The organism is Mesorhizobium sp. W016, from assembly GCF_054719485.1.
This window is the reverse complement of record NZ_JBTTIF010000002.1, coordinates 1,913,754-2,026,529: the sequence shown is the minus strand read 5'-3', so window position 1 is coordinate 2,026,529 and position 112,776 is coordinate 1,913,754. Positions and strand designations below refer to the sequence as shown.

Annotated in this window: 108 protein-coding genes and 6 pseudogenes (2 of these 114 running past the window's edge); 46 read left to right on the top strand and 68 right to left on the bottom strand. The window is 62.3% G+C overall.

Translation table 11 applies throughout. From position 1 onward, the window contains the following. The 6 genes in view from ACYG9V_RS10175 to ACYG9V_RS10150 are tightly spaced (at most 33 nt apart) and all read left to right on the top strand, a layout consistent with a single transcriptional unit that may run on beyond the window. On the top strand, positions 1-562 hold the 3' portion of the coding sequence (locus ACYG9V_RS10175) for an IclR family transcriptional regulator (protein WP_352762880.1). Its footprint begins 209 nt before the window's first position; the window shows 562 of its 771 coding nt (coding positions 210-771); its start codon lies beyond the left edge, outside the window; the stop codon is at positions 560-562. After that, entirely contained in the window at positions 562-1,845 is a 1,284-nt protein-coding gene (locus tag ACYG9V_RS10170; RefSeq protein WP_023686943.1) for a Tm-1-like ATP-binding domain-containing protein, read from the top strand. The genes ACYG9V_RS10175 and ACYG9V_RS10170 overlap by 1 nt, the downstream gene beginning before the upstream one ends. After that, positions 1,842-2,504, top strand: coding sequence for an HAD family hydrolase (locus ACYG9V_RS10165; RefSeq protein ID WP_023820914.1), 663 nt, complete (start codon positions 1,842-1,844; stop codon positions 2,502-2,504). Before ACYG9V_RS10170 ends, ACYG9V_RS10165 begins: the two co-directional genes overlap by 4 nt. A 20-nt stretch (positions 2,505-2,524) precedes the next feature. Then, the gene (locus ACYG9V_RS10160) at positions 2,525-3,874 is read left to right on the top strand and encodes an aminotransferase class III-fold pyridoxal phosphate-dependent enzyme (RefSeq protein ID WP_023738351.1); all 1,350 of its coding nucleotides are present in this window, start codon (positions 2,525-2,527) and stop codon (positions 3,872-3,874) included. Positions 3,875-3,907: 33 nt separating this feature from the next. After that, on the top strand, positions 3,908-5,215 hold the full coding sequence (locus ACYG9V_RS10155; RefSeq protein ID WP_352762884.1) for an aminotransferase class III-fold pyridoxal phosphate-dependent enzyme: 1,308 nt from the start codon (positions 3,908-3,910) through the stop codon (positions 5,213-5,215). Then, positions 5,212-6,243 (top strand): phosphotransferase enzyme family protein, encoded by a 1,032-nt coding sequence (locus ACYG9V_RS10150; RefSeq protein WP_023830398.1) that lies wholly within the window; start codon positions 5,212-5,214, stop codon positions 6,241-6,243. Before ACYG9V_RS10155 ends, ACYG9V_RS10150 begins: the two co-directional genes overlap by 4 nt. Positions 6,244-6,260: 17 nt before the next feature. Here the strand turns inward: ACYG9V_RS10150 and hpaH are convergent, their stop codons facing one another. The 5 genes from hpaH to ACYG9V_RS10125 are packed head-to-tail and all read right to left on the bottom strand — an operon-like array spanning position 6,261 to position 10,879. Further along, positions 6,261-7,070, bottom strand: coding sequence for a 2-oxo-hept-4-ene-1,7-dioate hydratase (hpaH, locus tag ACYG9V_RS10145; protein ID WP_023710038.1), 810 nt, complete (start codon positions 7,068-7,070; stop codon positions 6,261-6,263). Continuing rightward, on the bottom strand, positions 7,064-7,939 hold the full coding sequence (locus ACYG9V_RS10140; protein WP_352762886.1) for a fumarylacetoacetate hydrolase family protein: 876 nt from the start codon (positions 7,937-7,939) through the stop codon (positions 7,064-7,066). The genes hpaH and ACYG9V_RS10140 overlap by 7 nt, the downstream gene beginning before the upstream one ends. 29 nt (positions 7,940-7,968) lie before the next feature. Continuing rightward, entirely contained in the window at positions 7,969-8,949 is a 981-nt protein-coding gene (gene hpaD / locus ACYG9V_RS10135) for a 3,4-dihydroxyphenylacetate 2,3-dioxygenase (RefSeq protein WP_460221945.1), read from the bottom strand. A gap of 14 nt (positions 8,950-8,963) precedes the next feature. Next, complete coding sequence (gene hpaE / locus ACYG9V_RS10130; RefSeq protein WP_023745659.1) at positions 8,964-10,481, bottom strand: 5-carboxymethyl-2-hydroxymuconate semialdehyde dehydrogenase; 1,518 nt, start codon at positions 10,479-10,481, stop codon at positions 8,964-8,966. 11 nt (positions 10,482-10,492) lie between these two features. Further along, complete coding sequence (locus tag ACYG9V_RS10125) at positions 10,493-10,879, bottom strand: 5-carboxymethyl-2-hydroxymuconate Delta-isomerase (RefSeq protein WP_023686935.1); 387 nt, start codon at positions 10,877-10,879, stop codon at positions 10,493-10,495. A gap of 201 nt (positions 10,880-11,080) precedes the next feature. Between ACYG9V_RS10125 and hpaR the strand changes: the two genes are divergently transcribed. Further along, complete coding sequence (hpaR, locus tag ACYG9V_RS10120; RefSeq protein ID WP_023695202.1) at positions 11,081-11,476, top strand: homoprotocatechuate degradation operon regulator HpaR; 396 nt, start codon at positions 11,081-11,083, stop codon at positions 11,474-11,476. Between the two features lie 10 nt (positions 11,477-11,486). Here hpaR and ACYG9V_RS10115 read toward each other — a convergent pair whose 3' ends face one another. Together ACYG9V_RS10115 and ACYG9V_RS10110 are read right to left on the bottom strand one after the other, a co-directional pair. Beyond that, the gene (locus ACYG9V_RS10115) at positions 11,487-11,996 is read right to left on the bottom strand and encodes a flavin reductase (RefSeq protein WP_023667825.1); all 510 of its coding nucleotides are present in this window, start codon (positions 11,994-11,996) and stop codon (positions 11,487-11,489) included. A 6-nt stretch (positions 11,997-12,002) separates the two neighbouring features. Further along, positions 12,003-13,547, bottom strand: a complete 1,545-nt coding sequence (locus ACYG9V_RS10110) for a 4-hydroxyphenylacetate 3-hydroxylase N-terminal domain-containing protein (protein ID WP_023827965.1) — start codon at positions 13,545-13,547, stop codon at positions 12,003-12,005. Between the two features lie 92 nt (positions 13,548-13,639). Here ACYG9V_RS10110 and ACYG9V_RS10105 point away from each other — a divergent pair, with 92 nt between their 5' ends. The 3 genes from ACYG9V_RS10105 to ACYG9V_RS10095 all read left to right on the top strand — a co-directional run bounded on the left by ACYG9V_RS10105 (position 13,640) and on the right by ACYG9V_RS10095 (position 15,776). Continuing rightward, complete coding sequence (locus ACYG9V_RS10105) at positions 13,640-14,509, top strand: helix-turn-helix domain-containing protein (RefSeq protein WP_352762889.1); 870 nt, start codon at positions 13,640-13,642, stop codon at positions 14,507-14,509. Positions 14,510-14,775: 266 nt separating this feature from the next. Then, positions 14,776-15,522 carry an IclR family transcriptional regulator gene (locus ACYG9V_RS10100; RefSeq protein ID WP_023748001.1) on the top strand — a complete coding sequence of 249 codons (747 nt, stop codon included), beginning with the start codon at positions 14,776-14,778 and terminating at the stop codon, positions 15,520-15,522. Positions 15,523-15,545: 23 nt separating this feature from the next. Then, positions 15,546-15,776 carry a helix-turn-helix domain-containing protein gene (locus tag ACYG9V_RS10095; RefSeq protein ID WP_352762891.1) on the top strand — a complete coding sequence of 77 codons (231 nt, stop codon included), beginning with the start codon at positions 15,546-15,548 and terminating at the stop codon, positions 15,774-15,776. Between the two features lie 83 nt (positions 15,777-15,859). Here ACYG9V_RS10095 and ACYG9V_RS10090 read toward each other — a convergent pair whose 3' ends face one another. Further along, entirely contained in the window at positions 15,860-16,585 is a 726-nt protein-coding gene (locus ACYG9V_RS10090; protein ID WP_023682721.1) for an SDR family oxidoreductase, read from the bottom strand. A gap of 147 nt (positions 16,586-16,732) precedes the next feature. Here ACYG9V_RS10090 and ACYG9V_RS10085 point away from each other — a divergent pair, with 147 nt between their 5' ends. Continuing rightward, positions 16,733-17,629, top strand: a complete 897-nt coding sequence (locus ACYG9V_RS10085) for an AraC family transcriptional regulator (RefSeq protein WP_023667819.1) — start codon at positions 16,733-16,735, stop codon at positions 17,627-17,629. A 70-nt stretch (positions 17,630-17,699) separates the two neighbouring features. Here the strand turns inward: ACYG9V_RS10085 and ACYG9V_RS10080 are convergent, their stop codons facing one another. Together ACYG9V_RS10080 and ACYG9V_RS10075 are read right to left on the bottom strand one after the other, a co-directional pair. Then, entirely contained in the window at positions 17,700-18,719 is a 1,020-nt protein-coding gene (locus tag ACYG9V_RS10080; RefSeq protein WP_023834918.1) for an NAD-dependent epimerase, read from the bottom strand. A gap of 31 nt (positions 18,720-18,750) precedes the next feature. Then, complete coding sequence (locus ACYG9V_RS10075; RefSeq protein ID WP_023686926.1) at positions 18,751-20,031, bottom strand: nucleotide sugar dehydrogenase; 1,281 nt, start codon at positions 20,029-20,031, stop codon at positions 18,751-18,753. Positions 20,032-20,133: 102 nt separating this feature from the next. Here ACYG9V_RS10075 and ACYG9V_RS10070 point away from each other — a divergent pair, with 102 nt between their 5' ends. From ACYG9V_RS10070 to ACYG9V_RS10060, 3 genes are all read left to right on the top strand, one after another. After that, on the top strand, positions 20,134-20,316 hold the full coding sequence (locus ACYG9V_RS10070; protein ID WP_023714918.1) for a hypothetical protein: 183 nt from the start codon (positions 20,134-20,136) through the stop codon (positions 20,314-20,316). A 179-nt stretch (positions 20,317-20,495) separates the two neighbouring features. After that, a complete protein-coding gene (locus ACYG9V_RS10065; protein WP_023667815.1) occupies positions 20,496-21,473 on the top strand; it encodes a UDP-glucuronic acid decarboxylase family protein in 978 nt (325 codons plus the stop codon). Between the two features lie 225 nt (positions 21,474-21,698). Further along, on the top strand, positions 21,699-23,660 hold the full coding sequence (locus ACYG9V_RS10060) for a 3-hydroxyacyl-CoA dehydrogenase NAD-binding domain-containing protein (RefSeq protein WP_352762893.1): 1,962 nt from the start codon (positions 21,699-21,701) through the stop codon (positions 23,658-23,660). An 8-nt stretch (positions 23,661-23,668) separates the two neighbouring features. Here the strand turns inward: ACYG9V_RS10060 and ACYG9V_RS10055 are convergent, their stop codons facing one another. The 5 genes from ACYG9V_RS10055 to ACYG9V_RS10035 form a co-directional block, all read right to left on the bottom strand. Next, positions 23,669-24,940, bottom strand: coding sequence for a cysteine desulfurase-like protein (locus ACYG9V_RS10055; protein WP_352762896.1), 1,272 nt, complete (start codon positions 24,938-24,940; stop codon positions 23,669-23,671). A gap of 45 nt (positions 24,941-24,985) precedes the next feature. Further along, positions 24,986-25,660, bottom strand: coding sequence for an amino acid ABC transporter permease (locus ACYG9V_RS10050; protein ID WP_023667812.1), 675 nt, complete (start codon positions 25,658-25,660; stop codon positions 24,986-24,988). 150 nt (positions 25,661-25,810) lie between these two features. Then, positions 25,811-26,608 (bottom strand): ABC transporter substrate-binding protein, encoded by a 798-nt coding sequence (locus tag ACYG9V_RS10045; protein ID WP_023682726.1) that lies wholly within the window; start codon positions 26,606-26,608, stop codon positions 25,811-25,813. 76 nt (positions 26,609-26,684) lie between these two features. Further along, positions 26,685-27,884: a pyridoxal phosphate-dependent aminotransferase gene (locus ACYG9V_RS10040; RefSeq protein WP_023667810.1), complete on the bottom strand. Its 1,200-nt coding sequence runs from the start codon at positions 27,882-27,884 to the stop codon at positions 26,685-26,687. Positions 27,885-28,039: 155 nt separating this feature from the next. Beyond that, positions 28,040-28,801, bottom strand: a complete 762-nt coding sequence (locus tag ACYG9V_RS10035; protein WP_352596935.1) for an HpcH/HpaI aldolase family protein — start codon at positions 28,799-28,801, stop codon at positions 28,040-28,042. Between the two features lie 120 nt (positions 28,802-28,921). On the opposite strand from ACYG9V_RS10035, the gene ACYG9V_RS10030 reads away from it, so the two are divergent. Then, positions 28,922-30,013 carry an LLM class flavin-dependent oxidoreductase gene (locus ACYG9V_RS10030; protein WP_352596977.1) on the top strand — a complete coding sequence of 364 codons (1,092 nt, stop codon included), beginning with the start codon at positions 28,922-28,924 and terminating at the stop codon, positions 30,011-30,013. Here the strand turns inward: ACYG9V_RS10030 and ACYG9V_RS10025 are convergent, their stop codons facing one another. The 14 genes and pseudogenes from ACYG9V_RS10025 to ACYG9V_RS09960 form a co-directional block, all read right to left on the bottom strand. Continuing rightward, entirely contained in the window at positions 30,014-30,409 is a 396-nt protein-coding gene (locus ACYG9V_RS10025) for a RidA family protein (protein WP_352596937.1), read from the bottom strand. Positions 30,410-30,463: 54 nt separating this feature from the next. Then, positions 30,464-31,612: an acyl-CoA dehydrogenase family protein gene (locus tag ACYG9V_RS10020; RefSeq protein ID WP_352762898.1), complete on the bottom strand. Its 1,149-nt coding sequence runs from the start codon at positions 31,610-31,612 to the stop codon at positions 30,464-30,466. Next, positions 31,612-32,424, bottom strand: coding sequence for an enoyl-CoA hydratase family protein (locus ACYG9V_RS10015; RefSeq protein WP_352762900.1), 813 nt, complete (start codon positions 32,422-32,424; stop codon positions 31,612-31,614). Before ACYG9V_RS10015 ends, ACYG9V_RS10020 begins: the two co-directional genes overlap by 1 nt. Beyond that, positions 32,421-32,891, bottom strand: coding sequence for a MarR family winged helix-turn-helix transcriptional regulator (locus ACYG9V_RS10010; protein ID WP_023667803.1), 471 nt, complete (start codon positions 32,889-32,891; stop codon positions 32,421-32,423). Before ACYG9V_RS10010 ends, ACYG9V_RS10015 begins: the two co-directional genes overlap by 4 nt. Continuing rightward, positions 32,885-33,658, bottom strand: a complete 774-nt coding sequence (locus ACYG9V_RS10005) for an SDR family NAD(P)-dependent oxidoreductase (protein ID WP_352762902.1) — start codon at positions 33,656-33,658, stop codon at positions 32,885-32,887. The genes ACYG9V_RS10010 and ACYG9V_RS10005 overlap by 7 nt, the downstream gene beginning before the upstream one ends. Next, positions 33,655-35,949, bottom strand: a complete 2,295-nt coding sequence (locus ACYG9V_RS10000) for a bifunctional salicylyl-CoA 5-hydroxylase/oxidoreductase (protein ID WP_352762904.1) — start codon at positions 35,947-35,949, stop codon at positions 33,655-33,657. The genes ACYG9V_RS10005 and ACYG9V_RS10000 overlap by 4 nt, the downstream gene beginning before the upstream one ends. A gap of 141 nt (positions 35,950-36,090) precedes the next feature. Then, positions 36,091-36,690, bottom strand: a complete 600-nt coding sequence (locus tag ACYG9V_RS09995; RefSeq protein ID WP_023667800.1) for a VOC family protein — start codon at positions 36,688-36,690, stop codon at positions 36,091-36,093. A 77-nt stretch (positions 36,691-36,767) separates the two neighbouring features. Continuing rightward, on the bottom strand, positions 36,768-37,598 hold the full coding sequence (locus tag ACYG9V_RS09990; protein ID WP_460221944.1) for an ATP-binding cassette domain-containing protein: 831 nt from the start codon (positions 37,596-37,598) through the stop codon (positions 36,768-36,770). Then, positions 37,591-38,469, bottom strand: a complete 879-nt coding sequence (locus tag ACYG9V_RS09985) for an ABC transporter ATP-binding protein (protein WP_023695186.1) — start codon at positions 38,467-38,469, stop codon at positions 37,591-37,593. The genes ACYG9V_RS09990 and ACYG9V_RS09985 overlap by 8 nt, the downstream gene beginning before the upstream one ends. Then, positions 38,466-39,314 (bottom strand): ABC transporter permease, encoded by an 849-nt coding sequence (locus tag ACYG9V_RS09980; protein ID WP_352762906.1) that lies wholly within the window; start codon positions 39,312-39,314, stop codon positions 38,466-38,468. The genes ACYG9V_RS09985 and ACYG9V_RS09980 overlap by 4 nt, the downstream gene beginning before the upstream one ends. Then, positions 39,307-40,314, bottom strand: a complete 1,008-nt coding sequence (locus tag ACYG9V_RS09975) for an ABC transporter permease (protein WP_460221943.1) — start codon at positions 40,312-40,314, stop codon at positions 39,307-39,309. Before ACYG9V_RS09975 ends, ACYG9V_RS09980 begins: the two co-directional genes overlap by 8 nt. A gap of 42 nt (positions 40,315-40,356) precedes the next feature. Beyond that, positions 40,357-40,469 (bottom strand): annotated as a pseudogene (locus tag ACYG9V_RS09970) (endonuclease domain-containing protein); the annotation flags it as partial. A gap of 33 nt (positions 40,470-40,502) precedes the next feature. Further along, entirely contained in the window at positions 40,503-42,029 is a 1,527-nt protein-coding gene (locus ACYG9V_RS09965) for an ABC transporter substrate-binding protein (RefSeq protein WP_023667795.1), read from the bottom strand. 110 nt (positions 42,030-42,139) lie between these two features. Beyond that, positions 42,140-43,714, bottom strand: coding sequence for a phytoene desaturase family protein (locus ACYG9V_RS09960; RefSeq protein WP_023667794.1), 1,575 nt, complete (start codon positions 43,712-43,714; stop codon positions 42,140-42,142). A 119-nt stretch (positions 43,715-43,833) separates the two neighbouring features. Between ACYG9V_RS09960 and ACYG9V_RS09955 the strand changes: the two genes are divergently transcribed. The 5 genes from ACYG9V_RS09955 to ACYG9V_RS09935 are packed head-to-tail and all read left to right on the top strand — an operon-like array spanning position 43,834 to position 50,475. After that, a complete protein-coding gene (locus ACYG9V_RS09955; RefSeq protein WP_023686911.1) occupies positions 43,834-44,625 on the top strand; it encodes a cyclase family protein in 792 nt (263 codons plus the stop codon). A gap of 14 nt (positions 44,626-44,639) precedes the next feature. Beyond that, positions 44,640-46,211 (top strand): phytoene desaturase family protein, encoded by a 1,572-nt coding sequence (locus tag ACYG9V_RS09950; protein ID WP_023686910.1) that lies wholly within the window; start codon positions 44,640-44,642, stop codon positions 46,209-46,211. Further along, on the top strand, positions 46,211-46,693 hold the full coding sequence (locus tag ACYG9V_RS09945; protein ID WP_023686909.1) for a MarR family winged helix-turn-helix transcriptional regulator: 483 nt from the start codon (positions 46,211-46,213) through the stop codon (positions 46,691-46,693). The genes ACYG9V_RS09950 and ACYG9V_RS09945 overlap by 1 nt, the downstream gene beginning before the upstream one ends. Positions 46,694-46,736: 43 nt before the next feature. Beyond that, complete coding sequence (locus ACYG9V_RS09940) at positions 46,737-48,890, top strand: thiamine pyrophosphate-dependent enzyme (protein ID WP_023686908.1); 2,154 nt, start codon at positions 46,737-46,739, stop codon at positions 48,888-48,890. Further along, positions 48,883-50,475: an indolepyruvate oxidoreductase subunit beta family protein gene (locus tag ACYG9V_RS09935; protein WP_023686907.1), complete on the top strand. Its 1,593-nt coding sequence runs from the start codon at positions 48,883-48,885 to the stop codon at positions 50,473-50,475. The genes ACYG9V_RS09940 and ACYG9V_RS09935 overlap by 8 nt, the downstream gene beginning before the upstream one ends. Before the next feature lie 134 nt (positions 50,476-50,609). Here ACYG9V_RS09935 and ACYG9V_RS09930 read toward each other — a convergent pair whose 3' ends face one another. Next, positions 50,610-51,506, bottom strand: a complete 897-nt coding sequence (locus tag ACYG9V_RS09930; protein WP_352762909.1) for a LysR family transcriptional regulator — start codon at positions 51,504-51,506, stop codon at positions 50,610-50,612. Between the two features lie 229 nt (positions 51,507-51,735). Between ACYG9V_RS09930 and ACYG9V_RS09925 the strand changes: the two genes are divergently transcribed. The 4 genes and pseudogenes from ACYG9V_RS09925 (at position 51,736) to ACYG9V_RS09910 (ending at position 54,658) form a co-directional block, all read left to right on the top strand. Next, a complete protein-coding gene (locus ACYG9V_RS09925; protein WP_352762911.1) occupies positions 51,736-52,470 on the top strand; it encodes an SDR family NAD(P)-dependent oxidoreductase in 735 nt (244 codons plus the stop codon). A 50-nt stretch (positions 52,471-52,520) separates the two neighbouring features. Beyond that, a pseudogene (locus tag ACYG9V_RS09920) lies at positions 52,521-53,266 on the top strand (SDR family NAD(P)-dependent oxidoreductase). Positions 53,267-53,298: 32 nt separating this feature from the next. Then, positions 53,299-53,898 (top strand): NADPH-dependent F420 reductase, encoded by a 600-nt coding sequence (locus ACYG9V_RS09915; protein ID WP_023732290.1) that lies wholly within the window; start codon positions 53,299-53,301, stop codon positions 53,896-53,898. A gap of 129 nt (positions 53,899-54,027) precedes the next feature. Then, a pseudogene (locus ACYG9V_RS09910) lies at positions 54,028-54,658 on the top strand (class I SAM-dependent methyltransferase). 270 nt (positions 54,659-54,928) lie between these two features. Here the strand turns inward: ACYG9V_RS09910 and ACYG9V_RS09905 are convergent. Both ACYG9V_RS09905 and ACYG9V_RS09900 read right to left on the bottom strand, forming a co-directional pair. Beyond that, the gene (locus tag ACYG9V_RS09905; RefSeq protein WP_023667783.1) at positions 54,929-55,522 is read right to left on the bottom strand and encodes a DJ-1/PfpI family protein; all 594 of its coding nucleotides are present in this window, start codon (positions 55,520-55,522) and stop codon (positions 54,929-54,931) included. Positions 55,523-55,680: 158 nt separating this feature from the next. Next, entirely contained in the window at positions 55,681-56,379 is a 699-nt protein-coding gene (locus ACYG9V_RS09900) for a GntR family transcriptional regulator (RefSeq protein WP_352762913.1), read from the bottom strand. 172 nt (positions 56,380-56,551) lie between these two features. Between ACYG9V_RS09900 and ACYG9V_RS09895 the strand changes: the two genes are divergently transcribed. The 3 genes from ACYG9V_RS09895 to ACYG9V_RS09885 are packed head-to-tail and all read left to right on the top strand — an operon-like array spanning position 56,552 to position 60,114. Continuing rightward, positions 56,552-57,781: an iron-containing alcohol dehydrogenase gene (locus tag ACYG9V_RS09895; RefSeq protein WP_352762914.1), complete on the top strand. Its 1,230-nt coding sequence runs from the start codon at positions 56,552-56,554 to the stop codon at positions 57,779-57,781. Positions 57,782-57,841: 60 nt separating this feature from the next. After that, positions 57,842-59,290 carry an NAD-dependent succinate-semialdehyde dehydrogenase gene (locus tag ACYG9V_RS09890; RefSeq protein ID WP_245261818.1) on the top strand — a complete coding sequence of 483 codons (1,449 nt, stop codon included), beginning with the start codon at positions 57,842-57,844 and terminating at the stop codon, positions 59,288-59,290. 41 nt (positions 59,291-59,331) lie between these two features. Beyond that, the gene (locus ACYG9V_RS09885; protein ID WP_245261811.1) at positions 59,332-60,114 is read left to right on the top strand and encodes an alpha/beta hydrolase; all 783 of its coding nucleotides are present in this window, start codon (positions 59,332-59,334) and stop codon (positions 60,112-60,114) included. Positions 60,115-60,447: 333 nt separating this feature from the next. Here the strand turns inward: ACYG9V_RS09885 and ACYG9V_RS09880 are convergent, their stop codons facing one another. Beyond that, complete coding sequence (locus ACYG9V_RS09880; RefSeq protein WP_023667777.1) at positions 60,448-61,344, bottom strand: NAD(P)/FAD-dependent oxidoreductase; 897 nt, start codon at positions 61,342-61,344, stop codon at positions 60,448-60,450. Positions 61,345-61,473: 129 nt separating this feature from the next. Between ACYG9V_RS09880 and ACYG9V_RS09875 the strand changes: the two genes are divergently transcribed. The 3 genes from ACYG9V_RS09875 to ACYG9V_RS09865 all read left to right on the top strand — a co-directional run bounded on the left by ACYG9V_RS09875 (position 61,474) and on the right by ACYG9V_RS09865 (position 64,365). Continuing rightward, a complete protein-coding gene (locus ACYG9V_RS09875) occupies positions 61,474-62,103 on the top strand; it encodes a TetR/AcrR family transcriptional regulator (protein WP_023667776.1) in 630 nt (209 codons plus the stop codon). Between the two features lie 527 nt (positions 62,104-62,630). After that, a complete protein-coding gene (locus ACYG9V_RS09870; RefSeq protein ID WP_023682758.1) occupies positions 62,631-63,806 on the top strand; it encodes a zinc-dependent alcohol dehydrogenase in 1,176 nt (391 codons plus the stop codon). A 10-nt stretch (positions 63,807-63,816) separates the two neighbouring features. Continuing rightward, positions 63,817-64,365, top strand: coding sequence for a hypothetical protein (locus ACYG9V_RS09865; RefSeq protein ID WP_352654964.1), 549 nt, complete (start codon positions 63,817-63,819; stop codon positions 64,363-64,365). A gap of 255 nt (positions 64,366-64,620) precedes the next feature. On the opposite strand, the gene ACYG9V_RS09860 is transcribed toward ACYG9V_RS09865, so the two are convergent. Beyond that, positions 64,621-64,845, bottom strand: a complete 225-nt coding sequence (locus ACYG9V_RS09860; protein WP_156931519.1) for a hypothetical protein — start codon at positions 64,843-64,845, stop codon at positions 64,621-64,623. Between the two features lie 1,137 nt (positions 64,846-65,982). Between ACYG9V_RS09860 and ACYG9V_RS09855 the strand changes: the two genes are divergently transcribed. Continuing rightward, positions 65,983-66,240, top strand: coding sequence for a hypothetical protein (locus ACYG9V_RS09855; protein WP_245260390.1), 258 nt, complete (start codon positions 65,983-65,985; stop codon positions 66,238-66,240). Between the two features lie 283 nt (positions 66,241-66,523). Here the strand turns inward: ACYG9V_RS09855 and ACYG9V_RS09850 are convergent, their stop codons facing one another. Next, the gene (locus ACYG9V_RS09850; RefSeq protein WP_245270154.1) at positions 66,524-66,943 is read right to left on the bottom strand and encodes a hypothetical protein; all 420 of its coding nucleotides are present in this window, start codon (positions 66,941-66,943) and stop codon (positions 66,524-66,526) included. 450 nt (positions 66,944-67,393) lie between these two features. Here ACYG9V_RS09850 and ACYG9V_RS09845 point away from each other — a divergent pair, with 450 nt between their 5' ends. Continuing rightward, positions 67,394-67,993, top strand: a complete 600-nt coding sequence (locus ACYG9V_RS09845) for an EF-hand domain-containing protein (protein ID WP_352762915.1) — start codon at positions 67,394-67,396, stop codon at positions 67,991-67,993. 199 nt (positions 67,994-68,192) lie between these two features. On the opposite strand, the gene ACYG9V_RS09840 is transcribed toward ACYG9V_RS09845, so the two are convergent. Then, positions 68,193-68,357, bottom strand: a complete 165-nt coding sequence (locus ACYG9V_RS09840; RefSeq protein WP_023667766.1) for a hypothetical protein — start codon at positions 68,355-68,357, stop codon at positions 68,193-68,195. Between the two features lie 1,009 nt (positions 68,358-69,366). Here ACYG9V_RS09840 and ACYG9V_RS09835 point away from each other — a divergent pair. Together ACYG9V_RS09835 and ACYG9V_RS09830 are read left to right on the top strand one after the other, a co-directional pair. Next, entirely contained in the window at positions 69,367-70,026 is a 660-nt protein-coding gene (locus ACYG9V_RS09835; RefSeq protein ID WP_023686888.1) for a L,D-transpeptidase, read from the top strand. A gap of 10 nt (positions 70,027-70,036) precedes the next feature. Next, positions 70,037-70,549, top strand: coding sequence for an OmpA family protein (locus ACYG9V_RS09830; protein WP_460221942.1), 513 nt, complete (start codon positions 70,037-70,039; stop codon positions 70,547-70,549). 302 nt (positions 70,550-70,851) lie between these two features. Here the strand turns inward: ACYG9V_RS09830 and ACYG9V_RS09825 are convergent, their stop codons facing one another. The 9 genes from ACYG9V_RS09825 to ACYG9V_RS09785 form a co-directional block, all read right to left on the bottom strand. Next, positions 70,852-71,664: an SDR family oxidoreductase gene (locus ACYG9V_RS09825; protein ID WP_280790897.1), complete on the bottom strand. Its 813-nt coding sequence runs from the start codon at positions 71,662-71,664 to the stop codon at positions 70,852-70,854. A gap of 58 nt (positions 71,665-71,722) precedes the next feature. Then, positions 71,723-71,887 (bottom strand): hypothetical protein, encoded by a 165-nt coding sequence (locus ACYG9V_RS09820; protein ID WP_023695159.1) that lies wholly within the window; start codon positions 71,885-71,887, stop codon positions 71,723-71,725. Positions 71,888-71,910: 23 nt separating this feature from the next. Next, positions 71,911-73,677 (bottom strand): thiamine pyrophosphate-dependent enzyme, encoded by a 1,767-nt coding sequence (locus ACYG9V_RS09815; protein ID WP_023695158.1) that lies wholly within the window; start codon positions 73,675-73,677, stop codon positions 71,911-71,913. A gap of 10 nt (positions 73,678-73,687) precedes the next feature. Beyond that, positions 73,688-73,849: a hypothetical protein gene (locus tag ACYG9V_RS09810; RefSeq protein WP_023695157.1), complete on the bottom strand. Its 162-nt coding sequence runs from the start codon at positions 73,847-73,849 to the stop codon at positions 73,688-73,690. Between the two features lie 481 nt (positions 73,850-74,330). Continuing rightward, complete coding sequence (locus ACYG9V_RS09805; protein ID WP_023686880.1) at positions 74,331-74,576, bottom strand: hypothetical protein; 246 nt, start codon at positions 74,574-74,576, stop codon at positions 74,331-74,333. A 13-nt stretch (positions 74,577-74,589) separates the two neighbouring features. Continuing rightward, positions 74,590-74,805 (bottom strand): hypothetical protein, encoded by a 216-nt coding sequence (locus ACYG9V_RS09800; RefSeq protein ID WP_023686879.1) that lies wholly within the window; start codon positions 74,803-74,805, stop codon positions 74,590-74,592. A gap of 180 nt (positions 74,806-74,985) precedes the next feature. Further along, positions 74,986-76,113 carry an NAD(P)/FAD-dependent oxidoreductase gene (locus ACYG9V_RS09795; protein ID WP_023695155.1) on the bottom strand — a complete coding sequence of 376 codons (1,128 nt, stop codon included), beginning with the start codon at positions 76,111-76,113 and terminating at the stop codon, positions 74,986-74,988. Positions 76,114-76,173: 60 nt separating this feature from the next. After that, on the bottom strand, positions 76,174-77,715 hold the full coding sequence (locus tag ACYG9V_RS09790; RefSeq protein ID WP_023695154.1) for an amino acid ABC transporter permease/ATP-binding protein: 1,542 nt from the start codon (positions 77,713-77,715) through the stop codon (positions 76,174-76,176). Between the two features lie 94 nt (positions 77,716-77,809). Beyond that, on the bottom strand, positions 77,810-78,652 hold the full coding sequence (locus tag ACYG9V_RS09785; RefSeq protein WP_023735708.1) for an ABC transporter substrate-binding protein: 843 nt from the start codon (positions 78,650-78,652) through the stop codon (positions 77,810-77,812). Positions 78,653-78,865: 213 nt separating this feature from the next. On the opposite strand from ACYG9V_RS09785, the gene ACYG9V_RS09780 reads away from it, so the two are divergent. Continuing rightward, complete coding sequence (locus ACYG9V_RS09780) at positions 78,866-79,960, top strand: LacI family DNA-binding transcriptional regulator (RefSeq protein ID WP_023692312.1); 1,095 nt, start codon at positions 78,866-78,868, stop codon at positions 79,958-79,960. 186 nt (positions 79,961-80,146) lie between these two features. Here ACYG9V_RS09780 and ACYG9V_RS09775 read toward each other — a convergent pair whose 3' ends face one another. The 8 genes from ACYG9V_RS09775 to ACYG9V_RS09740 all read right to left on the bottom strand — a co-directional run bounded on the left by ACYG9V_RS09775 (position 80,147) and on the right by ACYG9V_RS09740 (position 88,686). Beyond that, complete coding sequence (locus tag ACYG9V_RS09775; RefSeq protein WP_352762917.1) at positions 80,147-81,619, bottom strand: NAD(P)/FAD-dependent oxidoreductase; 1,473 nt, start codon at positions 81,617-81,619, stop codon at positions 80,147-80,149. Next, positions 81,562-82,425, bottom strand: a complete 864-nt coding sequence (locus ACYG9V_RS09770; RefSeq protein WP_352762920.1) for a PfkB family carbohydrate kinase — start codon at positions 82,423-82,425, stop codon at positions 81,562-81,564. Before ACYG9V_RS09770 ends, ACYG9V_RS09775 begins: the two co-directional genes overlap by 58 nt. After that, entirely contained in the window at positions 82,422-83,276 is an 855-nt protein-coding gene (locus ACYG9V_RS09765; protein ID WP_023692315.1) for a sugar phosphate isomerase/epimerase family protein, read from the bottom strand. The genes ACYG9V_RS09770 and ACYG9V_RS09765 overlap by 4 nt, the downstream gene beginning before the upstream one ends. A 21-nt stretch (positions 83,277-83,297) precedes the next feature. Further along, positions 83,298-84,158, bottom strand: a complete 861-nt coding sequence (locus ACYG9V_RS09760) for a carbohydrate ABC transporter permease (protein WP_352511413.1) — start codon at positions 84,156-84,158, stop codon at positions 83,298-83,300. Further along, positions 84,155-85,114, bottom strand: coding sequence for a carbohydrate ABC transporter permease (locus ACYG9V_RS09755; RefSeq protein ID WP_352762922.1), 960 nt, complete (start codon positions 85,112-85,114; stop codon positions 84,155-84,157). The genes ACYG9V_RS09760 and ACYG9V_RS09755 overlap by 4 nt, the downstream gene beginning before the upstream one ends. 11 nt (positions 85,115-85,125) lie before the next feature. After that, the gene (locus ACYG9V_RS09750) at positions 85,126-86,448 is read right to left on the bottom strand and encodes an ABC transporter substrate-binding protein (protein ID WP_027050206.1); all 1,323 of its coding nucleotides are present in this window, start codon (positions 86,446-86,448) and stop codon (positions 85,126-85,128) included. 28 nt (positions 86,449-86,476) lie between these two features. Next, positions 86,477-87,490: an SIS domain-containing protein gene (locus ACYG9V_RS09745; RefSeq protein ID WP_023686869.1), complete on the bottom strand. Its 1,014-nt coding sequence runs from the start codon at positions 87,488-87,490 to the stop codon at positions 86,477-86,479. Positions 87,491-87,663: 173 nt separating this feature from the next. Beyond that, entirely contained in the window at positions 87,664-88,686 is a 1,023-nt protein-coding gene (locus ACYG9V_RS09740) for a LacI family DNA-binding transcriptional regulator (RefSeq protein WP_023667745.1), read from the bottom strand. A gap of 1,007 nt (positions 88,687-89,693) precedes the next feature. On the opposite strand from ACYG9V_RS09740, the gene ACYG9V_RS09735 reads away from it, so the two are divergent. The 6 genes from ACYG9V_RS09735 (at position 89,694) to ACYG9V_RS09710 (ending at position 96,594) form a co-directional block, all read left to right on the top strand. Then, positions 89,694-90,773 carry a substrate-binding domain-containing protein gene (locus tag ACYG9V_RS09735; protein ID WP_023692318.1) on the top strand — a complete coding sequence of 360 codons (1,080 nt, stop codon included), beginning with the start codon at positions 89,694-89,696 and terminating at the stop codon, positions 90,771-90,773. Between the two features lie 363 nt (positions 90,774-91,136). Continuing rightward, complete coding sequence (locus ACYG9V_RS09730) at positions 91,137-92,129, top strand: substrate-binding domain-containing protein (RefSeq protein ID WP_031209051.1); 993 nt, start codon at positions 91,137-91,139, stop codon at positions 92,127-92,129. Between the two features lie 80 nt (positions 92,130-92,209). Further along, positions 92,210-93,724 carry a sugar ABC transporter ATP-binding protein gene (locus tag ACYG9V_RS09725; protein ID WP_352762925.1) on the top strand — a complete coding sequence of 505 codons (1,515 nt, stop codon included), beginning with the start codon at positions 92,210-92,212 and terminating at the stop codon, positions 93,722-93,724. Next, complete coding sequence (locus ACYG9V_RS09720; RefSeq protein ID WP_023726211.1) at positions 93,717-94,724, top strand: ABC transporter permease; 1,008 nt, start codon at positions 93,717-93,719, stop codon at positions 94,722-94,724. Before ACYG9V_RS09725 ends, ACYG9V_RS09720 begins: the two co-directional genes overlap by 8 nt. Next, positions 94,721-95,746 carry an ABC transporter permease gene (locus ACYG9V_RS09715; protein WP_023753928.1) on the top strand — a complete coding sequence of 342 codons (1,026 nt, stop codon included), beginning with the start codon at positions 94,721-94,723 and terminating at the stop codon, positions 95,744-95,746. The genes ACYG9V_RS09720 and ACYG9V_RS09715 overlap by 4 nt, the downstream gene beginning before the upstream one ends. Next, positions 95,743-96,594 (top strand): sugar phosphate isomerase/epimerase family protein, encoded by an 852-nt coding sequence (locus tag ACYG9V_RS09710; protein ID WP_023753927.1) that lies wholly within the window; start codon positions 95,743-95,745, stop codon positions 96,592-96,594. Before ACYG9V_RS09715 ends, ACYG9V_RS09710 begins: the two co-directional genes overlap by 4 nt. 203 nt (positions 96,595-96,797) lie before the next feature. Here the strand turns inward: ACYG9V_RS09710 and ACYG9V_RS09705 are convergent, their stop codons facing one another. After that, entirely contained in the window at positions 96,798-97,331 is a 534-nt protein-coding gene (locus ACYG9V_RS09705; protein ID WP_050591080.1) for an ABC transporter permease, read from the bottom strand. Positions 97,332-97,451: 120 nt separating this feature from the next. Between ACYG9V_RS09705 and ACYG9V_RS09700 the strand changes: the two genes are divergently transcribed. After that, complete coding sequence (locus ACYG9V_RS09700) at positions 97,452-97,781, top strand: GMC oxidoreductase (RefSeq protein ID WP_023753926.1); 330 nt, start codon at positions 97,452-97,454, stop codon at positions 97,779-97,781. Positions 97,782-97,791: 10 nt separating this feature from the next. Here ACYG9V_RS09700 and ACYG9V_RS09695 read toward each other — a convergent pair. Both ACYG9V_RS09695 and ACYG9V_RS09690 read right to left on the bottom strand, forming a co-directional pair. Then, a pseudogene (locus ACYG9V_RS09695) lies at positions 97,792-97,916 on the bottom strand (aldehyde dehydrogenase family protein); the annotation flags it as partial. 16 nt (positions 97,917-97,932) lie between these two features. Next, the gene (locus ACYG9V_RS09690; protein ID WP_023704359.1) at positions 97,933-98,097 is read right to left on the bottom strand and encodes a hypothetical protein; all 165 of its coding nucleotides are present in this window, start codon (positions 98,095-98,097) and stop codon (positions 97,933-97,935) included. Between ACYG9V_RS09690 and ACYG9V_RS09685 the strand changes: the two are divergent. After that, a pseudogene (locus tag ACYG9V_RS09685) lies at positions 98,057-98,310 on the top strand (MBL fold metallo-hydrolase); the annotation flags it as partial. The gene ACYG9V_RS09690 and the pseudogene ACYG9V_RS09685 sit on opposite strands and share 41 nt — an antisense overlap. A gap of 23 nt (positions 98,311-98,333) precedes the next feature. Here ACYG9V_RS09685 and ACYG9V_RS09680 read toward each other — a convergent pair. The 7 genes from ACYG9V_RS09680 to ACYG9V_RS09650 all read right to left on the bottom strand — a co-directional run bounded on the left by ACYG9V_RS09680 (position 98,334) and on the right by ACYG9V_RS09650 (position 105,989). Continuing rightward, the gene (locus ACYG9V_RS09680) at positions 98,334-99,077 is read right to left on the bottom strand and encodes an ATP-binding cassette domain-containing protein (protein WP_023686849.1); all 744 of its coding nucleotides are present in this window, start codon (positions 99,075-99,077) and stop codon (positions 98,334-98,336) included. Positions 99,078-99,086: 9 nt separating this feature from the next. After that, entirely contained in the window at positions 99,087-100,286 is a 1,200-nt protein-coding gene (locus ACYG9V_RS09675) for an alanine racemase (RefSeq protein ID WP_023708374.1), read from the bottom strand. 12 nt (positions 100,287-100,298) lie between these two features. Further along, on the bottom strand, positions 100,299-101,267 hold the full coding sequence (locus ACYG9V_RS09670; RefSeq protein WP_023692325.1) for an ABC transporter permease: 969 nt from the start codon (positions 101,265-101,267) through the stop codon (positions 100,299-100,301). Positions 101,268-101,302: 35 nt separating this feature from the next. Further along, entirely contained in the window at positions 101,303-102,364 is a 1,062-nt protein-coding gene (locus tag ACYG9V_RS09665) for a substrate-binding domain-containing protein (RefSeq protein WP_352762928.1), read from the bottom strand. Positions 102,365-102,431: 67 nt separating this feature from the next. Continuing rightward, complete coding sequence (locus tag ACYG9V_RS09660; RefSeq protein ID WP_031194643.1) at positions 102,432-103,493, bottom strand: substrate-binding domain-containing protein; 1,062 nt, start codon at positions 103,491-103,493, stop codon at positions 102,432-102,434. A 31-nt stretch (positions 103,494-103,524) separates the two neighbouring features. Continuing rightward, on the bottom strand, positions 103,525-104,778 hold the full coding sequence (locus tag ACYG9V_RS09655; RefSeq protein WP_352762929.1) for a M20 family metallopeptidase: 1,254 nt from the start codon (positions 104,776-104,778) through the stop codon (positions 103,525-103,527). Next, positions 104,775-105,989, bottom strand: coding sequence for an ROK family transcriptional regulator (locus ACYG9V_RS09650; RefSeq protein WP_023681814.1), 1,215 nt, complete (start codon positions 105,987-105,989; stop codon positions 104,775-104,777). The genes ACYG9V_RS09655 and ACYG9V_RS09650 overlap by 4 nt, the downstream gene beginning before the upstream one ends. Positions 105,990-106,908: 919 nt before the next feature. Between ACYG9V_RS09650 and ACYG9V_RS09645 the strand changes: the two genes are divergently transcribed. The 3 genes from ACYG9V_RS09645 (at position 106,909) to ACYG9V_RS09635 (ending at position 108,834) form a co-directional block, all read left to right on the top strand. Further along, entirely contained in the window at positions 106,909-107,361 is a 453-nt protein-coding gene (locus ACYG9V_RS09645) for a family 1 glycosylhydrolase (protein ID WP_352762931.1), read from the top strand. Positions 107,362-107,399: 38 nt separating this feature from the next. After that, positions 107,400-108,254 (top strand): hypothetical protein, encoded by an 855-nt coding sequence (locus tag ACYG9V_RS09640; RefSeq protein WP_352762934.1) that lies wholly within the window; start codon positions 107,400-107,402, stop codon positions 108,252-108,254. A 334-nt stretch (positions 108,255-108,588) separates the two neighbouring features. Beyond that, entirely contained in the window at positions 108,589-108,834 is a 246-nt protein-coding gene (locus tag ACYG9V_RS09635; RefSeq protein WP_373420121.1) for a MucR family transcriptional regulator, read from the top strand. A 172-nt stretch (positions 108,835-109,006) separates the two neighbouring features. On the opposite strand, the gene ACYG9V_RS09630 is transcribed toward ACYG9V_RS09635, so the two are convergent. From ACYG9V_RS09630 to ACYG9V_RS09610, 5 genes and pseudogenes are all read right to left on the bottom strand, one after another. Beyond that, positions 109,007-109,549, bottom strand: a complete 543-nt coding sequence (locus tag ACYG9V_RS09630) for a protein TonB (RefSeq protein ID WP_245260041.1) — start codon at positions 109,547-109,549, stop codon at positions 109,007-109,009. A 240-nt stretch (positions 109,550-109,789) separates the two neighbouring features. Beyond that, positions 109,790-110,021, bottom strand: a pseudogene (locus ACYG9V_RS09625) (Arm DNA-binding domain-containing protein); the annotation flags it as partial. Between the two features lie 291 nt (positions 110,022-110,312). Beyond that, positions 110,313-111,875, bottom strand: a complete 1,563-nt coding sequence (gene guaA / locus ACYG9V_RS09620) for a glutamine-hydrolyzing GMP synthase (RefSeq protein WP_023692332.1) — start codon at positions 111,873-111,875, stop codon at positions 110,313-110,315. A gap of 55 nt (positions 111,876-111,930) precedes the next feature. Next, positions 111,931-112,596 (bottom strand): 5'-methylthioadenosine/S-adenosylhomocysteine nucleosidase, encoded by a 666-nt coding sequence (locus ACYG9V_RS09615; protein ID WP_352712837.1) that lies wholly within the window; start codon positions 112,594-112,596, stop codon positions 111,931-111,933. Then, positions 112,596-112,776 carry the end of a PaaI family thioesterase gene (locus ACYG9V_RS09610; RefSeq protein ID WP_023686843.1) on the bottom strand. 278 nt of this gene lie beyond the right edge of the window, so 181 of the gene's 459 nt are visible here — the last part of the coding sequence; the start codon falls outside the window, past its right edge — the gene reads right to left on this strand; its stop codon occupies positions 112,596-112,598. Before ACYG9V_RS09610 ends, ACYG9V_RS09615 begins: the two co-directional genes overlap by 1 nt.

Below are 112,776 nucleotides of genomic sequence, written 5' to 3'. Positions count from 1 at the left end.
TATCCGCGAAGCCTGCTTCCCGTTCCTGCAAACGGCAATTCCCGTGGCGCAGGATTTGGCGGGTTCGACAACCGAGACGGTGCATCTGTCGGAATTCGGCGTCGACAGGCTGATCACCGTTTATGTCGAGCATTCAAGCTGGGCAAACCGGGTGAACATCGATGTCGGCCAGCTTCTGCCGCTGCATTCCACCGCCTCCGGCATCGCCTATCTCGCCTTCGCCGACAACGCGACCGTGAAAGCATGCCTGACAGGTTCGCTTGAGACCTTCACCGATCATACCCTCGTCGAGCCGGCCGCCATTTCAAAGTCGATCGGCGAGGCGCGCGACCGCGGCTATTCGATCTGCGACCAGGGCCATGAGGACGGCGTGATCGGCGTCGCGGCTGCAATCCGCGCCGCCGATGGTCTTGCGCTGGGGACAATTGCGGTGGCAGCCCCGAAGGCCAGGACGACACCGGCTACGATCGTGGAACGAGGGCTTGCGGTTGTGACCGCGGCACGGGAGATTTCGATGCGCCTCAATGGCGAAAACCTGCAAACCCTGAGGAGGCAGGCCTGATGTCTGCAGATATGGCGACGCCCCGCATCCTGGTCATCGGCACGGGCGACACCAAGACCGACGAACTGCTGTTCATGAAAGCGTGTATCGAGGCATCCGGTGGCCGCGCCGTGATGATGGATGTCAGCGTGCTGGGCGCCCCCGCCTATAGTCCCGATCACGACAAGCATGCCGTTGCGCGGGCCGCTGGCGTGACGATGGCCGAAATCGTCTCGAGCGGCGACGAAAACACCGCCATGACATTGATGGCCGTCGGCGCCGTTCAGCTGGTGCGCCAGCTTCACCAGCGCGGCGAGATCGACGCCTTCATCGCCATCGGTGGTTCGATGGGAACCGATTTGGCGCTCGATGTCGCGCTGTGCCTGCCGCTCGGCGTGCCGAAATTCGTCGTCTCGACCATCGCCTACTCGCATCTCATTCCGCCCGAGCGCGTCGCGCCCGACCTGATGATGATCCTGTGGGCAGGCGGGCTCTACGGCCTCAACACCATCTGCAAGCTGGTCCTTTCCCAGGCCTGCGGCGCGGTGGTCGGTGCGGCGAGGATCGTGCTTGCATCCCGTGCTTCGGCCCCGGCGGTCGGACCGACCATCGGCATGACTTCGCTGGGCAGCAGTTGCCTGCGCTATATGAAGACGCTGAAGCCGGCGTTGGAGCAGCGCGGCTATGACGTCGCAGTCTTTCACACCACCGGGATGGGGGGCCGGGCCTTCGAATCGATCGCCAGCCAGGACCATTTCTGCGCGGTGTTCGACTTCAGCCTGCAGGAGATCACCAATCATCTTGCCGGTTCGGTCGTCAGCTCCGGCGCCGACCGGCTCGAGAATGCCGGCGCCCGCGGCATTCCGCAGATCGCAGCCCCTGGCGCCGTAGACATGGTCGATTTGCCGACCTGGCAGGCGCTGCCGACAAAGTTCGCGCAGCGGCCATTCCATGCTCATAACAGGTTGATCGGCTCGATCACCGTCGATGCCGCCGACCGCCGTGAAGTCGCCAGGACCATCGCCGCCAAGCTCGGTGCGTCGAAGGGGCGCTCCGCTTTCATCCTGCCCTCCGGCGGCATCCAGGAATGGGATGCGCAGGGCGAGCCGCTGTACGAACCCGAAGCCCTCGCGGCGTTCACCGATGAGATGCGCAAGGCCATTCCCGCCGGCGTCGAGTTCCACGAGATCGACGCCCACATCAACAGCGACGAGTTCGTCGGCAAGGCGCTCGAAATCTTCGACCGCTGGGTCGAGGAAGGCATCATCCCGCGCGGCATGCCGGCCAAGGGAGTGGCTGCGTGAGCGCTGTTCCTGCCCAGGCGCTCGTCCTCGATTTCGGCGGCGTCGTCACCCGGACCCTTTTCGAGACCCATGCCTTGACCGAACAGGCGCTCGGCCTCGCGCCGGGAACGCTGCAATGGCACGGGCCGTTCGACCCGGATTCAGATCCGCTGTGGCGCTCCATGCAGGCCAACGACATCAGCGAGCGCGATTATTGGCGCACCCGCACCAGCGAAGTCGGCCGGCTCGTCGGCGAGGACTGGGAGGCAATGGAGACATTCGTCCAGCGCGCACGCGGAGCCGAGCCGGAAAAGATCGTGCGGCCCGAAGCCGTCCGCGCCATCCGGACCGTGCATGCGGCGGGATTTCGCCTGGCGATCCTGTCCAACGAGCTAGATCTGTTCTATGGCGCCGGCTTCCGTCAGCGGCTGCCGCTGCTCGAACTGTTCGACACCATCGTCGACGCCACCTATACCCGCATCCTCAAGCCCGATCCGCGCGCCTATGCCTTGGTGACCGAGGCGCTTGGCCTGCCTGCCCGCGCCTGTGTGTTCGTTGACGACCAGCAGCGCAATGTCGATGGCGGCCGTGCCGCCGGCATGCGCACCGTTCATTTCGACGTCGCGCGGCCGGCACTTTCCTATGCCGAGGCCCTCGGCCATTTCGATCTCATCTCCTGAGACATTTGCGGAGCCTTGCGATGCGCGACATCAATTTCCTCACCGAGAAAAACGCCAAGCCGATCTGGCATCCGATGGCACACCCGGCCGAGATGCGGGCCAACCCGCCAAAGGTGATCATGAAAGGCGAAGGCGTGATGGTCACCGACATCGACGGCAACACCGTGCTCGATGCGGTTGGCGGACTGTGGAACGTCAATCTCGGCTACTCCTGCGACCCCATCAAGAAGGCCATCGCCGACCAGCTCAGCGCCCTGCCCTACTATTCCGGGTTTCGCGGCACGTCGACCGGCCCATCGATCGAGCTCGCTTACGAACTCAGCGAATGGTTCGAACCGGAAGGCATGGTGCGGACCTTCTTCACCTCGGGCGGCTCGGATTCGGTCGAAACCGCACTGCGGCTCGCCCGCCAATACTGGAAGATCCGCGGCCAGGGCGACCGGACAAAATTCCTCGCGCTGAAGAAGGGCTATCACGGCACCCATTTCGGCGGCGCGTCAGTCAACGGCAACGCCAATTTCCGCCGCAACTATGAGCCGCTTATGCCCGGCGTCTTCCACATTCCCGCACCCTGGACCTTCCGCAATCCGTTCGATGAGACCGATCCGGCGCGGCTGGCCAAACTGTGCGCCAAAGCGCTGGAGGATGAGATCGCCTTCCAGGGCGGCGACACCATTGCCGCCTTCATCATGGAGCCGGTTCTCGGCGCCGGCGGCGTCATCGTTCCGCATGACAGCTTCATGCCGCTGGTGCGCGAGATATGCGACCGCCACGAAATCCTGCTGATCGCCGACGAGGTGGTCACGGGCTTCGGTCGCACCGGCGCCTGGTCGGGTTCGCGGCTATCCGGCGTGAAGCCGGATTTCATGACCATCGCCAAGGCGATCACCTCGGGCTATTTCCCGCTCGGCGCCACCTTGATCGGCGCCAAGGTCGCCGACGTCTTCGAGGCCGACAAGACCAGCTTCGGGGCGATCGGTCATGGCTATACCTATTCCGGCCATCCTGTCGGCTGCGCGGCAGGGCTGGCTGCACTTGCCGAGACCAAGCGGCTTCGCCTGGACGAGAACGCAGCCGCGCGCGGCATCGAGCTCGCGGCGACGCTGGAGGGGCTAAAAGCCAAGCACGCGATCGTCGGCGACATCAGGTACAAGGGCCTGATGGCTGCGCTAGAGCTGGTCTCCGATCGCACGACGAAAAAGCCGGTGGACAAGAAGACCATGGCCGTGGTTTCGGAAGCCACTTATGACGCCGGCGTCATGCTGCGCGTGTCCGGCAACAACATCATCCTGTCGCCGCCGCTGATCATCGGCGCCGCCGACGTGGCAAAGATCGGCGAGGCCATCGATGCAGGTCTGTCGAGAACCTGATGGACCCGCTGACGCAATGGAGTTTGGTACGCAATGACCCAATCTGAGAAGAACCCGAGCGAGGAAGCGCTCGTCAAGCGGCGTGCCCGCCTGCTCGGCGCGAAATCGCAATTGTTCTACGACGAGCCCGTGCACCTGGTGCGCGGCGAAGGCGTCTGGCTCTACGATGCCGACGGCCGCAAGTATCTCGATGCCTACAACAACGTCGCCCATGTCGGCCATTGCCACCCGCATGTGGTCGAGGCCTTGTGCCGTCACGCAAGCCTGCTCAACACCCACACACGCTATCTGCACACCGCAATTCTCGACTATGTCGAGCGGCTGACGGCGACCTTCGATGCAAGCCTCGCCACCGCAATCCTGACCTGTACCGGCAGCGAGGCCAACGACATCGCGCTGCGCATGGCGCAGGCCGCCTCCGGCAATATGGGCATCATCGCCACCGACGCCACCTATCATGGCAACACGGCGGCGGTTTCGCAGCTCAGCACGCGCATGCCTCCGATCCGCGGCCGCGCCCCCCATGTCAGGCTGGTGCCGGCCCCCGACAGCTATCGCCATCCCGATGCGATGGCCAATGGCAAGGCCTTTGGCGACGCCGTGCGTCAAGCGATCGCTTCGCTGGCACAGGACGGCATTGGCCTGTCTGGCATCATCTTGTGTCCGCTGCTCGCCAATGAAGGTTTCCCGGCTCTGCCCACCGGATTTTTCGACGACGCCTTGGCGGCCGTGCGCGAAGCCGGTGGTCTGGTCATCGCCGACGAAGTGCAGCCCGGCTTCGGCCGCACCGGCAGCCATTTCTGGGGCCATCAGCGCGCCGGCTTCGTCCCCGACATCGTCACCATGGGCAAGCCGATGGGCAATGGCCATCCGATCGCGGCCGTGGTCACCACCAAGGAGATACTGGCGACCTTCCGCGACGCTTTCCGCTACTTCAACACCTTTGGCGGCAACCCGGTCTCCTGCGCGGTCGCCAATGCCGTCCTCGACGTCATCGAACAGGAAAACCTTGTCGCCAACGCGCAAGACGTCGGCGCCTATGCGCTTGGCCTGCTGCGCCCGCTGGCCGATCGGCATGAGTGCATCGGCGAGGTCAGGGGGGCCGGACTGTTCTTCGGCGCCGAGCTGGTCCACGACCGCGACACGCGCGAACCGGCGCCCGACATTGCCGAGCAGGTCGCCAATCGCATGCGCCATCGCGGCGTGCTGATGGGCAAGACCGGCATCCACGGCAATGTGCTCAAGATCCGCCCGCCCATGCCGTTCTCGCGTGACAATGCCGACTTCCTGATCGGCCTGCTGGACGAGGTGCTGGGCGAAGTCGGCGGAGTGCCGGCGTGAATTCTGTTTCCACCCAATCCGAGCCCGAAACGGCAGCCGATGTCACGGAGCTCGCCAGGCGTGCGCTCGAACATTGGGGCGTCCGCAACTCTGAGCCGGAACTTCTGAAGCACCGCGAGAACGCCGTCTTCCGCGTGCGGCTGCCGGATGGCCAGCCGGCAGCCATGCGCATCCACCGGCTCGGCTACCACACGGACGCCGCGCTGCGTTCGGAACTGCAATGGATGGGCTTCCTGCAATCCGCCGGCGTCGCCACGCCGTCTTGCGTCGCAACACAGGCCGGCGATCCGTTCGTACTTGTCAGCACGGCCACCTCGGCGCAGCCCCGGCAGGCCGATTGCCTGAGCTGGCTGGAGGGCCGCGCCGTGGGCGCACGCGGCGTGCCACTGGTCTACACGGCCGACCAGTCGATCCAGATCTTCACGGCGATCGGGCGGACCATCGCCCATATGCACAATGTCACTGCCTCGTGGGCGCCGCCCGCGGGCTTCGCCCGCCATGCATGGGACTTCGACGGCTTCTTCGGTGCGAACCCGGTCTGGGGCCGGTTCGAGACCTCGCCCTTTCTCGATGGTCCTCGCCGCGCGCTGGTCTTGCAGGCGCGCGAGAAGGCAGTGAAGGCGCTGTCGGAACATGAGCGCAGCGCGCGCAATTTCGGCATCATCCACGCCGATCTGGTGCGCGAAAATGTGCTCATTCATGATGGTGCGGTGCGCATCATCGACTTCGATGATTGCGGCCATGGCTGGCACATGTACGACCTTGCCGTCGCCCTCTACCAGAACCGCGAGGAGGCGATCTACCCGCTGATCGAAACCGCTTTGCTTGACGGCTACCAGCAAGAGCGTGCGCTGATCCCGCAGGACATCGCCGCATTGCCTCTATTCGCCGCCTTGCGTGCCTTCGCGTTTCTTGGCTGGGTGCAAAGCCGCGTCGAAGGCGACATCACCAGGGATGTCGGCTTGCGCATGTCGACCATCGCAGCCGATGTGGTGATTGACTACTTGCGCGGCGAACAGCCCAACTGACGAGCTGATGAGAGCCATCAGCTCTTGGCGAAATGGATGCTGACCGTTCCCGAGCTGCCGAAGTCGGCGACGATCGTATCGCCGGGCCGCGCCTCGACCGGGCGCACAAACGATCCGGACAGCACCACCTCGCCGGCCGCGATGGACATGCCGTAGCGGGCGAGCCTGTCCGCCAGCCAGGCAATGCCCATCGCCGGATGGTTGAGCACGCCGGCGCCAAGCCCGGTCTCCTCGACCTCCGCATTGCGCGAGACGATGGCGCCGATCCAGCGCATATCGGCTTCATCGGGTCGTTGCGGCCGGCCGCCGATGACAATGCCGGCATTGGCGGCGTTGTCGGAAATCGTATCGAAGAAAGTGCGCGCCTTCTTTGTCTCGGCATTGACGCGTTCGATGCGCGTGTCGAGGATTTCGAGCGCCGGCGTGATATAATCGGTGGCGTTGAGCACGTCGAAGATGGTCACGCCTGGGCCCCTCAGCGGCGCCTTCATGACGAAGGCTATCTCGGCCTCGACGCGCGGCTGGATGAAGCGGCCGACGGGTATCGTCGCGCCGTCGTTGAAGAACATGTCGTCGAACAGCACGCCCGAATCCGGCGTGTCGATGGCGAGCGCATATTGCATCGCCTTCGATGTCAGGCCGATCTTCCAGCCCTTCGGGGTCAGCCCGGCATCGGTCTTGCGTTTCACCAGCGCTGCCTGGACGCGATAGGCATCCTCCATCGTCGCGTCGGGAAAATCGAGGCTGAGCAGACGGATCTGGCGGCGCGAACGCTCGGCTTCGAACAGCCTTGCCGCGGCATCTTCAACTTGCTCGGGGGTCACGATGCTACCTCGTCGACGACGCCGTTGCGGAGCACGCCGATGCCGTCGGCTTCGACTTCGATCACGTCGCCCGGCTTCAGCCAGATCGGCGGGTCGAAGCGGGCGCCGGCGCCGGTCGGCGTACCGGTGACGATGATATCGCCTGGCACCAGCGTGGTGAAGGTGGAGACATAGGCGATGATCTTGCGGAACGAGAAGATCATCCGGCTGGTGCGGTCCTGCTGGCGCAATTCGCCATTGACGCGGGTGGTCAGCGCGATGTCGGCAATCTGCGCCTCGTCGGTGAACGGCACCAGCCACGGACCGAGCGAGCCGGTGCGGTCGAAATTCTTGCCCTGCGTGACGTTGAACTTGGCGTGCCGTACCCAATCGCGAATGGTGCCTTCGTTGCACAGGGATAGTGCCGCGATATGGTCAAGCGCATCCCTCTCGGCGATGCGTCGTCCACCCTTGCCGATGACGATGACGATCTCGCCCTCATAGTCCAGCTGCGGCGATTCCGGCGGCCGCACCAGCGGCGCGTCGTGGCCGACGAAGGAGCGGGGGAAGCGGATGAACAGCGACGGATTGGAGGGCGCTGCCTGGCCGTCCTTGTACTCCTCGTTGCGGTCGGGATAGTTGACGCCGACGCAGACGATCTTTTCCGGGGACGGCACAGGGATTTCATAAGCGACGGCGTCGACTGGAAAATCGACGGCGTGGGCTTCGGCCTCTTCCGCCAGCCGCCGTAGCACGCCGGCCTCGATCACTTCGCGCAGCGTCGGCCACTGGCTGTGCCGCGCCGACAGGTCGACGACGCCCTTATCTGTGACCGCGCCATAGCGCGTCTTGCCGCCGACAGTGAAGGTGGCGAGCCGCCCATGTGCAGTCATCCCGGTCTCCGTCAGGTTCGCGTCTGTGGTCACGGTGCGATGATCGGCGACGCCGTCAAATCCGGTTGGCGTGCGGCCGCGCCGGCAAAGGTGCTGCCCTCCTCGAACCAGCTTTTCGGCGCCGGCGCGCCCCATAGCGTCTGGCGCTGCGGGTCCTTGAGGTCCCATTTGATCGGCTCCAGATCCGGATCGACCGTCTGGTAGTCCGAGCAATAGATCTCGATGCGGTGATTGTCCGGGTCGCGGACATAAAGGAAGAAGGCGTTGGAAATGCCATGCCGGCCTGGGCCGCGCTCGATATTTGCGAGGTAACCCGTCGTCGCCATCAGGTCGAGCAGGTCGATGATGTTGAGCGGTGTCGGCACCCAAAAGGCGACGTGATGCAGGCGCGGACCCACACCGTTGGTGAAGGCGATGTCGTGGACGCCGCCCTTGCGGTGCGTCCAGGCCGCCCACAGCTTTCCGCTACTCGCATCCTCGGTGTATTCGGTGACGCGGAAGCCAAGCTCGTTGTAGAAGGCGACGAACTCGTCGACATTGGGCGAGAAGCAGTTGAAGTGGTCGATGCGCAGCGGCTTCACGCCCTTGTAGAGCGCATATTTCTGATGAATCGGCGGCAGCCTTTCCATTTGGGCAAAGAACTCGAGCGGAATGCCGTGCGGGTCACGGGTGCGGAAGGTGCGCGACTGGTACTGTCGCTCGACCCACTCGACCGGCAGGCCTTTTGCCTTGAAGAAATGCTCGGCCTTGTCGAGATCCTCATCCGAAAAAACCTTGAAGCCGAGATCGCGGGCTTCAGCGCTGCCGGCCTTCTTCAGCACGATGCAGTGGTGTCCGCGCTCTTCCAACGCCCTTAGATAGATGGCTTCCGATGTCTCGTCGGTAACCTGCAGGCCAAGCGTGTCGACATAGAAGGCGCGGGATTTCGCAAGGTCGGTGACCGCCAGTTCGACATGGCTGAGGCGCACGATGTTGAAGGCGGGATAGAGGTTTGGTTTGGGCAGTGGCATGCGATGTCCTCCGGTCAGCCGCCGAGTTTCTGGATCGTGTGCGCTGAAGTGGCGAAGGCGATGTTCTTCGTCTCCATGTAGAAATCGAAGGAATGGTCGCCGCCGTCGCGGCCGATGCCGGAATTCTTGACGCCGCCGAACGGCGTCGGCAAATGCCGCACATTCTCCGAATTGACCCAGATCATGCCGGCGTCCAGCGCATCGGTGAAGCGGAAGGCGCGGGTGACATCCGACGTCCAGAGATAGCCGGTCAGGCCGTATTGGGTGTCGTTGGCCAGCGCCAGCGCTTCGGCCTCGTCCTTGAAGGAAATGGCGGTCAGCACCGGCCCGAAAATCTCTTCCTGGGCAATGCGCATCCTGTTGGTGGCGCCGGTAAACAGCGTCGGGCTGACATAGCAGCCACCGCCCGGACCGGCGAACTTGTCGCCGCCGGCGGCTACCACCGCGCCTTCCGATTTGCCGATCTCGATATAGGAAAGCACCTTTTCCTCGTGCACCGGATGGATCAGCGGACCAACAACCGTTTTGGGATCGAGCGGATGGCCAACCTTGATGCGCTTTGCCTTCTCCGCAACCAGATCCGTGAATGTGTCGTAGACCGAGGCTTCGACCAGAAGCCGCGACGATGAGGTGCAGCGTTCGCCGTTGAGCGAGTAGATCATGAACACGGCCGCATCCGCCGCACGTTCGAGATCGGCGTCGGCGAAGACGATCACCGGGTTCTTCCCGCCCAGTTCGAAATGCACGCGCTTCAGCGTATCGGCGCCTTGTTTCATGATCATCGAGCCGGTGCGGCTCTCACCGACAAAACCGATCGCCTTGATGTCAGGGTGCTCGGTCAGCGCCTTGCCGGCGTGCTCGCCGAGGCCGTTGACCAGGTTCCACACGCCTTTCGGCAGGCCGGCCTCCTCCGCGATCTCGACCAGCAGGCGAGCGGTCAGCGGCGAAAATTCGGCCGGCTTGTGGACGACGGTGCAGCCTGCCGCCAGCGCCGGCGCGATCTTCCATGTCGACAGCATGAACGGCGTGTTCCACGGCGTGATGATGCCGACCGGGCCGATCGGCACGCGCGTGGTGATGTTGACCTGGCCTGTCGTGCGCAGCGTCTCGCCGTCGCGCGCTTCCGGCGCGCGGTCGGCGAAGAAGCGGAAATTCTCGGCGCCGCGCAGCGCGGCCTTGGCCATGAATTTCAGCGCCTGGCCGGTGTCCATGCACTCGACGAAGGCGATCTCCTCGGCGCGCGCTTCGATCGCATCGGCTATCTTGTGCAGCAGCTTCTTGCGCCCGTCGCCCGGCATGGCGGCCCAGGCCGGGAACGCCGCCTTTGCCGCCTTGGCGGCGCGGTCGATATCGGCGGCACTGCCACGCGCGACCTTGGCCAGCGGCTTGAGATCGACCGGCGACATGCTCTCGAAGGTCGAGCCATCCACCGCCGGCACCGCTTCGCCGCCGATCTGGTTCAGCACGCCGTCGCGCTTGAAACGGGCCAGATAGGCCTCGGCCTTTTTCAGATTGCCTTCGAGGTCGGACATATCAGCTTCCGTCACTTGCCGCGCAGTCGCGGATGGATTGCGTTTTTCTTCCAGCTCAGTACCGGGTCGATCTCCCTGATCTCCAGGGAAAGAGCGAAGTGCGGGGTCTCGAACAGGGGGCCAAGGTATTCGCTCACCGCGGCGAAGACCGCCTCCCCGGTTCGTTTCTTGTCCTGGGCGCTGCGCCCGGTTCCAATGCGAAACGACATGTCGAGGAAAGCGTTTTCCGGCAGGCTGTCGGCGATGGCATAGGCTTCCGCACGGAAGGCCCGCACCCGCACCGCGCCGGTTTCAAACAGCCCGGTGCCGAGCACGGTGCGCAACACCAGCGCGCACAATTCGCTCATGTCGACCTTGGCATCGAGGTTGGCCGAATACTCGATGGAAAAGTGAGGCACCGCGTCTCGTTCCCCGGATTGTTCCACTGTTGTAGTTAACGCGTTAATTACATGCAGCATCACTGAAGTCAAGCCTTGCATCCAAGTTGAGGCGACGATACGGGATGGAAAGGTCAGGTTTTGGCGTGCGGTCCCGCCGACCGCCCGCATCATTGGGGACGCTGCTTCTTGCTGCCTGAAAACACCCGTCGTTCTCTGCCGATGGCGCTGCTCCATGCCCGCGAAGTGGTGATGGCGCGGTTTCGTCCAATGCTGGCGGCGCATGATGTGACCGAACAGCAATGGCGCGTGCTGCGCGTTCTGAGCGAGGCCGGCCCTGTCGAGGCGACGGAACTTGCCGATCGCGCTTCGGTGTTGCCGCCCAGCCTGACACGCATCATCAAGACGCTCGAGGGCCGAAAATTCATCACCCGCAACAAGGCGGAAGGCGATGGCCGCCGTGTCGTGCTGACGATCGCCCCGGCGGGCTCCGCCCTTATCGATGCCTTGTCGCCGGAACGCCTCGTCATCTACCGCGACATCGAACAGCGCTTCGGACATGAGAGGCTCGAGCAATTGCTCGATCTGCTGGAGAGCCTGATCGCCGGCGAGAACTGACTGCTCCCGCTCAGCCGCCAAAACTGCCAAGCCGCGTCGGCTGCGTGTAATTGCGATCGACATAGAGCAAGGCCGAGCCGCCGCTGCCGTGCCTGACGTCGATAACGCGGCCGATCATGACATTGTGCGTGCCGACGATGTGCACATCCTCGATCTCGCAATCGAAATTGACGATCGCGTCCGACAGCGCCGGCGTCCCCGAGGTCAGCGTTTGCCAGCGCGCCGCCGAATAGCGCGCCTCCATGTCCCTGGTCGCCCCGGCGAACTTGCCGGCCAGGTGCATATGGTCATGCGTCAGCACGTTGACGCAGAAGCGCCGGTTGGCGAGGAACATGGCCGCCTGCGTCGAGCGGCCGTTCATGCACACCAGCAGTGTCGGAGGTTCGTCCGACACACTGCACATGGCGGTGGCGGTGAAGCCGCCGCGCCCGGCCGGGCCATCTGTCGTGACGATGTTGACCGGCGCGCAGACCCTTGCCATGGCGTCGCGGAAATCGGCCTTCGAAATCTGCGTGGCCATCTGACATCACCCCGCCGATGAAGCGAGCGGATTGAGCCAGGTATCTCCCGTCCAGCCATTCTCGTCATAGTCGGCCATGCAGGTATCGACCAGTTCTTCCATGGCCTTCAGCCGGCCGCCGCGTTCGGCGCCCTTCAGCACCTGCAGCCGCACCTCTTCCGGCGCACCGGCATAGTTGAGTTCGTAGAGCGCGTGGCGGCCGCCGAACTCGGTGCCGGTCGCGTCCCACAACAGTTTCATGATCTTGATGCGCTCGACATGGCCCATGTCGTTGGAACCGCGCACATACTGCGCGAGGTATTTGTCGATCTCGGGATTGTTGAAGTCGCGCACCGATGACGGCAGGTAGATCAACCCAGAAGCGATCACCCGGCGCACCGTGTCGATGACGCGCGGGTAGGCTTCCGACATGAAAGTCCGGTAGGCAAGGGCTGCTTCCAGGTTGGGCAGGACAGCGCCATTCGCCCAGGGGATCGGATTGTAGGCCATGGCGTTGGAAAAGCTCCAGAACATGTGCCTGAGCGCGATGACCTCGCCCAGCGCCGCCTGGTTGCCTCGGAAGGCATCTCCGCCGGTGGCGCGCAGCGCCTTGGCCAGCAGGCCGGCGAGGAAGTCGAGCTTGACGGCAAAGCGTGTGCAGCCCTGGAAGCAATAGCCATGCATGAAGCCCGAAGCCGGATGGAAGGACAGGATTTTCTGCGCGTCGCGCAGCACCAGCACGTCCTCCCAGGGGATGAAGACATTGTCGAGCACCAGGATGGCATCGTTCTCGTCGAAGCGCGACGACAACGGATAGTCGAACGGAGCCGCCGCCGTGTTGGCCGTCTGCTCATAGGAGACGCGGCAGAACATCTTTACCCCCGGCGCATTCATCGGCACGATGAACATGACCGACAGCGACGGATCTTCGGTGACCGTCGCCGAACTCTGCGCCAGGAAATTGTAGTGGGTCAGCGCCGAGGACGTCGCCACCACCTTGGCGCCGGAGACATAGATGCCGGCGTCGGTCTCCTTGGTGATGTGGACGAAGACATCCTTCACCTGTTCGGCCGGCTTGTGGCGGTCGATCGGCGGGTTGACGATGGCGTGGTTCATGAACAGCACGGCTTCCTGCGCACGCTTGTGCCAGGCGAGCGCATTGTCCTTGAACGGGCCGTACCAGTCGGCATTGGCGCCGAGCGTGTTCATCAGTGCCGCCTTGTAATCGGGCGTGCGGCCCATCCAGCCATAGGACATGCGTGACCACTCGGCGATCGCGGTCTGCTGGGCCGCGAGTTCGCCGGAGGATTTGGCAACGCGGAAATATTTGTGGGTGTAGCCGCCCGAACCGGTATCGGTAGGCGAGGTCAGCGTGCCCTGCCGCTTGGGATCGTGCAGCGCATCATAGAGGCGCGCCAGCGACCGCGCCGAATTGCGCATCGCCGGATGGGTGGTGACATCGGCAATGCGCTCGCCGTTGATGTAGACCTCGCGGCCGTCGCGCAGGCTCTCCAGATACTCGGCCCCGGTGAACGGGCGCCCATTGTCGGCACGAAAGTCTTCCGATCGCATGATGTTCCTCCACTTATGGCATCAACTCTAGCGCTCCTGGCAAGGATCGGTTAGGACGTAACGGCAAAACCGATTGGACTTTTTCCGGCGCTATGGGCCTCAATTCCATTCCTGATTTCTTTGTCTATGGCGAGCCGGTGCGGCCGCTCGATGTCGGCTTCCTGCATGTCGAGACGGTGCTTGCGCGCAGCAACATTCATCTCGGCCAGGTTGCCGCGCACAAGCATCCGCAAATGGGCCAGATCACCTACTGGACCAGCGGCTCCGGCACCTACCGCATCGAAGACCAATCCTGGGACTTTTCGGCACCGGCCGTCAGCTTCGTGCCGAGCACCATCGTGCATGGCTTCTCGATCGGGCCCGGCACCGACGCCATCGTCGTTTCGGTCGCCGATGATGCGCTTGCGGCAATAGCCGCTCACAGCCTGCTGCCATTGGACCGGCCGGTCTTTGCCGATAGCCTTCCTCAGCACGTCGCGTGGAAAAGGCTGGCGGCGGTGCTGGAGATGATCGCCGCCGAATATGCCGAGGCGCAGGCCGGCAGTGACAAGACCCTGCCGGCGCTGATCGCCGTCGCGCTCTCGCACATCGCGCGCCTTGGTCCCGAGGTGAAGGATGCCACCGGTTCTTCCGATGCTGCATTGGCGCGCGGCTTGCGCCGTCTGGTCGATGCGCATTTCCGCGACAACTGGCCCGTCGACCGCTACGTCGGGGCGCTGGCCACGACACCGCATCTTCTCGACAAGGCCGCCCATACGGTGCTTGGCAGCGGCGTCAAGCGGCTCATCGGCGAGCGACGGTTGCTGGAGGCCAAGCGGTTGCTGCTGTTCACCGTGCGCACCGTCGAGGACATCGCCTACGAAATCGGCTTCGAAGATCCGGCCTATTTCTCACGCTTCTTTCGGGAGCGGGTTGGCCAGGCGCCCGCCGCCTGGCGCCGCGCGCAGCTGGGGCAGAGTTGAAGCTTCCGCGCCGGCCAGGATCAGGCGTTTGGGCCGACACGCCGGCCAGGCACGGCGCCGCCGAGTTGATCCACCTGTTGATAGGTGTTGCCGCGCAGCATCACCCCGCACGGCGCGGCGCATCGAGATTGATGTCGCCGCGAAACTTGCTGGTGTTTTTTGTCACTTCCAAACGGTTCGTTATTTGAACCACCATTTTATGTGCTATGAGCGGACTGCAAGGTGGATTGGCTTCCGTCCCATGCGAAGTATCTTGAGGATGCACGATGAGCACAGTCGGCAAAGCGATATCGCTGCTGGAGCAGTTCACGCTCGGCGAACCGGAGATCGGCCTGTCCGAGCTCGCCCGCAAAACCGGCCTCGACAAGGCGACGGCGCGGCGCCTGCTGATGGCGCTGGCCGACCACCGCTTGATCGAACAGGAGCCGGCAAGCCGCCGCTACCGGCTCGGCGCCGGCCTGTCGCGGCTGGCCCGCTTTCGCGACGCGCATTTTCCCTTCGTGCGCGTGGCAGCACCTGTGGTTCGCGAGCTGGCGCTGGAAACAGGCGAAACGGTGCATCTGTCGGAATTCAGCGCCGGCGCACTGCTGACCGTCCACGTCGAACTCTCGGCAAAGGCCAACCGGGTCAATGTCGATGTCGGCCAGGTGCTGCCCTTGCACGGCACCGCCTCCGGCATCGCCTTTCTCGCCGCTTCGCCTCAGGAAGCGGCCGAGGCCTATGTCGACAAGCCGTTGCCGACCTTCACGCCACACACGGTGACGCAGCCCGACAGGCTGATGAAGGCGATCCGGCTTGCCGCCAAGCGCGGCTATTCCTCGAGCTCCCAAGGCTATGAAGAAGGCGTCCACAGCATAGCCGCGGCAATCCTCGGCTCCGATGGCCGTCCTTTAGGCACTCTGGCGGTGGCCTCGCCTGTGTCACGCGCCGATGACAGCATGGCGGCCAGCCAGGGCGAAGCGGTGATCAAGGCGGCGCGGCTGATTTCAGCGCGCCTGGCCGGCGAAGCCTGACATCTCTACCGTCGCAGGGGGAGATGATTATCGGGTTAAGTTCCCAGCGGCGCACCGGCCTTGCCGCGAGACCGGAACGCTTCGTCTGGGACAGGCGGCTGGAGCGCAGCAAGGAAGAATTGTTGTCGCCCGCCCGCGCGTCGCCCACGATCTCGGAAATCGCCTTTGCCTGCGGGTTCAATTCGAGTGCGCATTTTTCGCGCGCGTTCGAGAGCCGGTACGATGTGGCCCGCGGGAGTTGCGCCAGAGGCTGAGGGCGGGTGCATTAAGGGGTGTGCCGTTGCCGGATCTCGGAGAGCGCCGTAGCTCGCCGAAAGCCGGCATCCGGCAGCAAGTTCTACATATTGGCAGCGGTTGGCCGCACGATCACTTCGTTGACGTCGACGCCATCGGGTTGATCAAGCGCAAAACGGATCGCCCGTGCAATGGCGTCCGGTGTGAGCGACTTCTGCCGCCATTCTTTCAGAGCCGTGGCGACCTGAGGATCGCTGATATCGTCGCCCAGTTCGGTTGCGGTCACTCCGGGGGAGATGATCGTGGCGCGGATGTCGTCATGCTCCTGCCGCAGCCCCTCCGTGATTGCCCAGACGGCATATTTCGTGCCGCAATAGACCGCCGCGGTGGGCAGCACGATATGCGCGCCGACCGAGGCGACATTGACGATATGCCCATTCTTCTGGGCGACGAAGCGCGGCAGCACCGCGGCGATCCCGTTCAGCACGCCGCCGATGTTGACATTGATCATGCGAGACCACTCATCGCGCTTCAGCGCGGCAAGCGGCGACAGCGGCATGACGCCGGCATTGTTGACCAGCACATCGATCTGCCCGAATTCGGCATGAGCGGCATCGGCAAAGGCGTCGAAATTCGCCGCGTCAGTCACGTCGAGTTCGCGCCACGCGACGCCTTTGCCTATTTCTGCGGCCAGCGCCTTGAGCCGCTCGGTGCGGCGGGCCCCGATGAACAGTCTGGCGCCGGCACCGGCAAGTTCCCGAACCGTCGCTTCGCCGATGCCGCTGGAGGCGCCGGTGATGAGTACAACCTTGTCTTTAAGTCCCGTCATGATCGTTCCTTTTTCGCTGCGGTGACGGGGAGATAGATGGCGCGAACCGGCAAAGGCCGGTAGCGTGATCGTCCAAAGAGTTTGCACGATCCTCCAAATGAACTCGAAATGCCTTGCAACATTTCGCGCCATGAAGATTTATGCGGCATGGAGAAAATCAATGAACTCGCCGAGCTGATCACCCGCTTTGCGCCGAAATCTGGCATGGCCGGCACTGCGGTGCCGCGGCTGTCGCTCATTCGCGCCAACCAGCCCAGTGCACCCGTGCCTGCGGTCTACGAGGCGTCGCTTTGCATAATCGCCCAAGGATCGAAGCGCGTCTCGCTGGCCGACCAGAGCGTGGTCTATGACGCATCGAGCTACCTGCTCGTCTCGGTCGACCTGCCGCTGGTCGGGCATGTGTTGGAGGCGAGCCCGGCGGCGCCCTACCTCTGTTGCAAGATAGATTTTGATTCCACCGCGCTGGCCGAACTGCTTGTGAAAGAAGGACGTGCATCCCCCAGCAGGGATCTGCCGGTGTTAGCTGCCTATCCAAGTGACCCCGACCTGATTGATGCCGCCTGTCGGCTTGTCAGGCTGCTCGATCGCCCCGAGAGCGTCACCGTGCTGGCGCCGCTGATCGAACGCGAAATCCTTTACCGGCTCCTCACCGGACCGCACGGTGACACGCTTCGCCAGATGGCGTCGGTGGACAGCCACCTGAACCAGGTCAGCCGCGCCATCGCCACGATCCGCAATCATTTCCAGGCACAACTGCGCATCGAAGAGATTGCGGCGGCATCAGGCATGAGCGCGTCGTCCCTTCATGCCCATTTCAAGGCGATTACGCGCATGACCCCGCTCGAATACCAGAAGCAGCTGCGCCTGCAGGAGGCGCGAAGGATTATGCTTGCCGGCGGCGCAAACGCAGGCACGGCCGGGTTCGCGGTGGGCTATGACAGCCCTTCGCAGTTCAGCCGAGAATATCGTCGCCTGTTCGGTGCGCCGCCCCGGAAAGATATTGACCGCCTTCAGGCGACACCCAGTTCGGCTGCGGCTTATTGAGTTTTCCGAGCGGCATGCGCCAGCCATGGCTGGTCAGGAGCCAGCCGCCTCCAAGTGGCGAAGCGTCCGATCATGCTCGGTAGAACTCCCGGTACCATTCGACAAAGCGCGGAACCCCTATTTCGATCGGGATTTTGGGCTTGAAGCCGGTCGCCTCCTCGAGCGAGCTGACATTGGCGAAAGTTGCCGGAACGTCGCCTGGCTGAAGTGGCCTGAGGTTGCGGTTTGCCTTGCGTCCCAGCGCGTCTTCGAGCACCTCGATCAATCGGTTCAGTTGAACGGGCGAATTGCCGCCGATGTTGTGAATCCTGAACGGGGCGTTGCTGGTCGCTGGGTCTGGCGCGACACTTTTCCACTCAGGATTGGGTGTCGCGGGTTGCTGCATGACGCGGATAATACCTTCGACAATGTCGTCGATATAGGTGAAATCCCGCTGCATGTTGCCATAGTTGAAGACCTCGATCGGCTCGCCGGCGAGGATAGCCTTGGCGAAGATGAACAGCGCCATGTCCGGCCGCCCCCACGGACCATAGACGGTGAAAAAACGCAGCCCGGTGGTCGGCAGTCGAAACAGATGGCTGTATGTGTGCGCCATCAGCTCGTTCGCCTTCTTGCTTGCGGCGTAAAGGCTGAGCGGATGGTCCGCCGGATCGTGCACGGAAAACGGCATGCGGGTGCTGCCGCCATAAATCGAACTCGACGATGCATAGACCAGATGGCCGACGGAGGCCTGCCGGCATCCTTCCAGGATGTTGACAAAGCCGCTGAGGTTGCTTTCCACATAGGCGTGCGGATTGCTGATCGAATAGCGTACGCCGGCTTGCGCCGCGAGATTGACGACAACCTCCGGCGCGGCCGAGAGGAAGAGCTCCGAAATACGGTCCCGCTCCGTGAGATCGGCATGCTCGAAACAAAAATTCGAAAACGCTTTCAGCCGCTCGAGACGAGCCTGCTTCAGGCTGACGTCATAATACTCGTTCATGGAGTCGAGGCCGATAACCTGGCGTCCTTCGGCAAGCAGCCTCAGGCAAAGATGAAACCCTATGAACCCGGCTGCGCCGGTGATCAGTATCGGCCTGCTTGATGTCACTGCATATCCTAGCGTTAATTTCAGGCGAGCTTTACAAGCTCCAGTATTTTATGTTGTCGGGAACTTCATTGGGCTTGATGGCCGACTTGACATCGAACAGTGTCCCCCCCGGCCTGATCATTTGAAAAAGACGCGCTCTTTCGTTGGTGAGATATTGCCTGTGAGGCACCGCCAGAACAAGCGCCTGCAAATCGTTTATCTCATCGAGCGGCAGGATTGTTTCGCCGTGATCACGCCGAGCGGTTTCGACATCGGCAAGGGGATCATGGACTTTGGGGACAATTCCGAACTGCCTTAGTTCCTTGACCATGTCGAAAACGCGGCTGTTGCGCAAATCCGGCACGTCCTCCTTGAATGTCAGCCCAAGAATGCCGACAGAAGCCCCTTTGACGGGCGTGTCAGAACCAATCAGCCGTTTGACAACCTGCTGGGCAACGAAGGCCCCCATGCCGTCATTGATGCGACGTCCGGCGAGGATGATCTGCGGATGGTAACCTTCTGCCTCGGCCTTGGCGGTCAGATAATATGGATCGACGCTGATGCAGTGGCCGCCGACGAACCCCGGTTTGAAGGGAAGGAAGTTCCATTTCGTCGACGCAGCATCAAGAACATCCTGCGTCCGGATATCGAGCCGCTCGAAGATCATTGCCAGTTCGTTCATCAGCGCGATGTTCAGATCGCGCTGGGTGTTCTCGATAACCTTCGCTGCCTCGGCCACCTTGATCGACGGGGCGCGGTAGACGCCGGCATCGATGATACGGCCATAAACGTTCGCGACGCGCTCCAGCGTCTCGTTATTCTCGCCGGAGACGACTTTGACGATCTTTTGCAGCGAGTGTTCTCGATCGCCGGGGTTGGCGCGTTCGGGCGAATAGCCGAGGGCAAAGTCGCGGGGATGTCGCAGGCCGGAAACCTGCTCGATGATCGGCCCACAGAAATCTTCGGTCACACCTGGATAGACTGTCGACTCAAAAACGACGACGGCGCCTTTGCTCACCGCCTCGCCGACGAGTTCGGACGCCAGTTTCAAAGAAGCTAGATCGGGAGCGCGATTTGCGTCGATAGGGGTTGGCACGGCGACGATGAAGAAAGTAGCGCCTTTCAACATCTCCCGGTCGGTGGTCAGCCCTATCGAGGTCTCCTTGAGCGCCGTTGCGTCAACTTCCCCCGTACGATCGACGCCGCCACGCAATTCCCCGATCCGACGCTCGCTGATGTCAAAAGCTATGGTGCCGGGGAAAACCTTCCCAAAGGCAATGGCTACCGGCAGGCCGACATAACCCAGGCCGATAACTGCAATGCGTTCGGACATCCGTGGGGTTCCTCGAGCCACCTGTTGAGCCGACGTGCTTGTATGGCAGGCTGTTGGCCAATTCAACGATGCTCTATCGCGAAGAGGAATGTCTCACGAAAAATGGTCGTTGCCATTTTCATGTTGCCATCCGCCGATGTCATCGATGTTGTGGATAAAATCCAGCAGGATCGGGTTTCGAGCCACTCTCTGCTGCGGATTGGGGTGAACCGTCAGGTTCTGCCGGCCATCTACGCAGCGGCGGCCCTGACGACAGGGCTGATATTCTCTGCTGCCAATCCATAGGCCACTATCGGCCTCAATCGTGCCTTCTGATCAAACCAAATGCCCGGATCGGAATTCGCATCGGCACCGAGCGGATCTGCGAAATTTCAGTTTGGTCCTTGTGCATTGGCTGCGGTCACGTCGTATCCTGCGTGTGGCGACCGATATCTGGTCGATCAGCATTTGCCTGGGAGCAGAAATTGGCCAGACTCTATGACAGCCGCAGACGCATTCTCGTTACCGGGGGCGCAGGGTTTATCGGCTCGCATCTTATTGACCGCCTGTTGGAACGAGGCGACGAAATCTTGTGTGTCGACAACCTTTTCACCGGATCAAAGCGCAATATCGACCATTTGGCCAAGCATCCCCGCTTCGAATTCATGCGCCATGACGTGACCTTTCCGCTCTACGTCGAAGTCGATGAGATTTACAACCTGGCGTGTCCGGCCTCGCCTGTTCACTATCAGTACGACCCGGTTCAGACGATCAAGACCGCCGTGCACGGCGCCATCAATGTTCTTGGACTGGCAAAGCGGCTGAAATGCAAAGTCTTTCAGGCCTCCACCAGCGAGGTCTATGGTGACGCGTCTGTGCATCCGCAGCCCGAGAGTTACTGGGGCAATGTAAACCCGATCGGGCCGCGCTCATGCTACGATGAAGGCAAACGCTGCGCCGAAACGCTGTTCTTCGACTATCACCGACAACATGGCTTGTGGGTCAAGGTCGCGCGGATTTTCAATACGTTCGGGCCGCGCATGCACCCGGCAGACGGCAGGGTTGTCTCAAATTTCATCGTGCAGGCGCTTCGTGGTGAACCGATAACCATTTTCGGCGACGGCTCACAGACAAGGTCGTTTTGCTACGTCGACGACCTGGTGAGCGGCATGCTGCGCCTCATGGATACGGGGCCGGAGGTGACCGGTCCAGTAAACATCGGCAATCCAAGGGAAGTAACGATCCGGCGCTTGGCCGAACTGACGACGCAGATGACCGGATCAGGTTCGGATATAATTTACCGCGATCTTCCGCAAGACGATCCGCGGCACCGCCAGCCCGATATCACCCTTGCCAAAAGGCTTGTCGGCTGGGAGCCGACGGTGACTTTGGAAGCCGGGCTGCAACAGACGATCGACTATTTCAAAGCCCTGCTGCCGAAGGTTTCCACAAACTCGCCTTGACCCGGCACCGCAGTGCAACCGTCAAGTCTGACCGATCACCGTCGTGGTAGCGACGCCTTTTGCAGTCGACTCCGGTAGGCTTGAAGTTTTTTGAATTCTAATTATTTTAAGCTTGAAATTATTTGAAGAACCCCATGGCGCTTCATCCGTCCGAGCCGGGACACCGGCATTTGGCGGAGAGCAGAAGGAGGAGGAAGATTTGCCGTCGTTCCGGGATAAAACTCCATGAACACAGCACGATTTTCCGAGAGTGTCACAGGCAAGATCGTCGATGGCGTTCTCGTCGTCACGATCGAAAATCCGCCGGTCAACGCGCTGTCCTTCCATGTCAGGGCCGGACTGATGGCTGCGCTTGGGCGTGCGGCGTCGGATGAAGTGTCTGCCGTGGTGCTGACCGCCATTGGGCGCACCTTCATCGGTGGCGCCGATATCAAGGAATTCGGCAAGCCCGCTGTCTCGCCCACACTGCCTGACGTGATCGAAGCGATCGAGAGCTTCGCCAAACCGATCGTGGCGGCAGCAGGCGGCGCGGCGCTCGGCGGCGGCTGCGAGATTGCGCTGGCCTGCCACTACCGGGTGGCCAGCAAGGCGGCCAGCTTCAGCCTGCCCGAGGTCAAGCTCGGGTTAGTGCCTGGGGCCGGCGGAACCCAACGCCTGCCCCGCCTCATCGGCACGGTCGCCGCAATTGACCTGATCGGCACGGGTCGGCCCGCAAATGCCGACGAAGCGCTCGCTCTCGGTCTGATCGATACCATTGCCGACGATCTTCCCGAAGGCGCGCTCGACGTCGCCCGCCATCTCGTCGGCCAACCGCTGCGGCCCACGGGCGCGCTTTCCGTCCCGCGCTCGCAACCTGAGGCCGACGCGGCAGCCGCAAAGAAGGTACTTTCCCGCAGCCGAGGGCAGATGGCGCCTGCAGAAGCCGTGAGACTGGTCCAGGCCGCGTCCACGGCCAAACTTGAGGACGGTCTTGCGGACGAACGCGCGACCTTCCTGCGCCTCCGGGATTCTCGCGAAGCGGCAGCGTTGCGCCACGTCTTCTTTGCCGAGAGGCAAGCCAGCAAAGTCGACAGGCTGGAGGGTGTCACGCCTCGCAAGGTCGAGACCGTCGGTATCGTCGGAACCGGCCTGATGGGTGCAGGCATCGCGGTCTCGGCCTTGAATGCCGGCTATCGCGTAATCGGCATCGAGCAGAACGACGACGCCGCGGCAAAAGGATACGAGCGTATCGCCGGGCTTCTCGACAAGTCGGTCCAATCCGGCCGTCTCACCGATCATGCGCGCAGGGAGGCGCTGAGCCGGTTTGAAGCGGCCAGCGACGCCGGCAGGCTGGTGCAGGCCGATCTGGTCATCGAGGCAGTGTTCGACGATCTCGCGGTAAAAACCGAACTCTTCCGGAAGCTCGAACGTATCGTCCGCCCCGACGCCATCCTTGCGACCAACACCAGCTACCTCAACCCCGACGAGATCGCCTCGGCAACCGCCCGGCCCGAACGGATCGTCGGCCTGCATTTTTTCTCCCCGGCCAACGTCATGCGGCTCACCGAAGTGGTGGATTGCGCGGCGACGGCGCCCGATGTGCTCGCCTCGGCGATCGCCTTCGTCAGGAAGCTCGGCAAGCTGCCTGTCGTGTGCGGCGTTACCGAGGGTTTCATCGGCAACCGCCTCTATTCCGCCTACCGCCGCGAGGCGGAGTTCATGGTGGAGGATGGCGCAGCACCCGATGAGGTGGATGCCGCGCTGGAGGCCTGGGGCTTCCCGATGGGGATCTTCGCGGTCAACGATATGGCTGGGCTGGAGATAGCCTGGGCGCGGCGCAAGCGACAGGCGGCGATGCGCGATCCGCAAGCACGTTATGTCGAAATCGCCGACCGGCTGTGCGAGGCCGGCCGCTTCGGCCGCAAGACCGGGCGCGGCTGGTACGATTATTCGGACGGCGAACGCAGGAGCGACCCGCAAGTAACGGCGCTGATCGAGGCCGTGCGAGCGGCCAACGGCATCGTGCCGCGCCGCTTTTCGTCCGATGAGATCGTCACGCGCTTACTGGCGGCAATGGCCGAAGAGGGCAAGGCACTGCTGGCCGAAGGCATCGCGGCGCGTGCCTCCGACATCGATCTGGTGATGATCAACGGCTATGGCTTCCCGGCCCACAAGGGCGGGCCGATGTTCCACGCCGGAGACATCTGACGATCGAGCTAAGACAGCTTGGCGATGACGGCGCGCAGGGCTTCGCCGAAACGCCTGACCTCGTCGACCGTGTTGTAATGAACCAGCGAGGCGCGGATGGCGCCGCTGTCCATCGACAGGTTGAGACGCTTCATCAGCCGGGGCGCATACATATGGCCGTCGCGGATGCCGATCTGCATGTCAGCCATTTCCTCGACGATCCGCTGCGGCGACAGCTTGCCGATGTTGAAGCAGAATGTCGGCACGCGTTCGTTGATGCGGGCTTCCTCGGCGACGCCGTAGATCGTGGCATTGCATCCCTTGAGCACGGCGAGCATCTCACGCGCCAGGAGCACTTCGTAATCGCGGATGGCGCCCATGCCGGCAACGATGTTGTCGCGCCGCGAGCGGTTGTTGGAGGGCGCCAGATTGCGGCCGATCAGTTCCAGGTACTGCACTGCGGCATCCATGCCTGAGACGTTCTCGTAGATGAAGGTGCCTGCCTCGACCTTGTAAGGCGGCTCGTCGGGGATGAAATCCTCGCGGAAGGTCGGCAGCCGCTTCAGCGTTTCGAAGCGGCCCCACAGAAAGCCCATATGCGGCGAGAAATTTTTGTAGCCGGAGCAGACGAGATAATCACAGTCCCAGGCCTGCACGTCGATCAGCCCGTGCGGTCCGTAATGCACGCAGTCAAGGAACACTTCGGCGCCGGCCGCATGCGCGATCGCGGCCACCGAAGCGACGTCGACGATCGAGCCGATCGAATGCGCGGTCACCGTGCAGGCGACGAGACGGGTGCGATCGGAAACCAGCGGCTTGAGGTCGTCGACATGCAGGTTGCCGTCCTCGCGCATGCGCCACCATTTGAACTTGGCTCCGGCGGGCTCCAGCGCCAGCCACGTGGCGATGTTGGCGTCGTGGTCCATATCGGTGATGACGATCTCGTCGCGCTCTGTGTCCTTGGCCAGCATCTGGCCGATGCCGAGGCTGACCAGGCGAATGAACGAGGTGGCGTTCATGCCGAAGCAGATTTCCGACGGACTGTAGGCGTTGATCAGCAAGGCCACGCTCGTCCGAGCATCCGCAACCGATTGGTCGACCGTGACCGAGCGCCCATAGCGACCACCACGCTGCACATTGTGCGAGACCAGGTGATTGGTCACCGCGTCGAGCACGCTCTGCGGGATCTGCGCGCCGGCGGCGTTGTCCATGAAGATGAAATCACCGGCGCGCTGCAAGGCCGGAAACATGGCGCGGATGGGGTCGACCGGAAAGCCGCCGGCGGCTTGGGAATTGCTCAACTGTATCTCCTGCGAATGGCTTGGGAAGCGGGACGGTTGATGAGGTCAGCGCGTCTTCTCGGTCTTGAAGCGGTCTTCGAGCAGGCTGACGAGGCGGACCATCGGCCAGAGGAAGATGAGATAGACCAAAGCGGCGCCGATCAGCGGCGAGGGATTGGCATAGAGCGACTGCGCGTTGGTCGCTTCCTTCAACAGTTCAGGCAGCGCAACGGTGGAAGCGAGCGACGTGTCCTTGAACATCGAGACGCAATTGCTGGTCATCGGCGGGATGACGACGCGGATCGCCTGCGGCAGCACCACCTTGCGCAAGGTCAAAAGGAAAGGCAGGCCGAGCGCCTGTGCTGCCTCGAATTGGCCTTTCGGAATGCTCTCAATGCCGGAGCGGAACACTTCTGCTGAATAGGCCGACATGATGATGGCGAACGCCGTCACGGCGGAGGCCCAGGACGACAGACGGATGCCGAGGAAGGGCAGCGCATAATAGATCAGGATCAGCACCACCAGCACCGGCAGGGCGCGGAAGATGTCGGTGTAGCCGACCGCCAGCCAGCGCAGCGGCTTCGGCGCATAGAGCCGCAACAGGCTGATCCCCAGGCCGATGGGAATGCCGATGCCGATACTCAAAATGCCGAGCAGCAGCGTGTTCAGGAAGCCACGCAACAGCGCCGGCAGGCTGGACATTATCACGTCAGGATTGAAGAAGGTGTCGATCAGCGACATGGGAGCGTTCCCGAACCCCAGAGCAAAGGATGCTCAAGTTAAAACCAATCGACCTTGCCTCCGATGAGGCTATCCGTGTGGCAGCAGGCGCCGGAGCGTGAAATGAATCGTGCCGGCCTGGGAGCCGGCACGATTTAAGTGCATTGCCGGTCAGGCCTTGGGCAGCGGCATTTCCTTGACCGTCGAGGAATCGGCTGGCGCGTCGCTGCCGAACCACTTCTTGTGGATCGCGGCCAGCGTTCCGTCCTTCTTCATCGCGGTCAGCGCGTCGTTCAGCTTGCCGAGCAGCGGATGGTCCTTGCTCATCATCAGGCCGTACTGTTCGCCGGTCTTGATGCGCTGCTTGACCTTCAGGTCCTTCATCTTGGTGAAGGAGTATTCCATGCCCGGAATATCGCTGACGGCGGCGTCCACGCGGCCCGCGCTGAGGTCGAGCAGCAGATTCTGCTGCGTGTCATAGCCCTTCACGTCGCTGTAGCCGTCAGCCTCCTGATGCGCCTTGACCCAGGTCTCGCCGGTCGAGCCTGAAAGCACGCCGACGATCTTGCCCTTGAGGTCGGCCTCGGTGTTAACAGCGCTATCGGTCTTCGTCGCAATGCCCATGTCGGAGTCATAATAGGGCTGGGTGAAGGACAGCGTTTTCAGTCGCTCCGGCGTGATGGTGATCGAGGAGATCGCGACATCGATGCGATTGGAACTGACAGCCGCGAACAGCGCCTGGAAGCCGAGGTCGGCAATGTCGGTGGTCATGCCGGCACGCTTGGCCGCTTCGTTGACGATGTCGACTTCAAAGCCCTCGAACGTGCCGCTCTCGTTCTTGTATTCGAAGGGCGGATTGGTCGGGTAGGCGCCGACATTGAGCACATCGGCGGCAAAGGCGGTGGCCGGGCCGGCAGCGATGCCGATCGTGGCGGCGAGAAGAAGCAGGTTGCGACGAGTGAAGCTCATTTTGTGTTCCCTCTGGTTGTGATCGGGCGGGTTTGCTCCCGCACGGTTTGTTGCCGTCCCACCTCCCAGCGGGGCGTCAATTCATGGCGGCGACCATGCGCTCGAGCGCGGTCGCTATCTGGTCGCGTTCACGGCACACGCACATCCGCAGGAAGGCCGCTGCCGAATTTCCAAAGAGGTGGCCGGGAGCCAGCCCGACGCGCGCCGTCTCCAGTATCCTGGCGCAGGCCTGCCGGGCGTCGCTTTCGCCGTCCATGGCAAAGAAGGCATACATGCCTCCGCGCGGTTTCGTCGGCAGGATGATGCCGGGAATCTGGGCCAGCCTGTCATAGGCAAGGTCGAGGCCGGTTTTGATCCGCTGCCTGATCTCCTCGACCAGCGGCTCGCCTTGGCGGATGGCGGCGACAGCGCCTGCCTGGATAGGCGCGGCGGTGCCGCTGTTGATGTACTGCGTCATGGCGCCAAGCTGGTCGGCCACCCCCGACGGATGCGTCAGCCAGCCGATGCGCCAGCCGGTCATCGCCCACGCCTTCGAAAAACTGTTGACCGACAGCACCCGGTCGCCATCCTCGGCGATCTGCAGGATGGAAGGAGCAACATTGCCGTCGAAATAGAGCCGGCCATAGACCTCGTCGGAGATGATCCAGATGCCGGTGCGCCGGCTGAAGTCGAGCAGCGCCTGCATCTCCTCGCGCGACGCGGTCCAGCCGGTCGGGTTGGACGGCGTCGACAGGAAGATCGCGCGTGTGCGCGCATCGCAAGTGGCGAACAGCCGGTCGAGATCGAGATGCCAGTCGCCCTTGAAGTCGAGCGAAAACGGCCTTGGCTCGCCGCCGATCAGATGGATGGCGTTGTGGATGTTGGGCCATTGCGGCGCGACATAGACGACGTTGCTGCCGGTATCGACCAGCAGTTCCAGCGCCAGGTACAGCGCCTGCATGCCGCCGGGCGTGACCGTGGTGCGCGCAATCGGGATCGTCCGGCCGTGAATGCGCGTTTGGTATTCCGACAGCGCCTCGTTCAGTAGGGGGTGCCCACGCATGTTAGGGACGTAGAACGTCTGGCCTTCATCGAAGGCGGCCTTCGCCGCGTCGCGGATGAAAGCGGGCGTCACCATGTCGCCTTCGCCGTACCAGAGCGCGATCACGTCGCCCAGTTCTCGGGCGCGCACGGCAAGGTTGGCAATGTTTTCGGTGTGCAGGTCACGGATCTGGGCACGTACGCCGTCGAAAGCATAACGCGCGCTGGACGATGACTGGGGCAGTATGAACGACAAGGACTGAAACCCCTCCCACCCGGAGCACCGCGACGGACTGCCCGGCAAGCCCCACCGGCACGACAGTCGCCATCGAGTTTGGATGCTATCCAATGTGCTGCGCTTTTCAAGGAAAAAGTTTTAAGCTTAAAAAGTTTTTGCCCGATCCCGCCCGTCTACCGCAGCTCGGCGCGCGCAGCGGTGCAGTTGGCCGCAGCGCCGGCGCCAAGAAACATCGTATCGCTGGCCAGCACGAAGAAGCTCGCGCCGATAGCGGCCCACTGGCTGATCGTCTGTGGGCTGGCGCAAAATATACCCGATGTCCTGCCATGCGCGACGGTCGCGCGGATGATCCTTGTGATCGCCTCATTGAGCTTGTCCACGCCTTTGGGCCCGATCGCATCGATCGACACGGAGAGATCGCCGGGGCCGACGAAGACCACATCGATGCCGTCTATGGCCGCGATCGCCTCGATGTTGGCCAGCCCCTCCGATGTCTCGACCTGGACCGCGACGACCACCCTGTCATTGGCCGCGGCCAGATATTCGGGAATGCGATAGCCATAGCCGGCCGCGCGGCCAGGCCCGACGCCGCGCTCGCCCAGCGGCGGATAGCGCGAGGCTTTCACCGCCGCCTCGGCCTGAGCAGCGGTCGAGACGCGCGGCACGAGCACGCCTTGTGCGCCGCTGTCGAGCGCCGCCTGGATAGCTTCCGGCGCATGACCGGGAACACGCACCATGGCCGGCACGCGATGCACGTCGGCCGCGCGCACCATGGTTTCGATCGTGTCGCGCGCGATCTGGGTATGTTCCCAGTCGATGCAGACGAAGTCGAGGCCGGTGAGCGCCATCACTTCGACGGCGACGGGATGGGGAATAGCGGCGAAGGAGCCGACGAGATTGGTCTTGCCGATGCACTTCTGACGGAACGCGCTCATATCCATCCCCTTTTCCCCTCCAAATTCATATCCGCAATCGGCGGCGAGGCGAAGCTATTTCAGGCTTGAAATATTTTTGCGCGGGCCTAGCGTGTCGGTCTCCCGCCACGAGTTCCCATGATGATCAAAACGCATCCCCTGCACGGCTCGAACAAACTGAAGCTCGGCGTCTTTTCGACCAATGCCGATGGCGGTCTGGCCATCACCGATGTGCCGGAACGCTGGACGGCAAGCTGGCAGGACAATCTGACGGCGGCGCAGACCGCCGACCGCGCCGGGCTGGAATTTATGCTGCCGATCGCGCGCTGGCGTGGCTTTGGCGGCCGCAACAAGGTGCGCGAATGGTCGTTCGAGACCTTCACCTGGGCGGCAGCGCTGGCGGTGGCCACCGAGCAGATCGGCCTGTTCATGACCGTGCATGTGCCGCTGGTGCATCCGCTCTATGCCGCCAAGGCGCTGGCAACTGTCGACCATATCAGCCATGGCCGCGCCGGTCTCAACATCGTCTGCGGTTGGAACCCGAAGGAATTCGGCATGTTCGGCACGCCTTTGGTCGAAAAGGGCTACGACCAGGCCGCCGAATGGATCGAAATCCTGGAAAAGCTTTACGCCTCGGACCAGCCTCTGGACTATGAAGGCCCCTACTATCGGCTGAAGGAAGCGGTCAGCCGGCCGGCGAGCCTGCAGGTTCCACGCCCGGTGACCATGAACGCGGCTTTCGGTGGCCCGGGCCGCGATTTCGCCGCCGCCCGATGCGATTATCTGTTCACCACCTTTTCGGAAATGGGCGATGCCGGCAAGCATGTCGCCGACATCAGCGAGCGGGCCGACAAGGTTGGCCGCAATGTCGGCGTCTACACGGTGGCGCATGTCGTCTGCCGACCAACCATGGAAGAGGCGCAGGCCTACTACACGCGCTATGCCGTCGATCTGGCCGACCACGATGCGGTCGATGCCCATATGGCCGGCAAGAAGGAGTTCTCGCAGTCGCATGACCCGCATGCCTATGACCGCTACCGGCAGCGTTTCGCCGGCGGCGCCGGCACCTACCCGCTGGTTGGAACGCCGGAGACGATCGCCGCCGAGATGGCTGCCATTGCCGGGCATGGCTACCAGGGCATCGCGCTGTCGTTCGTCAACTACACCAGGGAACTGCCCTATTTCTGCGACCATGTGCTGCCGCTGCTCAGGCAGGCGGGGCTGCGCGGCTGATTATTCCGGAATGACGGCGGTTGCCTGAATTTCGATCTTGGCGCGATCTTCCACCAGCGCCACCACCTGCATGGCGGCCATCGCTGGGAAATGCCGGCCGATCACCTCGCGATAGGCCTCGCCTATACCCTTGAGATTGCCGAGATATTCGGCCTTGTCGGTGAAATACCAGGTCATCGTGGTGATGTGCCGTGGCTCCGCGCCGGCTTCCGCCAGCACGGCGACGATGTTTTGCAGCGTCTGCCGCACCTGGCCGGCGAAATCGTCGGTCTCGAACTGGCACTGCCCGTTCCAGCCGACCTGTCCGCCCACGAAGACGAGCCTGCCGCGCGCGGCAATGCCGTTGGCGTAGCCGACCGGTTTCGCCCAGCCCTCCGGCTGCAGGATCTCGTGCATTTTCAAGCCTCCCCGGTATTCTTAAAGATCAATCTCAAATCAAATACATCGCCGTCAGGCCGCACCCATCACCTGCCGTGCGATCACCACCTTCTGCACATCGGATGCGCCCTCGTAGATGCGTAGCGCGCGGATCTCGCGATAGAGGCTCTCGACGATATGGCCCTTGCGGACGCCGTCCCCCCCATGCAGCTGCACAGCCTTGTCGATCACCTCTTGCGCCTTGTCGGTGGCGAACAGCTTGGCCATCGCCGCCTCGCGGGTGACACGAGCCGCGCCCATGTCCTTGGTCCAGGCAGCGCGGTAGACCAGCAGCGCTGCGGCATCGATGTCCAGCGCCATGTCGGCGATATGGCCTTGCACCATCTGCAGCTCTGCCATCGGAGCGCCGAAAAGTTTGCGCTCGGCCACCCTGCTGATGCTTTCGTCCAGCGCCCGGCGGGCAAAGCCGAGTGCCGCCGCGCCGACCGTCGAGCGGAACACGTCAAGCACCGACATGGCGATGCGGAAGCCGTCTCCCGGTTTGCCGATCAGCGCCGAAGCCGGCACCCGCACCTGACCGAAGGAAAGCCGCGCCAGCGGATGCGGAGCGATCACCTCAAGGCGCTCGGCGATGCCAAGCCCCTTGGTATCAGCGGGTACGAGAAAGGCGGAAAGTCCCTTGGCACCCGGTGCCTCGGCGGTGCGGGCAAAGACGACGTAGAGATCGGCAATGCCGCCATTGGAAATCCAGGTCTTCTCGCCGCTGAGGATATAGAAGTCGCCATCGCGGCTCGCCGTCATTTCGGTGTTGGCGACATCCGACCCGGAGCGTGGCTCCGAAAGCGCGAAGGCGGAAATCGTCTTGCCGGCCCTGGTCTTTGCCAGCCATTGCTGCTGGTCGGGCGTGCCGAACAGGCTGAGCGCGCCGGTGCCGAGCCCCTGCATGGCGAAGGCAAAGTCGGCCAACCCGTCATGGCGCGCCAGCGTCTCGCGGGTGATGCACAAGGTGCGGACATCGAGCGGTCCCGGATTGTCCGTATCGAGCGCCGTCGGCTTCAGCCAGCCGTCGCGGCCAAGTTTCGCCACCAGTTCGCGGCAGGCGGCATCGACGTCGTGGTGATCGACGGGCAGGTTCCTGACGCACCATGCTTCCAGCCTTTCGGCCAGTTCGCGGTGGCGATCTTCAAAGAACGGCCAGCTGAGGAAGCTCCTGTCTGCCATCAATTCCCCTCGAACACCGGTTTTTCCTTGGCCACGAAGGCCTTGTAGGCGCGCTCGAAGTCACGCGTCTGCATGCAGATCGCCTGCGCCTGCGCTTCCGCTTCGATTGCCTGGTCGAGGCCCATCGACCATTCCTGGTTGAGCTGCGTCTTGGTGATGCCGTGCGCGAAGGTCGGGCCGGAGACGATGCGCGCCGCCATCTCGAGCGCGTCGGCCTCGAGCACTGCGGCATCGACCAGCCTGTTGTAGAAGCCCCAGCGCTCGCCTTCCGCCGCCGTCATCGTGCGGCCGGTGTAGAGCAATTCGGCGGCACGGCCCTGGCCGATGATGCGCGGCAGGATCGCGCACGCGCCCATATCGCAGCCGGCAAGCCCGACGCGGGTGAACAGGAAAGCGGTCTTGGCCTCCGGCGTGGCGATGCGGATGTCGGCGCTCATGGCGATGATGGCGCCGGCGCCGACCGCGACCCCGTCGACCGCCGCGATGATCGGCTTGCCGCAATTGAGCATCGCCTTGACGAAATCGCCGGTCATGCGGGTGAAGGCGAGCAATTCCTTCATGTCCATCTTGACCAAGGGGCCGATAATGTCGTGGACATCGCCGCCCGAGGAGAAATTGCCGCCATTGGGCAGGAACACCACGGCGTCGACGTCGTCGGCATAGACGAGATCGCGGAACGTGTCGCGCAGTTCCGCATAGCTGTCGAAGGTCAGCGGATTCTTGCGCTCCGGCCGGTCGAGCCGCACCCTGGCGATCCTGCCTTCGACTTGCCAAAGGAAGTGCTTCGGCTTGAGGCCGGCCATCGAACTCATTCGCGTCCCTCCCAGTTGCTGCGGAACGAGGTCAGCATGCCGGTCAGCCGGCGCGCATCCTCCTCGCTGACCTTGGCCAGCAATTCTCCGATCCAACCCTCATGCGCCGCGGCCATTGCGGCAAAAGATTTGGAACCCTCGTCGGTCAGTCGCACCATGGATGTGCGGCGATCGCCATTGCGGCGCGCGCGCGCGACCACCCCTTCCGAAACCAGCCGGTCGACAATGCCGGTGACATTGCCGTTGGATACCAGCAGGAAGCGCGACAGATCGCTCATCAGCATGCCTTCCGGCGCGCGGTAGAGGGCGGCCATGACGTCGAAACGCGGCAGTGTCGTATCGAATTCCTTCTTCAGGCGCTCGCGCAGCTCGGCCTCGATCGTGCGCGAGGCGCGCAGCAGCCTGATCCAGAGACGCAGCCGGTCCTTGCCGGGTCCCGACGGCGCGGGCAATGGGCCGGCTACCATGTTTCGCCTCCTGAGATCGAAATCGCTTGTCCGGTAATCGACGCAGCCGCATCGCCGCACAGCCAGAGCACCGTCGCGGCAACTTCCTGCGGCTGGATGAAACGGCCTTGCGGGTTGGTCGAGGCAAGGCTCGCCCGCGCCTGCTCGACTGAGCGGCCGGTCTTGTCGACGACGCGCTGAATGGAGTCCGCCAGCATGTCGGTCTCTACGAAGCCCGGGCAAACGGCGTTGACGGTCACGCCGGATTTCGCCGTCTCGGCCGCCAGTGCCCGCATCAGCCCGACCACCCCATGCTTGGCCGCCACGTAGGGCGCGACATAGGCGTAGCCTTTCAGCCCTGCGGTCGAGGCGACGAAGACGATCCGGCCCGCCTTGCGCGCGGCCATGCCGGCCAGCGCCGGCTTCACCGTCAGGAAGGCGCCGGTCAGATTGACGTCGAGCGTCCGCTGCCAGTCGGCAAGCGAGGTCCTGTGCGTCGGCGTGCTGCCGGCCATGCCGGCATTGGCGACGACGATGTCGAACGGGCCGCGCACGGCTTCCGCTTGCGCGTAGAGCGAAATCATCGCCGCCTCGTCGGTGACATCGGCTGACATGGCGTGGATGCGGTCGTTCTCGCCGGCCAACTTGGCAAGCTCGGCGTCGCGCCTCCCGCATATGGTCACCTCTATGCCGGCCTCGGCCAGCACGAGCGCGATGGCCCGGCCGACGCCGGAGCCGCCGCCAGTGACCAGCGCATGTTTGCCTGAAATCGCCCAGGCCGTCGTCATACTTTCAGCCCCGCCGCCGCATCGCGCTCGGCCAGCCGGTAGATCTGGTCGCGTCCGGGCAGATAGGGATCCGGCCATTTGACACCACGATCACCGAGCGTCACGGCTGCATGCAGCGTCCAGTAGGGATCGGCGAGATGCGGCCGTGCCAGGGCCACCAGGTCGGCGCGGCCGGCCATCAGGATCGAATTGACATGATCCGGCTCGTAGATGTTGCCGACCGCCATCGTCGCCATGCCGACCTCGTTGCGGATGCGGTCCGAGAACGGCGTCTGGAACATTCGGCCATAGACAGGCTTGGCGGCAATCGAGGTCTGGCCTGCCGAGACGTCGCATATGTCGACGCCGGCTTCGTGCAGCATCCGCGCGATCTCCACCGCATCGGCCGGCGTCACACCTTCGATGCCGACCCAATCATTGGCCGAAATGCGCACCGAGATCGGCTTTCGCGTCGGCCAGGCGGCGCGCACCGCATGGAAGATTTCCAGGGGATAGCGCATGCGATTTTCCCGCGAACCGCCATACTCATCCGTGCGCTGGTTGGTGACCGGCGTGATGAAGGACGACAGCAAATAGCCATGCGCGGCATGGATCTCGAGCATGTCGAAACCGCAGCGATCTGCCATCTCGGTGGACGCGACGAACTGGTCACGCACCTCGTCCATGTCGGCGCGGTCCATGGCTTTCGGCACCTGATTCTCAGGCGACCATGCAATCGCCGAGGCCGCCATGACCGGCCAATTGCCCGAGGCGAGCGGCACGTCGGTGCCTTCCCACCCGACACGGGTCGAGCCCTTGGCCCCGGAATGGCCAATCTGGGCGCAGATTTTCGCCTCGGTCTCGGTGTGGACGAAATCGACCAGCCGCTTCCACGCCACCTCGTGTTCGGACGCATAGAAGCCGGGACAACCGGGCGTGATGCGTCCTTCCGGGCTGACGCAGGTCATCTCGATATAGACAAGCCCGGCGCCGCCCTTGGCACGCTCGGCATAGTGGGCGAAATGCCAGTCGGTCGGGCAGCCATCGACTGCCTTGTACTGCGCCATCGGCGAAACGACGATGCGGTTGTTGAGCTGCATGTCGCGCAGTTTGAACGGCGCGAACATCGGTGCCCGGCGCCGCCTGTTGCCGCCTGCCCCTGCCTGGCGCTGGAACCATTCCTCGGCGCTTTCAAGCCATTTGGCATCGCGCAGCCGCAAATTCTCGTGGCTGATGCGTTGCGAGCGGGTCAGCAGCGAATAATTGAACTGCACCGGATCGAGGCCGAGATAGCGCTCGACCTCCTCGAACCACTCCAGCGAATTGCGCGCCGCCGACTGCAGCTTCAGCACCTCGGTGCGGCGCGCATCCTCATACTTGCGGAAGGCGGCGTCGAGGTCCGGTTCGGTTTTGACATATTCGGCCAGCGCCACCGCGCTTTCCAATGCGAGCTTGGTCCCGGAGCCGATCGAGAAATGTGCCGAGGCCGCCGCGTCGCCCATCAGAGCCAGGTTCTTGTAGGACCAGCGTTCGCACAGCACGCGCGGGAAATTGATCCAGGCCGAACCTCTGATGTGATTGGCATTGGTCATCAGCGCGTGGCCGCCGAGATGTTTCTCAAAGATGCGCTCGCAGACGGCGATGGATTCCTGCTGCGACATGGCGCCGAAGCCGAAGGCAGCCCAGGTCTGTTCGCTGCACTCGACAATGAAGGTCGCTGTCTCGCTGTCGAATTGATAGGCGTGCGCCCACACCCAGCCATGCTCGGTCTTCTCGAAGATGAAGGTGAAGGCGTCGTCGAATTTCTGGTTGGTGCCGAGCCAGACGAATTTGCATTTGCGGGTGTCGATGTCGGGCTTGAAGACTTCGACGAAGGTGTTGCGCGCCCTTGAGTTCAGCCCATCGGCGGCGACGACCAGATCATGCGTCGCCATATAGGGCTGAGGGTCGGCGATATCGCTCTCGAACATCAGCCTCACGCCAAGTTCGCGCGCGCGTCGCTGCAGCAGGACCAGAAGCCGCTTGCGGCCGATGCCACAGAAACCGTGGCCCGACGAGACCGTGCGCACGCCGTCATGGATGACGGCGATGTCGTCCCAATAGGCGAAATGCTTCTTGATCCAGACAGCGCTGACCGGGTCGTTTTTGGCAAGGTTGTCGAGTGTTTCGGCCGACAGCACGACGCCCCAGCCGAACGTATCGTCGGCGCGATTGCGCTCGAACACCGTGACCTCGTGGGCGGCGTCCCGCAGCTTCATTGAAATGGCAAAGTAGAGGCCGGCTGGTCCGCCACCGAGAACCGCAACCTTCATCCGTGCGATCTCCTCTTCGCTTGCTGCATATCAAGTATCGCGCCGGAGATAAAATATTTCAAGCTTAAAGTTTCATGTTGGAACGATTGCTGGACACGGGTGGCGCGCCTGCGGGCTGGCCCCGCAAGCGCGCTCTGGAAATCACTTGTCCGGGTTCTTCGGGCTCCACAGCACAGTCTCGGCACCCTTCTCATAGGCCATCCCATCGGGATAGCTGATCGCCTCCAGTTGCAATCCCCATGGCGCCTGGAAATAGAGGATGGTCTGGCCGGCCGCCGGACCTTCCTTGACCGGCAGCGGACCCATCCGCGTCTTCACCCCCTTGCCGTCGAGATAGGCTTTCGCCGCGGCGACATCATCGACATACATGGCAATGTGGAAGCCGCCGATATCGCTGTTCTTCGGCGTCAAATCCTTCTGGTCAGGCGCAGTGTACTTGAACAGCTCGATGTTCGATCCATAACCGCAACGCACCATGGTGACCTGCTCGATGACAGCCTTCGGATCGACGCCCAGAAGATCCTGCATGAAGGTGCCCTTGTCATCGGCGAACGGACCAAACGACATCGCCTTCTCGCAGCCGACGACTTCGGTGAAGAAGTCGACTGCCTGCTTCATGTCGGGCACCGTGATGCCGGTGTGGTCGTGGCCGCGCATGCCGGGGATCGCATCGGCCGAAGCCGTTCCCATCGAGCAGAACAGGATCGCGGCAAGCATCGTGCCGCGGGCTGCGTAATTCATATTACCCTCCGTTCGCGGGCTGATTTTGCCCTCATGCACGTCCGAAGCCCGCTGTTCGGCGTGGTGGGTGAACAGTCCTATGCCGGCGCTTTCGTTGCTGGCCGCAACCAGTCGGCGTCGATCTCAGGCAGTGGGATGGCGGCAAGCAGGTCGCGCGTGTAGGTCTCCCTGGGATTGTCGAACAGCGCATCGGTGGCGCTCGCCTCGACGATCCCGCCCTCGCGCATCACGATCACTTGTTGGCACAGCCGCCGGATGACCGACAGGTCGTGGCTGATGAAGGCGACCGTCAGCCCCATCTCCGCGGCCAGTCTCTCCAAAAGGGTGAGGATCTGCGCCTGCGTCGATACGTCGAGGCCGGAGACGATCTCGTCGGCCAGCACGAATTTCGGCGAAAGCGCCAACGCGCGCGCAATTCCGACGCGCTGGCGCTGCCCGCCCGACAGTTCATGACGATAGCGACTAGCGAAGCTTTGCGGCAGGCCGACGCGATGCAATGCCTCGGCGACGCGTTCCCTAAGCCTGTCGCCAAGCCCATTCTGCTTGAGCGGCGCGGCAATGATGCCGGCGATGGTGCGACGCGGGTTGAGCGACGACATCGGGTCCTGGAAGATCATCTGCAGGTCGCGGCGCAGAGGTCGCAGCTCTGCATCCGGCAGATGGGCGATATCGCGGCCCTCGAAATGGATGCTGCCGACGCTCGGCTCCAGAAGTCTGACAAGCGTGCGGCCGAGCGTCGATTTTCCGGACCCGGATTTACCGACGATGCCGGTCACCGAACCTCTCGGCAAATCGAAATCCAAGCCTCTCAAAATCTCGGCCAGCGGCGCGCGCCCGATCAGCGGCTTGCGGGTCATGTCGGGCAGCGCCACCTTCAGCCCGCGCACGGAAAACAGCGGCTCAACCATGCGGCCGCCTCCACGCCTGGTCTGCCGCGCCGATCTCGGCGGCAAGCCCGGCCAGCACGGTCTCGTCCACCGGCTTCAGCGAGGCCAAGGGATGGGTGTAGCGTGGCGTGGCGGCTATCAATGCCCGCGTATAGGGATGCTCAGGCGCGGCGAAGAGAGCGGCTGTATCAGCCTCTTCCACCACCTTGCCGGCGTAGAGCACAGACACTTGCTGGCTGATCTTTGCAACGACGCCGAGATCGTGGGTGACGAACAGGATCGCGGTGCCATGCTCGCGTTGCAACTCGGCGATCAGGCGCAGGATCTGCTTTTGCACGGTCACGTCGAGCGCGGTTGTTGGCTCGTCGGCAACGATCAGCCGTGGCTCGGCGGCGAAGGCGGCGGCGATCAGCACACGCTGGCGCATGCCGCCGGACAGCTCGTGCGGATAGCATTTCAGCACCCGGTCGGGATCGCGGATCTGCACCTCATCCAACAATTGCCGGATACGCTTGTCCGCCTTGTCACCGTTCCAGCCGAGAATGCGCACCAGCCGGTCAGTCATCTGCGGACCGATGCGGCGCGACGGGTTGAGCGCAGTCAACGGATCTTGCGGGATCAGCGCCGTGCGAGCGCCGATCAGCGTGCGCCTTGCCTTGGGCTGCAGCCTGCCGAGGTCTTCGCCTTCGAGCTGCATGGCGCCTTCGACGATGCGCACGCTTGACGGCAGCACACCGAGCACCGCCTTGCCGATCATCGTCTTGCCGGCGCCGCTCTCGCCAACAAGAGCACGCACCTCACCCGGCTGCACGGAGAGCGACACCGACCGCAGCACGCGCTGGCCGTTCGGCAGCACGGCGCTCAGATTGGCAATATCCAGGCAAGCGCTCATCGCAGCACCGGATCGAAGCGTGTCTTCAGCGCCTCACCGAACTGGCTGAACGACAGCACGGTGAGGATCAGCGTGACAAGCGGAAACACCAGCACCCACCAGGCCTGATGGATCGACAGCCGGCCCTCGGCGATGATGCCGCCCCAGGTCGGATCGTCGGTCGAGATCGACAGATTGACGAAGGACAGGATGGCCTCGACGATGACGGCGATGCCCATCTCCAGCGACAGCAGTGCCACGATCGACGGCACCACATTGGGCAGCACCTCGCGCAGCATGATGCCGATGCGGCCATAGCCGGCGATGCGGGCGTTCTCGACATAGTCCATGCGCGACTGGCCCATCGCTTCGGCGCGGATCACCCGGCAAAAGCGCGTCCAGTCGATTATGACGATGGCGAGGATGACGGAACTGAGGCCGGTGCCGAGCACCGCGACCAGCAGGATGGCGAACAGCACCGGCGGGAATGCCATCCAGACGTCGACGATGCGTGAAATGATGCGGTCGGCCCAGCCGCCGAAATAGCCGGCGACCAGTCCGAGCGTCGAGCCGACAAGGCAGGCGGCGATCGCCGCCGCGAAAGCGACGACGAAGGCGATACGGCCGCCGAAGATCAGCCGGGAGAGGAGATCGCGGCCGAGGCTGTCGGTGCCCAGCCAATAGCCGGATTCCGCACCACTCATCCAGAATGGCGGCAGCCGTTCCAGCATCAGGTCTTGCGCCAGCGGGTCCTGCGGTGCGACCAGCGGCGCGAAGATCGCGGCCAGCAGCGCCAGCAGCAGCCAGCCGCCGGCCAGCGACAGCCTCGGGCCGAGTCCGCGCCGGGCGATGCGTGCCTCATCCATGGCGCAGCCTCGGATTGAGCAGCGCGTACATCATGTCGACGCCAAGATTGATCAGCACGAACAGCAGCGCGAACACCAGCACGATGCCTTGGATCAGCGGCAGGTCGCGGTTGATGACGGCATCGATCGCCATGTTGCCGAGCCCTTCGTAGGAAAACAGCCGCTCGACGATGACCGTGCCGCCGACAAGGAAGGTGAACTGGACGCCGACGAGAGTCAGTGTCGGCAAGGCAGCGTTCTTCAGCGCCTCGCGCAGGATAACCTGCGTTTCCGAAAACCCCTTCACCCGGGCCAGAACGACATAGTCGAGGTCAAGCACTTCCTTCAGCGACTGTTTCAGCAACTGCGCGATGATTGCCGCCAGCGGCAATGCCAAGGCTACTGCCGGCATCAGCATGTGTTTCAGCAGATCCCAGGTCAGGTCGAAGCGCAGCCGAAGCAAGCTCTCGAAGAAATAGAACTGGGTGACGAAGGGCAGATCGAGCTGCGGCGACACGCGGCCGGAGATATCGAAGATCGGCACCAGCACGCCAAACAAAAGGATCAGCACGAGGCCCCACAGGAAATCGGGAATGGAAAGGGCGGCGCCGCTGGCGATATCGATGCCGGCTTCGACCGCCGTGCCGCGCTCGCGGGCTCCGAGGATCGCCGTCGTGCCGCCGAGCCCAACCGCCATGAAGAGCGCGATGATGGCAAGTTCCAGCGTTGCCGGCAAACGATTGAAGACAAGGCTGAGCACATCTTGCCTGAGCGAAATCGAGGTGCCGAAATCGCCCCTGACGACGCCGGACAGCCAGATGAAGAATTGCTGCACGATGGTCTTGTCGAGCCCGTAGAGTGCACGCAGCCGGTCGATGTCGGCATCTGTCGCACCGGGGGGCAGCATCATGGCGATCGGGTCACCAGGCGCGACGCGGATCACGACGAAGACGACGACAGCCACGCCGAACAGCGTGATCAGCATCGTCAGCAGACGGATCAGGAATTGTTGCAGGAGCATTCTGGTGTTGGCCCAGTGCGTTTCTAACGAAGAGCCCCCTCATTCGTCCGCTTCGCGGCCACCTTCTCCCCGAGGGGAGAAGAGGTCACGGACAGCTGAGCTGGTCTCTTCTCCCCAGCGGGGAGAAGGTGGCCCGAAGGGCCGGATGAGGGGGCCGCTCAGCGAAGGGTGGCGCCCACAAGCCGATATCAGGCCGGGGTCATCAGCGCCGGCAGCAGCGCGCCGGACACATGCTGCACCACGTTGACGCCCTTGGCATGCACGATAGGTTGCGCATACTGAATCAGCGGCAGCACATAGGCCTGCTCGGCGATATACTTGTCGACAGCCTTCCAGCCGGCGATGCGCTTGGCCTCGTCCTTCTCGCCCCAGAGCGGATTGATCATGTCGATCAGGTCCTGGCTGTCCCACACCGAGTGCGGGCTCGGCCCATACATGGCAAAACCCGTCGACGTCGTCGGGTCGCCGATGGCGTTGCCCCAATTGTAGAAGGCGGCCGGCGCCAGCTTGTCGGCGGCGCGCAGTTCATAGTGCTTGGCGATCTCGTAGACCTCGATCGTCGCCTCGATGCCGACCTTACGCCACATGCCGACGATCGCCTGGATCATCTCATAATCCTTGGGCTTGAAGCCCTTGGTCGTCTGGATGGTGAACTTGACCGGTTTTTCCGGCGAATAGCCGGAAGCCGCGAGCAGCTCCTTGGCCTTTTCCGGATTGTGCTCGACCTTGATCGAGGCGTCGAAGGCCGTGTACTCCGGGGTCTCCAGCGTAGCGATCGGTTGGCCATAGCCGCGCAGCAGCCGCTTGACCAGAAGCTCCTTGTCCACAGCCATGACGGCGGCCTGGCGGACGTTCTTGTCCAGCATCGCTTCGATGTCGTTGAAGAAGATCATGCCGATGTCGGAAACGGGCTTGCACGAGCCGGCAAGCCCGTCCTTGGCGATCAGCCGGTCATACTCTTCATAGGGGACCTCCAGCGTCACCTGCGAGGAACCGGATTCGATTTCGGCAACGCGGCTCGCCGCATCAGTGACGAACTTGATCGTCACATTCTCGAAGGCCGGCTTGTCGCCCCAATAGTGCGGGTTGGCCTTCAGTCGGAGGAAAGCATTTCGCTCGAATTTTTCCACCATGTAAGGGCCGGTGCCGATCGGCGCCTTCTCGAAACCTTCGGCGCCGACCTTCTCATAATAGGCCTTCGGCAGGATGTAGCCGGTCAGGAACGACATCCATTTAAAGTAGACCGGATCGAACTGCACGACGTCGCCGGTGATCTTGTTGCCGTCGATCTTGAAATTGTTGACGTTCTTCCAGACGAACTGGATCGGATTGCCGGTCTTTTCGTCGCCCGCCCGCTGCAGCGACCAGACCACGTCCTCGGGCGTGAAGGGCGAGCCGTCATGCCAGGTCACGCCTTCGCGCACCGTCATCGTCACCTTGGTGCGATCCTCGTTCCAGCCCCATTCGGTGAGCAGGCCAGGCGCAAAGGACAGGTCCGGCTTTTGCGGAATGAACTGGTCGAACACTGACTGGTAGAGGCCCTGGATCGTCGGGTTGACGGCCGAGGGTCCGGTGGTCGGATCCCAGGACGGCAGGTTGACGTTATAGGCGATGGTCAGTTCGCCCGCTGCCTTGGCGATCTGCGGCAGGCCGATTGCGGCCGCACCAAGTGCCGCGGCACTGTATCCCAGCAATTCGCGTCTGTTGATTGTCATGGTCGTTCCCCTTGTTGTTTGTTGTCTTTGCGCGGCACTACCAGTTCATAGCTTCAGGCTTCGTGGGCAGCAGCGCCTTGCCTCTCGTCGCCCTCCTGAAATCTTCCGAGCTACCTCCCGCCAAGCTGTTGCGCGAGCATGTAGCCCGAGGCCGCGCCGGTGCCGGCGCCCGGCCATGTCGCGGCGCCCGTGAGGTGCAGATTGGCGACCGGCGTGTTCCAGCCGGCATAGCCGCGCGCCGGGCGAAACAAGAAGTTCTGCGCCAGATGATGGCTGCCGCAGACCTGGTCGCCACCGACGAGATTGGGGTTCTCACGCTCGAGGTCGATTGGCGAGAACACTGCACGGCCGAGGATTTTCGGGCGCAGTCCGGGTGCGTATATCTCGATGATGTCGAGCACGCGCTCGGCGTAGGCATCCTTGACCTGATCCCAATGCGCGTGAGCGATCCTGCCTGCCGCATCGCCCAGGATTTCGGCAGGCAGCATGCGCACTTGCACCCACAGCACATGTTTGCCCTGAGGCGCGCGCGACGGATCGATCGCGGTCGGCTGGCCGACGACCAGCACCGGTTCGTCCGGCAGCATGCCCGCCATCGCCTGCTGATAGGTGCGCGACATCGCGTCGAGCGACGGCGACAGATGCACATAGGCGAACTGCCGAAGCTCGGCGCCGGCGCGCCAATCGGGCAGGTCGTCGAGCGCCAGATGGATCATCATCGTGCCCGGCGCGTGCCGGAATTTCTGCATCGCCGTGTCGAAGCCGGCGTCGCCGGAACCGTTGGGTAGCAACCTGCCGCTCAACGCCTTGGGCGCGACGCCGGCAATCACTGCCTTGGTCGCCGTATGTGTCTCACCTGAAGCGAGTCGCACGCCCGATGCCTTGCCGCCGGCAACTGTGATCTCGGCAACTTCCGCCCCGGTGACGATCGTGCCGCCGGCCGACGCCACCATGCCCGACAACGCGCGGATGATGGTGTCGGCGCCACCCTTGCCCAGCACCATGCCGAAGCTCTGATTGGCCATCGATTCAAGATAGGGGAATACGGCGCCGCCGGCGATGTCGGGGGCGAAGTCGAGATGCATGCCCCAGGTGGCAAGCGTTGCCCGCACATGCGCGGACTCGAAATTTTCCTCCAGCCAGGCGCGCGGCGATGACAGCAAAAGCCTACCAGTATCGAGCGCGCCTGACATGCCCTTCTTGCGCCACAGGTTCCAGGCGGTGCCGGCAAGCGCGCGGGCACTCATCGGCGAGCCCAGCAGCCGGAACAGATGCTCGGCCTCTGCCGGGAAGGCAGCGACCAGTCTACGCCAGGTCGCGGCATCGGCGGCGGAGAAAGCGGCCATGCGGCCGGTGGTTTTTTCCAGATCGTTGCTGACGCCGAACCAGCGTCCGTCCGGGAAGGCGCTGGCAAAACAGTCGGCGACCGGCGCGAACTCAAGACCCTGTGCTTTCAATTCATTTGCATATTTCCGGTGGAAGGCGGAGCCGGCGAACAGGCTCAGATTCATTGCACCGAAATCGTGCCGGAAGCCGGGAAGCGTGTATTCGTGGGTCTGGACGGCGCCACCGATTGCTGCGCTGCGCTCGAAAATCCCGGTTTTCCAGCCTTTGAGCGCGAGATGCGCGGCGCATGCCAGACTGTTGTGGCCCGCCCCGACGAATATGGCGTCAAACTCGCTCACGCCCCGTTCCCATTTCCTTTATGCTTAAAGATAATTGCAGATGCATATGTTTTCGTCTAGTAGGATATTAAGGGCCGAGACGAGCCTTGATCTTCACCATAAAGAGGGAACTTCAGACCATGGACACGCAAAAACTCCTCGGCGAAGTCGCCGGCCAGCTGCTTTCAGGCGCCATCAGGGTGGTCGACCTCTCTGCGCAACTCGGACCCGACACGCCCCTTATCAAGCTGCCGCCGGAGCTTGCCGTCGACACGCCAAAGGTCGAGATCCATAACATCTCCCGTTATGACAAGAACGGCCCGTGGTGGGCATGGAACTGGCTGAAGCTTGGGGAGCATTCGGGCACGCATTTCGATGCGCCGCAGCATTGGATCAGCGGCAAGGATTATCCGGACGGCGCCACCGACACCATTCCGGCGCAGAACTTCGTCGGCCCGGTCAATGTCATCGACTGCTCGAAGGAAGCCGCCGCCGATCACGATTTCCTGCTCACCGTCGACCACATCAAGGCGTGGGAAGCCAAGCATGGCGCCATCAACGCCGGCGAGTGGGTGGTGATGCGCACCGACTGGTACAAACGCAACGGTTCGGAAGCCGAATTCCTCAACGCCAACGAAACCGGCCCGCATACGCCAGGTCCCACAGCCGAAGCCATCCAGTTCCTGATCAGCAAGGATATCAAGGGCTGGGGCTCGGAGACGATCGGCACCGATGCCGGCAAGGCCGGCGGCATGGAGCCGCCATTCCCGGCGCACACGCTGATGCACAAGGCCAACCGCTATGGCCTTGCCAGCCTCTGCAACCTCGACCAGTTGCCGCCAAAAGGCGCCATCCTGATCGCCGCACCGCTCAAGATCGAACATGGCACCGGCAGCCCGATCCGCGCGCTGGCGCTGGTGTCGAAAGGCTGAGAAAGCACGCTGAGGTGAGCCAGCCGGATCACATCATCGTCGGCAGCGGCATCAACGCGCTGGTCTGCGCGGCGATGCTTGGCGGCAAGGGCGCGAAGGTGCTCGTCCTCGAGCGCAACGACCGCATCGGCGGCTGCATGCGTACCGAGGAGATCACCGCGCCCGGCTTCATCCATGACGTGATGGCGACCACCTTCGTGCTGTTCATCACCTCGCCGGCCTTTGCGGCATTGGGCAGCGATCTCGCGCGGCACGGGCTGGAGTTCTGTCACACCGGCACGCCAACCGGCGTGCTGCGGCCGGACGGCAGTCATGCAGTGCTCACCACCAACCGCGCCGCCAATGTCGCGGCAATCAATGCGATTGCCGCCGACGATGGCGACCGGCATGCGGACGATGTCAGCGGCATCGAGCGCAATGCCGGCCTGTTGTTCGGCCTGCTCGGCGGCAGCCTGTGGTCCTATCCGACGGCGAAACTGCTGGCCGGCGATGCCTGGCGGCGCAGCCCACGCGGCCTTGCCGCCTTTCTGGGTGAGGCACTGGTGCCGGCGCGCAGCTGGTTGGAAAGCACCTATCAGTCCGAGACAATCCGCGCGCTGTGGGCGCCCTGGGTGCTGCATGCCGGGCTTGGACCGGAAGATGCTTTCTCAGGGCAGATCGCCAAGGTCATTGCCTTCGCGCTGGAAGCGGCCGGCGCGCCGATCGTCAAGGGCGGCGCGAAGAACCTGCTCTCAGCTTTCGAGGCTTTGATCAGGGAACGCGGCGGCGATATCCGCACCGGCGCCGATGTCGCCTCGATCGTCCAGAGCGGTGGCCGCGCGAGCGGAGTCCGGCTGGCATCCGGCGAAACGATTACCGCCAACAAAAGCGTCATATGCTCGGTCACGCCGACGCAGCTTTACCACCGGTTGCTCGGCAGCGAGGCTCCCGAAGCCGATATCGAAGCAACGCGGAGATATCGCTACGGCAAGGGCAATTTCCAGATTCACTATGCGCTGAACAAGCCGCCGGCATGGCGCGGCGAAGGCCTCGACAAAGTCGCGCTGCTGCACCTGACGCCGGGGCTCGACGGCGTCTCGAAAGCCTGCAACGAAGCGGCGCGCGGCATGCTGCCGGACGTGCCGACCATCTGTGTCGGCCAGCCGCATGCGCTCGACCCATCGCGCTGCCCGCCTGGCAAAGCAATACTGTGGCTGCAATTGCCCGAAGCGCCACGTCACATCAAGGGCGATGCTGCCGGCACGCTGCAGGCGCCCGCCGACGGACAATGGACCGAGGCGTTGCGCGAAGCCTATGCGGATCGTGCCGAAGCCATCCTGGCCAGCCATATCGATGGCTTCAAGGATAGCGTCATTGCGCGGCGCGCTTATTCGCCGGCCGATCTCGAAGCGATGAACATCAACCTGGTGGGCGGCGACCCCTATGGCGGCTCCTCGACCATCGACCAGTCGTTCCTCTGGCGTCCGTTCAAGACCAGCCGCAATCATCAGACCGGTATCAAAAACCTCTATCATATCGGCGCTTCCACCCATCCGGGCGCGGGCCTCGGTGGCGGTTCCGGCTTTCTCCTGGCGGGGAGGCTGTGATGGAGCAGAAGGTTCCGGAAAAGCGCCAGCGCATTTCGACGCTTGGCCAGATCGGCCTGCAGCAATTCGCGCCCTATCTGATGAACCGCATCATGGGGCGCTACAACGCCACCTTGCGCGACGATTTCCGCAAGCAGGGCCTGACCATTCCGCAGGTCCGCACGCTCGCCGTGCTGTCGGTCACCGACGGTGTCACCGTCAACGACCTCTCGGTCTACACCGTCATCGAGCAGTCGACCTTGAGCCGCACGCTCGACACGCTGGAAGGGCAAGGCTTCGTGAGGCGCGAGCAGGGCGTTACCGACAGCCGCATCCGCCATGTCTTCCTGACCGATGACGGCCGCGCCGAGTTCGCGCGCGCCTGGCCGGCCATGCATGATGCGTTCGAGGCGATGTTCGACGATGTCGACGACGCCGAATACGCGGCGCTGATCGCCACATTGCAGAAGATGCTGAAGAACATTCGCAAGCACGACATCTAGACGCAGGCGCCGGCCGCACCGCCGGCAACGGAAGGTTGGAAAAATGGCCGAACGGTCTTTTGCCAAGGAAGTCGAAAAACTCAGGCTCGGCGCTGGCGAGGAATTTGCCGGCGAAGGCATTCTCGCCATCACCAAGGCGCTGCTGCAATGCGGCGTCGGCTATGTCGGCGGCTACCAGGGCGCGCCGATCAGCCATCTGATGGACGTGCTGGCCGACGCACAGGACATTCTGGGCGAACTCGGCGTGCATTTCGAGGCGAGCGCCTCGGAAGCCACCGCCACCGCCATGCTCGCTGCCTCGGTGCATTACCCCATCCGTGGCGCGGCGACCTTCAAGTCGACGGTCGGCACCAATGTCGCGTCCGACGCGCTGGCCAACCTTGCCTCCGGCGGCGTAACCGGCGGCGCGCTGATCATCGTCGGCGAGGATTATGGCGAGGGTTCCTCGATCATGCAGGAGCGCAGCCATGCCTTTGCCATGAAAAGCCAGGTCTGGCTGCTCGACCCGCGCCCGAACCTGCCGTCGATCGTCAAGGCGGTCGAGGATGGCTTCGAGCTGTCCGAAGCGTCCAATACGCCGGTGATGCTGCAGGTGCGCATCCGCTGCTGCCACGTCCACGGCCATTTCATCGCCAAGGACAACAAGCGCCCGCCGATGACGGTGGCCGATGCGCTGGATGCGCCGCGCCGCGACACCGGCCGAATCGTGCTGCCACCCGCCTCCTTCCTGCACGAGAAGGAGAAAGTGCAAAAACGCTGGCCGGCGGCGGTCGATTTCATCACCAGGAACAAGATCAACGAGTTCTTCGGCTCGGATCATGGTTCGGTCGGCATCGTCATGCAGGGCGGCATGTACAATTCGGTCATCCGCGCCTTGCAGCGTCTCGGCCTTGCCGACACCTATGGCGAGACGGATGTGCCGCTCTACGTGCTCAACGCCGTCTATCCGCTGATCGACGATGAGTTCCTGTCTTTCTGCGAAGGCAAGCACGCGGTGCTCGTGGTCGAGGAGGGCCAGCCCAACTACATCGAGCAAGCCTTTGCCGCCATGCTGCACAAGGCCGGGCGCGGTACCAGGCTGGTCGGCAAGGAGTATCTGCCGATGGCCGGCGAATATACCGGCCAGGTCATGCTGGACGGCATCGGCGCCTTCCTGCGCGCCGAGGCCCCGCATCTCTTGCCGGGCGAGGTGCGCGCGCCCAACAAGGTCGGCGACGGCGTCGACACCGCCGACCTGATCAATGTCGTGCCGGGCCGTCCGCCGGGCTTCTGCATCGGTTGCCCGGAGCGGCCGATCTTTGCCGCGACAAAGCTGGTCGAGCAGGAACTCGGCAAGCACCACATCGCCTCCGACATCGGCTGCCATTTGTTCTCGATCATGCCGCCCTTCGAGCTCGGCGCCACCACCATGGGTTACGGGCTCGGGCCGGCCTCGGCTTCAGCCTTCAATTCGCCCGACGCCAAACGGAGGTCGATCTCCTTCGTCGGCGATGGCGGCTTCTGGCACAATGGCCTGACCTCCTCGATCGGCAACGCGGTCTTCAACAAGAACGACGGCGTCATCGTCATCGTCGACAACTTTTACTCCGCCGCGACCGGCGGGCAGGACATATTGTCGTCGCGCGCGGGCAACAAAACCAAGTCGACAAAACATCCGATCACCGAGGCGGTGAAAGGCATGGGCGTCAAATGGCTGCGCCACATCGACCGCACCTACGATGTCGGCAAGATGCAGGACACGCTGCGCGAAGCGCTGACGACGGAGGAAAAGGGACCGAAAGTCATCGTCGCCTCGTCCGAATGCATGCTCAACCGCCAGCGCCGCGAAAAGCCGCTGGTCGACAAGGCGATCAAGGGCGGGACCCGTGTCGTCAAGCCGAAATTCGGCGTCGACGAAGACATCTGCACCGGCGACCACGCCTGCATGCGGCTGTCCGGCTGCCCGTCGCTGTCGGTGAAGTCGCTCGACGATCCGTTGCGCGACGATCCGGTGGCATCGATCGACCCGAGCTGCGTCGGTTGCGGCAATTGCGGCGAGGTGGCGGACGCCGCCGTGCTCTGCCCGTCTTTCTATCGCGCCGATGTGGTGCACAATCCGAGCCGCTGGGACCGTTTTTTGGAAGGCACGCGCCGCGCCGTGATCGGCCTGATGCAGCGCCGCCGCGAGAGCCGCAGATTGACGTTCGCCGATGCTTGACCAGGCTTCGCCCTTGCGCCCGAAATCCGGTGCCACCGATACCGAGCCGGTGATCAAACTCGCTTTGCTCGCGGTCGGCGGCCAGGGCGGAGGCGTGCTCGCCGACTGGATCACCGATGTCGCCGAGCGCAATTCCTATGTCGCGCAATCGACCTCGGTCGCCGGCGTCGCCCAGCGCACCGGCGCTACGATCTATTACGTCGAGATGGCCCGCGACACCGGCCGGCTGCCGGTCTTTGCCCTGTCGCCTTCGCAAGGCGATGTCGACATATTGATCGCCGCCGAGCTGATGGAAGCCGGCCGCGCCATCATCAGGGGCTTCGTCACGCCCGATCGCACCACGCTGATCACCTCCTCGCACCGTATCGCCGCGGTGTCGGAAAAGATCGAGCCGGGTGACGGCCGGGCCTCGTCTTCCAAGGTACGCGCGACGGCGGAAGCTGCATCGAAACGCTTCATCGCCTTCGACATGGAAAAGATCGCCGCCGACAATGGCTCGATGATTTCCGCCAGCCTGCTTGGCGCGCTGGCCGGCTCCGACGCATTGCCGTTCACGCGTGAAAGCTATGAGCAAGCGATCGGCGCCGGCGGCCGGGGCGCGAAAGCCAGCCTCGCTGCCTTCGCCGTCGCCTACGACCGCGCGCGCGGTACGACGGCCCCCGCGCGACAGGCGGCAGAACCGGCCACGGTCGACCCCGCTCCGGGTACAGGGCGCGTGAGCGGTCCGCAGAACCTGCTGCAGGGTTGGCAGGCGCTGGCCGCCCGCATCGACCTGATGCCCGCGGCGGTGCGCGACATGGCGCTCCGGGGCCTGAGAAAGGTCGTCGACTACCAGGACATCTCCTATGGCGGCGAGTATCTCGACCGGCTCGACCAGGCGGTCGCGCTGGATAGCGCTGAACATGCCCATGCATTGTCCATCGCTGCCGCCAAGCATCTGGCCAACGCGCTGTGCTACGACGACATGATCCGCGTCGCCGATCTCAAGACACGTTCGACGCGTGACCGGCGGGTGCGCAAGGAGGTGGGCGTCAAGAACGGCTCCATCCTGCAGGTGACCGAGTATTTCCATCCGCGCATCGAGGAGTTCTGCGGCACTTTGCCGGTGGGGTTGGGCAGCTACATCGAGAACCGACCGAAACTTGCCGGCTTTCTCGACCGGCGCATCAATCACGGCCGGCGCATCCGAACCGACAGCTTTGCCGGCTTTGCGGTCCTCTGGTTCATCGGCGGCCTGCGCCGCTGGCGCCGCCGCCTGTTGCGCCACAAGGTCGAGACGGCGCATCTGGAGCGCTGGTATGCGCTGGCGCTCGGCCACGCGCCTCAGGACTACGCGCTCGCCGTCGAAATCTTGAACTGCCGCCGGCTGATCAAGGGCTACAGCGACACCCACCTCCGCGCCCAGTCCAAATTCGATCGCGTGCTGTCGGCGCTCGATCTGGTCAAGGGCCGCGATGACGCTGCCGACTGGATCAGGCGGTTGCGCGAAGCTGCGCTGAAAGACGAGAAAGGCGACATGCTCGATGGCGCGCTGAAGACGGTGGCATCGTTGTCTGATCATGGTGTGGGAAGAGGTCGAGCTTAGGCTGGCACCTCTACGCCACTGCCGCCGTTTCCCTACTCCCACTGGATTCGCGGATTGAACACGCCGCTTCAAGCGCCCGCAGCTCGGCTTCCACCCGGGATTGCGGGAAGCGTTGCCGGCGGACCTGCCGGGCGTCAGTCGCGCGATATGGACAGCCCCGAGAGAAGCGGAGCGTACGCGGCGAGCCTGCGGGATACGAACTCCGTGAAGAGCCGCACCCGCTTCGTCTTGCGTGTCTCGCCTTGCGTGAGAAGCCACAGTGTCCCATGCATGGGCACGTCGATTCCCGGCACCCTCACCAGCAGGGGGTCGGCATCTCCAACGAAGCACGGCAGTTTCGTTATCCCAATCCCTTGGTGCGCCGCGATGATCTGCGTCTCGGCGTCAGGTGTCCTGAACGGTACTCCCGTGACGTGAACTTCTCCCTCGCGCGCCCAGTCCGGAATTCCATGATTGTCTATGCCTATCCACCGGATAGGATCAGGCGTGCCCGCACGCCACGCGGCTAGTCGATCGCGAGACATGTAGACGCCGCTGAACAGCTCCGGTCCCTTCAGGCCGTGAAGATTGAGCGGCAGGGTCTTGCGGTCGGCGACAATGCGGATCGCGACGTCGGCCTCTCGGTTGGTCAGATTGGCCAGCTCACCGGACGACAAGATTTCCATCTCGATGTCGCGATGCAAACGCGCGAAGTCGGCGAGATCCGGCATGAGCAGGTGTGTGGCGAGGAACGGTGGAAGCGCCACCCGCAAAAGTCCGCGCGCGCTCTGGTCACGACCGAAGACGCGCGTCTCCAGCTGGTGCGACGACGCTTCCATCTGGGTCGCGAGATCGAGGACCTCTTCGCCCGCAGCCGTCAGGCGGTAGCCGGAAGGCAGCTTTTCGAACATCTGCGCCCCGAGGCGTTCCTCGAGCTGAGCGATGCGTCGCAGCACGGTCGAGTGGTTCACACCGAGGTCTGCGGCGGCAGCACGCACCGAGCCTCCTCGCGCGGCGGCAAGAAAGTAGCGAACGTCATCCCAGTCGATCATGGTGCATTCCTGCGCAGCGCAGTGCGGCTTGCAAAAGCCCATACTAACACGATCAGCCGTAGTTCGTGCGGTCATCGTGGCGTTCAATCATCTAGCTGGATCGTTTTCGCACCAGCGATGTGCGCGATTGCGCACTCACCGCCCGACTTCGGCGAACCCATCTTGAGGCTCTCGCGGGACTTTCCCGTACAGCCAAAGATACGAGACGGCGAAACGAAGGATGCATGACATGAACAGACTGAATGGAAAGACCGCTGTGATAACCGGCGGCGCTACGGGCATCGGCCGCGCCGCAGCCAAGCGCTTTATCGAGGAGGGCGCCTTCGTCTTCATCTTCGGCCGCCGGCAGGAAGCGCTCGACGCAGCCGTGGCCGACCTTGGGCCTAGTGCCCGCGCGGTTAAGGGCTCGGTCTCGGATGAGGCCGACCTGGACCGACTCTACGCTGCGGTGAAGGCCGAGCGCGGAAGCCTCGATATCGTCTTCGCCAATGCCGGGGCAGGAAGCCCGCTTCCGCTCGGCCAGATCACCGCCAGGCACATTGACGAAACCTTCGACACCAATGTGAAGGGTACGATCTTCACGGTCCAGAAGGCGCTGCCGCTGATGAGCCAGGGCGGTTCGATCATCCTGACCGGGTCGAGCGCCGGCACCACGGGCGCTCCGGGGTTCACTGCCTATAGCGCGAGCAAGGCGGCAGTGCGCAACCTGGCGCGGACCTGGGCGGAAGACCTGAAGGGCACCGGCATCCGCGTAAACGTGCTGTCGCCCGGAGCGACGGCGACCGAACTCGCGAAGGAGGCGTTAGGCGAGCAAGGCCAGAAGGCCTACGGCGCGATGACCCCGCTCCAGCGCATGGCCGATCCGGCGGAGATCGGCGCCGCGGCCGCCTTCCTCGCGTCGCCGGACAGCAGCTTCATGACGGCCAGCGAGGTCGCCGTCGACGGCGGCCTGGCTCAACTCTGACCCCCAGCGCGGTCCGTACCTGGCCCGTGCGCAACGAAAGACAAAGAATTATGAAAAAACTCGAAGGCAAGATCGCAGTCATCACGGGCGGAAGCAGCGGGATCGGATTGGCCACAGCCAAGCGCTTCGTAGAAGAAGGAGCGCACGTCGTGATTACCGGGCGAAGAGAGAAAGAGCTGAACGAGGCCGCAGCCTTCATCATGAAAAACTGGTCGTGGGTGACGTGTCGCTCTTGGAAGATCTGGAGCGCCTCTATGCCGTCGTGAAGGAGAAACATGGTCATATCGACATTCTCTTCACCAACGCCGGCGCGGGGACGATCGCACCGCTCGCGGTCGCTACCGAGGCACATTTCGATCAGACCTTCGATGTGAACGTGAAGGGTCTGTTCTTTACGGTGCAGAAGGCCCTTCCCCTGTTCAAAGACGGCGGTTCGATCATCCTGAATTCTTCAGTGTCGAACGTGTTGGGGCTTCCAGGGTTTAGTACCTACGCCGCGAGCAAGGCGGCTGTACGCAACTTCGCGCGCGCTTGGACACTGGAATTCAAAGACCGCAAAATCCGCGTCAATGCAATGAGTCCGGGACCAATCGAGACGCCGGCCTTGGAGACAACGACTGGCCTTACTCCTGAGCAAGCCGAGCAAGCGGCCGCCCAGTTTGCGTCACAGATCCCAATGGGTTGCAGGGGCAAACCAGAGGAAATCGCTGCTGCCGTCACGTTCCTCGCCTCCGATGAAAGTTCTTTCGTCACCGGCGTGGATCTCGCCGTCGATGGGGGCATGGCGCAAGTCTGACCCCGGCATTAGCACCAGATCGGAGAAATACTATGAACTATGCAATCGTAGGATTCGGCAATATCGGACGGGCCCTTGCCAAGGCGTTTGCCCGAAACGGCATCGAAGTTTCCGTTGCAACCACACGCGACCCGGAAAGCTTTGCCGCCGATGCGGCCGCGATCGGACCCACCATCATCCCCAAAAAACTGGCGGAAGCCATCAAGGCGGACATCATCTTTTTGGCTGTCCGCTTCGAGGCGCACCCGAATGTTGCGAAGGCGCTCCCCACCTGGCAGGGGAAGACGATCATCGATGTGACCAATGCCTATGGCGTGCCCCCTGAGGAACTGGGAGGACAACCTTCTTCCAAGTTAATCGCGCAGGCCTTCTCTGGCGCAAAACTGGTCAAGGGCTTCAACCATCTGGTCGCCCCGGTGCTTGATCAGGATCCGGCCGTACATGGTGGCCGGAGGGTCGTGTTCTTGGCAAGCGACGATGATGCTGCCGCAACACAGACTGGGGAGCTTGCGGAAAATCTCGGTTTCGCGCCGATTAAGCTTGGCGGGGTGTCGGAAGGTGGCCTGCTGGTCCAGGCGCGCGGAAACAGCTGGGGTCATCTGATCTTCAAGGACTTGGTCAAATTCGACTGACGAGCGCGACGTCCCCGGCAAAGAGACGACGCACGCGATCGGAACTCGGATCGGATCAAGCCCGATCCGATCCGAGCAAATGGAGAAATCAGTATGAGCACCCAGAAGAATATCCACTAGGAAATTTCGATGTACGACCAATCCAAGGTGTCCGATTTAATCCGGTTCGCACGAATCGAGGCGGGCTCCACCGTGATCGACGTTTACCCTGGCGACGGAGACTGGACGCGCCTCTTCTCCGACATCGTCGGATCAGAGGGGCGGGTCTACAGCTTCGTGCCGGCCGAAGTCGCCCACTTCAAGAACGATCCGGTCGGCCTCATGCGGACGCTCGCGAAGGAGCCGAGCCGAGAGAACGTCGAAGCCGCCTCGGCGGATCTCGTCGCGATGCCGAAGGTCACGCCGCCAGCCGATGTCCTATGGCTGCACCTGTTTTACCACGATCTTCACACCGCCCTGGTCCAGAAGAAGGGTGCGACGGCGGCCGACTTCAATCGAGCTGTCTACAAGCGGCTGAAACCCGGTGGGTCCTACGTTATCGTCGACCACGCCGCCGCCACTGGGTCGGGCACGAGCGACACCCGGTCGCTGCATCGGATCGACCCTGCATTCGTCCGCGAGGAGGTGGAGGCGGCCGGCTTCGTACTGGACGCGGAAAGCACCGTGCTCGCGAACAAGGATGACGCACTCGATCAAGGTGTTCGATCCCGCGATCAAGGGCGAGACCGATCGCTTCGCGTTTCGGTTCGTGAAGCCCTGACAGCTCCCGGGCGCCGACTTCATGTCGACCTCCCATTGAGTCCATCAACTCGGGTTCGCACCCGTCAAGCTGGGAAAGCTCAACGAGGATGGCGCGCTGGTGCACGCACGCGATGCGGCAGCGCCTTGAAGGCGTCCGAGGTGATGATGGCACAAGGTTCTGGAGCACACCTGCCGCAGGTTCCTGATCTGAACTTGATGAAATGACGGAAGTCGCCGCGCCGTTGAGGGAGCCGGCGCATCCCCTCAGGGATGCGCCGGGACAAACGGTTCAAGAATGGTGGATTTCCGTTCCCAGCACCTTCAGGCATTCACGGATGAACGCCGCAAGCGCGGTCCAGCCTTTGGCTGAAACCATGGTCCCATCGACATAGGCGTCGGTGGGAGACAAATCGATATAAGTGCCGCCGGCAAGCGTCACCTCCGGCTCGCAAGCGGCGAGCGCCGCCACCTTCTTGCCGCGCACGACGCCGTCGACCGCGATCAGAATCTGGACGCCATGGCAGATCGTGAAGATCGGCTTTTTCGCCTCGTGGAAATGGCGCACCATTGCCTGTATCCGCTTGTCGGTGCGGATGTATTCGGGGCCACGACCGCCGGCGCAATAGACAGCGTCGTACTGGCTCAGCTGCTTCTCGGCGTCGGCAAAGGTCTTGTTGATCAGCGCGTTGTGGCCGGGCTTTTCGGTGTAGGTCTGATCGCCCTCGAAATCGTGCAGCGATGTCTTGATCATGTCTCCGGCGCTTTTGTCGGGGCACACGACATGAACGGTGTGTCCCACCGCTTCCATCGCCTGCTGATAGACGAAGATTTCATACTCCTCGGTGAAATCACCGGTCAGCATCAGGATTTTTTTGGCTGGCATGTCTTTTCCTCTCGGCTTGTTTCAGGGGCGAGGTGCACTGCGCCTCCTTCCCGGTATCGAAATCGGCTCAGAACGGGGAGTAGAATTCGTAGGCGGCAGGCTGGGCGAACAGCGGCGCGCCGCGCTTGAGGGTGCCTCGGGCAAGCAACATCGCCAGGCTACTCGAACGCAGGCAGGAGCCTGTCCCGCGAATTTTCGATGTGCGCACGCATGGCTTTTTCGGCGGCGTCCGGATCGCCCGCGGCAAAGGCAGCGAGAATAGCCTCGTGCTCGTCGAGCGCCTCTTCGGTCACCCTGGAGTGATACATCAGGCGGAAGATATGGAAGTGGGTATGCTGGTGATTCAGCGTCTCGCGAATGAGTTCGTTCTGGGCGAACTCGACGATCTTGTCGTGGAAGATCGCATCCTGACGGGCGAAGTTCGAATAGCGCAGGCGTTCGTCTTTCCCCACCCGCCGAGCCATGACGCCGGCCGTCTCCTGCAGCGCGGCAAGGCGCTCGCCGTCCATTGTTGCGGTGGCTTTAACCGCGGCGGCAGGTTCAAGCAATAGACGCAGCTCGTAAAGCTCGTCGAAGCGCCGGCGGGTGATTTGCGGGGCGGCGCGATAGCCGATCAGGTGGGTTTTCAGAACCAGCCCTTCCCCCTCCAGCCTGCCAAGCGCTTCACGAATGGGGGTATGCGAGACGTTGAATTCCTTGACGAGATTGTCGACGGTGATGCGCGATCCCGGAGCAATCCTCAAAGACATGAGCTGCGCGAAGATTGCTTCGTAAACGTCGCCAGCCAGACTGTTGGCGCGCTGAATACGACCGGTCGCACGGGCTTCATTGTCAACCGTCAGGTCCGTGTTCTGCATCGTTTGCCTCTTGACAGAACCACCCACTAACATGATGCTCCGCGAAACTCAATCCTATATCCTATACGATTTTATGAGGATATCGCATGATCATGACCTGCAGCGCCGAGGTCGGCCTCTGGCACGAAGCCAAGCCTGTCGGCTTCCAACCCGTCTTCGCAGGATCTTGTGCATGAGCTTGTTTGCAGCGGCGCGCCTGCCGAGCGAGATTCTGTTCGGCAAAGGCCAGCGCCATGTCCTGCCTGCCATCGCCGCCAAATATGGGCGCCGCGCGTTCGTCTGTACCGATGAGCGCTTCGCGGCGACGTCGCAGTTCGCCGAGATTCTCGCTGGCTTGCACAACGCGGCGATCGAGACGTTGGTCTTCGACCGAACGCTGCCGGATGTGCCGCGCGACAGCGTCGCCGCCTGCATTGCGCAAGCGAAAGATTTCAAGCCGGACATGGTGATCGGCATCGGGGGCGGCAGCTGCCTGGACATGGCCAAATGCGCTGCACTTCTGCTCAGCCATGGCGGCAAGCTCGAGGACTACTATGGCGAGTTCAAGGTACCCGGCCCTACCCTTCCGGTAATCGCAGTGCCGACGACGGCTGGAACAGGCTCCGAGGTGACCCCCGTCGCCGTGATCTCCGACCCGGATCGGACGCTGAAAGTGGGTATCGCCAGTCCGCATCTCATCGCGGCAGTGGCGCTTTGCGATCCGGATCTGACGGTGACCTGTCCACCGTCCTTGACGGCGATCGCCGGCGCCGACGCGCTGACGCACGCAATCGAGGCCTTCACAGCGGCCAAACGCGGCGCCGACCCTCATTTGCCGCAACAGCACGTGTTCATCGGCAAGAGCGCTCTGACCGATCATTTCGCGCTTCTGGCCATCAGGCTGCTCGGCCGCAGTCTGGAAAAGGCATATCGCGACGGATCGGACGAGGATGCGCGCGCCGACGTCATGATGGGAGCGCTGGCCGCCGGTTGCGCCTTCGGTACGGCGGGAACGGCCGCCGCCCATGCGGTGCAGTATCCCGTTGGCGCGCTTACCCACACCCCGCATGGCCTGGGGGTCGCCACCATGCTGCCCTACGTGATGACCTACAATCTGGCCGCAGCAGCCGCGGAGATTGCGGAAGTCGGCACTGCTCTCGGCCTTTCCCATCAGGGCGGCGGCGACGCCGATGCCTTGGCGCACGCCACCATCCGTGAGGTGAGCCGGCTGTTTGGCGCCATCGGCATCACACCGACATTGGCCGAACTGGGTCTTCCCGAAGACAAGATCGACTGGACGGCCGAGCAGGCGCTGGGCATCGACCGGTTGATCAAGAACAATCCCCGCCCGTTCGGCCTTACCGCGATGCGACAGCTGGTCAGGGCTGCTTATGACGGCGACATGTCCGCCACCACGATGTGATCGACCAGGAGCTCATCCAAAATGAACATCGCCGCAGGCATATCCGACGAGGATCAAGATATGTTCGACTACGCCACGGTCTCGCACGGTCTCTACATTGGCGGACGCTGGCGGCCCTCATCGGAGGGCCGCGTGATCGAAGTGGTCGATCCCTCGACTGAAGCCGTGATCGCTGCGGTTCCCGATGCAACGCTCACTGATGCCGCCGCCGCCGTCGACGCTGCCGCGAAGGCGGCGGCCGGCTGGCGCGAGACCCCGCCACGCAGGCGATCGGAAATCCTGCGACGCTGCTTCGAACTGATGACGGAACGGGCGGAGACGTTGGCCGCGCTGATCTCGCTGGAGAACGGCAAGGCGCTGCGCGATGCGCGCGGCGAAGTCGCCTATGCGGCGGAGTTCTTTCGCTGGAACGCCGAGGAAGCGGTCCGCATCAACGGCGAGTTCGGCCTTGCGCCCTCGGGCGCGAACCGGATCATTGTCGACTACCAGCCCATCGGCATTTGCGTGCTCATCACACCATGGAATTTCCCAGCCGCCATGGCGACACGTAAAATCGCTCCGGCGCTGGCGGCCGGCTGTACGGTGGTCCTGAAGCCCGCCAGCGAGACACCGCTGACGGCCTATGCGCTTGCGGCGCTCTACGAGGAAGCCGGCGTGCCGCCCGGCGTCGTCAACGTCCTGACGACCTCGACCCCCGGACCGGTGACGGCGGCCATGCTGGCCGATCCGCGCGTGCGAAAGCTGTCCTTCACCGGCTCGACCGGCGTCGGGCGCGTGCTGCTGGCCGAAGCCGCAAAGCACGTCATTTCCTGTTCCATGGAGCTTGGCGGCAACGCACCCTTCATCGTCTTCGACGACGCCGACCTGGAAGCAGCCCTCGACGGTGCGATGGTTGCCAAGATGCGCAACGCCGGCGAAGCCTGCACGGCCGCCAACCGGCTTTACGTCCAGGCCGGCATCCATGATGCTTTCGCGGAAGGCTTGACCAAACGCATGGCGGCACTCAACCTGGGCCCGGGCACAGACTCAGACACAGAATGCGGGCCGATGATCACCAGGAAGGCTGTGCACAAGATCGACCGGCTTGTGCAGGACGCCGTTGCCCGCGGCGCCAAAATCCTGTGTGGCGGCGGCGTATCTGAAGGCAGAGGCTTTTTCTATCCGCCAACGGTGCTCAAGGACGTGCCGGCCGACGCCGCCATGCTCCACGAGGAGATATTCGGTCCGGTGGCGCCGATCATGCGCTTCGACAGCGAGGCGGATGTCATCGCCAAAGCCAATGACACCGAATACGGTCTCGCTGCCTACATCTATACGCGCGACCTGGCCTGGGGGATGCGCGTGGCATCGAAGATCGAGTCCGGCATGATCGCGCTCAACCGCGGCCTGATGTCGGATCCGGCGGCGCCTTTCGGAGGTGTCAAGCAGAGCGGGCTGGGCCGCGAAGGTGGCCAGAAGCATGGCGTTGCCGAGTTCATGGAGGCGAAGTACATCGCCGTGACCCTGTGAGCGGACATCCCGCCAAAGATCCGTTTCGCATTCGCGATCATGTGGTCGAGTTCGACGACATCGTCGCCGAGATCGTTCGCAGAAGCGAGGAGACCAGGGCGAACGTTCCCATGGTCGCCGATGTCGCCTACGGGGCTGACGCCACCGAAACCATGGATCTGTTCTTTCCCGAGGGCAAACGGGACCGCCTGCCGGTGCACATGTTCATCCACGGGGGCTATTGGCGCATGTTCTCCAAGCGCGACTATTCCTACGTCGCCGAGACCGTTACGAACGCAGGTGCGATCGCGGTCATTGTCGACTACGCGCTGATGCCTACCGTCCGGATGGCCAGGATCGTCGACCAGGTGCGCCGCGCCAAGCGATGGGTATTTGACAATGTCGCACACCATGGCGGCAATCCCGGCCTGCTGACCGTTAGCGGTCATTCCGCCGGTGCGCATCTGGCAACAATGCTTTTCGACGGTGACGAGCGGCCTTCCGGCATCAAAGCTGCGCTGCTGCTTGGCGGCCTTTACGACCTGAAGCCATTGCAGATGTCGTTCCTTGGCGCCGAGATCGCGATCACCGACGAGGAGGCCCGCCGATTCTCGCCGATCGACCACAGTTTCGATCCATCCGTGGGCGTAGATATCTCGGTCGGCGCCGATGAAACGTCGCCGTTCCACAGCCAGGCCGCACTCTTCACGGACCACCTTGACACACAGGGACTGACTGTTTCGCGCATCACCCTTGGTGGGGCCAATCACATGAGCAGCGTCCGTGACCTTGGCTTGGCTGGTACCGAGGCCGCGTCACTGCTGGCCCGCGTCGTGGCCGCCTGAGACTTCCGCCAGAAGCGCTGCTGGGCGCGACCGTTCTTCGCAGTAGCGTCGCAGCATCGAGGTGCCGACCGCGGTGGCGAATCTTCCGCCACCGGTCCCCATACCGTAAGCCCGCCGGCGATGTCGACGTCGACGTGGTTCATGCTTTCCAGCGTGATTGAGCTTGATAACCGATGTCGGCGATCGCCGTCATGCAGGCAGCCCAGTTGAGTTCTCAAGGCTGGCCGGCCAAAGACGCCCCTCAGGGGAGAGCGGGCCGACGTTCCGCAACACCGGCCCGCAACCTTCAGAATACGATAGCCCGCGGCACCCCGGAGAAGGGAATCTGCGCTCTCACACCAGCATCGACTGCTGGGCGAAGATGCCCGCCATCGCGCCGTGCGATATTGCCAGGGTGACCGATGGCGGCGTGAGGGGGTTGGCGAGGTCGCCCGCGGCGTAGATGCCGGGCATGCTGGTTTCGCGGCGCTCGTCGACCTTGAGGATTACGCCGAGGGGCGTATCGACCGTGGCGAGGCCCAGTGATTCATGCAGGCTTGCGGACGGCTTGTTGCGCGGATGCGCGAACAGGATGTCGACCGCGACCTTGGGGCCGGTATCGAGCTTGACGGTGGCGTTATGCCCCCCGTGATGGGCGATCTCGCTGATCCGGCCGTCGACGACAGGTATGTTGCGGCGCGCCAGACCGGCCCGGATATCGGGCGGAATGTCGTGACCATCGGCAAAGACCGTCAACCTGTCGGTCCAATCGTGGAACAGCCTGACCTGATTCATCGACTGTGGGCCGGACCAGACGAGGCCCCAATGCTGGCCGGCGACTTCAAAGCCGTCGCAATAGGGGCAGGGCACGATGGACGTGCCCCAACCTTCGGCAAAGCCCGGAACATCAGGCATCTGGTCGGCGACGCCATAGCTCAGGATCAGGCGGCGCGCGCCGAGGCTTCCGCCATCGCCAGTGAGGACGGAGAAATCGTCGATGGCGCCGGACAGGCTGTCGGCCCGGGCATTGACCAGCTTGATCGTGGGATAGCGCGCCAGCTGCCGCCGCGCCTCGGCCAGGATGTCCAGCGGTGGCTTGTGATCGTGGCCGAGCAGGCCATGCGAGTGGCCGGCGAAGCGGTTGCGCGGCAGGCCGGTATCGAGAACGGTGACCTTACGGCGGGCACGGCCGAGTTGCAGGGCACCGGCGAGACCGGCAAAGCTGCCGCCGATGATGATGACGTCATCCATAATGGGCTCCGTGTTGTGGATGAGGGGCTGGTTGGACCTGGTTGAAACCTACCCATCGGCTTGCGCATTTCAGAAACTACATGGTATCGTAATCCAAGAATTAGGATACTGTCAAGGACTGGAATTGTCGTGACCGAAAATAGCCAGGGCCGGCGCGGCCGGCCCGCCAACGAGGCGCTTGGCCAAACGATACTCGACGCTGCGTCCGAACTCTTTGTGGAATTGGGTTTTCAAGCGACCACATTGGACAAGGTCGCCCAGCGGGCGAAGATATCCAAACTCAGCATCTATCGGCACTTCGAGAACAAGGAGGCGCTGTTCAGCGCGGCGATGGCGGCCGGCTGCCATCAGTTGTTTGCGCCACAGGCCCTTCTTGAAGGCGTCGGCGGTTCGGTCGAAGATCAGCTCATGGCGGTGGGATCGTCCCTGCTTCGCACGCTGTTGAGATCAGACGTCCGCAGTGTCGAAGCCATGGTCATGGCCGACCAGACGAATCCAAGGTCGTTAAGCAAGCTCCATTTCGAAGCCGGCCCCGCCCATGTCATCGCCCAAATCGAGGTCCTGTTGCGTCAGTTGCACGCGAAGGCGGTTCTGAACGTGCCCGATCCTCTCCGGTCCGCCCGCTTGTTTGCCGCGCTTTTCAAAGGATCCGATCTTTTGATTATCGCACGCTTCGATCAGGCGAGAGCGGCGGACGACAACGAAATCGAATCCTATTGCCGGTCGGCCGTCGCCATGTTCATCGCTGCGCACGGCTAGCACTCTGCCCTGCCCGCTAATCATTGTATTTCTGCGAAATACTCCGCTAGAGCCGCCGTCGCGATGGCGCCCATCCACCTCGTGTCGATCGCGTCGGGGTCGGACTGCGCGCCCGCCGGTGAGCGGCATCTCCTACCTGCTCCGGTCACAGCGCTGCTTCTGCCGACCCTGTGCGGGCGAGGAAGAGAATGCCGGTTATGGCCGCAAGAATCGAGCAGATGGGGTATCAGCCGCCGCGAAGGACACCTGCGGACCGAACGTATTTTGGTACACTTGAGTACGTCCATTCGTGGGTCGGGCTCCAGCGGCTCGTGCCCGACGCGCCCCGGGGAAGGCCGCTGGTGCCCGCGACAGATCCTTCCAAGGTGCGGGTCTGGCATGGCCCAAAAATTCTCTCGAGCTCCCGGAACATCGGTCCGCCCCTGTGGTTCGACAAGCAGCGGCACAGTCGATCCAACCAGGCATCGGCCCGCTTAGGACAGGCGCGAGGTCCCTACTCACAGATCTTGCGAAAATAGGAGCAAGCTATGCGAGCGTTGGTCTGGCACGGCAAGGAAGACATACGCTGCGATCAGGTTTCGGACCCGGAAATTGAGGATGAACGTGACGCGATCATCAAGGTGACGAGTTGTGCCATATGCGGCTCCGACCTTCACCTCTACCACAACTATGTGCCAGCCATGCTGCCCGGCGACATCATGGGCCACGAGATGATGGGAGAGGTCGTCGAGGTCGGCAAGGGCGTCAACGGCGCTCTGAAGGAGGGAGACCGCATCGTCGTGCCGTTCACCATAATCTGCGGTGAGTGCGACCAGTGCAAGCGACAGAACTTTTCGGTTTGCGAACGCACAAACCGCAAGAAGAATCTCGGTGACAAGGTGTTCGGGCACACCACCGCGGGTCTGTTCGGCTACACTCATTTGACCGGCGGCTATCCCGGGGGACAGGCGGAATACATGCGTGTGCCGTTCGCCGATGCCACGCACGTAAAGGTGCCTGACAGCCTTACCGACGAGCAGGTTCTCTTCCTCGGCGATATTTTTCCTACCGGCTGGCAGGCGGCGGCACAGTGCGACATTGAGCCCACCGATACGGTTGCGGTGTGGGGCTGCGGCCCAGTCGGGCAGATGGCCATACGCAGCGCCCTGCTGCTCGGCGCGAAACAGGTGGTGGCGATCGATTGCCTGCCGGAACGGCTTTCCATGGCCGCGGCCGGCGGCGCCATCGCCATCAATTTCGCCGAGGAAAGTGTCGTCGAACGACTGCGGGAACTCACCGGCGGAAAGGGCCCGGAGAAGTGCATCGATTGCGTCGGCATGGAAAGCCACGTCTCGCTGGCCCAGCCCGATACCGTCTACGATCGCGCAAAGCAGTTGATGCTGATGGAAAATGATCGACCGCACGTTTTGCGTGAGATGATCTATGTCTGCCGGCCGGCCGGCGTGATCTCGATCCCCGGCGTCTACAGCGGGCTGGTCGACAAGATTCCGATGGGACAGGCAATGAACAAGGGGCTCACCTTCCGAATGGGGCAGACCCATGTCAACCGTTGGACCGAGGATCTGTTGCGCCGCATCGAAGATGGCCAGATCGACCCATCCTTCGTCATCACCCATACCGTGGGGCTCGAGCAGGGACCGGAGATGTACAAGGTGTTTCGCGACAAGCAGGACAGCTGCATCAAGGTTGTACTGAAACCGTAGGGAAATCGTCATGAACGTGATTGCCAAACTTACCAACATCACCCGATCGCCTGGCGATCCCAAAGTGCTGAAGACTGGGCAGAGTGCGGTCGGGGCCTCCGATGGCCTTGCCCGCAAGCTCGGCTGGTTCAGCATCGCGCTTGGCGTCGCCGAGCTGGTTGGCGCCGAGCGGATTGCCGGCGCGCTCGGCATGCGCGGCAAGGAAGACCTGATCCGCGCTTATGGGGCGCGGGAAATAAGCAGCGGCATACTCTCGCTTTCAGTGGACAAGCAGGCCGGGCTGTGGAGCCGGGTGGCCGGCGACGGCCTGGATATCGCGACGTTGCTGACAGCGTATCGGCATGGCAACCCAAAGCGCGATAATGTGGGCCTTGCGCTTGCCATGGTCGCCGGCATCACATTGCTCGACATCCTCGGTGCGAAAAGCGTGACCGCGCGCCACTCTCGGAGCGGGACCAAGCCACGCGACTACAGCGATCGAAGCGGCTTTCCCGGAGGCACTGCCGCAGCCCGCGACCGTGCCCGCTCGCAGCGCAGCCAGAAGGCCGGCGCAGCCTGATAGAGATTGCGGAACCCTGGCGGCATGCGACCTGGACAGGTGGCATCTCGTCAGGCCCTAACGCCAGAGGTGGTAGCTCTCGGCGAGCCGAGTTTGCTGGAACAGAGTAGACCGTCGCGCGGCCGTTCTCGCCGTCTCCTGGGTCACCGCCGCGCATGGGTTGTGTGGCCGGTGCGTTAAAGGCACGAAGCAAGCAGCGATCCGACCGGCGTCGAGCCTTCCATGTCTCTTGCCTTGGCAAGGTTCCGGCGATCCTCAGGCCGAGCCGCGTTCGGGAAGCTCGGTCTCTTCCGCCACCCCTTTCCGCAGGTCTCGGCGCAAGCGTTCCGCTTCGTCGGAATTATTATCGTCGTCTGTCCGCTCGAGTTCGCGATCGATTGTCTCGCGCGACCCCTCTGCCGGATCCTGTTGCGGAGATGTGTTCGGGCCGGTTTCGATCTTGCCGTCGCCGGGAACGGTGCGGTCGCCAGACTTCGTCATCTTCAGCTTCCCTTTCATCTGTCATCTGCCTCGGCATCTCCGATGGCATGAATTTTGGCCGCTTCCCTGCCGAACCGGATCGTCGACGCTTTGTTCCGGGAAAGCCCCCGCAGGTTCGTGCTGGTCGGCCCCGGGGCATTGGTCGATGCCCTTGCCGGGAAGCATCCTATGCCAACGAGGTCGGCGGCAGCCTCATCGATGTCGTTATCAACATGTGGGCTGTGAAGGCGTTTTCGGCCCGGACACGCGAGCACGCCAGGCTCGCGGCGAGTTTTCGAACCGAAGCAGATGCGCAGCGTAACAGCTGGATGTATACGGAAAAGGCTGCCTCATCCACGACATCGCGCTTCGGGAGGGCCGGCGGCATGCTCGCCTGGGCGGTCCGGCAGCTGGTAGCGAACTGGTCATAGGCCTTTGCAAAGCCGCGTCGATGAAGCGGGTGCGGTAGCGCTGGTCGGTGTAGCGTCGAGGCATCTGTCAATCGGAGACAAGCGCGACCACTTTTGGGACCTCACTGTTTTTTCCACCGGGACTCGACATCTCACTATCATAGTTGATTGTGGCTGCCGGTGACCCTGCGTAATGGATAGCCATTCAAACTCTCCAACAGGAAAACGGTATGTTGTATCCGGGTCGGTTTTTGGGGCCAAGCGAGATTGAGATGCTCGCCCAGGTTTGTCACACGGTCTGCAAAGAGCGCGCCCTACCTCTTGCTTCGCAGAACGGAGAGCGCATAGCTGCGCATATACTCAGGCTGTTTATGAATGGCTTGATTGAGCAGAATGAACTGCTCGATGCTGAGAGGAACTGGGCTCTTCGGCTTGACCGTTCGGTCCAGCAGACGATGTCAACTACGCGCACATGAGAGGCCGCGGGACCCAGTTTGGTTCTTACAGCCGAACACCCGCCGCTATCTGAGATATGTTGCGGGGTTTTCTTCGCCGCGGAGTGATCCGATACAGTGCGCGGAAATCATGGCAATCCTGTTCGCAGTGATTCTATTGAGCGTAATCGCAGTCGCATTCTTGGTCGTCGGAAAGCCGCCAAGGCCAGTTGGGAACAAACCTGACGTTTAAGCGTTTGTAGAGCCCTTCCACCGGGCAACTCACCGAAATGCTTCTTGCCGTGCATGATGCGATGTCGACGGCCGTTTTGGCGGGCAGGAGCGCCAATGCGGAAATAGTAGGCGTGGTCGACCTCACCAACAAAGCTGAGGTCGACATCGGCATCACCAGCTTGGGAAGAGCCATCCAGTTCGTGGCCAACGCCTCGGTGCTTGGATACGACATTCGCGGCGCCATGGTCTTCTATGGCGCGCCCGGTACGCCGAGCCTAAGGGCGAGAGAGTGCGAGCGCTTGTGGGCGCAGTTTGGCGGCGCGCTTCTACAGCCGTAGCTCTATCAGGACGTTCGCCCCGCCCGTTCTTGGTATGAACGCGTACGGAACTGAGGCGCTACCCAGCCGCAGCGGGAATGGCTCAGTGGTAGTTCTATCTGGCGACCGCACTAAGCGGCTTTTCCGTGATGGGCTTTGAGCGGCTGAGCCAGCGTGAGAACGTTCGGCCGCATATCTGCCGGTGCCTGCTTTCATGTGACTGGGCGGGGCTATTGGGGAGCCGGGTTGACCACTGGGCCCTTAGCCGAGGGAAGCACAGTACGGCAACCTCGCTCTTTGCTGGCTAACATCCTTCCGCTCTCAGGGACCGGACCATGCGCACAACAACAGGGTCATACGGTTTCTTTTCGGATTTCCGATAATTCATTGTGAAAAGCGCGGCACGCTGGTTGCAGACCATAATTGCACGGACGTAGCGAATCTCGCCATTCTTGACCCCGGAGTAGCTGGCCCATTTCGGGGCTAGGCGCCGATAGGTCAGTCGCCAACCGGCCTTTTCGTCCTCGATCATGCGATGTTCAATCTCGGCGCGAAAACTTGCTTTGCCCAGTCGCGCGCCCCAAACGACCAGAAACGCGTCTCTTGGGCCCTGAAAAGCCGCGCCCTGCTCCGAATTCTGGGTCAGGACGAAATTCGGAGGAATATCGAAACTAAAGCCAAGCTGTCGGACGCCGAAGGGCTGCCACGCCTCGGCCTGAAGCAACGTGGTCCAAAAGAGAAAAACTGTAAGTCCCAGCAGTAGGCGTCGCATTGCTCTGATTTAGCGCTGGCTAACATCGTGTCCAGACGGACAGAGGTCCGTGACATAAAAATATGCATCATGGCCGCGCAGCATATTGACCTGGGATTCGCGATTAACGGCGTGCGGTCGAAACGGCTTCCGTCCCGCGAAAGCAGAGGGAATTGGTGCGTCGGTATGATCGATTGGCAGAAAATTGGCGAGGCCGAATGTCCAACGTTCATTGCCCGCAAAAATGGGCGCCGGCTTCCTCTTGTGCCTAGGGAAGAAGAGCCGAATTATTCCCTGGCGAAGACCCTGATCTACCTCAGACGGGGCATGCCTCAGTAACTTCGCCGTGACCTGATCCCTTCGGGGAACAATCACATCGAGCTCCAGTTTGGCCTTCAAGCGAAAGCACTGATGGAGCATGCCATGAGATTTCCACACAGCAAGACGGCCGCGGCCGCCGTTTTCATTGCCCTGACCTCCCCCGCACTCGCCCAGACAAGCGGAACACCATCACCCTCGACACCTGCACCCGCTCCGGCAACCGAACCGCCGACCGCCGGACAGTTGCCGGATGCGACCGGACAAGCGGATGCACCAACACGCGAAATGATCCGCCAGATGGTTGAGCAAGCTGTCCGGGAGAGAATGCAGCAGGATCGCGGTTCCGAAGAAGGTTTCCGCGAGGAAGATAGTCGCAGCTATCAAGGCGATCGCAACGAGGATGCTGACCGCCACGATGAAGATGGCGACCGTTGGCAGAACCACGGTGGCCGCGATCGTGGACACAGAATGGCTGGACGCTGGCATCATCAGATGATGCGCGGTGCCGGCATGCGACTGATGTTCGGGCTGTTGGACACCGATGGCGACGGATCGGTGTCCGAGGACGAGGTTCAACGCGCGGTGGGCAGGATGTTCAGTAGCATTGACGAGAATGGTGACGGCAAGATCGATGCGGACGAGATCCAGTCCTTCATGCATGGCTCCAGCATGCATGGCACTGATAGCGAGGACACGCCGTAGCTGCCTTCAAAGTGAATGCCCTCCCTCGGACAAAGCGGGCGCGTGGCGGCCGATCCCGAAGAGGTGTCTCTTGGCTGTTAGGCGCCCGGCCAGCACCCTTTAGGCTTGAGCTATTCCCGCAGTCCCGCGAGACGCCAGCCGTGAAAAAAAAGGCTTCGCATTGCTGATCGAGGAACGATCGAAGCCGACCAACGCAAGGTCACTCGGGCGCTCGGTCTTCCAGCAGAACGAAGGATGCGGCGATCAAGTCGTCGCCATTGATACGTCCTTGGCTGTCCTCCAACATAGTTGCAACCTTGTGGAAGGCCATCATTTCACCCGCGTCAATCTGCGCTTCACGCATCTTGGCTGTGAGATCAGCCACGCGATTTCCTAACGAATGTGATTTTGCAGTCTCGCAATTCGACATGATTAGTCATCCTTTGCCTTGGGGTTTCACGCTGCCGAACGCAATGCTTCAGCGGATGTTCCGAATTTGGCCATCAGTCTTATGGGATAGGACTTGCGTCTGATTGCGGTTGGAAGAAGCCCGAACGGCGGAACACGCAGCCGGACGCCGAATTGGAAACCCACCGTCGATCGAAGTCCCTTGTCGCCGGTTGAGATCCCGCATCTTCACTGTCGAGAGGGTGGCGGGATCGCCTTCCGAGGAGCGAGCGCATATGAGGTAATAGATATTTGGCAGATGTACTCACGGCCATCCTGCTCGCTTCTTTTGTCTGCGCATGTTCATTCTTTTCGGGAAACCCCATCTCTCCAACAACACGCAACAACCGCGTTGCTACCCACGATTGATGCGATGACAACTGCATCAACAAAGCAAAGCCTCTTCGCCTAAGGTGCGATTGCCGCGGGCTTTTCGACTTGAAGGTCGTCCAACGCGCCCGGTCGTCAGGCCATGGCGTTCAGCGGGAGCCAGGTAAACTCATCGCGAAAATCCCGCAGCGAGGCATGTCGCAAGTCCTCCTCGCCGCGTGCGGATACTGGAATCCGCCTGGCTCGTTGTGACAGGCATGCGAAGATGAGTGTCGGCGCATGGACGCGGAAAAACCCGCCAGCGTGAGCCAGCGGGCCTTGTGATGGGATGGCCCGCGCGTGCGGTCAAGGCTGCGCGGGCCGACCATGATGAATGAGGGGACATCTTGGTCACCGGCACGACCGATGAAGAACGAGCCGGGTGTGACAAAACACCCTTGGAGCGAGGATGTTCCCGTCCGCACAAAAAAGCCCGCCGGCGTGAGCCGGCGGGCAATCGCTATTTTGCCGTCAAGCGGACAGACCGCTTGCGGCCCACCCACTGCAGCATTTTTCCACTTTGAGCCGAAATCATTCTCAACTATGGTTCGCCAGGCTTAAGGCATGGGGGATTGCCGATGGTTTTATCACGCAGGGGTGTCGTGCTCGGCGGTCTGGCGCTGGTCGCGGTCGGTGGAACCGGCAATATTGTTCAAGCCGCGGCGGCAAAATCCTTTTTCGCCGGTACCGCCAGCGATAACGATTTCGTCTATCGCAAGACCAACTTCGCCAAGATCGACAAGAGATGGCATCGCCAGATCGTCAAGTATTTCAGCAGCGAGCCGGTCGGCACCGTCGTGGTCGATACCCGCCACCACTTCCTCTACCTCATCATGGAAAACAAGACTGCCATCCGCTACGGCGTCGGCGTCGGCAAGGAAGGCTTCAAATGGTACGGCCGCGCGACGATCGATCGCCGCGCGCTGTGGCCGCAATGGGTCCCGCCCCCCGAAATGCGTGAGCGCAAACCGGACTTACCGCCCATGATCGCAGGCGGCGCGTCCAACAATCCGCTCGGGCCGCGCGCGCTCTATCTGTACCGCGACGGCGCCGACATCGGCTACCGCCTGCATGGCACGCTGGAGCCATGGAGCATCGGCACCGACGCTTCCAGCGGCTGCATCCGCATGTTCCCCGAAGACATCATCGACCTCTACCAGCGGTGCCCGATCGGCACCGCGGTGGAGGTCCTGCCGCACATCGCCGACCAGGCGCCCGCTTCCACCACTGTCGAATGATTGGCGCATCATGAACCGCATGATTGAAAACACGTGCCGGCTGCTCGCAGCCGGCCTGCTGGTTGTGGCCGCATCCTGCTCGACCAGCAACACGCTGGCCCCGTCCACGCCTGACGTCACCAACGCCGAGATTGCCGGCTTCCAGAACGTGCAGCCGGGAAGCGAGGAGGATTTTATCCTCAATGTCGGCCGCCGCACCTATTTCACGAAAGGTTCGGCCGCGCTCAATTCTGTCGCCAAGGCCACCCTCGACACCCAGATCGCCTGGTTGACAAAGCATCCGCGCTGGCTGCTCAAGCTGCAGGGTTTCGCCGACGATCCCGGCGCAAGTGAAACGGCGCTGTCGCAGCAGCGCGCCGATGCGGTGATGGACTACCTCGCCGCCGGCGGCATAGACCGGAACCGCATGTGGGCCAAGGGCTACGGCAAGGACAGGCTCGTCCGCGACTGCCCCGACTCCGCCTGCAGGTCGCAGAACCGCCGCGTTGTGTCTAATTTGCGCGATGAGAGGGACGAGTCGTAGAGGCTGCTGTTTTGCTGGCCGCCAAATCAGTCTCACAACGCGACGGCGGCATGGCTGCAATGCGCCTATCAGGGACATTCACCCAGCGTTTGCCCCCCCGAAACCTGACGCTCCGGTGAACCCGGAATGAAGTCAGCTTCCCGTCTACCAACCTCCGGCTCAGGGCCTGGTGGGAGGCTTCGGCATGCGCCTCGACCAGTTTGCGGACGTGGCGGTTGTCCGCGATCCTGATCGGCATGAGCCTCGCCACATGTCGGTGTGCTACGGGGAGTGGGCGCCGTGGAGCTGGCAGGTACGCTCGCTCAAAGCATCGGCCGTCCACCGGTGACCTCGTAGAGTGCGCCGGTGGTGTAGCTCGATCCTTCCGAGGCAAGCAGCACATAGGTCGCTGCAAGCTCTGCCGGTTGCCCGGGACGCTTGAGCGGTGTGTTCTTCCCGAACTCCTTGACCTTCTCAGAGGGCATTGTCGACGGGATCAGCGGCGTCCAAATCGGCCCGGGAGCGACCGCGTTTACCCGAATGCCGCGTTCAGCTACCAGTCCTGCAAGTCCGGCGGTGAAGTTGGCGATCGCTCCTTTGGTAGTGGCGTAGGCAAGCAGTGCCGGCGAGGGACTGGTCGCGTTGATTGAGGATGTGTTGATGATGGTCGAGCCGGGTTCCATGTGCTTCACTGCTTCCTGGGACAGATAGAACATCGCATAGACATTGGTGCGAAAGGTGAGATCCCATTCCTCCGCGCTGATGTCCTCCAGCTTCTCGAACGACGCCTGGTGGGCTGCATTGTTGACGAGGATGTCCAGGCGCCCGCATTCATCGATAGCTCGCTGCACAAGCGACCGCGCGAAGATTTCGTCCGAGATGTCGCCGCGTGCGAGCACCGCCTTGCGCCCCGCTTCCTCGACCAAGCGCGCCGTCTCCTGCGCATCTTCGTCCTCTTCAAGATAGGAGATCATGACGTCGGCGCCTTCGCGTGCAAACGCGATAGCCACCGCCCGGCCGATGCCCGAGTCCGCGCCGGTGATCAGCGCGACGCGGTCCATCAGCTTACCGCTGCCGCGATAGCTCTCCTCTCCGTGGTCGGGCCGTGGATCCATCTCGTCGGTGTAGCCGGGCATGTCCTGCTGCTGTTCGGGAAGCGGCGGCCGAGGATATTTCTGCTGGGCATCCTGCATGTCAGCTCCTTTTTTGGCTGGAGTTGCGGTTGTGTCGATCCGGTTCCGTGATCGGTCCCTTGGCGGCTTTCGAGCCACCGCCCCATTCCTCGGCCTTGCACGCTTGGTCGCCGCCCATGAGGTCCGGCGAACTGCGATTTGCGGTGCCGCTGTCGGTCTTGTTCAACTCGTGCTCCTTCTTGCGTGTCGTCAGTCTTTCTCGCCGGCGGTAATCATCGACCTCAGCGGCTCTTGCGCCACATTCGCCTCGATTTCCGCGCGTCCGGGAGTGTCCGGTAGCGCCTTGCGGAAATTTTTCGCATAATCCGGTGGCATCTTCGGTGGCATCATCGGTTCGTACGGGTCGACCACGGCCTCGATGACCACCGGACCCTCAGCAGCCAGGGCAGCGTCGAGAACACCTTCCACCTCCTCGGCGCGAGAGACGCTGTAACCAATGCCGCCCATGGCTTCGGCGGCCATGGCGAAGTCGATGGGCTGGAGTTCGCAGGCGAATTGCGGGTTGCCGAGGAACATCATCTGCTCCCAGGCGATCTGATTGAGCATGCCGTTCTTGAGCACGAGCACCTTGAGTGGGACCCGGTACCGAACTGCCGTCGAGAACTCGCCGAGTTGCATCGCGAGACCGCCGTCGCCGACGACCGCGAAGACCGGCCGGCCGGGAAAGGCCAGGCCCGCGGCGATCGCATAGGGCAGTCCGCATGCCATCGAGGCCAGCGCGCCCGAGACGCCGAAGGCCTGCCCGTCACGCAGCTCGATATGGCGGGCCGCCATCTCGGTGTTCTGGCCGGAATCGGCAACCAGGATCGCATCATCGGGCAATCGTTTCCCAAATGCGCGTGTGACCACCTGGGGCTTGAGCGAAGTGGCGGCCTTTTGCTCCGACTGCGCCATCATCTCGCGCCAGCGTCGCATGCCCGCCTGCGCCTTCTCGAGGAAGCTGCGATCATCCTTGCGCTTCAGGCGCTTGTTCAGCAGTCGCAGCGTCACGGCGGCATCGCCGGCAAGGCCGGCCTCAATGGGATAGCGCAGGCCGATGCGCTGCGGGTCGCGCTCGATCTGCACCCCGCGCGCCTGTCCCGGCTTCGGGTAGTATTCGATGTAGGGAAAGGTCGAGCCGACGACGAGCAGCGCGTCACATTCCTCCATGATTTCCTGCGACGGCAGCGTGCCGAGAATCCCGATGCCGCCGGTCGTCAGCGGGTGATCGTCGGGCAAGGCAGCCTTACCGAGCAAGGCCTTTGCGACGGGGGCACCAAGCAGCTCCGCCGTCTCTTCCAACTCGTGCCTGGCACCAAGCGCGCCCCGACCGGCGAGGATCGCGACCTTTGTCGCCCCGTTCAGGATCTCGGCGGCTTTCGCAAGTTGTTCTTCGTCGGGAAGCCTGCTTCCTTCGAACCAACGATCCGGCGTATGCGACGGTTTGTTGCGCTTCGAGCGCTTGGCTTGGTCGAGCGTGTGCTCCTGCACATCGCTGGCGATCGACAGATGCGCAACGCCGCGACGTGCCAGCGCCGACCTGCAGGCGAGACCGGCCAGGCTTTCCATATGCGCCGCGTCGGAGACCTGCGCGTTGAAGACGGCGACATCGCTGAAGACGCGCGTCAAGTCGACATCCTGCTGGGTGAAGGTCTCGATAAGGTCGTGGAACTGCATGCCGGTAATGGCGAGCACCGGCGCTTGGTCGAGCTTGGCATCGTAGAGTCCCGTCAGGAGGTGTGTGCCGCCAGGGCCGGAAGTTGCGAGGCAGACACCGAGCTTGCCTGTCCATTTTGAGTAGGCGCACGCCATGAACGCCGCGGATTCCTCGTGCCGCACCTGAATGAAGCGGATGCGGTCCTGCCGCCCGCGCAGCGCCTCCATGATGCCATTGATGCCGTCGCCCGGCAGGCCAAAGATGATATCGACGTTCCAGTCGATCAGCGTCTCGATGAGGATGTCCGCGGCGGTCGGCATGTCTCAGTCCTTACCGCGATGCGGATCCCGCCGCCTGGCTGCTCTTGTTCGCGGTCTTGTCAGTCTTACGCTGGTCTTTGTTGCCGCCGCGATTGCCGCCATGCAACTGGTCGGAAGATTGAGCGGTCTTGCCGTCTTCCAAATTAGTGGCCATGCGCAAAGCTCCCTTCATCCGGCCTGCCTAACCAGAAAGTCGGTGAGATGTTCCGTGCCCGAAGGCAATGCCGCCTACTCAGGTGCCCAAGGGAAACGTGTCAGGTATTACCCTCGATGAGGCGTGTTCGGCAGTTAGCGGCTGAACAGGCGAGGTGCGATCGAACCAGACGAAGGCATCGAACTGCTGCGAGGCCGAGGATTGCACGTAGTGGCCGAGGCTGCCTGATCGCCAAAAGCGCTCGCGGCAGAGCTGGCCGATGTTCAGGTCGCGTCTTCGCAGGTCCCTATAGCCAGAGCGCAACGCCGCCCGCACCGTCCCCATAGGCGAACTCCTCGCACCCCTCGTCGACGAATTTCCCGCGCGGGATTCCGCCTCAGTGGCGAAAGGACTCGTTCGTCGCGCACACCGCGGCGGGCGATGTGCGCTTCGACCATGCGGTGCCTGGCGTGCCGGTAGTCTGGCATGGCTCCTCGATAGCTTTAAAAAGACGGCAGGCTTAGTCGTCCTGCCTGCGCTTGTGGTGCTCGCTCTCCTGGTTTTCGCCGCGGATCATCTGGCGATCGTCCTTGTCGGTCAATTCCACGCCCTCGTCGCGTAGATTGGCGCCGTCTTGCCGCGCCTCGCGCTCCTGCTTGGATCTCTTCAGCTCATCCTCGGCATTGAAATCGTCGCCGGCATTGCTGGAGTTCTCGCGCTTTTCGATGATGCGCAGCTGCTGCTCGTGGGTCTTCCGGCCGGCCATGGCAAGGTGCCTCCTACTTGTTCGTGCGTCCGGTCTGGTCAGGGTTGATGCCGCCCTGAGGCGTGACGTCGTTCTCGACATCGCCTTCGAACGTATTGTCCCCATCGAGAGCATCGCTCTCGTCGAGCATATCGCCGCCCTTGACCGCGCCCTTCGAGGTGCCGATTCCCGGGTTGTCTCGCAGATCCTTGTCCGTGGGCTGTTTAGTCTTGGGGTGTTGGTTGGTCATGGAATTTCTCAGCGCTGGTTGAGCTTGGACGAAAGACGGTCCTGGCGCTGTCCAACTTCAACGTGGAGAAAATGTTCCGGTGTCAGGTTCGGTGCGCGTAAGCGGCCAGGCGGCCGCCGTCTCGGCTAGCGAAACTCCAGGCATGCCACATTACATCCCATTCCGAGGCGAATTGGCGGGCTAAAGTGAAAATCGAGACGGTCGAAAGCTTGCAAGGAGTGGGTGCTCTGTTCCGGTGGCGATCTCGGTTGCAAGCAGTTCGCCGGCAATCAAGCCAAGTGTTGCGCCGCTGTGGCTGAAGGCGACGTAATACCCCTCGATCTCCCGCAACTGGCCGAAGACCGGCTCGCCGTCTCCGGGGATTGGCTTGGGCCCGACACCGTAGCTCTCCAATTCCAATTTCGGATGACCGTCGAGAACATTCGACGCTTCGTCGAGAAGGCCCTGGATGGTCGATGCTTTTACGCGATAAGTCCCGTCCGGATTGACTACCACCTCTTCTTCCGACCAGGCAGAATCGAGCGCGAGGGCGCCATCAGGCGTCGGCCGGATGGCGACGCGCGGCGTGTTGAGCACGGCGCGTAGAGGCAAGTCGACTGGCTTGGTCCTGACCAGCAGCGCGATTGGTGTCCCATCGGCAATACGCTGACCGGCCACGGCGACCATTCGCGGCACATCCGCACCGGTCGCCAGAAGCACCGCGTTGGCGGCGAAGCTGATCCCGCTGGTGGTGGTGACGCCGGTGGCCCGGCCGTTGGCGACGGTGACGGTAGCGCTTCCGGCCTCGGTGACCACCTGGCCGCCCCGCTCCACGAATTCCGCGATCAATATTTCGATCAGCGACGGCAGGTCGACCCAGCCCTCGCCCGCGTTGAAGATCGCGCCTTGAGGCGTGACAGCGCTTGCGCAGACACCCGGCGTGACCAACCTTATGGCGTCCGCGGACAGATGCTGCGCATCATAGCCGAGACGTTTTTCGTGAGCGAAGACATCGGCGATCTCGTTTGAGGCATCGTCCGCATCCCACGTCAGGCCACCGTCGAAACGCAGCCAGGCGGCATCCGGGCATCGCGCCGACAAACTGCGGTAGCGGTCGATACCGATCATGCGCAGGCGATGATACTCAGCCGAGCGCCTGCGCGCCGAATTGATCCAGGCGAGCGAGCGGCCGGAAGCTCCCTTGGCGAGCGGTCCATCATTGACCAGCACGGTCTCGATGCCGAGCCTTGCAAGATGAACGGCCGAGGAGACGCCAAAAATGCCGCCGCCGACAACAACGACCTTGGAAACCTGATGTGATGCAGCCATGAGATATCTTTCACTGGTGGAGGTTGGTTTGGGCGGCCGTCTTGAAGGGCTCATGCGTGATCAAAGCACTTCGGCAAGGAAGTGCTTCAGACGCGGGCTTTTCGGCGTATCGAAAATCGCGGCAGGCGTGCCGGCCTCGATGATGCGGCCTTCATCCATGAAGACGACCTGATCGGCGACCTTGCGGGCGAAGCCCATTTCATGCGTCACCACGACCATTGTCATGCCGCGCCGGCCGAGATCCGCCATGAGGTTGAGCACACCCTTCACCAGTTCTGGATCGAGTGCGCTCGTTACCTCATCGAACAAGATGACCTCCGGGTCCATCGCCAATGCACGAGCGATTGCCACACGCTGCTGCTGGCCACCGGAAAGGCTCCCTGGACGATGGTGTTTGCGGGTCGCAAGCCCGACGTCGGCAAGGCGCGCCTCGGCGATGCGCTCAGCTTCCTGTACAGGGAGCCCCTTTACCTTGGTCAGCGACAGCATGACGTTTTCGAGCGCGGTGTGGTCGGGAAACAGATTGAACTGCTGGAAAACCATGCCGACACGCCGGCGCAGTTTTTCAGGCTTCATCGCCAGGATGCTCGCACCATCGAGCAACACCTCACCGCCCTTGGGCTCGACCAGGCGGTTGAGGCAGCGCAGCAGGGTCGACTTGCCCGAACCTGATGGGCCGATCACGCATGTGACCGTGCCAGGCTTGACTGCCAGGCTGACGCCTTTGAGAACATCGAGGTCGCCATAGGCCATGTCGAGATCGGTAATGGCGAGACTGCCGCCCTTGAAGCGGGGCAGCGCTGAGCGGGCATCAGAGCCGGCCTCCGAAAGTGCACTGCCGGTGGCGCCCTCCAGTTCGCTCACTTCGGCCAGGCCGCTGATGACGAGGCCGGCCTTTTGCTTTCCGACCCGCAGCGAGTTGTCGATGTAGTTGACCACATGGGTCAACGGCACGGTGATGACGAGATAGAACACGCCGGCCAGAAGCAATGGCGAGAGGTTTCCGGTGACCACTGCCTGGTCCTGACCGACACGGAAGATCTCGCGCTCCGAGGCGAGCAGACCGAGGAAGTAGACAAGGCTTGAATCCTTGACGTTGCCGATGAACTGGTTGACGAGGGCCGGCAAGACGCGGCGGATGCCTTGCGGGATCACGATCAGGCGCATGCCTTGGCCGTAGCTCATGCTGAGCGCCCTGCAGGCCTCCATCTGCCCGCGCTCGACGCTCTGGATGCCCGAGCGGAAGATTTCGCCGATATAGGCGCCGGCGATCAGGCTCAGCGCAAGAATGCCGAGCGGGAAGGGCGAAGGGCCGAAGATTTCACGGCCGATGCGGGCAAAGCCCTGGCCTATCAGCAGGATGGTGACGATCGCCGGCAGCCCACGGAATATATCCGTGTAGACCCGCGCCGGAATGCGCAGCCAGCGCGATTGCGAGATGCCCATGACCGCCAGGATCATGCCGAGGATGACACCCAGCACCGTCGACGCGGCGGCGAGGATCAACGTGTTCTTCAATCCGATGGTGATCATGCTGGGCAGCACGTCCGCCATGGCCTGCCAGTCGAGGAAACTGCGCCGCAGGTTTTCGAGCCAGTTCATTCGCCCCCCTTTCGGTTGCGCTATTCACATCGTCCGCATCAAGGACGGCGGCGTAATCCGGCCGCCGGCATGAGAGCCAGCGGCCGGGTACGGTCTACTTCTTGGGAAGATACTGGTCGGGCATCGGCGAGCCGGGGAACCACTTTTCATAAAGCGTTTTCCAGGTGCCGTCCTGCATGGCCGCATGAAGGGCGGTGTTCAGCGCATTGCGGAGCTTGTCGTTGCCCTTGCGCAGGACGAAGCCGGCCGGCGCGTCAAAGGAAGGAATATTGACCGCGATCTTCAGGTTCGGGTAGCGAAGGCCATAGTCCTTGGCGGCCTCGTAATCGAGGAAGTGGGCATCCACGGTTCCGTTGTTAAGCGCCGAAACGGCGGAGTTGTTGTCGGGGAATTTGACGAGATCGGTTCCGACAAAATTCTTCGCCGCGTAGATTTCCTGGAGCGTGCCTTGCACGACGCCGAGACGTTTGCCCTTGAGCCCGTCCGCCGACGTGATCGACTTGTCTGCGGTAAGCACGGAGAGATAGCCTGCGATATACCCGTCGGAAAAGTCGACGGTCTTTTTGCGTGCTTCCGTCGTGCCGATTGCCGCGACCGCGACATCGAAACGCTCGTTTGCAACCGAAGGCATCAGCGCCGAGAATTCCTGGCCGGTGAAGATCACCTGGTCGGGCTTGAAGCCAAGGCGGCTCGCGACGTTGCGGAACAATTCGATGTCGAAGCCGGTGAACGACCCATCGGCCTGGGTGAAAGCGTAGGGTTTGGCATCGCCCATGGTTCCGACGCTGATGACCTTCGCATCAATGAGGCCATAGGGATTGTCATCCGCGGCGGCCGCTCCTGAAACCAGCCCGGCGCCGACGCACATCGCCATAAGAGCCATTGCGCCGGTTCTGACCGGGCACATCAACGACTTGAGAATTTCTTTCCTGCTCATGTCTTTCTCCACTCTGAAGGTCTGTTCTTCTTGGTATTTGCGTCGAGCCGCCATCTGGCGCGCCGACATGCCCTTGCCGAAATCACGGTCCGTCACGCCTCTCGGCTCCACTCCTTTTAAAGAGACCGGTCTCATATTGCGTGAGACCGGTCTCTTTGTTAATCGTTATCGCCACGTTGACCTCCCGTCAACAACTCTTGTAGTCGTCATCCGATGAAAAGAACCGCCCCCAAGACCCCGTCGATAACGGTCAGCGACGTCGCCCGCGCGGCCAACGTTTCGAAAGCGACAGCCGCGCGCGTGCTCGGCGGATACGGCGTCGTCAGCGACATGATCCGCGCGGAAGTCATGGCCGCGGCCAAGGCCTTGGACTATCGTGCGAACGAGCTCGCCCGCAGCATGACGACCGGCCGCTCCGGCATCATCGGCGTGGTTGTCGGCGACATCGAGAACCCGTTCTTCAGCCTCGCGGTACGCGGCATCAGCGACGCGGCAAAGGCAGCCGGGTTCAACGTCATCCTGGCCAATTCCGGCGAGAAGATCGAGGCGGAAAAGGCGGCCGTGAAACTGCTCATCGGCAAGCGCGTCGACGGGCTGATCGTCACGCCGTCGGAATCGCGCGACATCGCGCACCTGCGCGATATCCACCGCTCGGGCCGACCGCTTGCCCTGCTGGATAGGGCGCTGGCAGATCTGGATGTCGATACGGTCACGACCGACGATCGCGGCATCGCCATGCTGGCGACCCGCTTTCTAGCCGATGCCGGCCACCGCAACATCGCCTATGTGACCGCGGTCGACGCCGAAGGGCACGAGTACCGCGATCTCGGGCAGATCTACACCTCGTCGGTCCGTGAGCGCATCGACGGTTTCCTCACCGTGTGCCGAGAGGCCGGACTTGATCGGCCAGAACGCTTTGTTCGCCTTGGCGCGACAAGCCCCACCGAAACGCGCAGGGTTGCCGGCGAGATGCTGTCGGCGCCGGATCGGCCGACGGCGATCCTCGCCTCCGACAGCGTCATTGCGCTGGAGATCTTCAAGGTGACCCGCGAGCGCGGCCTGCGGGTTCCCGACGACATTTCGCTCATCACTTTCCATGATGCGGACTGGACGAGCGTCACCACGCCGCCCATCACCGTTATCGACCAGCCCGTCTACGCGCTTGGCAAGAGCGTCGCGGAATTGCTCATCCGGCGATTGAAGGGAGATTCCCGCCCGGCGGAAAGGCTCGTTTTGCCGACCGCCATCATTGCACGCGGATCCGTTGGCCCGCCCTTGAATGGAAAGCCCCAAGTGCGCCAAGCATAGGTGTGGCGGCGATACGGCCCACATTGAATACGCTAGGGAGCCAAGGTCGACGCACCCCCGCTTTAAGACTGATACGGGTCAATGAAGCCCAGCAAACACCCTGATCGCAATGCCACGTCCACCGTCATCGGGACGGCACGTGCCGGCTCATGGTTTGAAGAGCGTGACGATGAGCCAGATGCCCGGCTAATTCTTGCGCCTGCCTGGCTTCAGGGCCGCCAAAAGATTGGTGATCCTGCCCGCCTTGCGGTTGCGGATCTCGGCCTCGTTCTTGCGGCCCACCGCCGCGCGGACAAGTCTGGCGCCGAGATAACGCAAAGGCTCGGGCGGCAGCGACATGCGCCGCTCCATGCCGACCAGACCGCTTTCGCTCCAGCGATCCTTTCGCTCGAGCACCAGGCTCGCCAGAATGCGTCCGGCTATCGGCGTCTGCGCGATGCCGGTGCCGTTGAATCCCATGCCGTAGAAGATATTGGGATGATCGCGCAGGTGGTCGAAGACAGGAACGTGTTCAGGCACGCAGTCGATCGGCCCCGACCAGTCATATTCGATCGCCACACCGCGCAGCGACGGGTAGACCCGATGCAGCTCTCGCATATTGTCGCGGCCGTGCTCCGGGCTGCGGTTGAAGCTGGCGCCGAAATTTCCACTGAAGGCGACGTTGCCGCTGCCACGACCGAAGACCACCCTGCCCCCGATGGTGCGCTGGTAGTAGAGCACCTGGGCCTGGGAATCGCAGATCGAGGCACCGTCGCGCCAGCCGATGCTGTCGAGCAGTTCGGGAACGGCGGCAGTGGCAATCACCTCGCTGCCGACCACATAAAGATGCCGCCGCAGTTCCGGCAGCGCGGAAAGCCAGGCGTTGGCGGCAAGCACGATTTTGTCAGCCCGTACCGCGCCATGCGCCGTGCGCACCGTGCATGTCATGCCGGGTTCGATGGCGAGGACCGGGCTGCGCTCATGGATGATGACGCCGCGTGCCAGTGCCAACTTGCGCAATCCGATGGCAAGTTTGGCGGGATGGACCGTGCCGGCAGTGGTCTCGACCACGCCGACATAGGAGGCCGATGAACCGGTGCGGCGTTGAATGTCCTCGGCCGTCAGCGGGCTGAAACGGTTTTCTCCAACAGCCGCCGTCAAGGCCACGGCGGTCTCCCAGGCGCCTTCCTGCGCAATGGAGCTTGCGGTCCACAACCATCCGTCCAGCCTCAGGTCCATGTCTATGGTGCCGTTTTGCTGCAGCGCCTTCAGCTCCGCGATCGATGCCACCGTGTCGGCGCACAGCAGGCGCGCTTCCTCGAGACCGACGACCGCACTGATCTGGTCGATTTCGGCGAACCATGAATGGACCTGACCGCCGTTGCGCCCCGAGGCCCCCGATCCGCACAGATCGGCTTCAAGGATGACCACCCGCGTTTGCGGCGCCAGTTCAAGGATCCGCAGCGCGGTCCACAGACCGGTATAGCCGCCACCGACGATCACCACGTCGGCGCGCTCGTCGCCTCGCAATGGCTCGGTCGCAGGGGCGGCGGTAATGTCCTGCAGCCAAAACGACCGGTCAGATGCAAGCGCGACCGCAGGCTGCCGCAAACGAAGTGTACTCACGCTTGGGCTCCCTGCGCATCGACAATGAAGCTGGCATATTTGGCTGGCAGCCAATCGGGTATCGGACGCGGTCTCTGGGGAAACCCGCCAAGATGGGTGCAGGTCTGCGCCGCCGCGATCGACGCCCTGTGCAATGCCTCCAAGGCGCCAAGGCCGCCGAAATGGAAGCCGGCGAGGAAAGTGGCAATGAAACTGTCGCCGGCGCCACACGTATCCACGACATCGACAAGCGTCGCCGGCGCATGCACGACATTCGTGCCATCGTCGAAGTAGGAGCCGCGTCGACCACAGGTCAAAACTACCTGCCTTGCGCCGGCCGCCCTGAGCGCGCCCAGCGATGGCACGATGGGAACATCGACATCGTCCGGTCCGGACGCAAACAAAAGCGGGACACCGTCGAGCGGCAGCGCCATATGGGCGGTCGATAGATCGATGCTGAACGGCACATGGTCCGCCACCAATCGTTGGACAAGGTGCTTGTTGGCGTTGGTGCCGAGATGCACCCAGTCGGCCGCGGCGATGACCTCATAATGCGCGGGCAGCGGCATGAAGTTTTCGCCCACACCGAAGGATTCGTGCAGGAACTTCCGGTCGCCGGATTCATCGCGCAGCAAGGTGACGGCCGTATCGCCGGGACGCCGTTCGACGTCGTCGGGGGATAGGCCGGCACCTGCCAGCTCAGCAAGCACCACGTCGCCTTCGGGATCGTTCCCGACGGCGCCGAAATAGCGCGCGGACCAGCCGTTGCGCCGCCATTGCGCCGCGACATTCAAGGCGTTGCCGCCCACCGTCATCAAGTTGTTGGTCAAATAGGCATCAAGGCAATTGTCCCCGACCGCGATAAGCTTCTTCGACCTCATGCCGGCACCGTTGCGCAATTGAGGTATGGCGCGATGGCGCCAAGGCAGCGTGTCCAGGCTTTTACCGGATCGAGCGCGTAGGAGCCGTTGCCGAACGGCTCGAAGGTGAACTTTCCGGCATAGCCCAGGCGCGCAAGCTCGCTGACGTAGTGGCCAAGCGGCAGCGTGCCCTCCCCCCACACCAGATGCCCACCTGGCGTGCCGTCGACCAGATGGACATGCGCCAGCCGCGAGCCGAACAGGTCGATATAGCCGGCCACGGTGTCGCCGGCCGTGGCCATGGCGACAGTGTCGAGCACGATATCGATATTGCCGGCGCCCACCTCATCCAGCATTTGGCGCAGGCTTGCCGCATCATTGACGATGTTGCTCTCGAACCGCTGCAACGGCTCGAGCAGGCAGCGCACCCCGTTTGCGGCTGCGCGCCGGGCGATCTCGCCGACCGCTTCGACCGCGCGGTCCCATGCCGGTTGCCGGGGTTGGCTCTCGTAGCCCCGGCCGGGCGTCAGGAAGAGATAGCGGGCGCCAAGCGCCGCGCAGATGTCGGCTGCACGGCAAAACCGCTCAATGCTGTCCTGGCGCAGTGCGGCGTCGCCGGAGGCGATGTTGATTGGATACAACACCTGCTCAGGCGTAAAGCACCAAGCCGACAGCTCGTTGTCGGCGAGTACCCGGCGAACGGATTCGACACGCGCGTCCGTGGCATGGAACAAGTCCAGATGCTGGGCAATCCCCCACAGTTCGACCTCGAGCAGGCCAAAGCCTCGGATCGTCCTGGCGACCTCATCGAAGGGGAAGTGCTGAAAGCTGAAATTGGCTCCGATCAGCTGATGAGCAGCGAGCTGCGGCATGAAGGCTCCTTTCGGGAATTGTTATTTGCCGATGCCTTCGGCCAAGCCACGGATGAAGTAGCGTTGCGCGGCAAAGAACACGATCACGATAGGCAGCGCCGAGATCGTCATGGCCGCGAACACCACGGCATAGTTGGTCCCGTGCGTTGCCATGATCGACGTCAGTCCGACCGGCAGCGTCTGCACATCGGAGCCGCTCGTGAAGATCATGGCGAAGAGATATTCATTCCAGGCGAACAGGACGTGCAGGATGACGCAGGAAATGATGATCGGCCGGCACAGCGGCAAGGTGATGCGCCAGAAGATCTGACCCTCGCTGGCGCCATCCATCGTCGCCGCCTCGTCGATGTCTTCAGGCAGATCCAGCATGTAGGCGCGGATGAGGAAGGTGGTGAACGGCACCCGGAACGCCGTGTAGAGAATGATCAGCGCCCAGTAGGTGTTGTAGAGACCGAGCGCCTGCAACATCTTCACCAGTGGAATGATCGCCACCGTGGGGCTCAGCATCAAGCCGCCCAGAACGATGGCGATAACCAGCGGCTTTGCCGGCATCTTGGTGCGGGTCAGGCCGAAGGCCGTCCAGGCGCTGATCAGCACGGTGCATATGGCCGAAGCGACGGTCACCAGCACCGAGACTGTCACGTAGCCACGCACGCCCTGGTTCCATGCCTGCATGTAATTGTTCCACGACCAATGGGTGGGCAGGGCGAAGGGATCGCCGAAGATCTGCGCATTGTCCTTGAAGCCGCTCAGCGCCATCCAGATCAGCGGATAGATGACGACGACACCAAGGCAGACCAGGAACGAATAGAGCAATGTCCTGGCGATGACCGACCACACATTCACGTTCCGGCTGCGACCGGCTGCGACCATCGCACTCATAGCTGCACCCGGCGGCGCTTGGTGTACCAGAGCTGTGCCGCACCTGTGAGCATGGTCAACATGAAGATGACGGCGGCGATCGCCGCGCCATAGCCGAAATTGTCCTCGATGAAGGCCTTCTGGTAGAGCCACGTGCCCAGCACCTGGCTGCTGTTGTTGGGCCCGCCTGCGGTCATCACCATAACCTCGTTGAACACCTGGAACGCGCCCGTGATGGTGATGATGATCATCAACCCCGTCATTTCCCGGGTGAGCGGAAAGGTGATGCTCCACAGGCGGCGAAGCGGACCCGCGCCGTCGATCGTTGCGGCATCGTAGAGGTCGCGCGGGATCTTCTGGATGGCAATGGCGAACAGCAGCGTCGAATAGCCAAAACCCTGCCATTGGCTCATGGCGATGACGGCATAGATGGCGGTGTGCTCATTGCCGAGCCAAGGCATGACGAGCTGGCTCAGTCCAACACGGCTGAGCGCGGCATCCAGCAAGCCGATCTGCGGCTGGTAGATGAAATAAAACAGCAGGCCGGTCACCGTGATCGAGATTGCCGACGGCACGAAATAGACGGCGCGCCACAGCCGGCGCCAGCTTTCGCTTTTCAGGTCCTCGATAATGGCCGCCAGCAGGAACGCGCCGAAGACCTGGAAGATGACGGAGATGAGAGCGTAGAGGCAGTTGTTCCACAGCGCCAGCAGCACGACCGGGTCATGCAGCAGCCGGTCGTAGTTGGCGAGGCCGACATTGGTGACCTCGCCGGTGTAGATGTCCTCGTCGGTGGTGCTGACGATGAAATTGTCGACGATCGGATAATAGACGAACCAGCCGATGAGGATGAGCGCGATCGCCGCCCATCGCAACGACAACAGGTTGGCGAAGCAGGCCCGCCGGCTCTTTGGCCGTTGCGGCCTGGCGACGCCGATGTCGGCGCCGCTGTCCACTGTGTCCGAGGCCCTTGCCATGCTCGCCTGCTTTATTTGGCCGCGGATGCGGCTTTGCGCACCTCGTCCATCACTTGCTCGGGCGTCATCGAGCCGCCCGCCAGCGCCTGCAGGCTGGACAGCCAGACGGCGGCGACGCGCGGTGGGTTGGCCGTATCCAGCCAGGGCATGAGGTATGAGGCGGCGTTGATATCCTTGAGGCCATCGACCACAGCCGCGCTCATGTTCGATTCCGAGGCGCCGCCGATGGTGGCGCTCGGCTGGCCATAGGGTGGCGCAGACAGCACCTGCGCATTTTCCTTCGAAGTCACGAACTTCATGAAATCGATCGCCAGCGGGATGTTCTTCGATGCCGCATTGATCATGTAGCCCTCCGGCGCGCCCTCGATCGACTTGGCGTCACCCTTGGCGCCGGCGGGCACCGGCAGCCGGAAGAATCCGAAATCGGCGGGCTTTAACGCCGACTCCGGCGTGGCGGCCTGATCGAACTCGATGATCTCCTGGTAGTACATGGCCGACTGCGCGTTGGTGAAGGCCTGGAGAGCCGAGGCATAGGATGTGCCGTTGACGCCGGCGCCATCGGTGCAGCGCTCGACAAGCTGGCTGAACTGCTTGAGTGCTGCGATATAGCCTGGGTCGGTGTATTGGGCGGTGGCCGGATCGAAGTCGCGTTCCAGCGTTCCCTGCGGCACGTTGTAGGCGAGCAGCTGGCCTGCAAAGTGGATTGCCGGCCAGGCCTCCTTGTTGCCGAAGGAGATCGGTGTCACGCCGGATTTGCGGAGGGCGTCGCAGCTGGTCAGCAATTCCTCGAAAGTGCCCGGTGCCTTGAGGCTGAGCTTGGCGAAGATCTGCTTGTTGTAGCCCATGAACTTGGCATCCTGGTAAAGCGGAATGCCATAGAACTTGCCGTTGTATTGGAACGCCTTGACGGCGGCTGGAGACAGCGACTTGCCCCACTCGGTATCGGCAGCAATGACGGGCGTGAGATCAACGGCGCGATTGCCGCGCACGAAATTGCCACCCCAGCTGCCTGTCCAGGAGAAATAGATATCGGGCAGCGAGTTGGAAGCGACCAGCGTCTTGGTCTTGCCCTTCACGCTGTCGTCGCTCTCCTGGATAAGTTCGACCTTCACATCCGGATGGAGCTTCTCATAGGCCTGTGCCAGGTTGACGAAATAGGGCGACAGCTGTTGCAGCCCGAACTTCGTCAGGACCGAAAGCGTGCCGGTGTATTCCACCTTGGCGTTTGGGTCGGCCGTGACAGCCGGCGAAGCGGCGGAACTGCCGCTTATCGACAACCCCAATGATGATACCGCGGCCACCGTGACCGCCACGATTTGCAGCGAACGTTTCATGGATAGCTCCTTCAGAGGTGAGAGGGGATCAATATTCCACGCGTTTGTAGTAGCGACGGGTGGTCAGCGGGTGGTTGCGCAGCACCTCGAGATGGGCGCTCAGCCGCTCGAGCAAGGTGGCGAGCAGAACCGGCGAGATCATGCCGCGGACCTTTGCGGAGATGCCCGGCAACTTGACCGAGGCCGCGTCCAGCGTGCGAACGCGGTCCGTGTAGCGCCTGGCGAAGTTCTCGACCCGGTCGGCCAAGGGCCGAAGGGCATCTTCGCCCTTGAACACGAAAACGCTGACGCCCGGCTCGACCAACTCGAGCGTACCGTGGAAGAAGTCGGCGGCGTGCACCGGGCGGGTGCGAATCCACTGCATCTCTTCGAGGATGCACATGCCGTAATAGTGTGCCTCCGGCCACACCGAGCCGGCGCCGGTGAAGATGTGATAGGTATCGTCCTTGATTGTCTGGGCCAGTTCGGCCGCCCTGTCCTCAAAGGCAGCCTTGGCGTCGGCAAGCAGATCCGGCAGCAGTTTGAGTTCGGCGACAGTGCCATCAAAATCATCATATTCGCCGCGCTCTTCCAGCAGGGCCAGGACGATCAGCAGCGTCTGCAGGTAGAAGGATTCCGACGAGGTGTCGTCTTCGGCGAAGTTCGTGAAATTGTGGTCAGCCTCCCGTGCGATTGGCGTATCCGAATGGCCGGTGAGCGAAATCGTGCGCACACCACGTTTTTTCAGAAAGGCCATGAGCTCGACGCCTTCCTTGGTCGTGCCCGACAAGGACGGGATGACCACCACGGCCTTGCTGTCGAGACCGGCGGGCGGATCGATCACGACCTGCGCCGGATAGGCACCGCTCACCGGGAAGGTGGAACAGCGCTGCGCCAACTCGATCGCGGGCAAGGTTAGAAGCTGCACGCCGCCGGTGCCCATGAAAAACAGCCGCTCGACGCCATCTGCCAGCAGTGTGCGCATCAGTGAGCGAACCTCACCTGCGACGGCGACGGCCCCGCTTTGGATCTTCACGAAGCGGTCCCTATCGAAGTTCAGCATGACGTTTTCCTTGTATTTCGCGTGTGACAGGCCTCTAGCCCGCCTTAGGCGTCGGTGGGCCGTCTAGCTCGTTTTCTGATGTGAGATCGATCTCACAAGCAATAATGGGCACGCAATTTCGCCAATGGCAAGTCCTTTAGACGAAATTCTCCGAAATCGAGGGGTTTGCTCTTTTAGCGCACAGCGCGCCGGGCAACCGATCCGCGTACGATCAAGCGGGTCTGAAATCGGGTACGGCGCGGTGCAACCTTTTTGCCGGCAAGCCGCTCCAGCAGATATCTAGCGGCGAGCGGTCCGATCTCGGAGATGGGTTGCGCCACGACCGTTATCTGCGGATCGGTGAACGTGGCGAGGTTGAAGTCATCGAAGCCAACCACCGACACGTCATGCGGAATCGAGAGCCCCATTGAACGCAGGCCAAGAAGCGCGCCTTGCGTCATGAGGCTGTCCACCGTGAACAGTGCGGTGGGGCGATTGCGCCGGCTGAACAGGCGGATCGTGGCTTCGATGGCGTGCTCGACGGTCGAGCGCGATACGCCGATGAGCGCTTCATCGATTGCGATCCCATGCGAGTGGAGCGAGTTTTCGTAGCCAGCCAAGCGTTCCTGTGCCGTAAAGATGCGTGACTCGTCGCGCAAAAGACCGATCCGGTGGTGACCGTTGCCAACCAGATAGTCCACTGCCTCGCGTGCCCCGCCCTCGTTGTCGACGACGACGCTGTCGCATTGCAGGTCCTTTACCACGCGGTCGATGAGCACGATCGGTGCGCCTTCGCGGGCCAGTTGCACAATATGCTGGCTGTCGGTTGCAGACGTTGGGGCAAGGATGAAGCCGCGAATGCTGAGCGAGCGAAGGCTCTCAAGCAGTTCTTTCTCCTGTTCTACATTCTCCTCGCTGCTGGCAATCAGAAGATTGTGGCGGTGCTTGCGCAGTTCCACCTCTATGTCGTGCGCGATTCGGGCGAAGAACGGATTCTGGATATCGCCGGGCACGAAGCCTATGATCGGCAATTGTCCGCTGCGCAGCGCCTGCGCGACGAGGTTGGCCCGATAGCCCAGCCTTTCGGCTGCCTCAACCACGCGGAGCGCCGTCTCGTCGCCAACGTAACCATAGCTGTTGAGCGCCCGGGCGGCCGTGGCGCGCGACACCTTAGCCGCTGCGGCAACGTCCTTTAGTGTGATTCCTTTCTGGGCCACAGGTAACCGTCCTTCTTGGATCTGAACATTGCGTCAGATCATTCTCGGCTCGTCTTGCCGGCATCGTTGTGCGGCATATCGGACGATTCTCAAACTGCGAACATAGCTTTCGCAACTCCTTGCCACCTAATCGAGATACGCGCGCTGTTTGGCTATCTGGAAATTTGATCCACGAATGCACCTACATGTTGTGCAGTCAGTTCATTGCCTTGCACTACCAGCATACGGCAATGAGTTCACGCCATGGTCCAGGCGGCCTCCCTGGCATCGATCATAACACCGATGGAGACGACTAGGCTTGCCGCCAAACTCGTCCAGCGATTGGAGGCGAGCTTTCAAAAAAGCCAGACGCTCAAGGCCCGCTGCACGGAGAGCCACAGGCTGGGAGACTCTGAGCAAATCGGGAATCTGAGTCGCTTGCTCTGAACCGTCGGCATCATGCTGCTAACCGGTTTTGATCCTCCGGGGCTCCGCATTGGCAATAGCGACGAAAATGCTGTCGAGCAGACCCTTGTCGCGGAAGGAACTTGCCAAGCAAGGGCACCTCGGCCAAGTACGCAAACAACGCCCGGAGACGAGGCGCATCCGGCAGCACCCTTTTGGGGCCAGATAGAGACTCAGAAACCCAAAGCTTTCATCTTCCCGCTATTAAAACGGAGGACTCGATCGTGACGCGTGCGCCCGACCATCGCCAACGGTGGGCTCCAAACTGATCGAAACTTCTCGTCGACCTTTGCAAGGTGATTGATCATCGGGGAGACCAAAGCCGAAACACTGGGGTTGGTGTCTCCAGTGACGCTGAACGAAGCTTCAGGGAAAATCCCAAATCTGCCGATTTCCCTGGCGCTGTCATTGCAACGATCGAGACAATCAGGGAGACCGGACCGGAGGCACGAGACGCCGCGTCCTTCCGTGGGGTCGCTCCTCCAAACCGTTTGACGCAATTTAGAGATGTTGCCTTGACCCCGCACTAGCGTCTACTGCATCTCCCAGCGGGAGCGTCACCAATGGCGAGAAAGTCTGTCCGACGCAAGTCAACGATTTATGATATCGCGGTGGCGGCAAAGTCGTCCCCGACCGCCGTCAGTCTCGTCCTCAATGGCTCGTGGCAACAGCACCGGATCAAGGCGGAAACCGCAGCGACCATCCTCGATTGGGCTGAGCGGCTTGGCTATGCTGTCAACCTCAAGGCACGAGGATTGCGGCTTTCCCGATCCGGACTCGCTGGAATGATCTTGCCACATTACCGCAATCGCTTCTTCGCCGGATTGGCCGAAGCCTTTGAAGCGGAATCCCGCGTCCACCGCTTGTGCCCGATCGTCGTCAGCACCCATCGCAATCCTGATAACGAGTTGAGTGTGACGGAAACCCTGCTGGCTCAGCAGGTGGAATTTCTCTTCCTTGCGGGCGTTCGTGACCCCGATCCGCTGAATGATCTGTGCCGGGCAGCGGGCGTCCGGTGCATCAACATCGATCTGCCAGGCCGCCGGGCTCCCTCAGTTGTTTCTGACAACTACGGGGGCGCCAAGGCGCTCACAGAGATCATTGTTCAGAAATTGAAAGAACGAGGGGGCTCCACCGAAGATCTCTTCTTCTTTGGCGGGGTCAGCGATGATGACGCAACACGTAGCCGTTTGCTGGGTTTTCACGATGCGCTGGCAGCGCATGGGATTGTTACGGGCCCGGGCACGATTGACTGCTGCGGATACGCACCGACCAACGCTGCTCGGTCTCTCGCTGCACGATACGCTCAGCTTGGGCATCTGCCCTCAGGTATGTTCGTCAACGGCGTGACCGCTCTTGAAGGAACATTGCGGTTCACTTCGACACTAGCCTCAAGTGAGCTTGGACGGGTTGTTGTCGGAAGCTTCGACTGGGATCCATTCGCGGCGCATTTGCCCTTCGATGTGACCATGGTCCGACAGAATGTCGAGGTGATGATTGCTGAAGGATTTTCGCTTCTCGAGAATTATTCGATAGACCACTTTCCGCTGGTGACCGTACCGACCAGCTTTGGGCGAACCGGAGAGCATGACGGCGCCCAAGAAGATTGGGATTCGGCATCCAAATCGAGCATCGACCACTAGCAATTCTTTGTCACGAGACATCGTTGCAGAAGTTCAACTCCGTTCATCAGCACCTCGGATCTGGGTAGCACCGCCTCCACCCAAGGCTCGCGGGCGATCGCATGTCGTTCTACGGGTGCAGCCTGAGTGCGAGGGGCGGATCGTTTACATCAATCGAGAAATGTTTTTAGACGCTGGTGGCGTGACCGCCTTGCTAAATCTATTTAGCACCTTGACCGGCCGGCATTCAAAGTCTTTTATGGCGCGTTCTGGGAGGAATGCGGCGCCGAGTGCGTCAATGCCGTAGGGCCCAAAGGGGTGGGCCAAACAAAGCCGACATGGGCAATAGGCAACCCAAAAACTCGTCAATCAGGGAGGAACTAAATGTTAGCAAAAACTATACTCGCGGCGGCGTTCGGCGCAGCCCTTTCGGTCGCCACAATGGATGCTGCACTGGCGAAGGACATCAAGGTTGGAGTCGTCGTGAAGATCGGCGGTATTCCCTGGTTCAATGCGATGGAAACGGGAATAAAGGAAAAGTCGAAAGAGCTTGGCGACGACGGCTTCATGGTCGGGCCGACCAGCGCCGACCCGGCACTTCAGGTCCGCGCGATCGAAGACCTGATAGCTCAGGGCGTCAGCGTAATTGGGGTCGTGCCGAATGATGCAAACGTTCTCGAGCCAGTTCTAAAAAAGGCGCGCGAAACGGGCATCAAGGTTATAACTCATGAATCGCCGGACCAGGTGAACGCTGATTGGGACTTCGAAATGGTCTCGGCCGTTGGTTTCGGTGAGGCCCATGCTAAGCTATTTGCCGAGAAAATGGGCGGCAAAGGCAAGTACGTGGTGTACGTAGGTTCTCTTACTGTGCCCGCACACAATGCCTGGGCCGATGCTGCAATCGCCTACCTGAAGAAGAACTTTCCCGACATGCAGATGGTTGGCGACAGATATGGCGTCGCCGAGAGCGCCGATGACAGCCGAAAGACGGCTCTGGATGTGCTTGCCGCCAATCCTGACCTCGGCGGCTTCCTGACGTTCGGCAGTCAGGGACCGATCGGCGCCGGACGCGCGATCGAGGAGCAGAAGCTTGGTGACAAGGTGGTTCTTGTCGGTTCATTCTCGCCTAGCCAAGGCAGCGCAATGCTCAAATCCGGCATTATTGACGGCGGCTATATGTGGAATCCTCTGGAAGCGGGCAAAGTATTCGTAACGATGGCTGATTTTCTGGCGGGCGGCGGTGAAATCACCGACGGCATGACGATCGAAGGTCTGGGTGTCGTTCACCCTGACTTCAAAACCGGCACCATCATCGTGGACGCTGTGCAGCCTATCACGGTCGAAACGGTCGATGGTCTTGCAGCCCTAGGGCTTTAGATGGCGGACCATGGCTGGCGTGCCGGGGTGGCAAATCAATCCCGGCACGCCCCATCCTTGTCATTTCAGAAGGGCCCGCCGTGAACCTCGTCGCGTCTACGACGCAGGACCTCCCATCGGTTCTGTCGTTTAGCAACATAAGCGTCACATTTGGTGGCGTTAGAGCCCTCCAGGATGTCGCCTTCGAGGTTCTCCCGGGTGAAGTGCAATGCATCGCCGGTGAGAACGGCAGCGGCAAGAGCACCCTGATCAAGGTAATCACCGGCGTTTGTCAGCCGCTAGCCGGCGCAAACATGTCGATCGCCGGAAAGTCTGTCGACATCATGTCGCCGGCTGCGGCGCGCAGCGCCGGGGTGGAAGTCATCTGGCAGGACCTCGCACTGTTTCCTGAAATGACAGTCGCGGAAAATATCGGGATCAGAACTGTCCTCGGCAACATGCCTCGGCTCGTCGATCATTCGCGCATTCGCGAGGTGGCGCGAGGGCTGTTGGCGCGGCTTGGCGCCGACCTCGATGTCGACGCGCCTCTGCGTAGCTTTGCAATCGCCCAACGTCAGATCGTCGCCATCGCCCGGGCGCTCGCCGGCGATGCGAAGGTTATTTTCATGGACGAGCCCACATCGTCGCTTACTCAATCGGAAACAGACCGGTTGCTCGCGATCGTTCGAACACTCTCGAATGAAGGCATGGCCATCGTCTTCGTCAGCCATCGCCTTGCGGAAGTTCTGGAGATCTCAAGTCGCGTCACCGTTCTGCGCGACGGTAAGGTCGTTGGGGTGTTCCCGACCGCCGGAATGACCCAATCACGCCTCACCGAACTAATGACCGGCAAGACTTTCGACCAAACCGTGAGCACGAGAAACCTTAGTGGATCACCCGTCGTGTTGAAGATCGATCGATTGACCCGCGCAGGCGACTATGACGACGTTTCGCTGACAATACGGCGAGGTGAAACGCTTGGCCTGACCGGGCTACTCGGCGCCGGTCGCACAGAACTCGCGCTTTCTATTTTCGGCATGCTGCGCCCAGACGGCGGCAGCATCGCACTCAACGGGACGGTTCTTCATCTGAACTCCAACCGCGACGCAATCCGCGCGGGTATTGGATATCTCTCCGAAGACCGCTTGTCCCTTGGTCTCATACAAGCTCAGTCCATCGCCGACAACGCCGTTATCCCGGTGCTCGACAAGATCCTTGATCGAGGGCTGATCTCCTCGGAGAAGAAGGACGCGCTCGTCAATCATTGGATCGAGGAATTGGCGATAAAAGTCGGGCGGCAGACCGATGCGATTTCCACGCTCTCGGGCGGCAACCAGCAAAGGGTGGCCATCGCCAAATGGCTGGCGGTCGGCCTGAAACTGATCATTCTTGATTCGCCAACCGTGGGGGTGGACGTTGGCGCGCGGGCCGGCATCTTCGAGATTGTCGCCAAGCTCGCTGCCGAAGGCCTGGCGATTCTGCTGATATCCGATGAAGTGCCGGAGGTCTATTTCAACGCCGATCGTATCCTTCATATGGCTGCGGGCAAGATAGTCGCCGAATACGATCCGCACGCCATCCCGCTCGGTGACCTGGAAGCTGCCGTCTATGCGTAACCGCGGCAAGCTCTTCCGGGCTCATCCCACCGAGACATGGCTCGTTGTGGTTCTTCTCATCATGAGCGCAGGTCTCTCGGTTGCGAGCGACAAATTCTTCACCATTGCCAATCTCTTCAACCTGCTCAACACAAGCTCGACAAATCTGATCTTCGCGGTTGGGCTGCTGGTGGTGTTGATCGCGGGAGGCATCGACATCTCCTTCGCTGTGGCCGCGTCAGTGGTTCAATACGTCGTGGCGCTGGCTCTAGCCCAAATGGGAGGTGGTGATTGGTTCATCGGCCTCACCTTGGCGGCAATTGTCGGGATCACCCTGGGTGCGGTGAACGCCGGCCTCATCTACTATTTCCAGATCATTTCAATCGTTGTCACCATCGCCACCTTCAATATTTTTTTCGGCCTGCTGATGTTCTTCACGCACGGTGTATCGATCTACAATCTGCCTGCATGGTGGACGCATCGCACTGTGCTTTTCGAGTTCAAACAGGCGAATGGCAATTGGGCCGAGCTAACACTGCCGGTTGCGATCATGGCGGTCTGCGTCGCCGCCACCTGGGGGCTTATCCGGTATACCACCACGGGACGGCAGCTATACGCTTTTGGCGACAACCCGGAGGGCGCCCGTCGCCTCGGTATCAACATCGCGGCGATGCACTTCATTGCCTTCGGCTGGCTTGGTTTGATGGCCGGGATCGCGGGACTTGTGCAGGTGCACTATTCCCAGGAAGTCGTGCCCAACGCATTGGTGGGGCGCGAGCTGGACGTGCTGGCAGCGGTAGTCCTTGGCGGTGCCAGGCTGGGTGGCGGGCGCGGCACCGTGCTCGGTTGCATCCTTGGCGTGTTTCTTGTGTCGGTGACGCAAAACGGGCTGAACCTCCTCGGCATCTCTCCCTATGCTTTCAAGATGATCGTCGGGGCGATCATCTTGATTGCCATCACGCTGTCCAACGCGCCGCTCGGGCATATCCTCGCGGGCTTGCGGCAGAGGATGGGTACATGACGCAGCGCGTGCTCGAAACTGGAGCGCTACGGCACGAATTCTTGCGCCGTCTTGCCGGCACGTTGGGCGCCGAGAATATCGGACTTTTGCTGGCATTGATTTTGGTGATTGCATTCTTCGGATCTCTCTCGCCGCGATTCCTGTCCAAAGCTACCTTTGAATCGGTGGCCTTCCAGTTGCCTGAACTTGGACTGCTTACGCTCGCGATGTTGATGCCGATCATCTCGGGCGGCATCAATCTCGCCGTGACGTTCACGGCCAATCTCTGTGGCCTCACGCTCGCCTGGGTTCTTCAGGCCAACGGAGGACCGGACGCAAGCATCTATGCCTTTCTACTCGGTTCCGTTCTTGCGGTCGGCGTTGGCACGGCAAGCGGCTTGGTCATGGGCCCGGTGATAGCCTATACCGGCGCGCACCCCATCCTCGTTTCGCTCTCGGTGATGATTTTCCTGCGCGGCCTTGGCGAGTTTCTGACCCGCGGCGCCGATATTTCGGGCTTTCCCGAATTCATCCAGCCCCTGGGTCACGGCAGCATCGTCGGCATTCCTGTCCCGCTGCTGATACTGCTCGGCGCAGTCATCGTCTGGCATGTCTTGATGACCCGAACCAGGCTTGGCTTTTCCAACTATATGGTCGGCTCCAACATCGAGGCGACGCGCTATTCCGGCATCTCGACGCGACGCGTGATCATTCTGATCTACGCGCTGTCTGGCGCCATGTGTGCGTTGGCCGGCATTATCATGATGGCACGATTCAATTCCGTCCGTGTCGGCCATGGCGAGTCCTATGTGCTGATTACGGTGCTTGCCTGCTTCTTGGGCGGGGTGAATCCGTTTGGCGGCTTCGGCAAGGTCGTTTCGGTCTTCCTAGCCCTCATCGTTTTGCAGTTGCTTTCTTCGGGACTGAATCTCTTGGGCGCCAGCCAGCACCTGGCCACAGCCATTTGGGGCATCATGCTGATCGGCGTCATGATCTTGCGGTGGGCTGCCGGGCAGCTCAATTTCATGAGGATAACACGATGAAGGGTTTTGGCGTTCATACGAGCATGTGGACGAGTGGTTGGTCCGTAGAGGGCGCCGAGCACACTGTAGCGGCGGTGAAAAAATACGATCTCGATTTCATTGAAATTTCGCTGGCCGATCCATTTTCTTGCGATGCCGATCACACCCGCAAGCTGCTGGCGGCAAATGGCATGCAGGCGGTGTGCTCGCTAGGGTTGCCCGAACATGCTTGGGCATCGCGCCACCCACAGGAAGCGATTGACTTTCTCAAGGTGGCTATCGACAAGACGGCCGACATCGGAGCCCAGGCGCTGTGCGGCGTAATCTATGGCGGCATCGGCGAGCGTACTGGCGTGCCACCTACGCAGGACGAACTTGATAACATTGCGAAAGTGATGACGTCCGCCGCCGCGCAAGCCAAGTCTCGCGGCATCGAACTCGGTGTCGAAGCCGTGAACCGCTACGAGAACCACATCATCAACACCGCGGCTCAGGCGGTGGCTTTGATCGAACGAGTGGGCGCCGACAATATGTTCGTGCACCTTGATACCTACCACATGAATATCGAGGAAAAGGGCATGGGCAACGGCATTATCACCGCCCGCGATTACCTCAAATATATCCATCTCTCCGAGTCTGATCGCGGCACCCCAGGCGAGGGCAATTGCAATTGGGATGAGACGTTCGCAACGCTGGCCGCGATCCGCTTCAAGGGCGGGCTCGCGATGGAGAGCTTCATCAACATGGATCCGCGTCTGGCCTTTGGCCTCAGCGTGTGGCGTCCGGTGGCCGAGAGTGAAGCGGTTGTAATGGGCAACGGTCTGCCGTTCTTGCGCAACAAGGCACGGCAGTACGGGCTGATCGCATAAGTTACATCGCCATGCGAGATCGAAACTCGGCACATCATGAGCCGACTGCATCGACATTGCGGCGACTGCCTTCGAAGCAGGAGCCGCTCGAGAGGCAATATTGCGGCGTTTTAGATCCCGGCCTTCGGCTGCCCCCGGGCGCAAGCAGCCAACCGGTCGGCGATCGCAACTGCCGTGAACAACCTATTTCACCGGCTCGGGCATCACAGCCTACCTTCGGCGGTTGCGAGCCGGCCCCGCATCAATTCGCGGCGCTTTCGAAACTCTGTGTATTCCTGGTCGGCCAGTACCCCGATCTGGATCACCGATCCACTCACGGCAAAGTTGAGTGAGGAGGGAATGCCTAGAAGATTGACAAGGTTCTGAAGCACCTGCAGCAAGATCGTTCCAAGCACCACACCAATGATTGAGCCTTCCCCGCCCCGCAACGAGAACCCTCCAAGGACGGCGGCGGCGATCGCGTAGAGCTCGTAGAAATTGCCGTGCGAGCTAGGCAGGATCGAGCGTGTGTACATTGCGAGAAAGATGGATGACAGCGCCGTCAGCCCGGCGCAGATCACATAGGCGCAGATGATAACCCGGCCGGTACGGATTCCCGAAAACCGCGCGGCCTCTTCATTTTTGCCGACGGCGTAGAGGTATAGTCCGAAGGCGGTACGGTGCAGAACGACCAACATCACCGCCGCCAGGACAAGCAGGAAGACAAAAGAATGAGGAATGGGAATGGAGGTAGGCATTGTTGGTAAGAACCGAAACCAGATCGGTGCGACCGGTGGTGAGATATTCCAGATCCTCGAAGCGGGTTTCGTAGGGAAAGCCTGCCGTCGCATCTTGGTGTTGCCCTGCTGCTCGCCGGCATGAAGATCGCCCGCACCATCCTGCGTCAGCCGGCCCTGCAGGCGGTGATCGCCGAGGAGCTGTCGCCGGGCGGGGCCGCCGACCTTTCCGATCAATCCATAACAGACCACATCCTCGAACATGCCAAGACGGTCTATCACCCCTGCGGCACCTGCCGGATGGGTAGCGATGACCAGGCGGTGGTCGACCCGCAATTGCGCGTGCGCGGCGTGCCGCGCCTACGCATCAGCGACGCCTCGATCATGCCGCGTCTCATCAGCGGCAACACCAACGCGCCGGTGATCATGATCGCCGACCGCTGCGCCGATTTCATCCTCGGCAGCGCTTAGCGAGAAACGGTCAGCCGAGAGAAATCCAGGCTGTTTTGAGAGGGTGTATCTGTCCAGCGCATGCAGCGACTTGTCGCGACCGAAGCCGGACAGCTTGACGCCGCCGGGCGGCACGGTGATGTCGGCGCCGCCATACATTGCATAGGTCCTATCAAATCGAGACTGGGATAGCGGTGCCAACGCGCTGCTGTTGGCCGCCAGAAAGCTGGTGCGGATACGCCTGGAGAAATTCAGGCGATGCAGGCAACTTCACCAGACGCAGCAGCTCCAGCAGCATCCATGACGGCGCCGAAGTCGCGCCCGGCTTCCAGATCATCGCTGCGCCGGCCACACGCCCGGCCACTCGGTCTACCTCGCAAACTCCGGCAAGGAACAGCGCATGATTTCGGCCGACACGATGTATGTGCCAGCGCTGCTGGCGCCGCATCCGGAGTGGCAAGGCAGCTACGACCAGGACGGGCCGATGGCGATCACCACGCGGCACAAGCTGATCGATCGCGTGATCGCCGACAACATCCGGATCTCGGGCGGGGGCTCTCAGAGAGGTTCCTGCTATTGCTGCTGCAGGCCGGTGATCATGGCAATGATCTCGTTCTTATCGGTCTTCGCGGTCTCGCGAATTCCAATCTGCTTGCCACGCCTGAGAACACAGATGCGGTCGGAGAGCTTGAAGACCTGGTCGAGGCTGTGGCTGATGATCAGGATGCCGACATTGCGCTGCTTCAGCGACTGGACGATAGCCTCCACCCGGGCGGTTTCGGCAACGCCCAGCGCCGCCGTCGGCTCATCCAGCAGGATCAGCTTGCTTGCCCAATGCGTGGCGCGCGCGATCGCAACGCCCTGGCGCTGGCCGCCGGAGAGATCGCGGATAGTGGCGTGCGCGGAGGGGATGCGCACGTCCAGTTCCTTCACCAGTTTCTCGGTCTCGTCGATCATGCGGCGGCGGTCGAGCAAACCGAGGCGGTTCAGCGGCTCGCGGCCGAGGAACATGTTCATGTAGACCGTCTGCTGGTCGGCCAGCGCCAGGTCCTGGTAGACGACCTCGATGCCGTGCGCGCGCCCCATGGTGGCATTCGACATCGTCACCGGTTTTCCTTCGATGACGATGGTGCCGGACGAGGGCGGGTGGACGCCCGAGACGATCTTGACCAGCGTCGACTTTCCGGCGCCGTTGTCGCCGACGAGTGCAACGATCTCGCCCGGGAAAACCTCGAGCGAAAAACTCTCGATCGCGGTGATGCCGCCGAAATTCTTGCGAATGTCGTGCAGCTGAAGGATGGGCGCGCTCACCGTCATGTGTTTCTCCTAGACTGGCCAGGCATAGGGTTCACCGAAGCCGTTCTCGATGGTTTCCACTTTCGGATTGTCCGTCGAAATGCCCGACACGCCGACAATATGGGCGCGGGTGACGAAGGCCTGGCCACGGAAGCCGAACACGGCGCTGTCGCCAGGCTTCGGCGCGTTCGCGCCGGCGGCATCGATCATGGCGTAATAGTCGATCGCAGAGGGCGGCGGCACCTCGACGCTGCGCAGTGCCGAGCCTGCCGTCGTCGGTTCAGCCGAGACGATCGCCTTGACGTCGTAGTCGGGGAAGATCGGATCGATGTAGAAGCCGCCGCCAAGGCAATAGGCCTTGCCGCCGGAGAGATGCGAGACCTCGGTGAGATAGAGCACCGCCGGCAGCTCCGGCAAATCTTCCATGACATGCAGCGCGGTGGTGCCATGCAGTCCATTGCCGGGCTCGCACTGCGTCGCGCCGGCCTCGGCGAGTGCCGCCAGCATAACGCTCGACGTGGTGCCCGGCGCGTTGATCTCAATGTCCTTGCGTCCTGCCTTAGCCAGCGCTTCCGCAGCTTTCGCGAGCGTCGCCAGATTGGGGGTCGGCAGCACTTTTCGCGAAGCATGGTCGAACAGCAGAGCAGGGAAAGTGGTGATGCCGGCGAAACGGCCGCCTTCGACGGCATCCAGCCGGTCGGCGACATCGATAATGTCGGCGGCATTGAAACCGCCTTCATGGCCGCGATAGAAGATATCGCCTTCGGCGGCGATGCGGGCCAGCAGGTCCTGCACATAGCCGGCCGCCTTGGCGCCTGTTGCCGCTTCCCCAGCCTTGGTATCGTTGAACACGGTCCAGTAGTCCGGCTTGAAGGTTTTCGCCGCAGCCGCCGCTTCGAATTTTGCGACCTGCTGGAGATGGCCGAGATGGCCAAGCTTCATGCCTGCCTTGTGGGTGGCGCGGGCGCAAGCCATGTCGACGGCGACCGCGCGGTCAATGCCGCCGCGCATCACGGCCCGGCAGAACGACGAGGAGCGGCCGACCTGCTTGGTCATGGCGAAGATCTTCAGGCCGTTGCGGCTGGCTTCGCTCTTGAGAACCCGCGCATTGGCCTCAACCGTGTCGAGATCGAGCACATAAGCATTGGCCGGCAACTTACCTTGCTGGTGCAACCGGATAGCTGATTCGATGAAGGCGGGGTTGCGGCGGCGCAGAATCTCGAGAAACATGGATGGCTTCCTTCAGCGGTTCTTTTCGCGCAGCGACACGGCGACTGCGGTCAGGATGATGAGGCCACGCACGATCATCTGGTCGGAGACCGACAGGCCCATCAGGATCAGGCCGTTGTTGAGCATGCCCATCATCAACGAGCCGACCAGCGCGCCGACCACGGAGCCCTTGCCGCCATTGAGCAGCGTGCCGCCGACGATGACGGCGGCGATGACCGTCATCAAGTCGGTTTCGCCGAGAGTATATTTCGCCGCCTGCAGGCGACCGGCATAGAGCAAGCCGGCAAGACCGGCGAGCCCGCCGCTGATGGTCAGCACGGCGAGCCTGATCCTGGGCACGCTGATGCCCGATACGCTTGCGGCGCGGGCATTGTCGCCGGTCGCCAGCACATGCGCGCCGAAACGGGTTTCGCGGAACACCAGGTGGCCGATGGCCACGGCAATCACCGACCACCAGACGAGTGAGGGGACACCGAGCAGCGAGCCGGAACCGAAGAAGCCGGTGAACGCTTCGTTGGTCACCGAGATCGAGCGAAGGTCTGTCATCGAACGCGAAACGCCGGCGAACAGGCCGAGCGTCGCCAGCGTCACCAGGAAGGAGGGCAGCCTGACATACGCCACCAGCACGCCGTTGATGACGCCGATCAGCAGGCCGGCGCCGAGGCCGGCGACTATCCCTGCCGGCATGCCGTACGCGTTGATGGTGACGGCGGCTGCAAGGGCCGCCACCGCCACGATCGAGCCGATCGACAAATCTATTTCGCCGGCCGACATGACGAAGACCAGGCCGATGGCCATGATCGTCACCGGCGTCGTCTGCAACACGATGTTCGATAAGTTTCGGACGGTGAGGAAGCCGCTGTCCCTCAGCACAATGGCGAAGAACAGGAAGATCGCCAGGAAACCGAGGTAGACGACATATTGCTGCAGATTGAAGCGGCTGGCGAAGCTGCCACCGGCGCTGGTGTTGGCACTGGACATTTTATTCCTCCGGTGGTGAGCGCTTCGCCTCGAGCCTATTTCACCGCGTCCGCGATAGCCGCCGGTACGTCCCTGTTGAGGGACTTCTTCCAACCGTCCTTCACCGTGTCCTTGGTGACGGCGATGGAATCTACGGCATAGAATGGTTCGGCCTTCTTGCCGACCAGAGAACCTGCCGAGGCGCGCGCCAGCGTCACGCCAATGCTGTAGGCCTCGTCGGCGACGAGGGCCGCGATGTTGCCGCCCTTGACCATGTCGAGCGCGGCAGGCTCATTGAGGTCGAGCGTGACAATCTTGGTGTGCGTGTTGCCGGCACCGCGCAAGGCCGAAAGCACGCTCAGCGCCGGTTCGGCCCAGGTGACATAGATGCCGTCCAGGTCCGGATGCTGGGTGATCATCGCCTGGGCGATGTCTTCGCTGCGCGCCGGGTCGGCCATGCCGGCCTCGGCCTCGATCTTCATATCGGGATAGTCCTGCTCGATGGTCTTCTTGAAGGCCTGGTCGCGCTGGTTGGTGACGTAGAAGTCGGCATCGTGGAAGATGTAGCCGATCTTGCCTTTCTTGCCGAGCGCCTCGGCCATGGCGATGCCGGCCTTGTTGCCCATCTGAAAGAGATCGTCGGAGACGATGGTGACATAGTCCCTGCCCTGCTTGTAGCCGGCCGGGGAATTGTCGACGAAGCCGAGCTTGACGCCGGCCTGTCGTGCCGGATCGTAGACCGAAGCTGCAGTCGCCGGATCGACGGGAAGCGACAGGATGATCGACGGCTTTTTGGCCATCACCGTCTCGATATCGGCCTTCTGTCGCGCGGCGTCGAAACCGGCATCGGTCTGCGCCACCACCTCGATGCCGAGGCGCTTGAATTCGTCATGGGCGCCGGCATTGACGGCGTTGGTGTATTCGCTCATCTCGTGCCAGACGAGGGCGGCGGTGAACTTGCCGTCCTTGATCTGCTGCTCTTCGGCTGGCGTCAGCGTAAGACTGCTCGCCGGCACCGGCTTTTCACCATTCGGTCCTGTGGTGACGCCTTCGGCGGCGAAGGCGTGCATGGCTAGCAGGCTCGCCACCGTCGTTATGATTGCAGATGCTATGCGCATGTCCCGATTCCCCTTTTTGTTGTCGAAGAAAAGCTCCGGTGCGGCGGGCCGCGCCGGAGCGAGAGCCTTACTTGAACGCGTCGAGCACCGGCTGCGGCGCGTCGCGGTTGAGCGAGTCCTTCCAGCCCTGCGCGACATTCTCCTTGGTGACGGTCAGGGCCGGGGCGACGACGAAGGCTGGTGTCGGCTGGCCAAGCAGCGACTTCATGCCGGAAGCAGCCATGGCGCGGCCGAGTTCATAGGCCTTGTCGGCGACGAGGGCTGCGACATTGCCGCCCTTGACCATGTCGAGCGCGACCGGCTCGGCGAGGTCGAGCGTGACGATCTTGGTCCTGGCGTTGCCGGCGCCGCGTAGCGCCGACAGCACGCCGTCGGCCGGCTCGGCCCAGGTCACGTAGATGCCGTCGAGATCGGGATGTTGCAAAAGCATCGCGTTGGCCAGTTCCTCGGCGCGGGCCGGGTCGGATATGCCCTGTTCGGCGACGATCTTGATGTCGGGATAGACCTTCTCGATGGTGGTCTTGAAGGCTTGGTCGCGCTGGTTGGTGACGTAGTAGGCAGCGTCGTGGAAAATGTAGCCGACCTTGCCCTTGCCGCCGATCGCCTTGGCCATCGCGTCCGCAGCCTGCTTGCCCATCTGGAATAGATCGTCAGTCACGATCGAAGCGTAGTCGGTGCCCTGCTTGTAGTCCTTGGGCAAGTTGGACAGGAACACCAGCTTGGTGCCGTCCTTGACCGCCTGGCGGAAGGCTTCTGCCGAGGTGACCGGGTCGAGCGGCAGCGCCAAGATGACGTTGGGCTTTGCGGCCAACGCCGTCTCGATGTCGCTGCGCTGGCGGGCGGAGTCGAACTGGGCATCCGTTTTGACCGCAATGGTGATACCGGCGCGGGCGAATTCGTCGGTGGCGCCGGCGGTTACCGCATTGGTGAAATCGGACGAGGTGTGCCAGAGCAAGGCAGCCTTGTAGCCCTTGTCCTTGAGCGCGGCGATGTCGGCATCGCTTAGGATCACGTCGGCGCTCGGCGTGGCGCTCTCGCCCTGCGGGCCGACCGTCTGTGCGAAAGCTGGGTTGGCGGCAAGCATCAATCCGCCGGCAAAGGCGGCGGCGATCAGTGTCTTCATCGGCATGTCAGTTCTCCCATTTTGCTTCGTTGGTGGTTCAGTCGGCCACGCCGCAATAGCGGGCCATGAAGGCGGCGAAGCCGACTATGCCGGCGAAATATTCCTCGACATCCACGTGCTCCTCGAATGTGTGGCAATTCCTGATGTCGCCGGGCGCGCAATAGACGGCAGGAATACCGAGCTGATTGATGAAGAAGGGGGACTCCGACCAGAACGGTGCGCCCTCGATGACGCCGCGTCCGCTCATTGCGCCGGCCATCGCGTCGGACAGCATGGCGACTTCCGCCCGCGTTTCGCCGATCTCGGCAGCGGTGCCGCCCAGCCTGTGGTCGCGGCCGGCGGGGTAGGCGAACTCTACCGAAATATCCGGATCGGTGATCGCGCCGCGCACGGCAGCCTCGATCTCGGCGGCGGCGGTGTCGAGGTCTTCGCCAGGCAACAGCTTACGGATCAGCGAGAGCGTGCAGCGCTCGGGAACGGCAATGTAGCCGCCGCCGGCAAGCCCGGTGATAAGCAGGAAGCCGCGCCCGACCAGTTTGTGCTCGGCGCGCGCGGCGACCTCATCCGAATGCTTCCAAAGCGCCGTCATCGCGGCATGGCTTGCACGGAGCGCATCCTTGCCGAGTTCTGGCACACCGAAATAGGCGGATTTGCCGGTAATCGAGATATCGGTGATGAAGAAGCCGATCTGCGCCGCATAAACGGCCAGGCGGGTCGGCTCGACATAGACGCTGAAATCGGGTGCTGTGACCTCGCCGGTCTCGATGCGTCCGACGAAGTGCTTGATCCCGGCGGAAATGCCGGTGCCGGGCTGGCCGCTCTCCTCGTCGCCGATGAAAGCGAAGGCGACGTCGCCCTTGAGGCGAACGCCTGCCTTGTCGAGTAGCGCGAGTGCCGCCAGCGAAGCAGTGATGCCGGCCTTGAGGTCGCCTGAGCCGCGGCCCCAGACAGCACCATCAATGATCGGGGCGGCGAACGGATCCTCACGCTCGGTGCCTGCCCAATGCTCGCGCCAGCCGTCGACATGGACGGTGTCGGTATGGCCCATGAACAGCAGGCGCTTTCCCTGGTCGGCCCCCTTGCGCTCGCCCCAGATGTTGGGCCGCCCGGGAAGAAATTCCGTCCTGGTCAGGCCGCTGAGGTCAAGGTCGCGCATCCTGGCTTCTAGGAAGTCGACGAAGTTGGCTTCGTTGCCGGTGATGCTCTCTCGGCCGATGGCGCGGCGAAACAGCGTTAGTGCGTCGTCGCGGTCGAGCGCTGCCTGCAGGCGGGCGGTAATATCGTGAGTCATATCGCGGCCTCCTTCAGGGCGGCGGCCTGGGCAGGCGGCAGCGAAATCCGGCCATCAGGCGCGTCGACGCCGAACAGCGTGTTGTGCAACTGGCCAAGGCCGATTGCCGCCGCGCCAATGAGGGCTGCGCGTGCGCCGAGTTCGCTCGCCTCGACCCTGACCGGATAGGGGAAGCATAGCGGCAGAAGCGCCTGCACCCTGGACAGGATTTCGGGCCGCAACCCAATCGAGCCGCCGAGGATAAACTTTTCTGGATTGGCGATTGCCGCGATTGCCGCAACGCCTTGCGCCAGATGGCGGGCAGTTTCGTCGAGCACGGTGAGCGCGTCCTTGTCGCCAAGCGCGGCATTCTCGAATATTGCCGGCACCGAGACCTGCCTGCCGGTGAGAGCGTGGTAGCGATCGGTCATGGCGTGGGTGGCCACCGCGCGTTCGAATGCGCCGGTGCGCAGTGATTCCTCGGTGAAGGGATCGGCCCCGATCGGCATGAAACCGATCTCGCCGGCGGCGTGCCCAGCACCCCGCACCAGATGGCCGCCCAGCATCAGCCCGCTGCCGATGCCGGTGCCGAGCGCGATGTAGGCGAGATTGTCGATGCCCTGGCCTTGGCCGAGCCAGTTCTCGCCAAGCACCGCGAGATTGACGTCGTTCTCGATCATCACCGCGACGCCGAGCGCTTCTTCGAAGGCATCCAGCACATTCATTGTGTCGAAGCCGGCAATGTTCGGCGCCATTAAAATGCGGCCGGTGGCCGGGTCAGGAGCGCCAGGCGCGCCGATGACGGCCAGGCGTATCTTCTTGCGCGCGACGTGCTGTCTGGCCGCGGCATCGAAGGCCAGCGCTGCAATCTGATCGACGACGAACTGGCCGCCGCGCGGGTCGGTCGGTGTGGCGGCTTCGGCAAAGATCTGGCAGGCAAGGTCCGTCAGCGCGACCCGCACCTTGGTGCCGCCAAGGTCGACGGCGATGATATAGGCTGCGTCGTGGACCAGTTCGTAGGTGACGGCGGTGCGCCCGACATGGCCGCTGGTGCGGCCGGTTTCCTGGACCCAGCCCTCCTGCTCGAGCCCGCGCATGATTTCGGAGATGGTCTGCTTCGACAGGCCCGTCAGCTTGGCGATCGAGGCGCGGGAGATCGGCCCGCCCTGGACGATCGCTTCCATCACGGAGCGCTGTGAGAACTGACGGGATATGCGCGGCAGGTCAGTCACATTGAACTCCCGTTAATTCGTTCTATGACCGAACTTATTATTCGGAACTGGACCTGTCAATGTATGTTCGCGAGCGGCCGTTTTTGCGCACGCGAACATTGATCCGGAGGCAGGATTCAGGCGCGGTGCTGCCGTTCGGCAGAAGATAAATGCGGTCAGGGAGTGGCTGGATCAGCTTCTTGAATCAATTGGGCGAACAGCTTCGCAGCGCATTGACAAATAACGATCATGCTAGTCTCTGAGGGGCACTGTTTTCTACAGGAGATCAATACAGCGGATGGTTCGCCGGTCCATATCTCTCGTATTCTCTCGTATGGGTCTGTCGAACCATGGGACGATGAACGAGACCAACTATTGGCTTCGAGAATATCGGTGATGTACCGCGGGTCTGCGTCCCAGTGAATGGCTCAAATGGGGCCGGCAGCGGAACGTCCGTTTGCAGTTTGCAAACGTGGATAACTACCATACCGCCTTAACTCGCAAAGACCCGTTTGACGCCAACTGGGCTGGCCCGAAGCCGACCTCTCCGTCCAGCATAGTCCGATCATATTCGGCGCAAGCTGCTCGCTTGAACCGTGGGATAGAATTCCGCCAATCTCGACCCGCCTATGCCTGGGTGGCCCCTGCTCACAATCACGAGCGTAGCGCCATCTTTCCGAATGGCCGGGTGAGGCTGGAGAAATCGCCGCTGAACCTTCTCGACCAGCCATTCTCCGGCTTTGGCAAAAAGCCGGTTCGAAGGCTTTTCCGCCATGTGCCGTTGCCTTTCGCAACGAACGGTCAACCGACTGTGAATAGCACTTGCAGGCACGTGGTTGTCAGGCGCCCACCGAACTTGACAAGCAGTCTTGCAGGAACTGCGTCGAGCACTGAACGTTTGACCAAGCGCGGGCATCTCCGCCTTGGCTAAGGACCATCAATGTTCACGTTCATGTTTGCCACCGGCATCGAGAACAGCACCCCCACCATTCGACAAGGCCGGGAGCGCGTCGACGAAATGGAAAAATGCCGCTTCTACGAACGATGGCGCACCGACTTCGAACTGGTCCAGGATCTCGGGGTGCATTTCCTCCGCTACGGACCTCCCATCCACAAAACATGGCTGGGTGACGGACGTTATGATTGGGCATTCGCCGATGAGACCTTCGCGGACCTGAAGGCGAAAGACATTCTTCCGATCGTCGACCTTTGCCATTTTGGCGTGCCGGACTGGATTGGCAACTTCCAGAACCCGGACTTTCCGACACTATTCGAGCACTACGCCAGGGATTTCGCGATGCGCTATCCGTGGATCCAGCTCTTCACCCCAATAAATGAGATGTTCATCTGCGCCACCTTTCGGCCCGCTGGGGATGGTGGAACGAACAACTGAGCAGCGACACTGCTTTCGTCACCGCCCTCAAGCACATCGTGAAGGCGAACGTGCTTGCCATGCGGGCGATTCTCGAGGTGCGGCCGGACGCCATCTTCATTCAGAGCGAATCCTCGGAATACTTCCACGCCGATTCTCCCGAGGCGGTCGGCAGAGCGGAACGGTTCAACAGCGAGCGTTTCCTGTCGCTTGACCTCAACTACGGTCATGACGTCGACGCGCACACCTATCGCTATCTTCTCGAAAACGGGATGACGGCCGAAGAATACAGTTTCTTCCTGGAAAGCCATCTGCGCAGGCATTGCGTGATGGGCACCGACTATTACCAGACCAACGAACATCGGGTTTGGGCAGACGGAACGACGTCCGGGTCCGGCGAGGTGTTTGGCTATGACGAGATCACGCGGCAGTACTTCAACCGCTACCGGCTTCCCGTAATGCATACGGAGACCAACATCAGCGAAGGCCCCAATGGAGACGAGGCCGTCTATTGGCTGTGGAAAGAGTGGGCCAACGTGCTGCGGATCCGCAACGATGGCATCCCCATCGTAGGCTTCACCTGGTACTCGCTGACGGATCAGGTGGACTGGGACAGTGCGCTTCGGGAGAACAACGGACGGATCAATCCGCTCGGCCTCTATGACCTCGACCGAAATCCGAGGGCGGTGGGGCGCGCTTTCAAGGCGCTGATCGCGAACTGGAACAAGCTGTTGGCCACACAAAGTGTCTGCCTTGCTTTGCCGGTCTTTCTTCCCTCACAGCAAGACGATGCCATTGTTCGCGCGCAACAGGATTATGCGCGCAGCCTGCTGAGCGTGGATCGGGTCGCTGAAGGCTGGACTGAACCACTTGCTGCTCCCCAGAAAGAGGTCGAACCCGATGCGCCTGGATAACAAGACTGCATTGTAACCGGTGCTGCAAGCGGCATTGGACTGGCCATCGCCATGCGGTTGGGCACCGAAGGTGCACGGGTGAGCCGACGTGGGTGGAGGCAAGGTCGAGAAGGCGCGCATCGGTTTGACAAGGGGCGCGCCGGGGAGGCCGCTATCACGGTGCTGTCGACTTGCGCTCACGCGTTCGGCAGGTTGGTAATAATCGTCAACAACGCGCCGGCCTGATAATCTTTAACCATTGAGGCATTCACTAGAGCGGGCTGGCTGAAGGTGCTGAGCGTCGACCTGCTGGGAGCAATTTATTTCGCCGGAAAGGCATTCGCTCATATGACATCTGGGGGGCGTCATCGTAAAACATATTGAGTGTGCGCGGTCGAGACGAGCTCCGCATGTCGAGCTATACGCCGCGGCAAAGGCCACCCTCCTGTCTCTAACCGAGACCCGACGCAGTTCGCACCTTGGCCGACTGGGCATGAATCCGGACGATTACCGAACCAAATGGAACCTGCCTCGCAATTACCCGATGGTGGCACCCAACTATTCGGGAAGCGTTCCGCATATCGCCTCTAACACCCAGTAGCGGACAGCTCTCGCCTGAGGCGTCAGTCGTCGTTGAAGCGCTCCGGCATCGCATTCGAGGCCAAGGCTGGTGCACAAGGATCATGACATCGAATTCCACTCTTTACAGGAACAAGTGCCTTTCCTCGGGATTAGGATTCGACGCCGCAACGGCGTCGAACCCCAAAGGAGACTCACATGAAACGTAAGATTTTGACAGCTACAGCGATCTCTCTCTGTCTCGCCACCGCGGCCTTGGCGCAGTCGTCGGGAACATCCAGCGGCACGAACGGAACGTCCGGCTCATCGGCCGGGTCCAGTATGAGCTCTACGTCCGGCTCCGGCCAAAGCGGTATCCCGAGCGGCTGGGACAGCAAGCTCTCCGGCTCATTCTTCAGCGACGCCAATTCGGGAAGACTTCTGTCGCAGGATGAGATCCGCAAGAACTGGTCGTCCCTGAGCTCTGAACAGCAGGCACAGGTTCGCTCCGACTGCTCGAGGATGACGGCCAGTAACGGCACTGGCTCTGGCACAATGACCGGCACGTCAGGTAGCTCGGCTTCGACCGGCAGTGATACAACGGCGAGTATCGGCACCGGCTCTGGCACAGCCACCGGCACTTCAGGCAGCTCTGGTTCGACCGGCAGTAACACCACGGCCAGCAACAGCACTGGTTCGGGTACAACCACCGGCACGTCGGGATCCTCGAATACAGCTGGCGATACGACCGCCAGCACCAGCACGGGTTCGGGCGCGAACTCGGCTGCTCAAATGGCTTCGATGCGGCAACTCTGCACTCAGGTTCAAGGGATGTGAGTGAATGCGGCGCTCCGGGCCGGCTTGGCCGGAATAAGAAGAGGCCTTGGAGGCCCGGGCATCGCTTTGGTTTGGTAGCCATTTCGGCGCTGAAGTCGGCCGGAGACCGGGGTGACAACTCGGCGCTTGTCGCGCTGCTTTTCTATCGCCGGCGACCGTCACTCGCCAATAGCGCGCTTCGCGTCGAGACACTTCTCCCGGCTGAGGCAAGCGAGATTCCGTCCCGTCCATACCTGCCAAGATAGACCGTCTCGCGGCCTCCGTTGAGCCTGTAATCCAGCCGAAAGGAGATCGCGCCACTGGGCATGACGCGAACATACATGCCGTCGCGGTCCGCAATCTTGTAGATGTTCTCTTTTGGTTCAGGGCTTTAAGGGCGACGTCCGTCAGCATTCCCCGCTACCTCCTGAAAAGTACCGTCAGTACAATTTCGAGGCTCTTCGGCAGAAATTTTGTTTTATCTCCAGTGCCTTAAGGCATCAAAAAACACCGTCAGAGCCTCATTGGATCTGACGGTACTTCGAAAAATCTGAGCTAGCAATTTGCGGAAGGTCCGTCAGCCGGTCCGTCAAATCCAATCTCCGCACCGATTGTCGCTGATTGTCTCCGAATGGATTTATACGTGTTATCAAATGGTTGTGGCGTACAATGGCGTGTTTTCGGCGGCGTTTGAGTGGGCCTGAATCACTCCCACTCGATGGTGCCTGGCGGCTTTGACGTCACGTCGTAGACGACGCGGTTGATGCCGCGGACTTCGTTGATGATGCGGGTGGCCGCCGCGCCGAGGAAAGCCATGTCGTAGTGGTAGAAGTCGGCGGTCATGCCGTCGACGGACGTCACGGCGCGCAGGGCGCAGACGAATTCGTAGGTGCGGCCGTCGCCCATCACACCGACGGTCTGCACCGGAAGCAGCACGGCGAAAGCCTGCCAGATGGCGTCGTAGAGGCCGGCCTTGCGGATCTCGTCGAGATAGATGGCGTCGGCCTCGCGCAGGATTTCGAGCTTTTCGCGGGTGATACCGCCGGGGCAGCGGATGGCAAGGCCTGGTCCGGGGAACGGATGGCGGCCAATAAAACTTTCGGGCAGGCCGAGTTCCTTGCCCAGTGCCCTCACCTCGTCCTTGAACAGTTCGCGCAGCGGCTCGACCAGCTGCATGTTCATGCGCGCCGGCAGGCCGCCGACATTGTGGTGCGACTTGATGGTCACCGACGGGCCGCCGGTGAAGGAGACGCTCTCGATGACGTCGGGATAGAGCGTGCCTTGCGCCAGGAAATCGGCGCCGCCGAGTTTCTTGGCCTCTTCCTCGAACACTTCGATGAACAGCCGGCCGATGGTCTTGCGCTTCTTCTCGGGGTCGGACTCGCCTTCCAGCGCCGAGATGAATTTTTCCGACGCGTCGACCAGGATCAGCGGCAGATTGTAGTGCTGGCGGAACATCGCCACGACGCCGGCCGCCTCGTCCTTGCGCATAAGGCCATGGTCGACAAGAATGCAGGTCAGCTGGTCGCCTACCGCTTCGTGGATCAGCAAGGCAGCGACCGATGAATCCACGCCGCCCGACAGCGCGCAGATCACCTTGCCCCTGCCGACCTGTTTGCGAATGGTCTCGACCGCGTGCTCACGATAGGCGCGCATCGTCCAGTCGCCTTCGATGCCGGCGATGTTGTGCACGAAGTTTCTCAGCAGCCTGGCGCCATCCGGCGTATGCACCACTTCGGGGTGGAACATGATGCCGTACATCTTGCGCGCGACATTGCCGAAGATGGCGAAGGGCGAGCCTTCCGACTTGCCGAAGACCTCGAACCCCTTGGGCAGCGAGATGACGCGGTCGCCATGACTCATCCACACCTGGTGACGCTGGCCGGGCGCCCACAGGCCTTCGAACAGCGGGCTGTCCTTTTCGATCTCGACGAAGGCGCGGCCGAATTCGCGATGGTTAGAGCTTTCGGCGACGCCGCCCATCTGCACGCACATGGCCATCTGGCCGTAGCAGATACCGAGCACCGGCACGCCGGCATCGAAGACGATCTGCGGAGCGCGCGGGCTGCCGATGTCCGATGTCGAGGCGGGACCGCCCGACAGGATCACGGCTTTCGGATTGATGCGCTTGAAGGCAGCTTCGGCCGATTGGAACGGCACGATCTCGGAAAACACGCCAGCCTCGCGGATGCGGCGGGCGATGAGCTGCGTAAACTGGCTGCCGAAATCGACAATCAGGACTGTATCGGGATGATTGGCTGTCGTCATGGCGAGCCTTTAGAGAAAGAAACGAGTCGGCGCAATGGGGTGCGTAGCCCGACTTTCAGAGCGCTGCCGGCTCTTGCCCAGGCTGCTCCTTGTGTAGCGTGCCGGAGCCGATGGCCTGTTCGAGGCGCACGACTGCATCCGCCAGCTTCTCGTCGATGACATGCAGATATTCGGTCCAGTCGCCAACGTGGCGCAGATCGGCTGCACCGTCTGAAATGCCGCGCAGGCCGATAAGCGGGATATCGAACAACTGGCAGGCGCGCAGGCAGGCGAAGGTTTCCATGTCGACCATGTCGGCGGCGATGGCGTCATAGGCGGCACCGGTGATGATGGCGCCGCCGGTCGACAGGCTGGCTTCTTTAATGCCCGGTATCCTGAATGATAGCGGGACGGTCACCGGCAGGTCGAGGAACGGCGTCGCGCCTTTTTCGAAGCCTAGCGGCGAAGCGTCGATGTCGCGATAGCTGACCGAGACCGCCTGGTAGATTTCCGTCTGCTCCAGTGTGCGGCTGCCGGCGGAGCCGAGCGAGACGACGAGATCGGGCAGCGTCTTCTCAGACTTCAGCCATGACAGTTCGGCGCCGAGCCGCACACCTGCCTCGACCGGGCCGACGCCCGTCATCAGCGGCGTGAACAGTTTTTGCAGATGCGGACCGTACTCGGCCTGCGCCGCCATGACGAAGAGGACGTCCTTGCCACCAATTCGCGTAATTTTGGCCATCAGCCTGCTATCCCGTCACGGCCAACCACCGTCATCATCGTGCCGGTCATGGTCGCGATCAGCTTGGCCTCGCCATCGGCGGCAAAGGCGTAGGCCTGGCCGTCGGCGACAATGATGGTGCGGCCGGGCTTGGTCACCGAGCCGCGGAACAGGAAGCGTTCGCCCCGGCCGGGCGCTAGG

Excerpts from the sequence above, each read along its gene's own strand:
- ACYG9V_RS10045 (WP_023682726.1), bottom strand. The coding sequence starts at position 26,608 with ATGAGCTTCACTCGTCGCAACCTGCTTCTTCTCGCCGCCACGATCGGC.
- ACYG9V_RS10015 (WP_352762900.1), bottom strand. The coding sequence starts at position 32,424 with ATGAGTTCGATGGCCGGCCTCAAGCCGAAGCACTTCCTTTGGCAAGTC.
- hpaD (WP_460221945.1), bottom strand. The coding sequence starts at position 8,949 with ATGCCACTGCCCAAACCAAACCTCTATCCCGCCTTCAACATCGTGCGC.
- ACYG9V_RS09790 (WP_023695154.1), bottom strand. The coding sequence starts at position 77,715 with ATGAACTGGCTCGAAAACCTGCGGCGCAGTTTCCTCGACTGGCAGGCC.
- ACYG9V_RS09800 (WP_023686879.1), bottom strand. The coding sequence starts at position 74,805 with ATGACCAACCAACACCCCAAGACTAAACAGCCCACGGACAAGGATCTG.
- ACYG9V_RS09735 (WP_023692318.1), top strand. The coding sequence starts at position 89,694 with ATGGCGAGAAAGTCTGTCCGACGCAAGTCAACGATTTATGATATCGCG.
- ACYG9V_RS09815 (WP_023695158.1), bottom strand. The coding sequence starts at position 73,677 with ATGCCGACCGCCGCGGACATCCTCATCGAGACGCTGATCGACTGGAAC.
- ACYG9V_RS09785 (WP_023735708.1), bottom strand. The coding sequence starts at position 78,652 with ATGAGCAGGAAAGAAATTCTCAAGTCGTTGATGTGCCCGGTCAGAACC.
- ACYG9V_RS10095 (WP_352762891.1), top strand. The coding sequence starts at position 15,546 with ATGATTATCGGGTTAAGTTCCCAGCGGCGCACCGGCCTTGCCGCGAGA.
- ACYG9V_RS09830 (WP_460221942.1), top strand. The coding sequence starts at position 70,037 with ATGAACCGCATGATTGAAAACACGTGCCGGCTGCTCGCAGCCGGCCTG.
- ACYG9V_RS09765 (WP_023692315.1), bottom strand. The coding sequence starts at position 83,276 with ATGCCGCAGCTCGCTGCTCATCAGCTGATCGGAGCCAATTTCAGCTTT.
- ACYG9V_RS10170 (WP_023686943.1), top strand. The coding sequence starts at position 562 with ATGTCTGCAGATATGGCGACGCCCCGCATCCTGGTCATCGGCACGGGC.
- ACYG9V_RS09745 (WP_023686869.1), bottom strand. The coding sequence starts at position 87,490 with ATGCTGAACTTCGATAGGGACCGCTTCGTGAAGATCCAAAGCGGGGCC.
- ACYG9V_RS10010 (WP_023667803.1), bottom strand. The coding sequence starts at position 32,891 with ATGGTAGCCGGCCCATTGCCCGCGCCGTCGGGACCCGGCAAGGACCGG.
- ACYG9V_RS10160 (WP_023738351.1), top strand. The coding sequence starts at position 2,525 with ATGCGCGACATCAATTTCCTCACCGAGAAAAACGCCAAGCCGATCTGG.
- ACYG9V_RS10030 (WP_352596977.1), top strand. The coding sequence starts at position 28,922 with ATGATCAAAACGCATCCCCTGCACGGCTCGAACAAACTGAAGCTCGGC.
- ACYG9V_RS09845 (WP_352762915.1), top strand. The coding sequence starts at position 67,394 with ATGAGATTTCCACACAGCAAGACGGCCGCGGCCGCCGTTTTCATTGCC.
- ACYG9V_RS10110 (WP_023827965.1), bottom strand. The coding sequence starts at position 13,547 with ATGCGATCGGAAGACTTTCGTGCCGACAATGGGCGCCCGTTCACCGGG.
- ACYG9V_RS09750 (WP_027050206.1), bottom strand. The coding sequence starts at position 86,448 with ATGAAACGTTCGCTGCAAATCGTGGCGGTCACGGTGGCCGCGGTATCA.
- ACYG9V_RS10090 (WP_023682721.1), bottom strand. The coding sequence starts at position 16,585 with ATGACGGGACTTAAAGACAAGGTTGTACTCATCACCGGCGCCTCCAGC.
- ACYG9V_RS09615 (WP_352712837.1), bottom strand. The coding sequence starts at position 112,596 with ATGGCCAAAATTACGCGAATTGGTGGCAAGGACGTCCTCTTCGTCATG.
- ACYG9V_RS09915 (WP_023732290.1), top strand. The coding sequence starts at position 53,299 with ATGAACTATGCAATCGTAGGATTCGGCAATATCGGACGGGCCCTTGCC.
- ACYG9V_RS09810 (WP_023695157.1), bottom strand. The coding sequence starts at position 73,849 with ATGAAGGGAGCTTTGCGCATGGCCACTAATTTGGAAGACGGCAAGACC.
- ACYG9V_RS09905 (WP_023667783.1), bottom strand. The coding sequence starts at position 55,522 with ATGCCAGCCAAAAAAATCCTGATGCTGACCGGTGATTTCACCGAGGAG.
- ACYG9V_RS10035 (WP_352596935.1), bottom strand. The coding sequence starts at position 28,801 with ATGAGCGCGTTCCGTCAGAAGTGCATCGGCAAGACCAATCTCGTCGGC.
- ACYG9V_RS09935 (WP_023686907.1), top strand. The coding sequence starts at position 48,883 with ATGCTTGACCAGGCTTCGCCCTTGCGCCCGAAATCCGGTGCCACCGAT.
- ACYG9V_RS09780 (WP_023692312.1), top strand. The coding sequence starts at position 78,866 with ATGAAAAGAACCGCCCCCAAGACCCCGTCGATAACGGTCAGCGACGTC.
- ACYG9V_RS10085 (WP_023667819.1), top strand. The coding sequence starts at position 16,733 with ATGGAGAAAATCAATGAACTCGCCGAGCTGATCACCCGCTTTGCGCCG.
- ACYG9V_RS09665 (WP_352762928.1), bottom strand. The coding sequence starts at position 102,364 with ATGCGCATAGCATCTGCAATCATAACGACGGTGGCGAGCCTGCTAGCC.
- ACYG9V_RS10025 (WP_352596937.1), bottom strand. The coding sequence starts at position 30,409 with ATGCACGAGATCCTGCAGCCGGAGGGCTGGGCGAAACCGGTCGGCTAC.
- hpaE (WP_023745659.1), bottom strand. The coding sequence starts at position 10,481 with ATGTCCGACCTCGAAGGCAATCTGAAAAAGGCCGAGGCCTATCTGGCC.
- ACYG9V_RS09760 (WP_352511413.1), bottom strand. The coding sequence starts at position 84,158 with ATGAGTGCGATGGTCGCAGCCGGTCGCAGCCGGAACGTGAATGTGTGG.
- hpaR (WP_023695202.1), top strand. The coding sequence starts at position 11,081 with ATGGCGCTGCTCCATGCCCGCGAAGTGGTGATGGCGCGGTTTCGTCCA.
- ACYG9V_RS09715 (WP_023753928.1), top strand. The coding sequence starts at position 94,721 with ATGACGCAGCGCGTGCTCGAAACTGGAGCGCTACGGCACGAATTCTTG.
- ACYG9V_RS10050 (WP_023667812.1), bottom strand. The coding sequence starts at position 25,660 with ATGTCGCTGATCGACACCTTCTTCAATCCTGACGTGATAATGTCCAGC.
- ACYG9V_RS09675 (WP_023708374.1), bottom strand. The coding sequence starts at position 100,286 with ATGTTTCTCGAGATTCTGCGCCGCCGCAACCCCGCCTTCATCGAATCA.
- ACYG9V_RS10155 (WP_352762884.1), top strand. The coding sequence starts at position 3,908 with ATGACCCAATCTGAGAAGAACCCGAGCGAGGAAGCGCTCGTCAAGCGG.
- ACYG9V_RS09795 (WP_023695155.1), bottom strand. The coding sequence starts at position 76,113 with ATGGCTGCATCACATCAGGTTTCCAAGGTCGTTGTTGTCGGCGGCGGC.
- ACYG9V_RS09690 (WP_023704359.1), bottom strand. The coding sequence starts at position 98,097 with ATGATCTGGAAGCCGGGCGCGACTTCGGCGCCGTCATGGATGCTGCTG.
- ACYG9V_RS09705 (WP_050591080.1), bottom strand. The coding sequence starts at position 97,331 with ATGCCTACCTCCATTCCCATTCCTCATTCTTTTGTCTTCCTGCTTGTC.
- ACYG9V_RS09990 (WP_460221944.1), bottom strand. The coding sequence starts at position 37,598 with ATGGTTGAGCCGCTGTTTTCCGTGCGCGGGCTGAAGGTGGCGCTGCCC.
- ACYG9V_RS09945 (WP_023686909.1), top strand. The coding sequence starts at position 46,211 with ATGGAGCAGAAGGTTCCGGAAAAGCGCCAGCGCATTTCGACGCTTGGC.
- ACYG9V_RS09900 (WP_352762913.1), bottom strand. The coding sequence starts at position 56,379 with ATGCAGAACACGGACCTGACGGTTGACAATGAAGCCCGTGCGACCGGT.
- guaA (WP_023692332.1), bottom strand. The coding sequence starts at position 111,875 with ATGACGACAGCCAATCATCCCGATACAGTCCTGATTGTCGATTTCGGC.
- ACYG9V_RS09655 (WP_352762929.1), bottom strand. The coding sequence starts at position 104,778 with ATGACTCACGATATTACCGCCCGCCTGCAGGCAGCGCTCGACCGCGAC.
- ACYG9V_RS09865 (WP_352654964.1), top strand. The coding sequence starts at position 63,817 with ATGAACGTGATTGCCAAACTTACCAACATCACCCGATCGCCTGGCGAT.
- ACYG9V_RS09660 (WP_031194643.1), bottom strand. The coding sequence starts at position 103,493 with ATGCCGATGAAGACACTGATCGCCGCCGCCTTTGCCGGCGGATTGATG.
- ACYG9V_RS09880 (WP_023667777.1), bottom strand. The coding sequence starts at position 61,344 with ATGGATGACGTCATCATCATCGGCGGCAGCTTTGCCGGTCTCGCCGGT.
- ACYG9V_RS10070 (WP_023714918.1), top strand. The coding sequence starts at position 20,134 with ATGGTCGTTGCCATTTTCATGTTGCCATCCGCCGATGTCATCGATGTT.
- ACYG9V_RS09710 (WP_023753927.1), top strand. The coding sequence starts at position 95,743 with ATGAAGGGTTTTGGCGTTCATACGAGCATGTGGACGAGTGGTTGGTCC.
- ACYG9V_RS09940 (WP_023686908.1), top strand. The coding sequence starts at position 46,737 with ATGGCCGAACGGTCTTTTGCCAAGGAAGTCGAAAAACTCAGGCTCGGC.
- ACYG9V_RS10100 (WP_023748001.1), top strand. The coding sequence starts at position 14,776 with ATGAGCACAGTCGGCAAAGCGATATCGCTGCTGGAGCAGTTCACGCTC.
- ACYG9V_RS10075 (WP_023686926.1), bottom strand. The coding sequence starts at position 20,031 with ATGTCCGAACGCATTGCAGTTATCGGCCTGGGTTATGTCGGCCTGCCG.
- ACYG9V_RS10005 (WP_352762902.1), bottom strand. The coding sequence starts at position 33,658 with ATGACGACGGCCTGGGCGATTTCAGGCAAACATGCGCTGGTCACTGGC.
- ACYG9V_RS09980 (WP_352762906.1), bottom strand. The coding sequence starts at position 39,314 with ATGGATGAGGCACGCATCGCCCGGCGCGGACTCGGCCCGAGGCTGTCG.
- ACYG9V_RS09860 (WP_156931519.1), bottom strand. The coding sequence starts at position 64,845 with ATGACGAAGTCTGGCGACCGCACCGTTCCCGGCGACGGCAAGATCGAA.
- ACYG9V_RS09895 (WP_352762914.1), top strand. The coding sequence starts at position 56,552 with ATGAGCTTGTTTGCAGCGGCGCGCCTGCCGAGCGAGATTCTGTTCGGC.
- ACYG9V_RS09700 (WP_023753926.1), top strand. The coding sequence starts at position 97,452 with ATGAAGATCGCCCGCACCATCCTGCGTCAGCCGGCCCTGCAGGCGGTG.
- ACYG9V_RS09870 (WP_023682758.1), top strand. The coding sequence starts at position 62,631 with ATGCGAGCGTTGGTCTGGCACGGCAAGGAAGACATACGCTGCGATCAG.
- ACYG9V_RS09680 (WP_023686849.1), bottom strand. The coding sequence starts at position 99,077 with ATGACGGTGAGCGCGCCCATCCTTCAGCTGCACGACATTCGCAAGAAT.
- ACYG9V_RS09825 (WP_280790897.1), bottom strand. The coding sequence starts at position 71,664 with ATGCCCGGCTACACCGACGAGATGGATCCACGGCCCGACCACGGAGAG.
- ACYG9V_RS09855 (WP_245260390.1), top strand. The coding sequence starts at position 65,983 with ATGTCGACGGCCGTTTTGGCGGGCAGGAGCGCCAATGCGGAAATAGTA.
- ACYG9V_RS09720 (WP_023726211.1), top strand. The coding sequence starts at position 93,717 with ATGCGTAACCGCGGCAAGCTCTTCCGGGCTCATCCCACCGAGACATGG.
- ACYG9V_RS09925 (WP_352762911.1), top strand. The coding sequence starts at position 51,736 with ATGAACAGACTGAATGGAAAGACCGCTGTGATAACCGGCGGCGCTACG.
- ACYG9V_RS09955 (WP_023686911.1), top strand. The coding sequence starts at position 43,834 with ATGGACACGCAAAAACTCCTCGGCGAAGTCGCCGGCCAGCTGCTTTCA.
- ACYG9V_RS09930 (WP_352762909.1), bottom strand. The coding sequence starts at position 51,506 with ATGATCGACTGGGATGACGTTCGCTACTTTCTTGCCGCCGCGCGAGGA.
- ACYG9V_RS10060 (WP_352762893.1), top strand. The coding sequence starts at position 21,699 with ATGAACACAGCACGATTTTCCGAGAGTGTCACAGGCAAGATCGTCGAT.
- ACYG9V_RS10105 (WP_352762889.1), top strand. The coding sequence starts at position 13,640 with ATGGGCCTCAATTCCATTCCTGATTTCTTTGTCTATGGCGAGCCGGTG.
- ACYG9V_RS09985 (WP_023695186.1), bottom strand. The coding sequence starts at position 38,469 with ATGAGCGCTTGCCTGGATATTGCCAATCTGAGCGCCGTGCTGCCGAAC.
- ACYG9V_RS09835 (WP_023686888.1), top strand. The coding sequence starts at position 69,367 with ATGGTTTTATCACGCAGGGGTGTCGTGCTCGGCGGTCTGGCGCTGGTC.
- ACYG9V_RS10115 (WP_023667825.1), bottom strand. The coding sequence starts at position 11,996 with ATGGCCACGCAGATTTCGAAGGCCGATTTCCGCGACGCCATGGCAAGG.
- ACYG9V_RS09975 (WP_460221943.1), bottom strand. The coding sequence starts at position 40,314 with ATGCTCCTGCAACAATTCCTGATCCGTCTGCTGACGATGCTGATCACG.
- ACYG9V_RS09890 (WP_245261818.1), top strand. The coding sequence starts at position 57,842 with ATGTTCGACTACGCCACGGTCTCGCACGGTCTCTACATTGGCGGACGC.
- ACYG9V_RS09805 (WP_023686880.1), bottom strand. The coding sequence starts at position 74,576 with ATGGCCGGCCGGAAGACCCACGAGCAGCAGCTGCGCATCATCGAAAAG.
- ACYG9V_RS09730 (WP_031209051.1), top strand. The coding sequence starts at position 91,137 with ATGTTAGCAAAAACTATACTCGCGGCGGCGTTCGGCGCAGCCCTTTCG.
- ACYG9V_RS09670 (WP_023692325.1), bottom strand. The coding sequence starts at position 101,267 with ATGTCCAGTGCCAACACCAGCGCCGGTGGCAGCTTCGCCAGCCGCTTC.
- ACYG9V_RS09755 (WP_352762922.1), bottom strand. The coding sequence starts at position 85,114 with ATGGCAAGGGCCTCGGACACAGTGGACAGCGGCGCCGACATCGGCGTC.
- ACYG9V_RS09995 (WP_023667800.1), bottom strand. The coding sequence starts at position 36,690 with ATGAATTACGCAGCCCGCGGCACGATGCTTGCCGCGATCCTGTTCTGC.
- ACYG9V_RS09965 (WP_023667795.1), bottom strand. The coding sequence starts at position 42,029 with ATGACAATCAACAGACGCGAATTGCTGGGATACAGTGCCGCGGCACTT.
- ACYG9V_RS10000 (WP_352762904.1), bottom strand. The coding sequence starts at position 35,949 with ATGAAGGTTGCGGTTCTCGGTGGCGGACCAGCCGGCCTCTACTTTGCC.
- ACYG9V_RS10020 (WP_352762898.1), bottom strand. The coding sequence starts at position 31,612 with ATGGCAGACAGGAGCTTCCTCAGCTGGCCGTTCTTTGAAGATCGCCAC.
- ACYG9V_RS09770 (WP_352762920.1), bottom strand. The coding sequence starts at position 82,425 with ATGAGGTCGAAGAAGCTTATCGCGGTCGGGGACAATTGCCTTGATGCC.
- ACYG9V_RS09645 (WP_352762931.1), top strand. The coding sequence starts at position 106,909 with ATGTTCACGTTCATGTTTGCCACCGGCATCGAGAACAGCACCCCCACC.
- ACYG9V_RS10140 (WP_352762886.1), bottom strand. The coding sequence starts at position 7,939 with ATGACTGCACATGGGCGGCTCGCCACCTTCACTGTCGGCGGCAAGACG.